General features: G+C 69.6%; 91 protein-coding genes, 2 tRNA genes and 1 pseudogene (2 of these 94 cut by a window edge). 52 read left to right on the forward strand and 42 right to left on the reverse strand.

Features of this window, described 5'->3' with window-relative positions:
- Positions 1 to 452: the 5' end (the start) of a GGDEF domain-containing protein gene (locus E5F05_RS21915; RefSeq protein ID WP_129118727.1), read on the reverse strand. 1,141 nt of this gene lie to the left of the window's left edge; the window shows 452 of its 1,593 coding nt (coding positions 1-452); it begins with the start codon at positions 450 to 452; its stop codon lies off the left edge, out of view.
- 110 nt (positions 453 to 562) lie between these two features.
- Between E5F05_RS21915 and E5F05_RS11305 the strand changes: the two genes are divergently transcribed.
- Together E5F05_RS11305 and E5F05_RS11310 are read left to right on the forward strand one after the other, a co-directional pair.
- Positions 563 to 1,168 carry a peroxidase-related enzyme gene (locus E5F05_RS11305; protein WP_241687134.1) on the forward strand — a complete coding sequence of 202 codons (606 nt, stop codon included), beginning with the start codon at positions 563 to 565 and terminating at the stop codon, positions 1,166 to 1,168.
- Positions 1,169 to 1,232: 64 nt separating this feature from the next.
- Positions 1,233 to 1,421, forward strand: a complete 189-nt coding sequence (locus tag E5F05_RS11310; RefSeq protein ID WP_129118728.1) for a hypothetical protein — start codon at positions 1,233 to 1,235, stop codon at positions 1,419 to 1,421.
- Between the two features lie 101 nt (positions 1,422 to 1,522).
- On the opposite strand, the gene E5F05_RS11315 is transcribed toward E5F05_RS11310, so the two are convergent.
- From E5F05_RS11315 to E5F05_RS11335, 5 genes are read right to left on the reverse strand one after another with little or no spacing between them, the layout of a single operon-like run.
- Positions 1,523 to 2,359: a 3-hydroxyacyl-CoA dehydrogenase family protein gene (locus E5F05_RS11315; protein WP_129118729.1), complete on the reverse strand. Its 837-nt coding sequence runs from the start codon at positions 2,357 to 2,359 to the stop codon at positions 1,523 to 1,525.
- On the reverse strand, positions 2,356 to 2,712 hold the full coding sequence (locus tag E5F05_RS11320) for a hypothetical protein (protein WP_129118730.1): 357 nt from the start codon (positions 2,710 to 2,712) through the stop codon (positions 2,356 to 2,358). Before E5F05_RS11320 ends, E5F05_RS11315 begins: the two co-directional genes overlap by 4 nt.
- Positions 2,713 to 2,715: 3 nt before the next feature.
- Positions 2,716 to 3,054, reverse strand: coding sequence for a YciI family protein (locus E5F05_RS11325; RefSeq protein WP_129118731.1), 339 nt, complete (start codon positions 3,052 to 3,054; stop codon positions 2,716 to 2,718).
- 5 nt (positions 3,055 to 3,059) lie between these two features.
- Positions 3,060 to 4,241 carry a thiolase family protein gene (locus tag E5F05_RS11330; protein ID WP_129118732.1) on the reverse strand — a complete coding sequence of 394 codons (1,182 nt, stop codon included), beginning with the start codon at positions 4,239 to 4,241 and terminating at the stop codon, positions 3,060 to 3,062.
- A gap of 23 nt (positions 4,242 to 4,264) precedes the next feature.
- Positions 4,265 to 4,576, reverse strand: a complete 312-nt coding sequence (locus E5F05_RS11335) for a nucleoside triphosphate pyrophosphohydrolase (RefSeq protein ID WP_129118733.1) — start codon at positions 4,574 to 4,576, stop codon at positions 4,265 to 4,267.
- A gap of 49 nt (positions 4,577 to 4,625) precedes the next feature.
- On the opposite strand from E5F05_RS11335, the gene ffh reads away from it, so the two are divergent.
- Positions 4,626 to 5,978, forward strand: a complete 1,353-nt coding sequence (gene ffh, locus E5F05_RS11340) for a signal recognition particle protein (RefSeq protein ID WP_129118734.1) — start codon at positions 4,626 to 4,628, stop codon at positions 5,976 to 5,978.
- Between the two features lie 77 nt (positions 5,979 to 6,055).
- Positions 6,056 to 6,131: transfer RNA gene (locus E5F05_RS11345), tRNA-Lys, on the forward strand.
- Positions 6,132 to 6,397: 266 nt separating this feature from the next.
- Here the strand turns inward: E5F05_RS11345 and E5F05_RS11350 are convergent.
- From E5F05_RS11350 to E5F05_RS11380, 7 genes are all read right to left on the reverse strand, one after another.
- Positions 6,398 to 7,300 carry a hypothetical protein gene (locus E5F05_RS11350; protein ID WP_129118735.1) on the reverse strand — a complete coding sequence of 301 codons (903 nt, stop codon included), beginning with the start codon at positions 7,298 to 7,300 and terminating at the stop codon, positions 6,398 to 6,400.
- 14 nt (positions 7,301 to 7,314) lie between these two features.
- On the reverse strand, positions 7,315 to 8,628 hold the full coding sequence (locus E5F05_RS11355) for a phosphotransferase (RefSeq protein ID WP_129118736.1): 1,314 nt from the start codon (positions 8,626 to 8,628) through the stop codon (positions 7,315 to 7,317).
- Between the two features lie 48 nt (positions 8,629 to 8,676).
- The gene (locus E5F05_RS11360; protein ID WP_129118737.1) at positions 8,677 to 9,738 is read right to left on the reverse strand and encodes an LLM class flavin-dependent oxidoreductase; all 1,062 of its coding nucleotides are present in this window, start codon (positions 9,736 to 9,738) and stop codon (positions 8,677 to 8,679) included.
- A 65-nt stretch (positions 9,739 to 9,803) separates the two neighbouring features.
- Positions 9,804 to 10,322, reverse strand: a complete 519-nt coding sequence (locus tag E5F05_RS11365; protein ID WP_129118738.1) for a VIT1/CCC1 transporter family protein — start codon at positions 10,320 to 10,322, stop codon at positions 9,804 to 9,806.
- A gap of 126 nt (positions 10,323 to 10,448) precedes the next feature.
- A complete protein-coding gene (locus tag E5F05_RS11370; RefSeq protein WP_129118739.1) occupies positions 10,449 to 11,171 on the reverse strand; it encodes a metallophosphoesterase in 723 nt (240 codons plus the stop codon).
- Between the two features lie 74 nt (positions 11,172 to 11,245).
- Positions 11,246 to 11,322 (reverse strand) — tRNA-Pro (locus E5F05_RS11375).
- Between the two features lie 93 nt (positions 11,323 to 11,415).
- A complete protein-coding gene (locus tag E5F05_RS11380) occupies positions 11,416 to 11,949 on the reverse strand; it encodes a regulatory protein RecX (protein ID WP_129118740.1) in 534 nt (177 codons plus the stop codon).
- Between the two features lie 205 nt (positions 11,950 to 12,154).
- Here E5F05_RS11380 and rpsT point away from each other — a divergent pair, with 205 nt between their 5' ends.
- Positions 12,155 to 12,442: a 30S ribosomal protein S20 gene (gene rpsT, locus E5F05_RS11385; RefSeq protein WP_129118741.1), complete on the forward strand. Its 288-nt coding sequence runs from the start codon at positions 12,155 to 12,157 to the stop codon at positions 12,440 to 12,442.
- Between the two features lie 59 nt (positions 12,443 to 12,501).
- On the opposite strand, the gene E5F05_RS11390 is transcribed toward rpsT, so the two are convergent.
- From E5F05_RS11390 to E5F05_RS11400, 3 genes are read right to left on the reverse strand one after another with little or no spacing between them, the layout of a single operon-like run.
- Positions 12,502 to 12,867 (reverse strand): hypothetical protein, encoded by a 366-nt coding sequence (locus E5F05_RS11390; protein WP_129118742.1) that lies wholly within the window; start codon positions 12,865 to 12,867, stop codon positions 12,502 to 12,504.
- Between the two features lie 19 nt (positions 12,868 to 12,886).
- Positions 12,887 to 14,311, reverse strand: coding sequence for a MocR-like pyridoxine biosynthesis transcription factor PdxR (gene pdxR / locus E5F05_RS11395; protein WP_129118743.1), 1,425 nt, complete (start codon positions 14,309 to 14,311; stop codon positions 12,887 to 12,889).
- Positions 14,312 to 14,322: 11 nt separating this feature from the next.
- On the reverse strand, positions 14,323 to 14,640 hold the full coding sequence (locus E5F05_RS11400; protein WP_129118744.1) for a hypothetical protein: 318 nt from the start codon (positions 14,638 to 14,640) through the stop codon (positions 14,323 to 14,325).
- Between the two features lie 94 nt (positions 14,641 to 14,734).
- Here E5F05_RS11400 and E5F05_RS11405 point away from each other — a divergent pair, with 94 nt between their 5' ends.
- Positions 14,735 to 15,823, forward strand: coding sequence for a GTP pyrophosphokinase (locus tag E5F05_RS11405; protein ID WP_129118745.1), 1,089 nt, complete (start codon positions 14,735 to 14,737; stop codon positions 15,821 to 15,823).
- A gap of 66 nt (positions 15,824 to 15,889) precedes the next feature.
- On the opposite strand, the gene pgi is transcribed toward E5F05_RS11405, so the two are convergent.
- The 3 genes from pgi to E5F05_RS11420 form a co-directional block, all read right to left on the reverse strand.
- A complete protein-coding gene (gene pgi / locus E5F05_RS11410) occupies positions 15,890 to 17,563 on the reverse strand; it encodes a glucose-6-phosphate isomerase (RefSeq protein ID WP_129118746.1) in 1,674 nt (557 codons plus the stop codon).
- A 128-nt stretch (positions 17,564 to 17,691) separates the two neighbouring features.
- Positions 17,692 to 18,516 carry a dienelactone hydrolase family protein gene (locus E5F05_RS11415; protein ID WP_129118747.1) on the reverse strand — a complete coding sequence of 275 codons (825 nt, stop codon included), beginning with the start codon at positions 18,514 to 18,516 and terminating at the stop codon, positions 17,692 to 17,694.
- Positions 18,517 to 18,814: 298 nt separating this feature from the next.
- A complete protein-coding gene (locus E5F05_RS11420; protein ID WP_129118748.1) occupies positions 18,815 to 19,486 on the reverse strand; it encodes a TetR/AcrR family transcriptional regulator in 672 nt (223 codons plus the stop codon).
- Between the two features lie 155 nt (positions 19,487 to 19,641).
- Between E5F05_RS11420 and E5F05_RS11425 the strand changes: the two genes are divergently transcribed.
- Positions 19,642 to 21,900 (forward strand): RelA/SpoT family protein, encoded by a 2,259-nt coding sequence (locus E5F05_RS11425; RefSeq protein WP_129118769.1) that lies wholly within the window; start codon positions 19,642 to 19,644, stop codon positions 21,898 to 21,900.
- A gap of 173 nt (positions 21,901 to 22,073) precedes the next feature.
- Here the strand turns inward: E5F05_RS11425 and E5F05_RS11430 are convergent, their stop codons facing one another.
- Positions 22,074 to 22,862 carry a phosphatase PAP2 family protein gene (locus E5F05_RS11430; RefSeq protein WP_129118749.1) on the reverse strand — a complete coding sequence of 263 codons (789 nt, stop codon included), beginning with the start codon at positions 22,860 to 22,862 and terminating at the stop codon, positions 22,074 to 22,076.
- A 63-nt stretch (positions 22,863 to 22,925) separates the two neighbouring features.
- Between E5F05_RS11430 and E5F05_RS11435 the strand changes: the two genes are divergently transcribed.
- Complete coding sequence (locus tag E5F05_RS11435) at positions 22,926 to 24,527, forward strand: ABC transporter ATP-binding protein (protein WP_129118750.1); 1,602 nt, start codon at positions 22,926 to 22,928, stop codon at positions 24,525 to 24,527.
- A 58-nt stretch (positions 24,528 to 24,585) separates the two neighbouring features.
- On the opposite strand, the gene E5F05_RS11440 is transcribed toward E5F05_RS11435, so the two are convergent.
- Positions 24,586 to 25,131: a hypothetical protein gene (locus tag E5F05_RS11440; protein WP_129118751.1), complete on the reverse strand. Its 546-nt coding sequence runs from the start codon at positions 25,129 to 25,131 to the stop codon at positions 24,586 to 24,588.
- A gap of 105 nt (positions 25,132 to 25,236) precedes the next feature.
- On the opposite strand from E5F05_RS11440, the gene E5F05_RS11445 reads away from it, so the two are divergent.
- Positions 25,237 to 25,683, forward strand: a complete 447-nt coding sequence (locus E5F05_RS11445; RefSeq protein ID WP_129118752.1) for a hypothetical protein — start codon at positions 25,237 to 25,239, stop codon at positions 25,681 to 25,683.
- 50 nt (positions 25,684 to 25,733) lie between these two features.
- Here E5F05_RS11445 and miaB read toward each other — a convergent pair whose 3' ends face one another.
- Both miaB and E5F05_RS11455 read right to left on the reverse strand, forming a co-directional pair.
- On the reverse strand, positions 25,734 to 27,113 hold the full coding sequence (miaB, locus tag E5F05_RS11450) for a tRNA (N6-isopentenyl adenosine(37)-C2)-methylthiotransferase MiaB (protein ID WP_129118753.1): 1,380 nt from the start codon (positions 27,111 to 27,113) through the stop codon (positions 25,734 to 25,736).
- Between the two features lie 98 nt (positions 27,114 to 27,211).
- The gene (locus tag E5F05_RS11455) at positions 27,212 to 27,697 is read right to left on the reverse strand and encodes a hypothetical protein (RefSeq protein WP_129118754.1); all 486 of its coding nucleotides are present in this window, start codon (positions 27,695 to 27,697) and stop codon (positions 27,212 to 27,214) included.
- A gap of 139 nt (positions 27,698 to 27,836) precedes the next feature.
- On the opposite strand from E5F05_RS11455, the gene E5F05_RS11460 reads away from it, so the two are divergent.
- Positions 27,837 to 28,112: a DUF4242 domain-containing protein gene (locus E5F05_RS11460; RefSeq protein WP_129118755.1), complete on the forward strand. Its 276-nt coding sequence runs from the start codon at positions 27,837 to 27,839 to the stop codon at positions 28,110 to 28,112.
- Positions 28,113 to 28,140: 28 nt separating this feature from the next.
- On the opposite strand, the gene E5F05_RS11465 is transcribed toward E5F05_RS11460, so the two are convergent.
- The 3 genes from E5F05_RS11465 to E5F05_RS11475 all read right to left on the reverse strand — a co-directional run bounded on the left by E5F05_RS11465 (position 28,141) and on the right by E5F05_RS11475 (position 31,196).
- On the reverse strand, positions 28,141 to 28,962 hold the full coding sequence (locus E5F05_RS11465) for an FG-GAP repeat domain-containing protein (RefSeq protein ID WP_129118756.1): 822 nt from the start codon (positions 28,960 to 28,962) through the stop codon (positions 28,141 to 28,143).
- Between the two features lie 10 nt (positions 28,963 to 28,972).
- Positions 28,973 to 30,139, reverse strand: coding sequence for an amidase (locus E5F05_RS11470; protein WP_129118757.1), 1,167 nt, complete (start codon positions 30,137 to 30,139; stop codon positions 28,973 to 28,975).
- A gap of 565 nt (positions 30,140 to 30,704) precedes the next feature.
- Complete coding sequence (locus tag E5F05_RS11475) at positions 30,705 to 31,196, reverse strand: LEA/WHy family protein (RefSeq protein ID WP_129118758.1); 492 nt, start codon at positions 31,194 to 31,196, stop codon at positions 30,705 to 30,707.
- 81 nt (positions 31,197 to 31,277) lie between these two features.
- Here E5F05_RS11475 and E5F05_RS11480 point away from each other — a divergent pair, with 81 nt between their 5' ends.
- The 3 genes from E5F05_RS11480 (at position 31,278) to E5F05_RS11490 (ending at position 33,903) form a co-directional block, all read left to right on the forward strand.
- Positions 31,278 to 32,240, forward strand: coding sequence for a hypothetical protein (locus E5F05_RS11480; RefSeq protein WP_241687135.1), 963 nt, complete (start codon positions 31,278 to 31,280; stop codon positions 32,238 to 32,240).
- A gap of 33 nt (positions 32,241 to 32,273) precedes the next feature.
- Positions 32,274 to 33,133 (forward strand): IS5 family transposase gene (locus E5F05_RS11485; protein ID WP_146719922.1). Its coding sequence is split into 2 segments (ribosomal slippage): positions 32,274 to 32,631 and positions 32,631 to 33,133, totalling 861 coding nucleotides; the frame shifts between segments, so codons are not numbered across the junction.
- A gap of 140 nt (positions 33,134 to 33,273) precedes the next feature.
- On the forward strand, positions 33,274 to 33,903 hold the full coding sequence (locus tag E5F05_RS11490; RefSeq protein ID WP_129118812.1) for an outer membrane lipoprotein carrier protein LolA: 630 nt from the start codon (positions 33,274 to 33,276) through the stop codon (positions 33,901 to 33,903).
- Positions 33,904 to 33,991: 88 nt separating this feature from the next.
- Here E5F05_RS11490 and E5F05_RS21645 read toward each other — a convergent pair whose 3' ends face one another.
- Positions 33,992 to 34,735, reverse strand: a complete 744-nt coding sequence (locus E5F05_RS21645; protein ID WP_241687140.1) for a C40 family peptidase — start codon at positions 34,733 to 34,735, stop codon at positions 33,992 to 33,994.
- Positions 34,736 to 35,128: 393 nt separating this feature from the next.
- Between E5F05_RS21645 and E5F05_RS11505 the strand changes: the two genes are divergently transcribed.
- The 8 genes from E5F05_RS11505 to ruvA all read left to right on the forward strand — a co-directional run bounded on the left by E5F05_RS11505 (position 35,129) and on the right by ruvA (position 42,981).
- Positions 35,129 to 35,524 (forward strand): hypothetical protein, encoded by a 396-nt coding sequence (locus E5F05_RS11505; RefSeq protein WP_129118771.1) that lies wholly within the window; start codon positions 35,129 to 35,131, stop codon positions 35,522 to 35,524.
- Between the two features lie 76 nt (positions 35,525 to 35,600).
- Positions 35,601 to 36,275 (forward strand): uracil-DNA glycosylase, encoded by a 675-nt coding sequence (locus tag E5F05_RS11510; RefSeq protein WP_129118772.1) that lies wholly within the window; start codon positions 35,601 to 35,603, stop codon positions 36,273 to 36,275.
- A 481-nt stretch (positions 36,276 to 36,756) separates the two neighbouring features.
- Positions 36,757 to 37,014: a DUF1844 domain-containing protein gene (locus tag E5F05_RS11515; protein ID WP_129118773.1), complete on the forward strand. Its 258-nt coding sequence runs from the start codon at positions 36,757 to 36,759 to the stop codon at positions 37,012 to 37,014.
- Positions 37,015 to 37,032: 18 nt separating this feature from the next.
- Positions 37,033 to 37,479 (forward strand): D-aminoacyl-tRNA deacylase, encoded by a 447-nt coding sequence (gene dtd, locus E5F05_RS11520; RefSeq protein WP_129118774.1) that lies wholly within the window; start codon positions 37,033 to 37,035, stop codon positions 37,477 to 37,479.
- 376 nt (positions 37,480 to 37,855) lie between these two features.
- Entirely contained in the window at positions 37,856 to 38,950 is a 1,095-nt protein-coding gene (locus E5F05_RS11525; RefSeq protein ID WP_129118775.1) for a LysM peptidoglycan-binding domain-containing M23 family metallopeptidase, read from the forward strand.
- An 86-nt stretch (positions 38,951 to 39,036) separates the two neighbouring features.
- Positions 39,037 to 41,475: a glycoside hydrolase family 15 protein gene (locus tag E5F05_RS11530; RefSeq protein ID WP_129118776.1), complete on the forward strand. Its 2,439-nt coding sequence runs from the start codon at positions 39,037 to 39,039 to the stop codon at positions 41,473 to 41,475.
- An 85-nt stretch (positions 41,476 to 41,560) separates the two neighbouring features.
- Positions 41,561 to 42,208, forward strand: a complete 648-nt coding sequence (locus E5F05_RS11535) for a DUF1003 domain-containing protein (protein WP_129118777.1) — start codon at positions 41,561 to 41,563, stop codon at positions 42,206 to 42,208.
- 173 nt (positions 42,209 to 42,381) lie between these two features.
- Positions 42,382 to 42,981: a Holliday junction branch migration protein RuvA gene (gene ruvA, locus E5F05_RS11540; RefSeq protein ID WP_129118778.1), complete on the forward strand. Its 600-nt coding sequence runs from the start codon at positions 42,382 to 42,384 to the stop codon at positions 42,979 to 42,981.
- Here ruvA and E5F05_RS11545 read toward each other — a convergent pair.
- Positions 42,978 to 44,759: a serine/threonine-protein kinase gene (locus E5F05_RS11545; RefSeq protein WP_129118779.1), complete on the reverse strand. Its 1,782-nt coding sequence runs from the start codon at positions 44,757 to 44,759 to the stop codon at positions 42,978 to 42,980. The two genes, ruvA and E5F05_RS11545, sit on opposite strands and share 4 nt — an antisense overlap.
- Before the next feature lie 141 nt (positions 44,760 to 44,900).
- Between E5F05_RS11545 and E5F05_RS11550 the strand changes: the two genes are divergently transcribed.
- The 3 genes from E5F05_RS11550 to ftsY are packed head-to-tail and all read left to right on the forward strand — an operon-like array spanning position 44,901 to position 48,221.
- Positions 44,901 to 46,946, forward strand: a complete 2,046-nt coding sequence (locus E5F05_RS11550) for a protein kinase domain-containing protein (protein WP_241687141.1) — start codon at positions 44,901 to 44,903, stop codon at positions 46,944 to 46,946.
- 2 nt (positions 46,947 to 46,948) lie between these two features.
- Positions 46,949 to 47,227: a glutaredoxin family protein gene (locus E5F05_RS11555; RefSeq protein WP_129118780.1), complete on the forward strand. Its 279-nt coding sequence runs from the start codon at positions 46,949 to 46,951 to the stop codon at positions 47,225 to 47,227.
- Positions 47,228 to 47,267: 40 nt separating this feature from the next.
- A complete protein-coding gene (gene ftsY / locus E5F05_RS11560; protein WP_129118781.1) occupies positions 47,268 to 48,221 on the forward strand; it encodes a signal recognition particle-docking protein FtsY in 954 nt (317 codons plus the stop codon).
- Between the two features lie 351 nt (positions 48,222 to 48,572).
- Here the strand turns inward: ftsY and E5F05_RS11565 are convergent, their stop codons facing one another.
- From E5F05_RS11565 to E5F05_RS11595, 7 genes are all read right to left on the reverse strand, one after another.
- Complete coding sequence (locus tag E5F05_RS11565) at positions 48,573 to 49,283, reverse strand: ABC transporter ATP-binding protein (protein WP_129118782.1); 711 nt, start codon at positions 49,281 to 49,283, stop codon at positions 48,573 to 48,575.
- Positions 49,283 to 50,062 (reverse strand): ABC transporter ATP-binding protein, encoded by a 780-nt coding sequence (locus E5F05_RS11570; RefSeq protein ID WP_129118783.1) that lies wholly within the window; start codon positions 50,060 to 50,062, stop codon positions 49,283 to 49,285. The genes E5F05_RS11565 and E5F05_RS11570 overlap by 1 nt, the downstream gene beginning before the upstream one ends.
- Positions 50,059 to 51,000 carry a branched-chain amino acid ABC transporter permease gene (locus E5F05_RS11575; RefSeq protein WP_129118784.1) on the reverse strand — a complete coding sequence of 314 codons (942 nt, stop codon included), beginning with the start codon at positions 50,998 to 51,000 and terminating at the stop codon, positions 50,059 to 50,061. The genes E5F05_RS11570 and E5F05_RS11575 overlap by 4 nt, the downstream gene beginning before the upstream one ends.
- Positions 51,001 to 51,109: 109 nt before the next feature.
- The gene (locus E5F05_RS11580) at positions 51,110 to 51,757 is read right to left on the reverse strand and encodes a hypothetical protein (protein WP_129118785.1); all 648 of its coding nucleotides are present in this window, start codon (positions 51,755 to 51,757) and stop codon (positions 51,110 to 51,112) included.
- A gap of 81 nt (positions 51,758 to 51,838) precedes the next feature.
- Complete coding sequence (locus E5F05_RS11585; RefSeq protein WP_129118786.1) at positions 51,839 to 52,813, reverse strand: branched-chain amino acid ABC transporter permease; 975 nt, start codon at positions 52,811 to 52,813, stop codon at positions 51,839 to 51,841.
- An 85-nt stretch (positions 52,814 to 52,898) separates the two neighbouring features.
- Entirely contained in the window at positions 52,899 to 54,056 is a 1,158-nt protein-coding gene (locus E5F05_RS11590) for an ABC transporter substrate-binding protein (protein ID WP_129118787.1), read from the reverse strand.
- A gap of 207 nt (positions 54,057 to 54,263) precedes the next feature.
- On the reverse strand, positions 54,264 to 55,403 hold the full coding sequence (locus E5F05_RS11595) for an acyl-CoA dehydrogenase family protein (protein ID WP_129118788.1): 1,140 nt from the start codon (positions 55,401 to 55,403) through the stop codon (positions 54,264 to 54,266).
- 163 nt (positions 55,404 to 55,566) lie between these two features.
- On the opposite strand from E5F05_RS11595, the gene E5F05_RS11600 reads away from it, so the two are divergent.
- Positions 55,567 to 56,226: a GNAT family N-acetyltransferase gene (locus E5F05_RS11600; RefSeq protein ID WP_129118789.1), complete on the forward strand. Its 660-nt coding sequence runs from the start codon at positions 55,567 to 55,569 to the stop codon at positions 56,224 to 56,226.
- Between the two features lie 6 nt (positions 56,227 to 56,232).
- Here the strand turns inward: E5F05_RS11600 and E5F05_RS11605 are convergent, their stop codons facing one another.
- Positions 56,233 to 57,297 carry a lipid II:glycine glycyltransferase FemX gene (locus tag E5F05_RS11605; protein ID WP_129118790.1) on the reverse strand — a complete coding sequence of 355 codons (1,065 nt, stop codon included), beginning with the start codon at positions 57,295 to 57,297 and terminating at the stop codon, positions 56,233 to 56,235.
- A 203-nt stretch (positions 57,298 to 57,500) separates the two neighbouring features.
- Here E5F05_RS11605 and E5F05_RS11610 point away from each other — a divergent pair, with 203 nt between their 5' ends.
- Complete coding sequence (locus E5F05_RS11610) at positions 57,501 to 58,550, forward strand: peptidylprolyl isomerase (protein WP_129118791.1); 1,050 nt, start codon at positions 57,501 to 57,503, stop codon at positions 58,548 to 58,550.
- A 228-nt stretch (positions 58,551 to 58,778) separates the two neighbouring features.
- Here E5F05_RS11610 and E5F05_RS11615 read toward each other — a convergent pair whose 3' ends face one another.
- Complete coding sequence (locus E5F05_RS11615) at positions 58,779 to 59,561, reverse strand: hypothetical protein (protein WP_129118792.1); 783 nt, start codon at positions 59,559 to 59,561, stop codon at positions 58,779 to 58,781.
- Between the two features lie 57 nt (positions 59,562 to 59,618).
- Positions 59,619 to 60,782 (reverse strand): bifunctional glutamate N-acetyltransferase/amino-acid acetyltransferase ArgJ, encoded by a 1,164-nt coding sequence (gene argJ, locus E5F05_RS11620; protein WP_129118793.1) that lies wholly within the window; start codon positions 60,780 to 60,782, stop codon positions 59,619 to 59,621.
- Between the two features lie 196 nt (positions 60,783 to 60,978).
- Here argJ and E5F05_RS11625 point away from each other — a divergent pair, with 196 nt between their 5' ends.
- The 3 genes from E5F05_RS11625 (at position 60,979) to holA (ending at position 63,404) form a co-directional block, all read left to right on the forward strand.
- Positions 60,979 to 61,500, forward strand: a complete 522-nt coding sequence (locus E5F05_RS11625) for a hypothetical protein (protein WP_129118794.1) — start codon at positions 60,979 to 60,981, stop codon at positions 61,498 to 61,500.
- Between the two features lie 186 nt (positions 61,501 to 61,686).
- The gene (locus E5F05_RS11630) at positions 61,687 to 62,511 is read left to right on the forward strand and encodes a serine/threonine-protein kinase (protein WP_129118795.1); all 825 of its coding nucleotides are present in this window, start codon (positions 61,687 to 61,689) and stop codon (positions 62,509 to 62,511) included.
- The gene (gene holA / locus E5F05_RS11635; RefSeq protein WP_129118796.1) at positions 62,502 to 63,404 is read left to right on the forward strand and encodes a DNA polymerase III subunit delta; all 903 of its coding nucleotides are present in this window, start codon (positions 62,502 to 62,504) and stop codon (positions 63,402 to 63,404) included. The genes E5F05_RS11630 and holA overlap by 10 nt, the downstream gene beginning before the upstream one ends.
- Before the next feature lie 339 nt (positions 63,405 to 63,743).
- On the opposite strand, the gene E5F05_RS11640 is transcribed toward holA, so the two are convergent.
- Entirely contained in the window at positions 63,744 to 64,379 is a 636-nt protein-coding gene (locus E5F05_RS11640) for a CBS domain-containing protein (RefSeq protein WP_129118797.1), read from the reverse strand.
- Positions 64,380 to 64,507: 128 nt separating this feature from the next.
- Here E5F05_RS11640 and E5F05_RS11645 point away from each other — a divergent pair, with 128 nt between their 5' ends.
- The 3 genes from E5F05_RS11645 to E5F05_RS11655 all read left to right on the forward strand — a co-directional run bounded on the left by E5F05_RS11645 (position 64,508) and on the right by E5F05_RS11655 (position 66,072).
- Positions 64,508 to 64,999, forward strand: coding sequence for an OmpH/Skp family outer membrane protein (locus E5F05_RS11645; RefSeq protein ID WP_164973447.1), 492 nt, complete (start codon positions 64,508 to 64,510; stop codon positions 64,997 to 64,999).
- A gap of 136 nt (positions 65,000 to 65,135) precedes the next feature.
- Positions 65,136 to 65,612, forward strand: coding sequence for an OmpH/Skp family outer membrane protein (locus tag E5F05_RS11650; RefSeq protein WP_129118799.1), 477 nt, complete (start codon positions 65,136 to 65,138; stop codon positions 65,610 to 65,612).
- A 55-nt stretch (positions 65,613 to 65,667) separates the two neighbouring features.
- The gene (locus E5F05_RS11655; RefSeq protein ID WP_129118800.1) at positions 65,668 to 66,072 is read left to right on the forward strand and encodes a carboxymuconolactone decarboxylase family protein; all 405 of its coding nucleotides are present in this window, start codon (positions 65,668 to 65,670) and stop codon (positions 66,070 to 66,072) included.
- A gap of 21 nt (positions 66,073 to 66,093) precedes the next feature.
- Here the strand turns inward: E5F05_RS11655 and E5F05_RS11660 are convergent, their stop codons facing one another.
- Complete coding sequence (locus E5F05_RS11660) at positions 66,094 to 66,786, reverse strand: hypothetical protein (RefSeq protein WP_129118801.1); 693 nt, start codon at positions 66,784 to 66,786, stop codon at positions 66,094 to 66,096.
- 251 nt (positions 66,787 to 67,037) lie between these two features.
- Between E5F05_RS11660 and E5F05_RS11665 the strand changes: the two genes are divergently transcribed.
- The 3 genes from E5F05_RS11665 (at position 67,038) to E5F05_RS11675 (ending at position 69,730) form a co-directional block, all read left to right on the forward strand.
- Positions 67,038 to 67,799: an electron transfer flavoprotein subunit beta/FixA family protein gene (locus E5F05_RS11665; protein ID WP_129118802.1), complete on the forward strand. Its 762-nt coding sequence runs from the start codon at positions 67,038 to 67,040 to the stop codon at positions 67,797 to 67,799.
- Complete coding sequence (locus E5F05_RS11670) at positions 67,796 to 68,746, forward strand: electron transfer flavoprotein subunit alpha/FixB family protein (protein ID WP_129118803.1); 951 nt, start codon at positions 67,796 to 67,798, stop codon at positions 68,744 to 68,746. Before E5F05_RS11665 ends, E5F05_RS11670 begins: the two co-directional genes overlap by 4 nt.
- A gap of 315 nt (positions 68,747 to 69,061) precedes the next feature.
- The gene (locus E5F05_RS11675; protein WP_129118804.1) at positions 69,062 to 69,730 is read left to right on the forward strand and encodes a phospholipase A2; all 669 of its coding nucleotides are present in this window, start codon (positions 69,062 to 69,064) and stop codon (positions 69,728 to 69,730) included.
- 141 nt (positions 69,731 to 69,871) lie between these two features.
- On the opposite strand, the gene E5F05_RS11680 is transcribed toward E5F05_RS11675, so the two are convergent.
- Complete coding sequence (locus E5F05_RS11680) at positions 69,872 to 70,624, reverse strand: YkgJ family cysteine cluster protein (protein ID WP_129118805.1); 753 nt, start codon at positions 70,622 to 70,624, stop codon at positions 69,872 to 69,874.
- A 34-nt stretch (positions 70,625 to 70,658) separates the two neighbouring features.
- On the opposite strand from E5F05_RS11680, the gene E5F05_RS11685 reads away from it, so the two are divergent.
- The 6 genes and pseudogenes from E5F05_RS11685 (at position 70,659) to E5F05_RS11710 (ending at position 77,026) form a co-directional block, all read left to right on the forward strand.
- Positions 70,659 to 71,684, forward strand: coding sequence for an HD domain-containing phosphohydrolase (locus E5F05_RS11685; RefSeq protein ID WP_129118806.1), 1,026 nt, complete (start codon positions 70,659 to 70,661; stop codon positions 71,682 to 71,684).
- A 48-nt stretch (positions 71,685 to 71,732) separates the two neighbouring features.
- On the forward strand, positions 71,733 to 72,554 hold the full coding sequence (locus tag E5F05_RS11690) for an aminoglycoside phosphotransferase family protein (RefSeq protein ID WP_129118807.1): 822 nt from the start codon (positions 71,733 to 71,735) through the stop codon (positions 72,552 to 72,554).
- A gap of 107 nt (positions 72,555 to 72,661) precedes the next feature.
- Positions 72,662 to 73,285: a uracil phosphoribosyltransferase gene (upp, locus tag E5F05_RS11695; RefSeq protein WP_129118808.1), complete on the forward strand. Its 624-nt coding sequence runs from the start codon at positions 72,662 to 72,664 to the stop codon at positions 73,283 to 73,285.
- Between the two features lie 295 nt (positions 73,286 to 73,580).
- Positions 73,581 to 74,726: an MraY family glycosyltransferase gene (locus tag E5F05_RS11700; RefSeq protein ID WP_129118809.1), complete on the forward strand. Its 1,146-nt coding sequence runs from the start codon at positions 73,581 to 73,583 to the stop codon at positions 74,724 to 74,726.
- 175 nt (positions 74,727 to 74,901) lie between these two features.
- Positions 74,902 to 76,059: a non-hydrolyzing UDP-N-acetylglucosamine 2-epimerase gene (gene wecB, locus E5F05_RS11705; protein ID WP_129118810.1), complete on the forward strand. Its 1,158-nt coding sequence runs from the start codon at positions 74,902 to 74,904 to the stop codon at positions 76,057 to 76,059.
- Between the two features lie 23 nt (positions 76,060 to 76,082).
- Positions 76,083 to 77,026, forward strand: a pseudogene (locus tag E5F05_RS11710) (diacylglycerol/lipid kinase family protein).
- Between the two features lie 71 nt (positions 77,027 to 77,097).
- Here E5F05_RS11710 and E5F05_RS11715 read toward each other — a convergent pair.
- Positions 77,098 to 77,817 carry a tetratricopeptide repeat protein gene (locus E5F05_RS11715; protein ID WP_129118811.1) on the reverse strand — a complete coding sequence of 240 codons (720 nt, stop codon included), beginning with the start codon at positions 77,815 to 77,817 and terminating at the stop codon, positions 77,098 to 77,100.
- 157 nt (positions 77,818 to 77,974) lie between these two features.
- Between E5F05_RS11715 and E5F05_RS11720 the strand changes: the two genes are divergently transcribed.
- The 11 genes from E5F05_RS11720 to E5F05_RS11770 all read left to right on the forward strand — a co-directional run.
- On the forward strand, positions 77,975 to 80,854 hold the full coding sequence (locus E5F05_RS11720; protein WP_184117636.1) for a hypothetical protein: 2,880 nt from the start codon (positions 77,975 to 77,977) through the stop codon (positions 80,852 to 80,854).
- 111 nt (positions 80,855 to 80,965) lie between these two features.
- Positions 80,966 to 81,946, forward strand: a complete 981-nt coding sequence (gene msrP / locus E5F05_RS11725) for a protein-methionine-sulfoxide reductase catalytic subunit MsrP (protein ID WP_129118814.1) — start codon at positions 80,966 to 80,968, stop codon at positions 81,944 to 81,946.
- Between the two features lie 149 nt (positions 81,947 to 82,095).
- Complete coding sequence (locus E5F05_RS11730) at positions 82,096 to 82,656, forward strand: protein-methionine-sulfoxide reductase heme-binding subunit MsrQ (RefSeq protein WP_241687145.1); 561 nt, start codon at positions 82,096 to 82,098, stop codon at positions 82,654 to 82,656.
- A gap of 66 nt (positions 82,657 to 82,722) precedes the next feature.
- Entirely contained in the window at positions 82,723 to 83,085 is a 363-nt protein-coding gene (locus E5F05_RS11735; RefSeq protein ID WP_129118816.1) for a DUF3208 domain-containing protein, read from the forward strand.
- Positions 83,086 to 83,212: 127 nt separating this feature from the next.
- Entirely contained in the window at positions 83,213 to 83,425 is a 213-nt protein-coding gene (locus E5F05_RS11740) for a hypothetical protein (protein WP_129118817.1), read from the forward strand.
- On the forward strand, positions 83,422 to 84,009 hold the full coding sequence (locus tag E5F05_RS11745) for a type 1 glutamine amidotransferase family protein (RefSeq protein WP_129118818.1): 588 nt from the start codon (positions 83,422 to 83,424) through the stop codon (positions 84,007 to 84,009). Before E5F05_RS11740 ends, E5F05_RS11745 begins: the two co-directional genes overlap by 4 nt.
- Positions 84,009 to 84,254 (forward strand): hypothetical protein, encoded by a 246-nt coding sequence (locus tag E5F05_RS11750; protein WP_129118819.1) that lies wholly within the window; start codon positions 84,009 to 84,011, stop codon positions 84,252 to 84,254. The genes E5F05_RS11745 and E5F05_RS11750 overlap by 1 nt, the downstream gene beginning before the upstream one ends.
- A 152-nt stretch (positions 84,255 to 84,406) precedes the next feature.
- Positions 84,407 to 85,390 carry a porphobilinogen synthase gene (hemB, locus tag E5F05_RS11755; RefSeq protein ID WP_129118820.1) on the forward strand — a complete coding sequence of 328 codons (984 nt, stop codon included), beginning with the start codon at positions 84,407 to 84,409 and terminating at the stop codon, positions 85,388 to 85,390.
- 4 nt (positions 85,391 to 85,394) lie between these two features.
- Positions 85,395 to 85,934: a cyclin-dependent kinase inhibitor 3 family protein gene (locus tag E5F05_RS11760; RefSeq protein WP_129118821.1), complete on the forward strand. Its 540-nt coding sequence runs from the start codon at positions 85,395 to 85,397 to the stop codon at positions 85,932 to 85,934.
- Positions 85,935 to 85,968: 34 nt separating this feature from the next.
- Positions 85,969 to 86,307, forward strand: coding sequence for an antibiotic biosynthesis monooxygenase family protein (locus E5F05_RS11765; RefSeq protein ID WP_129118822.1), 339 nt, complete (start codon positions 85,969 to 85,971; stop codon positions 86,305 to 86,307).
- Between the two features lie 99 nt (positions 86,308 to 86,406).
- Positions 86,407 to 86,429, forward strand: the 5' portion of a protein-coding gene (locus E5F05_RS11770) for a hypothetical protein (RefSeq protein ID WP_129118823.1). The gene runs 475 nt beyond the window's last position; only the first 23 of its 498 coding nucleotides appear in the window; its start codon is at positions 86,407 to 86,409; its stop codon lies beyond the right edge, outside the window.

Raw genomic sequence — 86,429 nt, forward strand, 5'->3', positions numbered from 1 at the left:
CGGTCATGTTCGCCGCGCGCCGTGAGGGACTGCGCGAGGTTCGTGAGGGGGGCCACCCGGCACTCCGGCGGGAAGTCGGCGCCGGACTCGTCCGCGATGGCGAGGGCCAGTTCCAGGCGGCGCTCGGCCGCGTCGTGCGCGCCCGCCGCGAGGTACAGCAGCGCGTGGTTGTTCAGGACACGCAACTGGGTGGCGAGCGACTGTCCCCCCGCCGCGTGCTCGTAGGCGCGGCGGAAGCTGACGTGGGCCGCGTCCATCAGGCCCAGGTCCGCTTCGATGTACGCCTGCACGTTCAGCATCAGCGCCAGTTGTTCCGGGTCACCCGTGCCCAGCGCGAATTCCGCCTGCGCGAGCCGCACCCCCTCCAGGGCGTAGGGATAGGCCCGGCGCGGCGCACGGCCCGCCAGCCACTGGGCAGCGGCGAGCAGGCGATCTGTGCTGCGGGGCGACATGCCCCTCACGCTAACGCAGGCACCGCCGGGCCGCGCATGAATTTGTTGACATCTCGCGGGCCTGTTGGGGGAGAAGCGCCCCCCCACCCCCGGCGGAGTAAGCTGCTCCCATGACCCAGTCCACCTCTGTCCCGGCCAGCCCGCAGCCCGGCATGAACCGCATCTCTTATCTGCCCGTCCCCGACGAGACGCAGGTGCCCGAGGGTGTCCGCAAGCTGTGGGGCAAGGCCGAGGCCAATATCGGCTTCGTGCCCAACGTGTTCCGCGCGCAGGCGGTGAATGGCGAGCAGTTCCTGGCCTGGTGGAACTACTTCAACCTGCTGCTGAACAAGGAAGGCTACCTGACGAACGCCGAGCGTGAACTCGTCGCGGTCGTGGTGAGCGGCGTCAACCGCTGCCTGTACTGCGCCATCTCGCACGGCGTGGCCCTGCGCGAGTTCCTGGGCGACGCGCAAAAGGCGGACGCGGTGGCGGTGAACTGGCGGCACGCCAACCTGACCGAGCGCGAGCGCACTCTTGCTGAATACGCCGAGAGACTCACCCTGCATCCCGCCGAGGTGACGGCCGCCGACCTCCAGCCGCTTCGCGAGGTGGGCCTGGACGATCACCAGATCATGGAACTCGTGCAGGTGATCGGGATGTTCAACCTGACCAACCGCGTGAGCAGCGCCCTGGGCTTCGTGCCGAACGCGGAGTATTACCGGCAGGCGCGTTGAGGGCGCCTTAAGCTGGCCTCTTACCGCCCCTGGCAAGGGCTAGTCTGAACCAAGGAGGCCCAGCATGACCGACCCCAAAGGTGCCAAAGCTGAAGGCGAAAGCGGCCAGCTCTCCGAGAGCGCCCGCTCGCGCACCCAGGAGAACAACGACCCGACGCCGATCAGCCAGCTCAACGACGGCGCAGGCAAGCAGGACGACAACGCGGGCAAGCACGGGCGGCCCACCGACGACGCCGACCCCGGCCATAGCTGAGGGGCGTGTAGCTTGTGGTTTGTCGCTTGTAGAAGAGAAAAAAGCGGAAGCTTAGAGCCGAAGCCCAAGCTTCCACAGGCCACACGCCACAAGCGACAGGCTCAGTAGCTGTAAAACCCCCGCCCGCTCTTGCGCCCCAGCAGCCCCGCCTGCACCATCTTCCGCAGCAGGGGAGAGGGGCGGTACTTGTCGTCGCCCAGGCCCTGATGCAGCACTTCCATGATGGCGAGACAGGTGTCCAGCCCGATGAAGTCCGCCAGCGTCAGCGGTCCCATCGGGTGATTCATGCCCAGCTTCATGATCTGGTCAATGGCTTCCGGCTCGGCCACGCCCTCCATCACGCACTGGATGGCCTCGTTCAGCATCGGCATCAGGATGCGGTTGCTGACGAAGCCGGGGTAGTCGTTGCACTCCACGGGCGTCTTGCCCATTGCGCGGGCCGCCTCCGTCACCTTCTGCGCCGTCTCGTCGCTGGTGGAGTAGCCGCGAATGACCTCCACCAGTTGCATCAGCGGCACCGGGTTCATGAAGTGCATCCCGATAAACTTTTCCGGGCGTCCGCTCGCCGTGGCGAGGCTGGTGATCGGGATGGAGGAGGTGTTGCTCGCCAGAATCCCCTCCGGCTTGACGATCTCGCCCAGTTGGCGGAAAAGCTGCGCCTTGATGGCCTCGTTCTCCACGATGGCCTCGACCACGAGGTCACAGTCCGCGAAGTCCTGAAGGTCCGTCGTAAACTTGATGCGGCCCAGCACCTCGGCGGGCGTTTCCGTCAGCCTGCCCTTCTCGTGCAGCTTGGCGAGGCTCTTTTCAATGGTCGCCCGCCCACGTGAAAGAAACTCGTCCTTCACGTCATGCACGACCACGTCAAACCCGCTCTGTGCAGCCACCTGCGCGATGCCGCCGCCCATCTGTCCTGCTCCGATGACTCCGAATTTCATAGTTGGAACCTCTCTCCTTCGTCCAGATAAGTGAAATTGGTCTTCAAATCTTGTTTCCTGTCGGTTAGTATCTTGACAAAGCTCTCTATATGATTTAGGTAACTCATATCTGATGTTTTGGTCTTTACATATTTCAAAAAATCTTGCATAAAGCTTATGAACTCGGTTTGAGTATCGATGCTATAATTCTCAATGCAAACAGCGTGCATCAATGCTCCCTCATTGAGCAGGCGCAGTAGCTCGGAACTCACATCAGACCCCTCGGCAACACCAAGTATAGCAGTAAAATTCAGATTGCTAAATTGATAATGATTGTCGTAATTGTCTGTTTCAAAGTAAACAAAAACGGACATGTCTCACTCCACCAGCGGCACACCTGCCAGCATCAGCGCCCGCCCCCGCTTGACCGGCGTGAAGGGCGTATACGTGTACTCCGAGCAGCCCTCCAGCACGAAGGGGTCGTCCTTGAAGACCTCTTCCAACTGTTCCTGACTCTCCGCATGAGCGAGCAGCACGCCCCCCTGCCCGCTGAGCATCCGGCCCGACACGAGGAAGAGGCCCGAACGGTAGTGCTGGTCGAGCCAAGCGCGGTGGCGTGGTGTAACCTCGGCCAGTTCTTCTTGCGGCTTCAGGTAACGGCTGGTGATGACCCACAGGGTCGGCGCGCTGCTGTGTTGGCTGGGATTGGGCGTCATGCGGTTCAGCTTAGCCGCTTGACGCTGAGGGCGAGGCCGTTGCCGCCGCCCATGCACAGGGTCGCCACGCCCGTTTCCTTGTCCTGCTGCCGCAGCGCATACAGCAGCGTGACCAGGATGCGCGCGCCCGAAGCGCCGATGGGGTGCCCCAGCGCGACCGCGCCGCCGTTCACGTTCACCCGCTCGGGGTCCAGCCCCAGCTCGCGCTGCACGGCGAGGCTCTGCACGCTGAACGCCTCGTTCAGTTCCCAGAGGTCCACGTCGTCCACGCTCATACCGCTGTTCTTCAGCAGCTTCTGCGTGGCGGGGACGGGCGTCATCATCACCCACTCGGGGGCGAGGCCGCCCGTGGCGTAGGAGGTAATCTCGGCCATCGGCGTCAGGCCGTGCGCCTGCGCCGCTTCCTCCGACATGATCAGGAGGGCGGAGGCGCCGTCGTTCAGGCCGGGCGCGTTGCCTGCCGTGACCGTGCCGTCCGTCTTGAAGGCGGGCTTGAGCCTGCTCAACGTCTCCGGGCTGGTGTCGGCGCGCGGTCCCTCGTCGGTGTCCACGACCGTCTCACCCTTGCGGCCCTTCACGGTGACAGGCGCGATCTCGTCGCTGAAACGCCCGCCCTGCTGCGCGGCAATCGCGCGCTGGTGGCTCTGCGTCGCGTAGGCGTCCTGCGCCTCGCGTCCGATGCCGTACTTCTCGGCCACGCGCTCGCCGGTCAGGCCCATACCCTCATCGTTGATGGAGCACCACAGGCCGTCGTGCGTGTTGGCGTCCAACACCTGCGCGTTGCCCAGGCGGTAGCCCTTGCGCGCGCCGGGGAGGAGGTACGGCGCGTTGCTCATGCTCTCCATGCCGCCCGCCAGCACCGCGGTCTGGTCACCCGCCCGGATGCTCTGCGCGGCCAGGATCACCGCCTTGAGGCCCGAGCCGCAGACCTTGTTGATGGTCACGGCGCCCACTTCGGGGAGCAATCCTGCCTTCAACGCCGCCTGCCGCGCCGGGTTCTGCCCGCTCCCCGCCTGCACGACCTGCCCCATGATGACGTCCTCCACGAGGTCGGCGGGAATCCCGGCCCGTTTCAGCGTCTCGCGCAGGGTGGTGGCGCCCAGTTCGACGGCAGTCACGTCCGACAGCGCCCCCAGGAACTTCCCGGTCGGCGTGCGTGAGGCCGAGACAATCACGGCTTTGTTCATGCCTGAAGTGTAGCGCGGGGAGGCTAACGGGCGTTAGGTTCCTTGTGGGTGACGTGTTCCTCCAGCCAGACCCGGCCCGCGAGGCCACCCCGCTCCGCCGCCTTGCGCGCCCGCAACGCCTCCAGTCCGTCCGGCGTCAAGCCGTGGAGCGCCGCCAGCGCGTGCAGCACTTCCAGTACATCCGCGAGTTCCTCCGGGGTGCGGTCCGTCAGGTATTCCTGCACCTCCTCTTCCAGCTTGGCAAGCAGGGCGGGCCTGTATTCCGCTTTGTCCAGCACACGGTAGGTATACGCGGGGAACAGTTCGGGAATGCGGTCACGGACGAGTTTGGGCATCGGTGCAAGCTACACCAAGCGTTTTGCCCGTGCGTGCTAGCCTCCCCTTATGTTTGAGGCGCTCGGAAACAAGTTGCAGGACATCCTCGACCGCGTCGGGCGGGAGAGCAAACTCACCGACGCGCAGGTCAAGGCTGCCATGCGCGAGATTCGCATGGCCCTGCTCGAAGCGGACGTGAACTTCAACGTCGCCAAGGATTTTGTCGCCAAGGTCAGCGAGAAGGCCGTCGGGCAGGAGGTGCAGGGGTCGCTGACCGGCGGGCAGACCGTCGTGAAGCTCGTTCACGACGAACTGATCGAGACGCTCGGCGGCGAGAGCAAGCAGCCCACGCTCAAGACCGACGGGAACGTCTGGTTCATGGTTGGCCTCCAGGGCGCGGGCAAGACCACCAGCACCGGCAAGCTCGCCGCCTTTTACAAGAGCAAGGGCCGCCGCGTGCTGCTCGTCGCCGCCGACACCCAGCGCCCCGCCGCCCGTGACCAGCTCGAAGTGCTGGCGAAACAGGTGGGCGTGCCGGTCCTCAAGGTGAACGACGGCGAGACGCCCCAGGAAACGAGACGCCGCCTCGACGAGTACCTCAAGACCGATTACCGCGACCTGGTGATCGTGGACACCGCAGGCCGCCTCCAGATCGACGAGGCGCTGATGGACCAGCTCGCGGACCTCCAGACCGAGCTGCACCCCAGCGAGACGCTCCTGGTGGTGGACGCGATGACCGGCCAGGAGGCGCTGAACGTGGCCCGCGTGTTCGACGAGCGCGTGAACCTCTCCGGCCTGATCATCACGAAGATGGACGGTGATGCGCGCGGCGGCGCGGCCCTCTCGGCGCGCAGCGTCACCGGGCACCCGATCTACTTCGCGGGCACCAGCGAGAAGCTGACGGGCCTCGAACCCTTCTACCCCGACCGCGTGGCGGGCCGCATCCTCGGCATGGGTGACGTGCTGGGGCTGATCGAACGTGCTCAGCAGGCCGACCTCAAGGCGATGGAGGTCAAGAAGCCCGGCGACTTCGACCTGGAAGACCTGCTACTTCAACTGCGCCAGATTCGCAAGATGGGACCGCTGGGCGACCTCCTCAAGCTGATCCCCGGTATGAGCCGCGCCCTACCCGAAGGCTTCAACGTGGACGAGAAACAGATTCAGCGCATCGACGCGATGATCTCCTCGATGACCGTGAAGGAACGCCGCAACCCCAAGATCATCGACGGGCGCCGCCGCAAGCGCATCGCGGCGGGCAGCGGCCACACCGTGCAGGACATCAACCGTCTGCTGAAGATGCACGAGCAGATGAAGGACATGATGAAGATGCTCCAGCGCTTCAGCGGCCCCGGTGGCAAGGGGATGGGCAAGGGCATGAAGCCTCCCAAGCTGCCCCCCATGCCGCCGCAGATGAAACGCTGAGTTCTGGCCGCGTTGACACCTCCCGGCACGCTCCCTATACTCAGGCCCGCTGTTCAGCGCCCTCGCGGCAGCCCAGCGGGTCGTTAGCTCAATCGGTAGAGCAGCTGACTTTTAATCAGCGGGTTCCGGGTTCAAGTCCCGGGCGACCCACCAGAAAAAGCCCCGCCTGGCGCGGGGTTCTTTGTTTTTGCTCGGCGTGGTGCGGCTGTTCTTTGCGCTTTGACAGCAAAAAGAAGGGAGCCGTCAAGCTCCCTCCGCTGGTTCAGATTGGCGGGTCTTCCCCGCGCTTCTGCTCGCGCGCCCGTCTTTGATCTTCGAGGTGGACGCCTCCCTCAAGTGCTGTGGACTGCACGGCTTCGTCAAGCCAGAAATGGAAGTCTATCAGGTTGTTCTGCGAAAAGCAACTGCTGGCTATGCGCTCAGCGCCCCTCGCGGGCGTCCACCAGCAGCTCACCGGCGATGGCCAGCGCGGCGGGGCCGAGCGGGCTGAGGGTCACGCCCAGCAGGACGCCGAGCTTGTCGCGCCGCGCACTGCTCAGGTAGGCCCAGCGTTCGAGGTCTTTGCTGTGGGTCCGGGCGGTTTCGTCGCGCAGGTAGCGCACCGCGCCGTCGTAGTATCCGGCCTGGAAGGCGGCGCGGGCACGCTTTTCCTGGTCGAGCAGGCCCAGGCCGCGCGTGGCGAGCAGCACGCGCCGAGCTTCCGCCTCGCCGCCGAAGCCGTAGAGGTTGTCCAGGTGGTAGACCGCCTTGGGGAAGCGCAACCCGGCCGCGGCCCGCCAGGCATGGGGGAGGCGAATCTCGAATTCGGGCCAGCCGTGCAGGTGGGTCAGCAGTGCCGGATACAGCAGGTCCACCGCCACGGCGCGCGCTTCGGCCAGGGCGAGCAATTGCTCCTGCATGCCGGAGCCGGGGCCGGTGGAGGTGCGGCGGGCCGTCTCCAGCCGGGCGGCCGCCTGATTGAGCAGGTCCTCGCGGTGCGCGGCGAGCCGTTCGGCGTTCAGGTTCCAGAGGGTGCGCTGGATGCGGCCGTAATTCCCGGTCGGGTCATACGCGACGCGGCTGGTGGCGAGCAGCGCGATGGGCGCCTCCTCGCGCGCCGTGTCCCAGTCGCGCCACGCTTCCAGTTTCTCGTAGGGGAAACGGTGCACGGTGACGCCCGCCCGCGTCTCGGTGTGCGGGGAGAGCAGACCACGCTCGAAGGCGACCAGCGTCGGCTGGCTGCCCGCCCAGGCCTCGTCGGTGCCGTAGCTGCCTGCCTGGGCGACGGCGCGCACCTTGCGGTCGGCCACCAGCCGGTCCTGTATTTTTTCCGCGTCCTGCAAGCCTGCCTCCAGCTTCAGGATAGCGGCAAGGCGGGGTCGGCGGCGTGGGTAAGCAGACGGCGCAGGTGCCACAGGTGAGCGCCGCGCCATTCCAGGGGGTCCTCCACGTGAAGCTGGAGGCCGTGCGTGTAGCCCAGCGCCCGGTATGCCTCACCCACCAGCCGCGCGTCCCGCATCAGCGCGCGCAGCCTGGGAAGCGGAAGGAGGTCCGTCCAGGTCGTCAGGTAGGCGCTCTCCACGGCCTCCAGCGTTGCCGGTGGGGCACCGTCCGGCGCGAGGTAGAGGGGGTCGGCGTCCAGAAAGGGGTGGGTGAGGCTCGCGTCCGACCAGTCCAGCAGGGTCCAGCGCCCCGCCGCGCCTTGCACGGTATTCAGGCGGTGCAGGTCGCCGTGCCCCGCCACCGGCGGCAGTCCGGAGGCGGCGAGCCGGGCACAGGCGGCCCGTAAGGGCGGTTCCAGGGCGAGCAGCCTGTCGGCCTCCTCGCGGGTCAGCCCGTCCGCCTCGCCCACCATCAGCCGGTCTTCCCGCAGCAGGTCGGGGAGGAGGGAGGCCACCCACAGCGGCCCGTGTTCGGGCACCCCCAGGGCGCGCAGATCGGGGAGGAGCGCCGCGCTCGCCCGCTGGACCCGCGCCAGGTGGACGGCGAGGCTGCGGCCGTCCTCACCCTCGCCCGGAACTGTTCCCGCGTGGGCGAGCAGCAGCAGGCCCCGCTCCCGGTCAGAGGCCAGGACGGGGGGCGCCGCGCCGGGCAGTTCACGCGACAGCAGGCCGGTCACGCTCACTTCCCGCGCGAAGAAGGGCGGCACGGCCTTCAGGTAGAGGGGGCCGCCGTCCGCCAGCGGCACCCGCCACAGCGCACTGATGCCCCAGTGCTTGAGGGGTTCGGGCCTGCCCGCCCGCTGGAGGCCCTGTTCGCGCACTTCCTCGTCCAGCCAGGCCAGCACCCCCGCCGCCCAGCCCACCCGGGCGAAGGCAGGCCGGAGGTCCGGGACGGGGGCGAGGGCCGCCTCGGCCCAGGCCCGCTGGGGACCCGGCAGCCTCCCGGGGGTCACCCAGTCCACGCCCTGGATGGGGTTCAGCGCGTCCAGGTGCCACGCCGCCTCACGGACCAGGGTCCCGCCCGGTGCGTCGGGCAGGCGCGCGAAGTGCAGGCGGCGCAGGGGGGCCAGCCACGCGGTCAGGGCCGGAAAGGCGTCCGTGAGGCCACGGCCCACGAACGTGTTTTCCGTGACCACGGCGACGGGGAGCGCGCCCGCGACCGCCGCGACCCGCCCGCCGTCCGGGTGCGTGATGACCGCGTGGAGCGTCGTCTGAAGGTTCGGGGCCACGCGGCCAGTCTGCGGTGTCCGGCCCCGGCGGCGCGTCGGCCGGGTGGCTTACACGCCCTGCACGGCAGGCCGGGATTCCGCCACGAGACCCAGGGCCTCCGCCACCAATGCGTAGGACCGCCGACGCGCCGCCGGGTCGTGCAGCAGCGTGGTGAGCATCAGCTCGTCTGCGCCGGTTCGGTCGGCCAGGGCCAGCAGCCGCGCCCGCACCTCCGCCGGGTCGCCCACGATCACGCGCTCCCGGTAGGCGGCCACCTGCGCCCGCTCATGCGGAGTGTAGGGGTAGGCGCGGGCCTCCGCCACACTGGGGAAGGGCGCGAGTTCGCCCCGCACCAGCCGCAGGAACATCAGGTCGAGGGACGCGGCGAGGTCGTCCGCCTCCTGGGCCGTCGGGGCGCAGACCACGCTCGTCGCGACGATGCTGCGCGCTTCCGGAAACGTCTCCGAGGGCCGGAAGGCCGCGCGGTAGGCCCGGATGGCTGCCGCCGCGTCCGCCACGCTGGGGTTGATGTGCTGCGCGAAGGCCAGCCCGGTCCCCAGCAGCGCCGCGACCCGCGCGCCGTACCCGCTGCTGCTCAGCAGCCACAGCGGTGGAAAGAGCGGGGGCTGACCGGCGGTATCCGCCGGAGCCGCCGTGACGCCCGCGAAGGGGTGGCCCTCCGGAAAGGCCCCGGTCCCGTAGGCGATCAGGTCCGCCAGTTGCCGCTCGAAGGGTTCTTCCATCCCGCCTGCGGCGCCCCGCAGGGCAAGGGCGGTGCGGGGATCGGTGCCCGGCGCGCGGCCCAGCCCCAGGTCCACCCGCCCCGGCGCGAGGGCCGACAGCAGCCGGTACGTCTCCGCGACCGCCAGCGGCGCGTGGTTCGGCAGCATCACGCCGCCCGCGCCGAGCCGCAGCCGGGAGGTGACCTGCGACAGGGTCGCCAGGACCACGGCGGGCACACTCGCGGCCAGTGAGCGCATGTTGTGGTGCTCGGCCACCCAGTAGCGCGTGAAGCCCAGGCGCTCGGCCTCCCGCGCGAGGGCCAGCGTCTCCCGCAGCGCGGCGGGCGCATCCGACCCGCTGGGAACGGGCACGAGGTCCAGCACGGACAGGAGCAGGGGAGGGGACATGGGTGCAGTGTGCGTCGGTCAACCTCAGCGAAAACCGCCTCCGGTCACGATGGGAGGAGGAGCCTTCACCCCGCCGCGCCGAGGCGGCCCAGCCACACCCCGACCGCGAAGACGACCGCGCCGCCCACGATGACCTGAAAGATGGTCTGCCCCAGCGGGCTCCTCATGTACTTCCAGCGAATCCCGGCGATGGCGAGCAGTTCGATGATCACGACGAGGTAGGCCAGCGTGAGGGCCGTCCGCAGGTCGGGCAGCAGGAAGGGCAGGGTGTGCAGCATCCCGCCGACAATCGTGGCGAGGCCGGTGATCAGCCCGCGCGTGATCGGGGTGCCGCGCCCGCTCACCTTGCCGTCGTCGGAGAGGGCTTCCGCCAGCCCCATGCTGATGCCCGCGCCCAGGCTGGCGGCCAGACCGACAAAGAAGGCGTCGATGGGTTTACCGGTCAGTCCCGCCGTGGCGAAGATCGGCGCGAGGGTACTCACGCTGCCGTCCATCAGCCCCAGCAGCGCGGGCTGCACCTTCTGGAGAACGAAGACGTGGTCATGCCGTGCGGCAGAGGTGGGCTGGGGGGTGGGAGAGGACATTGCCCCATCCTACCCTTAATAGGAATTCTTCTCAATAAGGTATTCCGATGGGAGAACTGGGGATGGGCCTGCTGGTCCCGGCAGCAGGCGTCGAACCGCTTAAAACCTCGGCGTCATCCGGTTTTTTCAGTGGTTAGACCGTTCGACCCTCCCGGTGTCCAGCAGCAGTTTGGGCCGGAACTTCAATGCGTCGGCCGCGACGAGAAAGGCGGGAATACCGTTTACCTGCCGCAACACCCGCTCGGGGTTCGCGCCGTGCAGGTGCCCGTAGACGATCAGGTCGGGCCGCGCCGACTCGATCACGGGGGTCAGCGCGTTGGGGGGATAGGGGGGGCTGGCGGGTGGGTAATGCAGCATCAGGATCAGGTGGTCGCCGGGCTGGCGGAGGCTGGCGGCCGCCTGGACGCTCAGGCGCAGGCGTTCGGCCTCGCGGTTCAGCAGGCGCTCGTCTTCGGCGCCCAGCGGTTCGTAGCCGGGGGTCAGCCAGCCGCGCGTGCCGCACACCACCACGTTTTCCACCCGCACCGCGTCGTTCTGGAGGGCGAGCATGCCGGGCGGGAGGGCCGCGCGCAGCTTCCCGGCGCCCGTCCACCAGTAGTCGTGGTTGCCGCGCAGCAGCACCTTGGTGCCCGGCAGCGCCGCGACGGGGGCGAGGTCGGTCATCGCGTCGGGCAGCCGCATCGCCCAGGAGAGGTCGCCGGGCAGCAGGACCAGGTCGCCGGGGCGCACCTCCTCGCGCCAGTGCTCGAAAATCAGCTCGGGGTGCCCGGCCCACTGCGGCCCGAAGACCGTCATCGGCTTGGGCGTCGTGTAAGCGAGGTGCAGGTCGGCGATGGCAAACACGCGCATAGGGAGGCTCCCGGCAGGCGGAGGGCGAGGGGGCATAAAGCAAAAGCCCCCCGCAAGAGGGGAGGCTTTCCACGTGGTCGGGGCGAGAGGATTCGAACCTCCGACCCCTTCGTCCCGAACGAAGTGCGCTACCAGGCTGCGCTACGCCCCGCTTCAACCACGGCCCCGGCAGCAGGTGGAGCCTGCTTTCAGTGCGTGGGGTAGTCTACGCGGCCCCCCGGGGGGTGTCAAGCTGGCCCGCCTCTCACTCCAGGCCGCTGTCATCGTCCAGCGCGGCCTCGTCGAGGAGAGGGTCCCCCTCGGCGCTGGCGACCTCGCGGATGGCCGCCCAGATCACCGCTCCCGGAAAGCCGCGCCGGGCCAGGAAGGCATAGGCACTCGCGCGGGGGTCGCGTTTGCGGGCGAAGCTGGGCCAGCGGCGCGAGAGCAGGGCCGCCGCGTCCGCCTGCTCCTCCTCGGGGTCGCGGGCGGCCAGGGTTTCTTCGATCAGCCCCTCCGTCACGCCCCGGCGCTTGAGGGTCTGCCGCACGCGGAAGCCGCCCACGCCCCGGCGGCCGCCCTCGGCGCGGGCCACCGCATCGTCGCTCTGGTAGCCCAACTCCTGCACGCGGGCCAGCACCTCTTCCGCCAGCGCCTCGTCGTCGGTGCGGCGCCGCAGCCGCGTCCGCAGTTCGGCCTCCGTCAGCGCCCGGCCCGAGAGGGCGCGGAAGGCGTAGGCGAGCAGGTCGTCGCGGGCCTTTTGCCGGTCCTCGGGCGTTGGTGGCCTGTCCCCCGTCACGCTCCCAGTATGCCGCTTGCGCGGGCCCGCGCCTCTCCGCTACACTCTTCAGGTTGCCCATCCCCGGTTGGGCACCACGCCCCCCGCCCTGTGCCCGTCGTGCTGTGCGGAGAGCGTGCGCGTCGGGCGAAATCCGATGCATCGTGTTCCCCCCCAGAAGGAGGTGGGAACCGCCCCGCGAGTGCGGGAGAAAGAGAGAACCAACATGGCCCTTCGTCACAAGTCTGCCCAGAAGCGTCACCGCCAGAGCCTCAAGCGCCGCCTGATCAACCGCAGCCGCAAGAGCACCATCAAGACCTTCAGCAAGAAGGCCGTCGTCGCCGCCCAGACCGGTACCGAGGACGCCCTGGAACTGCACCGCAAGGCCGAGAGCCTGATCGACAAGGCCGCCAAGGGCAGCACCCTGCACAAGAACACCGCCGCCCGCAAGAAGAGCCGTCTGGCCAAGGCGCTGAACAAGGCCCGCGCCGCGCAGGCCGAGCAGCAGGCGTAAGCGAACAGACCAACCCAGAGGGCCACTCCAGAGCGGGGTGGCCTTCCGCGTTTTGCTGATTACTCGCGGGTTTCCTGGAGGTCCAGCATGCCCGTGTAGTGATTGAGGTCCACGATCAGGCGGTAGACGCCCTGGTGCCCGCCCCCCATCAGTTTCAGGGACCACGTCCCGGGCTGGCAGCTCTGCCCGGCGACCTGGGTGCCGGAGGGGTCGAGCAGGCGCAGGGTCGCCTGGCCGCTGCGGACGGCGCAGGTGCCCGTGACGCCCACATTCTTGCCGTCCTCGTACAGTTGGAAGGCGTAGCGGTTCTGGCCCTGGGCGTTGAGCAGGTGCGTGGGGGTCAGCGTCACGTATCCGAAGCGCAGGCCGAACGTGAAGTACAGCAGCAGGGCCGCGGCCACCAGGGCAAGGAGCAGGAAGCGCATCACCGTAGTGTAACGCCGGTCACGTAAGGGTGCGGGCGAAAGCCCGGCTCAGCCGCGCGACCCCTTCCCGCAGGCGCTCGGGGGAGAGGTGCGCGAACGCGAGCAGTACGGCGGGCGGACGCGGCAGCCGTGCGAGTGGCGCGGCGGGCGTGAGGGCCACTCCGGCCCGCGCGGCGACGGCCACCGCCTCTTCCTCGGACAGCCCGGCAGGCAGGGTGACGTGGACATGCAGGCCCGCGCGGGCGGGCGTGACCTGCCACTCGGGCAGCCCGGCGGCCAGAGCGGACAGCAGGACCTCGTGCCGGTGGCGGATGGCCTGGCGGGCGCGGCGCAGGTGCCGGGCGTAGGCCCCGGAGGCCAGCACGTCGGCCAGGGCCAGCGCGTCGAGCGTGGCGGGCGCGCGGTCGGTCAGGGGACGGGTTCCCGCCAGCACGCGGATCACGGATTCGGGTGCGACCAGATACCCGCTGCGCGTGACCGGCGCGAGGCTTTTGCTGAAGGTGCCCAGCAGGATCACCCGCTCGGGCGCGAGGCCCTGCAAGGCCGCCGGGGGCCTCGCGCCGTGATGCAGGTCGGCAGCGTAGTCGTCCTCCAGAATAAAGGCGCCCGCCCGCCGTGCCCACGCCACCACCTCCCCCTGTCGCGCGGCGGGCAGCGCCACCGTCGTCGGATACTGCGCGCCCGGGGTCAGATATAGCAGGGTGGCCTGCTCGGGGAGGGCGGCCGGGTTCAGCCCCCCGGCGTCCACCGGGACCGGGCAGAGGGTGGCCCCGGTCGCTCCCAGCGCCGCCCGCGCGCCCGGATAGGTGGGGTCCTCGGTCGCCGCCACCCGGCCCTCTTCCAGGAACACGCGGGCCAGCGCGTCCAGCGACGCCTGCGTGCCTCCCGTCAGCATCACCATGTCGGGCGTGACCCGCGCGCCCCGTTCGGCATTCAGGTAGGCGGCGAGGGCGCGGCGGGTTTCGAGCGGCCCCAGTTCGGCCTCCAATTCGGGGAGGGACGAGGTGGCCTGCCGGGCCTGCCGCGCCAGGGCCTCAGCCCACGCGCCCGCCGGGTACAGGTCGGGCACGGGCTGGCCGGGCCGGAAGTCCACGGCGTAGCCCCCGCCCGCGTCCGGCACGCGCCCCGCCAGTGCCCGCGTGGCCCAGGCGCTCAGCGGGAGGGGCGGGTCGGTGGGCGCGGCGTGTACCGGACCGGGCATCGCCACCCGGGTGCCGCTGCGCGCGCTGGCCCGCACGTACCCTTCCGCCTCCAGTTGCGCCAGCGCGTCCACCAGCGTGTTGCGCGACACGCCCAGCCGCGCCGCGAGCGCCCGGTGGCCGGGCAGGCGGGTGCCTTCGGGGAGGAGGCCTGCCAGGATGGCCTCCCGCAGCGTCCGCGCGGCCCGCGCGTGCAGGGCCTCGCCCGGGAGCGCGGGGCGCAGGCCTTCCAGCGGTGCCTTCACGCCCTCCTCCTTCAGCAGGTGAACTCGCGCGCCAGCCACGCCGGGTCGCCCCCCTCGGCGGCCAGGGCCTGACCGGCCAGCTCCAGAAAGCGGTCGCGGGCGGCCTCGGCGTCGGCGCGGGTCAGACCGTGGGCGCCCGGGTCAGCGAGCACTTCACGCAGCAGCGGAAAGACCGGCGTATCCGCGTGCAGGACGCCTCCCACCGTCACGTCCGCGGGCCACTTCAGCAGATAGTCCAGCGCGTAGGGGCCGGGTTCCAGCACACAGCCGCCCGGGTAGGGAATGCGCGGGGGGGCGGGAAAGGTCACGGCGGGGGCGGCGTCGCTCATGGGGACAGGATGCACCCGCGCTGGCCAATCCGAAACCTTCCTTGAACCATTTGCGGCCCTGCCTTCCCGGCCCGGCGTCTATCATGCCTTCAACATGGACAACGAGGCGCTGGTGCAGGCGTACCGGGAGGCGCTCCCGGACTACGAGCGGCTGCGTGACGCGGTGGTGGCCCATGTCACCGATCTCCTCAAGGCGGCGGGCCTGAACATTCACCACGTCACCGGCCGCGTGAAACGGCCCGCCAGCCTGGCGGACAAGCTGCGGCGCAAGCCCGGCCGGTATCACACGCTGGACGACGTGACGGACCTCGTCGGCGTGCGCGTCATCACCTACTTCGCGAATGACGTGAATGTCGTCGCGCGCCTGATGGAAGAGCATCACATCGTGGACTGGGACAACAGCATCGACAAGTCCAAGATGCACGACCCCGACCGCTTCGGCTACCTGGGCGTCCACTATGTCCTGCGCGCCGAACCGGACCTCGTCCCCCAGCTCGCCGGGACCCGCTACGAGGTGCAGATCCGCAGCATTCTCCAGCACGCCTGGGCCGAGATCGAACACGACCTGGGCTACAAGAATCCCGAGGCCGTCCCCAGCGAGGTCCGCCGCCGGTTCTACCGCCTCGCGGGCCTGCTGGAGATGGCCGACGAGGAATTTATGGCCCTGCACAGCCTCGGCCACGACTACGCCGCCACCCTGCCTGCCCGCATCGCGGAGGACCCCGAAAGCGTCTTCATCGACGCCCACAGCATGACGTACCTGCTCGGCGCGGCGCCGATCCGTGATCTGGACGGGCAACTGGCCGCCGCGCTGCACGTCCCGCTGCTGGTGAACTGGCCCGACCGCGAACGCCCCCAGCGGCTTGCCAGCCTGCTGCACTATGTCGGCGTGCATTCCGTCGGCCTGCTCCTGAAGGAACTGGGGCGGCACGCGGCCGAGGTGGAGCGTTTCGGCGCGGCCCTGATGCCCCACCTGCGTCAGGTGTGGAAGCCCAGCGGCGGCCTGCGCCCCGGCATCAGCGTCGTGCAGTACGTGCTGCTGCGGGCGTGTGCCAACCCCAGCCTCGACCCGGACGAGGTGGTCCATCTGCTCGACCTGAGCGGTCCGGGGTCCGCCGAGGACCTGGTGCGGACAGTGCGGGAGGTGTACGGGCGGGAGGTGGGGGACCGCGCGGCGGGGTGAGGGGGCGGGACGGCCAGCCTCCATCCCCAGCCCTGCCGTAAAGCAGAGGGGAAGGTGGGGCAGCCCTCATCCCCGCCGCGCCCGGTACCGCCGGATCAGCGTGTTCGTGCTCGAATCGTGCTTCAGGTCCGGCTCGCCCGGCGCCTCCAGCTCCGGCACGATCTTTGCGGCCAGCACCTTGCCGAGTTCGACCCCCCACTGGTCGAAGGAATTGATGTTCCAGATCGCGCCCTGCACGAAGACCTTGTGTTCGTAGAGGGCAATCAGCGTTCCCAGCGTGCGCGGCGTGAGCCGGTCGGCCAGCAGCGTATTCGTGGGCCGGTTCCCCTCGAAGACGCGGTGCGGGGCCAGTTTGGCGCTGGCCCCCTCGTCCCGGACCTGCTCCAGCGATTTGCCGAAGGCCAGGGCTTCGGTCTGCGCGAAGGCGTTCGCCATCAGCAGGTCGTGGTGCGGCGGCCCGCCCGGGGTGGGCAGGGGGTTGAGGGTCTGGCAGAAGCCCAGGAAATCGCAGGGAATCAGCGTGGTGCCCTGGTGGATCAACTGGTAGAAGGCGTGCTGCCCGTTGGTGCCCGGCTGGCCCCACACGACCGGGCCGGTGTCGTAGTCCACCGTCTGCCCCTCCAGCGTGACGTGCTTGCCGTTGCTCTCCATGTCGAGCTGCTGGAGGTAGGCCGGGAAATAGGCGAGGTACTGGTCATAGGGCAACACCCCGTAGGTCTGCGCGCCGAAAAAATCGCGGTACCACACGCCCAGCACGCCCATCAGCACGGGGAGGTTCTGTTCGAGCGGCGCCGTGCGGAAATGCTCGTCCATCTCGTGAAAGCCCGCCAGCATATCGCGGAAACCCTCGGGGCCAATAGCGATCATCAGCGAGAGGCCGATGGCGCTGTCCATGCTGTAACGGCCCCCCACCCAGTCCCAGAAGCCGAACATGTTCGCGGTGTCGATGCCGAATTTCTCGACCTCGGCCGCGTTCGTGCTAACGGCAACAAAGTGGCGGGCGACGGCGGCGTTCTCGTCCGGCACGTCTCCCAGCCCGGCCAGCAGCCACGCCCGCGCACTCTTCGCGTTCGCCATCGTCTCCTGGGTGGTGAAGGTCTTGCTGGACACGATGAAGAGGGTTTCCTCCGGGTCGAGGTCGCGGGTCTTCTCCACCAGATCGGTGCCGTCCACGTTGGACACGAAACGCAGCGTGAGGCGGCGGTCGCTGTAATACTTCAGCGCCTCGTACGCCATCATCGGCCCCAGGTCCGACCCGCCGATGCCGATGTTCACGATGTTGCGGATGGGCTTACCGGTCGCGCCCAGCCACGTCCCGCCGCGCACCCGGTCCGCGAAGGCGCCCATGCGGTCCAGCACCTCCTGCACCTCCGGGACCACGTTCTCGCCGTCCACGGTGACAGTCGCGCCGCGTGGGGCACGCAGGGCCGTGTGCAGCACCGCGCGGTTCTCGGTCACGTTGATACGCTCGCCCGCGAACATCGCGTCCCGCCGCGCCTCCACCCCCGTCTCCCGCGCGAGTTGCAGCAGCAAGCGCAGCGTCTCGTCGGTGACGCGATTCTTGCTGTAGTCGAGGTACAGGCCCGCACCCTCGGCGCTCAGGCGTTCGCCCCGGTGGGGATCAGCGGCGAAGAGGTCGCGCAGGTGGGTGTCCCGCATCGTCCCGAAGTGCGCCTTCAGGGCCTGCCAGGCGGGAAGCTGCGTCAGGGAGGGCCGCGCCGGGGAGGAAGGGTCACTCATGCGGCGAGCATACCAGCGGCTCCTAACCGGCCCGAACGGGAGTTCCAGCCATGAAGGGACGGAAAAGGGAAAAGGTGGGGGCGCGGGGCCGGGGTCGGGCTGGGCGGGGAAGGGCAGGCCGAACGACCTTATTTCGTCATTCCGAACGACCACCGGAAGAACTGGACGGTGGTCTGACGGGCCTGAAGGCTTACGTCAGGATTCGGCACGAACTGGACCTCGCCCCCCTTCCCCTTGTGCGAGAAGGGATCGTTCACCGTGATCGGCGGTTCCAGGCGGTCAAAGGCGTGGGTGGCCCCCGGATAGACCTTGACGGTCACGCACCGCCGGGCGGCTTCGGGCAGGTTCGCCACCATCTTGGGGCAGGTGTCCGGGTCGTCGTAGGTGTCGAGTTCGCCCGTCTGGATCAGGACCGGGGCACCCGTGAGCGCGCTGAAGTCGTACCCCGGCACGGTGTTGTAGACCCAGCCCACCGGGTAGAAGGCGGCGTGGGCGGCGAATTTCGGTCCACCGGGGAGGAAGCTCCGAGTATAGGGTTCGGTCGCGGTGAGCATCGTGACCACGCCGCCCCAGGAAAACCCCAGGATGCCTATGCGATTCGGGTCGATCTCGGGGCGCCCCGCCAGGTACCGCAGGGCACCGTAGGCGTCGGGCAGCGTCTCGGGCACGCCGCGTGGACGGCCCGCCGCGCCGCCCACCAGGCCCCGTGCTCCCCACAGGTCGATTTCCAGCGTGGCGATCCCCGCCCGGCCCAGCGCGTCCGCGTAGAAGGCTCCCCGGCTGTCGATGCCCGCCGACCCGTGGACGATCACCACCGCCGGAACCTGGCCCTGAGTGTTCACGGGCAGCCGCAACTGGGCCGCCACCGTGAGGGGTTGTTGCGGGTCGGCCGAGGGGAAGCTGACGTAATAGATTCGGGGCAGGGTGCCCCCGTGGGCGAGGGACCGGGACATGGGACGACCTCCTGGGATGGAGCTTCAAGCCTAACATCCCGCTGCAATTGGTCCCCCCTTTCCCGAGGAAAGCACAGGGCAACTGCAACGTCCGGTTTTGGGAGTGCTCGGCCCGATCAACCCCTCAGTCAGCGTTGCTGACAGCTCCCCTTGAGGGGAGCCGGGGACGCTCTTTGCCCTCCAGAGAGCCAATGTCATTGCCTCCCTTTAAGGGGAGGTGGCCCGCAGGGCCGGAGGGGTTAAGTGCGGGGTGGCCCTTGAGGAAAGCAGCGGCTTCTCTGTTCTCGCCCCAGAGAGGTCAGCCCCGGCCCGGGACGATCAGGCCGCTTTCCCTGACACCGCTTTCCCTGACGCTGTCCTCCGTCACGCCGGGGGCGAGGGCGCCGTGCAGGAGCAGGCTGAAGCGGTCCTGCCAGTCGCGCAGCACCTCGCGCTGGTCGCGGTGGCCGCCGTGCAGCAGCGCCAGCAGGCAGGCGTCCACCAGCAGGGCGCTCAGCAGGTGGGTGTTGACCCCGTCCCGCAGGGCGCCGCGGTCGCGCATGGCGATCAGTACCGGTTCGACCAGGGCCACCAGCGTCAGCGCGGTGCGGACGCCCTCACCCGCGCCCCCGGCGCTCGGCCGCGCCCCCAGGACCGCGTGGCCCACCGCGCCGACCAGGTGGCGGTACCGCACGCCCAGGTCCGCCATGCGCGCGGTCACGTGTCCCCACACGGCCTGTGGGGCCGCGCCCGCATGCAGGCGCTGCACCGCCTCGTCGTGGGTGTCACGCACGGTGCGCTCGAAGTGGGCCAGCAGCATATGGACCTTGCTGGGGTAGTAGCGGTAGAGGTTGGTGCGGCTCACGAAGGCGGCGCGGGCGATGTCCTGCACGCTGGTGCCCTCCAGGCCGCTGCGGGCAAACAGCTCGAAGGCGGCGCGGGCGATGCGTTCGCGCCGGGCGTCATCCTGTTCGGAGCGGTCGACCTTCACGTGTTCCAGGGTAGCGCCGGGGCCGAGCTTCTCCCAGTCCCCTGCCTCACGGTTGGCCTGCTCCCCGGTCGGTGGCCCCCCCGGTAAGCGCCGCGCCTTTCTCGCCGCGCCCCCGCGCTATCCTGCCCTTCGTGCCTGGCCCGTCCGAACATGGTATGGAGGAACTCCGCCCGCTGATCGCGGACCGCCCGGAAGCCGAACGCGCGCAGGTCGAGCGCGCCTACGCCTTCGCGCGGGACGCCCACGTGGGCGTGAACCGCCGGAGCGGCGAGCCGTACATCACCCACCCGGTCGCCGTGGCGACGATCCTGGCCGGGCTGGGGATGGACACCGACAGCATCATGGCCGGGTTGCTGCACGACACCGTCGAGGACGTGGACGGCGTGACCTTCGAGGTGATCCAGGAGCACTTCGGCCCGGACGTGCGCCGCATCGTGGAGGGCGAAACCAAGGTCAGCAAACTGTCCAAGCAGGGCAGCCAGCAGGCCGAGGTGGGCGACACCGGCCGCGACATGCAGGCCGAGAATCTGCGCCAGATGCTGATCGCCATGACCGGCGACCTGCGCGTCATCGTGGTCAAACTGGCCGACCGCCTGCACAACATGCGGACGCTGGGCAGCATGAAGCCCGAAAAGCAGGTGCGGATCGCCCGCGAGACGATGGAGATTTTCGCGCCGCTCGCGCACCGCCTCGGCATCGGGCAGATCAAGTGGGAACTCGAAGACCTCAGCTTCCAGTACCTCCAGCCCGACGCCTACCAGTACCTCCAGACCCGGCTGCGGACCCGGCAGGAGGAACGTGACGCCCTGATCGAGCAGGCGGTGGGGCAACTGCGGGGGGCGCTGGAAGACGACCTGGAACTGCCCGAGTGGGTCAGCGACATCGACATTGCTGGACGCAGCAAGCACCTCTGGAGCATCCACAACAAGATGCAGAAGGAGGGCAAGGCGCTGGAGCAGATTTTCGACCTCCTCGCCATCCGCGTGATCCTGACGCCGCGGCCCCTGGCCGTGCCCCCCGGCACCGACGAGAAGCGCCGCGAGCGGGCCGAGGAAACCCGCGAGAAGCGCATCTGCTACCACACCGTTTCCATCGTGCATTCGATGTGGACGCCGCTGCCGGGCCGCTTCAAGGACTACATCGCGGTGCCCAAGCCCAACGGCTACCAGAGCCTCCACACCACCGTGATCAGCCAGAGCGGCCAGCCCATCGAGGTGCAGATCCGCTCGCGCCGGATGCACGAGGTGGCGGAATACGGCGTGGCCGCCCACTGGATGTACAAGCAGGGGACGCAACTCGCCCAGAAGGACCGCGAGAACTGGATTTCTCAGCTCCGCGAACTCCAGAACGAGATCAACGACGCCTCGGACTACCTCGACGCCGTCAAGACCGACATCCTCTCGCAGCGCGTGCGGGTGTTCACGCCCAAGGGCCTGGCGATCAGCCTCCCGGCGGGCAGCACGCCGATTGATTTCGCCTACCACATCCACACCCGCATCGGGGAGACGACCGTGGGGGCGCGCGTGAACGGCTCCATCGTGCCCCTCTCGCACAAGCTCTCGAACGGCGACATGGTCGAGATCGTCACCAGCAAGAACAGCAAACCCAGCCAGGGCTGGCTGAACTTCGCCGTCACGCGCAGCGCCCGCTCCAAGATTCGCCACCACTTCCGCCAGCAGGAACGCGAGGAAGCCCTCCAGCACGGGCACGACCTGCTGGAGCGGTATCTGCGCAAGCGGCAGCTCCCGGTGCGGCAACTGATGCGGACCAAGCTGCTCGAAGAGGCCACCCAGAAACTCGTCGGCACCCGCAACCCCGACGACCTGTACCTGGCGCTGCATGCCGGGAAGGTCACGCCCAGCGTGGTCGGGCGCGTGCTGTCCCCGAGTCTGGCGCAGGAACAGGCCCAGGTCCCGGTCCGGCGCAGCACCCCCGTGCCCACCGAGCCCGGCGGCGTCTACGTCGAGGGCCTGAGCACCACCACCAAGCTGGCCCAGTGCTGTCACCCGATCCGGGGGGATCAGATCATGGGCTATCTCACGCGCGGGCGGGGCGTCAGCATCCACCGCATCGACTGTCCCAACATGATCCGCCTGCTCAAGGACGAACCCGAGCGTTGTGTCGCCGCCTCCTGGGATTCGGGCACGCCGGGCGGCACCATCATCGACCTCGACGTGGTCGCCCCGGACCGGGCGGGCCTGCTGGCCGACGTGCTGGGTGTCCTGGCCGCCGAGAAGCGCAGCCCGATGAAGGTCGAGGCGGGGGTGAGTGCCGACAACACCGCGCACATCTACCTGCGGCTGGCGGTGACCGGACAGGCCGATGTGGAGGCGCTGCGCCAGGCGATTCTGCGGGTGTCGGGGGTCAGCGATGTCCTGCGGAAGAACGGGGGCCGAGGCCGGGCGAGTGCCTGAGCAGGCGAAGGCGCGGGCGCGGTGGAGAGCCGCCCATAGCGCGTTTGACAGAAAGACCCCTCACCCCCTCGCTGCGCGAGGCCCCTCTCCCCGGGGAGACTGGGACAGCCGCTTGCGGCGGGTTGGGTGAGGGGTCTTTTGTGCAGGCCGCGCCTCCCTGTTCGCCGTCCCTCTCAAGCCCTGGGCAGCCAGCGCCGCAGCAACAGCGGCACGCCTTCCACCGCCACCAGCACCAGCAGCGCGTACCGCAGCGCGCGCACCAGGCCGATGTCCTTGAATGCCTGCGGCAGCGCCCCCAGCGCGAAGTACACCGCGAAGACGATCACCAGACCGAGCAGGCCGACGATTACCCGGCCTGCCAGATCACGCGGCGGCGCGAAGCCGGGGCGGGAGAACCAGAAGCCCGCCAGCAGTCCCAGCGAGGTGCCGTACTCCCGCGGCGTGCCTGCCGGGAGGAAGGCGGCCAGCGCCAGCAGGATCACCGGCACCAGCCAGCGCAGTGCCCCCTGCTGCGGGAAATAGCCGCTCGCCGCCATCCAGGCGAAGGCCGCCCCCAGCAGCAGGCCCACGAGCACGTCGCTGGGATAGTGGACGTGGAGCGCGAGGCGCGAGAAGGCGATCAGCGCGATCAGCAGCAGCGCGGCTGCCCACATGCCTGCCCGCCCGACCTGCCCGGCGATGCCGCCCCAGAGCGTCGCCGCCAGTTGCGCGTGCCCGCTCGGCAGGCCCGGGCCGCCTGCCGTGGCGCGGGCCGCCTCGCTCGCCACACCGGGATGTTGCGTGAAGGGGCGGGGGAGGTCGAAGCCGAACTTCAGGGCGGTGTTGACCAGATACGAGAGCGCGAAGGCCACCCCCAGATTCTGCCCGCCCCGGGGATTCACCAGCCAGGTGTACAGCGCCAGCACCACGATAAAAACCTCGTCACGCCCCAGAGACGTGACGGCCAGCCAGAAAGATTCCATGTCCGCCTATTGTGAGGGATGCAGCCTTTCGGGACGAGGGGCGCGCGGCGGTACACTGGGCGTATGACGGTTGCCAACAACGACGTGCTGCAAGCGGTGCGGCACAACGCCGAGTACGCGCTGGAACTGCGCGGCATCACCAAACGCTTTCCGCTGGTGCTGGCGAACGACAATATCTCCATGCAGGTGCGCTGGGGCAGCGTCCACGCGCTGTGCGGCGAGAACGGCGCGGGCAAGAGCACCCTGATGAAGATCGTCTACGGCGCGCAGCCCCCCACCAGCGGCGAGATCGTCGTGGACGGTGAGGTGGTCCAGTTCACCGATCCAGCGCAGGCGATTGCGCGCGGGATCGGGATGGTCTTCCAGCACTTCATGCTGGTGGATACCCTGAGCGTGACCGAGAACGTGATCCTGGGTGCGGAGCCGCGAGCGGGCACCTCCATCGACTACGCGAGTGCGCGCCGCCGCGTAGCGGAACTGATCCGGCAGTTCGGCTTCGACCTGAACCCCGACGCGCTGGTGGGGGACCTGCCGGTGGGTCTCCAGCAGAAGGTCGAGATTCTCAAGACGCTGTACCGCGGCGCGCGCATCCTGATTCTGGACGAGCCGACCGCCGTGCTCACACCCAGCGAGACGGACGAACTCTTCGACTTCCTGAAAAACCAGTACGCGGCCAGCGGCAACGCCGTGATCTTTATCAGCCACAAGCTGCATGAGGTGCTGCACATCAGTGACACCATCAGCGTGATCCGCGACGGCAAGATGATCGGCACCATTCCCACCCAGGGCGCCACCACCGAGACGCTCGCGCGCATGATGGTGGGCCGCGACGTGACCCTCAAGGTGCAGAAAGCGCCCGCCCGGCCCGGCGAGGTCGCCCTGGATATCCGGAATGTCACCGTGAAGGGTGAGCACGGCAACGCCGTCGACAACGTCTCCTTCCAGGTCCGCGCGGGTGAGATCGTGGGCATCGCGGGCGTGGAGGGCAACGGCCAGAGCGAGCTGGTCGAGGCGATCACCGGCCTGCGTCCCGTCACCAGCGGCGAGATCACCTACCTGGGCCGCCCCGCGCGCGGCGTGCGCGAGGTGGAGGCTTCGGGCCTCTCGCACATCCCCGAGGACCGCAACGAGCGCGGGTTGGTGCTGGACATGACCACCGCCGAGAACTACATCCTGGGCGAACACGACCGCGCGCCCTTCGCCGGGACGCTGGGCTTCCTGAACCTGGGCGTGATCGAGGAGAATGCCCGCGTCCTCAGCGAGCAGTACGACGTGCGCCCCCGCAGCGTCAGCCTCCAGGCGGGCCGCTACAGCGGCGGCAACGCGCAGAAGCTGATCGTGGCCCGCGAGATGCGGAAGGGGCCGAAAATTCTGGTCGCCAGCCAGCCCACGCGCGGCGTGGACATCGGCGCCATCGAGTTCATCCACGCCCGCATCGTCGAGGCCCGCGACCAGGGCCTGGCCGTGCTGCTCGTCAGCGCCGACCTGGGCGAAGTCATGAACCTCGCCGACCGCATCTTGGTGATGTACGAGGGGCAGGTCGTGGGCGAGGTGGACGCTGCGACCGCCACCGAGACGCAACTCGGCCTGTTGATGACCGGCAGCGGGGGCACGAGTGGCCGCAGCGGCGCCGTGAGCGATACCCAGGAATACGGCGGGCGGTAAGGGAGAGGAAAAGGAAAGAGGCCGCCTCGTGGATGGGGCGGCCCTTGTTGATAAAATTTCAGTCTCGGGAGTCGGTATTACCGAGATAGACGCAGCTTGTGTAAACGTCTACGGCGTTGCTGGTAGCACTAATGGTTCCGCTAGCGGCTTGGAGGCTCACAGTTGCCGTAAAGCTACCCCGCTTAGTGCCAGTGATGGCGACATACTGATATTGAGGCTTGACATCGACTGTTTGCGCGTTAACAGAGGCGGGGGCTAAGGTATTGAGTGGGAGATCGGCGATATAATCATTGTCGCTTGACCTTCTGAGTTTGTCAATCTGGAAGGCTGCCTTATCGGTGGTTCGCTGGCCTGCAAGTTCTATATTGACTGCTGCGGTCCCTGCTGCATAAAATTCAACGATTGCGATATTTTGCAAACGTGCAGAAGTACCATAGTCAGTAACATCACAAGCTATATAGCGTCCCGTCGCCTTATCAATATAATTGGTACGAAGCTCGGGTCCTGGATTAGTCCTCAAAAATGCCTCTCCTCCAGGAGTCACATTACCGCAACTCGCCAGCACCGCACTCAGTCCGACCGCTCCCAGCAGCATCTTTTTCATAACGCTCACTTTGGGCGATGAACCTGACCCTAGGGTGATGCGGCCTTGAGGGAACGTGAGGGGAACACAAATACAGGCACGCCCGGGAGCGTCCATGCTGGGGCCATGAGGAACGTTGCGGGAATCCTGCTGCTGGGCCTGCTGACCGCCTGCGCGCCCGCCGCCACCACCCCCAGAACCCAACTCGCCGCCCAGGCCACCGTGCAGGGCGGGCTGTTGACGGTGACGGTGGTGAATGTCGGGCCGTATGACGTGCTGCTGGAGGATACCTGCCCCCGGCCCTTCACCATCGGCTACAACGTCCTGCCCGTGACCGGTGGCACCTCCGCTTCGACCGAGGGCCAGCCCTGCGTGGCGGCCCCGCTGCCCCCCCGGCTGTGGCGGGTGGGGGAGGGCATTTCCTCGTCGATGACGCTGGCGCTGTCGTCCGGCACGCAGACGCTGGAAGCGTGGGCCCGGCCGCAGGTGAGGCTCGCGCCGGGAGGCAAGGCCCAGGGGGCGGTCAGGACGCTCAATGTGGTGACCCCCGCGTTCACCCTCATGGTGCCCTGAAGACGGCCAAAGCCGGGGCAGAGGGCGGCCCCGGCCTCCTGCCCGCGCCGCTACACCATCTGCAAGGGATGACTCAGCGCCGCCGCTTCCGGGTTGAAGCGCGGCAACTCGGGGAGGTCCTGACCATCCGCGCCGATCAGGCGGCCGTACAGCATATGCGGCGTGGCGTGTTCGATCCGGGCGCGGTACACGCCGGGGCCGCTCGCGCCCACCGCCTTCGGCACCACGGTCGGGTGGTTGCCGCGCGTGTGGCCTTCCAGAAAGCCGGATTCGTGGGCCTCCCCGCGCAGCAGGACTTCCTGAACCGTGCCGACCTTCGCGGCGTTCTTGCGGGCGCTCCATTCCTTCTGCTTGACGATCAGGCGCTGCAACCTCTCGGTCTTGAGTTCGCGCGGCAGGTCCGCGAAGTGCCTGTAGCTGGGCGTGCCGGGGCGCGGCGAGTAGATGAACATGTAGGCGCTGTCGTAACCCACCTCGTCGTACAGGCTGAGCGTCTCCTGAAAGTCCTCCTCCGTCTCGCCGGGGAAGCCCACGATGATGTCGGTCGCCAGCACCACGTCCGGCAGGTGTTTCTTGATCTCCGCGATGTGGCCGAGGTACTTCTCGCGGGTGTACTCGCGGGCCATGCGGCGCAGCACACGGCTACTGCCGCTCTGCACCGGCAGATGCACGTACTCGCAGACGGCGGGCGTCTCGGCCATCGCGGCGGCCACGTCCTCGGTGAAGTTCATCGGGTGGCTGGTGGTGAACTTGATGCGGCGCACGCCCGAGCGGCCGACCAGGCGCAGCAGGTCCGCGAAGGAGGGATACCCCGCCAGCTTCGCCCCCTGGTCCACCCCGTAGGCGTTCACGTTCTGCCCCAGCAGCGTGACCTCCTGCACCCCGGCCGAGAGCTGCATGTCCAGCTCACGCAGGATGTCGTCGGGGTGGCGGCTGACCTGCGGGCCGCGCGTGGTGGGCACGATGCAGTAGGTGCAGTGGTGGTCGCAGCCGCGCATGATGGTGAGGTGCGCCTGGAGCTTGCCCTGCGGGGGCGGGGGAATGTGCCCGTGCAGTTCGTCCTTGAATTGCAGTCCCCAGAAGCGTTCGTTCGCCTCCAGCGCCTGGCCGATGTCCAGCAGGCTGCCGGGGCCGAGCAGCACGTCCACCTCGAATTTGCGGGCGATCTGCTGGCCTTCTTCGAGCTGAGCGAGGCAGCCCATCATGCCGACCACCAGGGGACGCTGCGCCTTCTGCTTGCGGAGGTCGCCCAGCAGGGAGCGGACCTTGTCCACGGGCTTGCCACGCACCGCGCAGGTGTTCACCAGCACGAAGTCGGCCTCGTCCACGCTGGGAACGATGTCCGCGCCGAAGCTCACGAGTTGCGACTCGACCAGATGGGTGTCGTACTCGTTCATCTGGCAGCCATAGGTGATCAGGTGTGCCTTCATCTGTACTCTCCTCGGCCTGACGGAGGGATTCCGGGGCCTTCACGCGCGGCGACCTGTGCTGCTGCCTGGGCCACCGCGACCGGGAGGAATTCTAGCGTTCAGGGCACGGTGGGTGCTGGCGAGGCGGGCACGTTGGCCGGGGCGCCCCCCTCCGGCTGCTTGTCCAGGTTCACGACGTACCCCAGCAGTTCCCTCCCCAGCAGCACGGTCCGCAGGGTGCCGCTGAGTTTCGTCCCGTCGATCTGGGCGCGGAGCGTCCCGCGCAGCTTGTCGCCGTCCTCGTAGAGATTCACGTCGATGCTGCCGCCCTGCCCGGCCCGCTGGAACTTGCCGCTGAGGGCGTAGGCCTTGCGGCTTTCCAGATTGGTGATGACGCCGCTCGCCCGGCCCTCGCGTTCCTGAACGTACAGGATCAGGCGGTAGGGCACCCGGCCGGTGCCGCCCACGCCGATACCCTCGTAGGTGCCGTTGAGGGCGCGCTCCAGCGGCGTACTCGGGGAGATGTACGCGCCGAAGGCGCAGCCGGTCAGGGCGGGGAGGAGCGCGGCGGCGAGCAGGACGCGGGGGAGGGCGTTCGGGCGCATACCGGAGCCTAAACGGCCCTCATGAAGGGTGTCTGACGGGGAAACGGCGGGCAGACGGTATACTGGGCGCTCCACAATCCCGTTCTCCGCCCCGTTCCTCAAGAGCCTCTGTCCATACGCCCATGCAGGAGGGTCAGCCATGCCCAAGTATGTGATCGAACGCGAGCTGCCCGGAGCCGGAACGCTCAGCCAGGACGACCTGCGCGGCATCTCGCAGAAGTCGCGCGCCGTGCTGGAGGAACTCGGCCCCCAGATTCAGTGGGTCGAGAGCTACGTCACCGACGACAAGATCTACTGCGTCTACATCGCCCCGAACGCCGACCTGATCCGCCAGCACGCCGAGAAGGGCGGCTTTCCGGCCAACAGCGTCTCGGCCGTGCGGTCCACCATCAACCCCACCACCGCCGAGGGCTGAACCGGCCGCGCCTCCTCGCTGTCCGGCCTCACTGGCCTTCCTGGGGACTGGGCAGGGGGTAGGTGGGGCTGTTGACCGCCTGCATCCGGCCTTCGGGCTGGGCGTAGGTGGCATTGATCAGGCCCGTCCGGTGCTGCCGGAACCAGTCGCGCAGGGGCGCGGACTTCGTGAACACCTGCGCCCGGAGCACCTGTTCGGCCTGCGTGCCCTGCCCGGCCAGGATCATGTTCGCGTAGTACCCACCCAGCCGCGCGCGCAGTTCCTCGGCCGAGAGGCTGCCCAGCCCGTTCAGCAGGTCGCGGAGATTGCGGCCTGCCTCCTGCGCCGGAATATAGGCATAGGCGCGGGTGCGGTCGGCCAGCCGCACGCCGTCCCAGCCCAGGACCGTCAGGAGCGCCGGACTCGTGGCGAAACTCCAGTCGTAGTAGGCGAGGGTGTCACTGGCAAACAGCAGTTCCTTCGTGCCGTCGCCGTTCAGGTCCATGAAGCGTACGCCGTAATTCCCCCCCTCGATGATGGCGAGGTTTTCCACGCTTCCCGTGTCCTGAGTGAAGGCGTAGTACGTCACGCAGCAGTGCGCCCCGCCCGAGTAGGTGGAGAGGACCAGTTCCGGCAGGCCGCCGGGCCGCAGCGGTTGCAGTTCGGCCGCCACGTTCCAGCCCTTCACGGTCAGGACGGTCCGGGTGCCGTTCTTCACGACCGCCCGCGCCTCGGCCTCGAAGTTCTCCGCCGGGCGGGGCGTGACCGTGACGGTGAGGTTGCCCCACTTGAGCACCTGCGGCGCGGGTTCTGCTCTCGCGGGAGGAAGCAGGGACAGCAGGGCGGCCAGGAGGACAGGGGCGTTCTTCATGCCGCCCACCTTAACCCTCCAGGGCCAGGGCGAGGCCCAGCAACCGGTCATCCTCGCCGTGCCGCCCGACCAGTTGCACGCCCACGAACGGGGCGGTGGAGGGAAGTGCGACGGTCGGTGCCCCCAGCAGACTGAAGGGCGCGGTCAGGCGCAGCACGGCGCGGCGCAGGGGCAGGCGGCCTTCCCCCACCTCCACCTCCTCCTGCCCGACCAGCGGCGGGGGGGTGGGCACGGCGGGGGCGAGCAGCACGTCGAAGCGCGACAGCAGGTCATCCAGTTGGGCGCGGTATCCGGCGCGGTGGGCAAAGGCGGCCCGCACCTCCTCTTCCGTCAGCGCCTGCCCCTGCCGCAGCGAGGCGTGGGTGAAGGGGAGGAAACCGGGTTCGGTTTCTTTGAGCGCCTCCGAGTGAACCTGCGCCGCCTCGCTCAGCACGATGGGCGAGTAGGCGTCGAGGACTTCGGGGAAGGGGACAGCCTCCACGGTCGCTCCCAGGCCCGCCAGCCGGGCGGCGTAGAGTCGCAGCGCCTCCCGCACCGTGTCGTCCACCCAGCCCTCGGGGAGCCACAGGCCGACCTTCACCCCCGCCCAGTCCTGCGGCGCCACAGTCTGCCCGGTCAGCGCCTCCTGCACCTGCACGATGGTCCGCATGTCCCGCGCGAGGGGTCCCGCGTGGTCGCACGTCCATGACAGCGGCAGCACGCCCTCGGTGCTCCAGGCCGGATGCCCCTTGGTCGGCTTGTAGCCCACCACGCCGCACCAGGCCGCCGGAACGCGGATGCTGCCGCCAGTGTCCGTGCCCAGGGCGAAGTCCACCTGCCACAGCGCGACGCTCACCGCCGCGCCGCTGCTGCTCCCGCCCGGGACGCGCTCCGGGTCGAAGGGATGTGTGGTCCCCCCGAAGCCGTTCATCCCGGTGATGCCCAGCGCGACCTCGTGCAGGTGCGTCTTGCCGACGGCGCTCGCGCCCAGGTCCAGCAGTCGCCGTACCAGCATGCTCTCGCCGGGGTCGGGGACGGGGGCGCGGGTGCTCGCCCGCAGCGGCCATCCCGGCACGCCGTAGAGGTCCTTGACGCTGAAGGTCAGGCCCACGAGTGGCCCCTCCGCCGCGCCGGACAGGGGAGAGGCCGGAAGGTAGGCCCAGGCACGCTGGGGGTCGGGGAGGTCGGGGAAGGTCATGGGACCCAGCGTAAGCCGTGAACGGTGAACTCACGGCCCGGGGCTGCTTCTTGGCGGCTGGAAGGCAGGCTGGTCTGGTGGAGCGGTGGAGGTGGAAGGTGTTCCCCCCACCCCCCACCGGGGGGCAGGGGGAGCTTTCCGCTGCGCTCGGCAAAGGGAGACTCGTTGAGCGGCGGAGGTGCTTGGGGCGTGGACGGTTCCTGCCTGGAACGTGTTGATCTCCGCCGGGCGGCTGCGGGCCTGCGGCCCGAAAGCTCCTCTGCCATGCCTGCACACTTGCAAGGTGGAACCTAGCCGTCGCCTACAGAGTTTTGAAAAGACAAAAGATAGGGGCGCTTCCGCTTGGAACTTATGCGACTGGGAAGAAGAAAGCGTGTAGAACGCTGTTTTTCTCTTCCCCCTTGAGGGGGGAGGCTGGGAGGGGGTGAACAGGCCGGGCATCCCAGCCCCACGTTTCCTCAACTCCCTCGCCCTTCCCCGCCAGAGGTTCGCGTAAGTCCTAAGCGTTGGGAGCGGCAGGGTGGGGAGGAGTCGCGATAGGCGACATCCCCTTTCCCGAAGGCTCTCAGAACGGCAGGATGGCCGGTTGCTGCCACACACCCTGGGTGAACGTGAATGGCCCGAAGGTGGGGTGGCCCAGCACGCCCAGGTCGGCGGTGAAGGTGCCGTCCACGCGGTAGGCCACCTGCTGCCCACGCGCGACCCTCAGGAACGCCCCGGCGGTCTGGAGGGTGACGGGCAGGCTGAGGTTGGCGAGCTGTTCGGCCTCGCCCCGCGCGGGCAGGTTCACGTTGGGCAGGTTCACGCTGCCCACGTTCTGCCCGTCGAGGATGAGCTGGCCGCCGATGTTGGCGAGCCGCACCGGGACGGGATTGGGGTTCCCGACCCGCAGCCGCAGGGTGATGCTCGCCGTCGCGGGGTTCGGGCCGCTGGGCAGGGACAGGCCTGTCAGGCGCACGCTCTGGACCTCGAAGGTCGGCACCTGCACGACCGACTGCGTGGGCGCACATGCCCCCAGCCCGAGCGCGAACAGGGGAGCCAGCAGCAGCTTCTTCATACCGTCAAACTTACCTGCTCCGGGGGAAGCCATTCTGACGGCCCATCAGGAAGGCGGGTTCCCGCCTGCTAGGCTGCCCGCATGAAGCGGATGATGACGGCTCTGGCCCTGGCCGGAGCGTGTGCGGGCGGGGCGGGGGCACTCGCCCTGGACTTCGGCGTGACGTACCGCGCGGGCGCCCCCTGGGACGGCGGCCTGCTGCGGGCCGGAGTCCATGACGTGACCTTCGGGCGCGGCACCCTCTCGGCGGGCGTGTCCAACCGGGCGGTGGAGGTCGGGGTGGTGCAGGGCTTCAGCCTGCCCCCCGCCGGGGCGCTGAGTGCCCGCGCGGACGCCGCGCTGACGTGGTCGGGCGGCGTGCGCCTCTCGTCACGGGCGAATGGAACCCTCGGCCCGGTCGCGCTGGACCTGGGCGGGACCTTCTTCACGGCCCCGGCAGTGAACGTAGACCCGCTGGCCGCCTGGACGCTGGCCCCCACCGACCTTCGGACAGGCGGCTGGAACGCCGATTTCACCGCCCGCTACCGCGTGAACCGCACACTGATCGCCGTCCTGGGAGGTGAGTTCGGGCCGCAGAACCAGGGCCTGTTGGGGGTGGAGTGGCGGCGCGACCTGACGCGCGTGCTGCCCCCCGCCGAGGGGGACGACCCCGACGCCGAACCGGCCACCGAGCGGACGGGCACCCTCGCGCTGCGGCTGGGGGCACGCGCCGGGCAGGACGTGCGGGGCGTGACGGGCGGCGTGACCTACAGTGCCGAGTCGGGCTTCACGGTGGCCCTCGACGCGCTGGCCGGGCCGGGTACCTGGGGCGCGGTGGGCAGCCTGAGTGCCCCGGACGTGCTGGGGGAGGGCAGCACCACGCGGCTGTACCTGGCCTACGAGCCGTGGCGGCGGGCGAGCGCCCCACTGCGGGCCGGGGCCGAGGCCACGCTGCCCGTCGGGCGCGGCACGCTCAGCCTGGACGTGCGCGGCGGGACGGGGGGCCTGGGCGCGCGGGTCGGGTACAGCTTCCCACTGGGCGGCACTTCCCCGGAGCAGCCCTAGGGTCTGTCTGGCTGAATTTGGCAGGATAGGGGGATGGGACGGACGGATTTGACGGAGCAGCAGTGGGCCATTCTGGCCCCACTGCTCCCCAAAAACCCCAAGAAGGGACACGCCTACAAGGACCATAAGCCGGTGCTGAACGGCATTATCTGGCGTCAGAAGACCGGGGCAACGTGGCGAGACATTCCCGAGCGGTATGGGTCGTGGAAGACGTGTCATGACCGCTTCACCCGCTGGTCGCGCAGCGGGGTCTGGGCCGAGATTCTGGCCGCCCTGCACCTGAAAGCGGATGCTGAGGGAAAGATTGATTGGGAAGGCGCGGCGGCGGACAGCACGCACGTCAAAGCCCACCGCGCTGCGGTGGGCGCACGAAAAGAGCCAGCCAAGCTGGAAAAAAGGGGGCGCTCGAAGACGAGTGGCTCGGGATCAGTCGTGGGGGACGCACCACCAAAATCCACGTCCTGATGGATGGGAAGTGTCGGCCCCTCAGTGTGCTGATCTCTGCTGGGCAGGCGAGCGACCCGACCTACCTCGTGCCGCTTCTGGAGGCCGTGCGGGTGGGGCGTCCCGGTCCGGGACGCCCGCGCAAGCGTCCCCCGACCCTTCGGATGGATCGGGCGTATGGGGCGAGGAAATACCGGCGTGCTTTGCGGGCACGCAAGATCAGGTGTGTCTGTCCCGAGCGCCAGGATGCGCGCAAGGCCCGGCTGCGGAAGGGCAAGCGGGGGGGACGCCCCCCAAAATTTGACGCAGAAGCCTACAAAGGCCGCCAGGTCGTCGAACGGGGGATCAATCGCCTCAAGGATTTTCGGGCGATTGCCACCCGGTACGAGAAGCGTGGACACCAGTTTTTAGCCGGTGTCCACCTCGCTTGCATCCTTCTTTGGCTTTGATTCTTCAGCCAGACAGACCCTAGCCGCCGGGCGCGGTGAACGCGGCGTCAGCGTCCCCCCGCCCTTCTCATGAGAGGGGGTGGAAGACTCGGGGGGTGAAGCGATCCCTCTCCCTGCTGACCCTCGCGGTTTCTCTCCTGATGTCAGGCGTGTCCTGTGCGGGCGCGCAGACCGTGCAGGATATCCTGAACCGGGTCGACGCCGCTCAGAAGGCCGCGAAGGACGTGACCTTCCGCCTGCAAGGCAGCGCCACCCTCGAATCCACCCCCCAGAAGATCGACCTGACCGTCAAGAGCATTCCCGCGCAGGGCGTCGCCCGCCTGCAATTCGCCGCGCCCGACGCGCTGGCCGACAACGTGGTCGTGGCCGACCGCAACGAGGTGCGCCAGTACCTCTTCCTGACGAACCAGATCACCGTCACGCCGACCAGGAAGGCGGCCGACAGCGCGGGCTTCGGCGGCCTGGACTTCACGCAGCTCAGCAACGCCGCGACCCTGCTGAACCAGTACAACGTGAAGCTGCTGGGCACCACCACCGTTTCCGGCAAGAAGGTCTACCAGTTGGAGGCGGCGGCCAAGAACGCGAACACCACTGACCGTGCCCGGGTCTGGATCACCGAGGCGGGCTGGCGGCCCACCCGCGTCCAACTGGTCGGCGGTGACAACAAGGTGCTGGCCGATCTGAACGTCACGAACTACAGGGTGAACAGCGGCCTGACCGTCACCGGCCTCCGGGCGCTGCCCAAGGACGCCCAGGTCATCCGCCAGTAGGCCCGCACGGCTGCACTCTGCGGCCTGCCGGAAACGGCGAACGCCCCCGCTGCAATGGCGGGGGCGTTCGCTCTTCCGGGTGTGCGGATCAGCTCAGAACGCGGCGGGCACCGACGAAGCGGCTGGCCCAGTAGGGGTTGCTGAACAGCGGCTCGATCATCGTGCGGCCGTAGAAGCTGTTCGCGTTGGCCATCATGCCGCCCCCGACATAGATACCGACGTGGCTGGCGACGGTCCCCGTGGTGTTGAAGAACACCAGGTCACCGGGTTGCAGGTTCCGGCTGTTGACTGCGGAGCCCGCGCGCCACTGGGCGGCGGCGCTGTGCGGGAGGTTGATCCCCAACTGCTGGAACACCCGCATCGTGAAGCCCGAGCAGTCCAGACCGCCGCCGCCCGCACCGCCGTGCGCGTAGCGGATCCCCAGGAAGCGGGTCGCTGCCGTGCGGACGAAGGCCTGGCCTTTCTGGGGCGCGGCGCTGGCCTGCGCGGGACGCGCCGCCTTCGCCTTTGCCGGAGCTGCCGCCGTGCGCGGAGCAGGCCGCGCCGCTGCCGGACGGCTCGCCGCCGCCCGTGGAGCCGTGGCCGCCGGACGGGTCGCGGGAGTCTGGGTGGCCGGAGCCTGGGATGCCGGAGTCTGGGACGCCGGAGCTTGGGCCGCGTCCCCCACGTTGAGCTTCTGACCGACTTCCAGCGTGCTGCTGCTCAGTCCGTTCAGCCGCATCAGTTCAGCCGGTTCCAGGTTGTGGGTCAGGGCCACCTGATAGAGCGTGTCACCGGCCTTGACCGTGTAGGCAGCGGCGAGGGCGCTACTGCTGCACAACGCGGTCGCCATCAGAAGGGTACGGAACGCTTTCATCGACCCGGGAAGTTTAACCCGCCTTTATTTTATTTTCCTTAATCCTTGGGCGAAGGCCAGGTTTTTATGCGCCTATACGCCCTCTATACGGGCCAAGAATCGATGAATACGGGAAAAATACCAGCCCCGGCTCAAGTTTCTCAGGATATGGCTCATTTGCGCTCTCATTGAAAATATGCTGTCTGGGTGGCGGTAAGTAGGAAAGCTGTGTGAAATCTAAAACTCACGGTTCTCATTTAAGCCAGATAGGGGAGTGCGGACCGTTCTCTGCCCGGGCTGGTCGAGTGTCCCTGTGTCAGTCCGCTCGCGCGGCGGCCTATACTCGCCGCAGCTCTACGCTTCAGGCCGCCCGCGCCCGCCGGAGGACCCATGAAGGAACCGATGACCACTGAACAGCTCCTGCAAGGCCTCAAGCACTACCGCCGCATCGCCCGTCAGGACATGCTGCGCGCCCCCGAAACCCCCCACCCCGACGCCTTCTTGAACCACGCCGAGAGCCGCCGCGAGGTGTACGTCCTGCTGGGCACGTATGCCGAAACCCATGCCCCCGACGAGGTGATCGAGCACGCGCTGGAGCTGTACCGCCAGCTCCCCTTCGTCACCGGGACGGCAGAACACGAACACCCCGACATCAAGGGCCGCGAAAACGCCCTGGAGAACTTCTTCCTCCTGGTCGGCCTCGACCCCAAGGCCCGGCGCGAGGCCCGCAACCACCGCCCCAAGTTGAACGCGGATCAGGGGCAGGGGATGCCTGCCCAGGGGTGACCCCCCAACCGTGCCCCAGCTTCCGCCGCCCGCGCCCCTGCGGCGTTACCCTGCCCGGCATGAGGTGGAGCCCCGCATGACGACGGTGAACGTGGCAGCCCTCCAGGCCCTGGAACTGGAGGCGAAGGGTTGCACCGCCTGCAAGCTCCGCCCCGGCTGCACGCAGGTGGTGGTGGCGGACGGCGACCCGGCCGCGCCGCTGCTGATCGTCGGTGAAGGCCCGGGCGGCGACGAGGACCGGCTGGGCCGCCCCTTCGTGGGCCGGGCGGGGCAACTGCTCGACCGGATTCTGGCCGCCGTCAATCTCACCCGGCAGGACGCCTACTTCACCAACATCGTCAAGTGTCGCCCGCCCGGCAACCGCGCCCCGGAACCCGACGAGACGGCCATCTGCACGGACCTCTGGCTGGAGAGGCAGCTCGCGCTGCTGCGCCCGCGCGTGATCCTCAGCCTGGGCAACACGCCCACCCAGTACCTGCTGGGCATCCGCCAGGGCATCACCCGCACGCGCGGCACCTGGTATCCCTACCGCCACGCGGACGGCCAGGGCGGGACCTACCAGGCCCTCCTGATGCCGATGTTCCACCCCGCCTACCTGCTCCGCAACGACACCCGCGCCCCCGGTGGCCCCAAGAGCCTCACCTGGCGCGATATCCGTGAGGCGGCCGCCGTCCTGCGAGGAGAGAAGGAACCGGAGGGGCTGGTGCCCGCCGCGCCGTCTCCGGCAGGGGGGCAGCCGACGCTGTTTTGAGGGAGTGGCGGCCGTCAACTTAGGACTGGCGCGATTCAGAAGGAGAGGGTCGGGGAGGGGGTGGCCGCCGCTCGGCTGCCCTCAAAACAGGGCAGTCATTGGGTCATCCATTGGCCTCTCTATGCCGGGCCTGTTCACCCCCTCCCAACCTCAACCCTCTCCTGCGGAGCTGTGCCAGTCAAGGGGGAGGGGCTTTTTTATCGCTCCACACGTTGTTTCTTCTTCATGAGAGGCTTACATGCATCACCCAGCCCCTTGTGGGGGATTGGTACAGCTCGCACCGCGAGAGGGTGGGACTCGCAGAGCTGCTTGCAGAGGGGGATGGACGGAGCAGCCGCGGGAAAACGCGATTTCCTTCTGCCGCCGTGAACCACGTTTCGCGTAAATCCTGAGTTTTCAGTGGCCAGCAAGATCACGCGGCCTGCCGCTGCTGATCTTCCAGGGCTGAAAGTGGGTCGCCCTCCCCTCTACACTGCCCCTCATGCCCAACCCCGAATTCGTCGGATTCGTGAACAGCCTGCAAGCCACCGCCGAGGCAGCCCTGGGCGACCTGAATGCCGCCACCGCCAGCGCGGCGCGTGACGGACTGCTGGAGGAAGGCCGGGCGAGGAAGGTGGCCGAGCGTTCCCTGAAACTGCTGACCATGCTGGCCGAGAAGACGCGCGGCAACCTGGATTTCACCGAGGCAGAACTGCTGACGGACGCCATCGGGAGCCTGCGCGCCCGGCTGGGCAACTGATGGGCCGGGGGAACTGACGTGCGCGCCGTTCTTCAGCGGGTCACGCGCGCCACCTGCACCGTGGAGGGCCGCGTGACGGGCCAGACCGGCCCCGGCTTCCTGATCCTGCTGGGGGTGGCGCCGGAGGACACGCCCGAGATCGCCCACCGGCTCGCCGCGAAGATCGTCAAACTGCGGGTGTTTAACGACGAGGCCGGGAAGATGAACCTCAGCGTGCAGGACATCGGCGGGGGCATCCTGAGCGTCAGCCAGTTCACCCTGTATGCCGATACGCGCCGGGGCAACCGTCCGGGCTTCAGCGGGGCCGCCGCGCCCGACCACGCCCGCGCCCTGTACGCCGAATTCAACGCGGCCCTGCGCGCCTGCGGCCTTCCGGTGGGGGAGGGCGTCTTCGGGGCGCATATGACCCTGGACCTGACCAATGACGGCCCGGTGACGCTGATCCTCGACACGGCGGAAGGCTGAGTGACGGGTTGGGGATGTGGGGGCATTTGCGTTGGAAGGCGTCCCCCCCACCCCCAGCTCTCCAGCGCGGGGAAGCTTCAGCTCAGGACTGACGCGATTCAAAAGCCGGGTGCGTGTGGGTGAGGGCCTTTCACTCCTCTGCTGGGCAGCTCTACGAGTCCCCCCTTGTGGGGGAGGCTGGGACTGGTACAGCTCCGCAGGAGAGGGGGGTGGACGGCGCAGCCGTTCTAAGCGGGAAAACGCAGTGCTCCACCACTACCCAGAACAGAGTTTCGCGTCAGTCCTGAGCTTTGGGCGAGGCCGGGGCGGGGAGGCGTCAGGTGACCGACGTTCCCCTTTCACCCGCACTGCCGGGCTGCCCGCTATTCTGCGCCGCATGAGGTTCCGCCACCCCAAGCGCCCCGCCTTGCTGCTCGCCGCCGCGCTCCTGCTGGGGGCAGCGGGAGCGTATACCGTGAAACCGGGAGACACCCTCTTCAGCATCGCGCGGGCACACGGCACCACGGTCGAGGAACTCACGCGCCTGAATCACCTCACGGGCGCGGCCATCGAGGTCGGGCAGACCCTCTGGCTGCCTGGTGAGGTCCCGCCGACACCTGCACCCGCTGCCCAGGCGTCCGATCCCCCGGCGCTGCCGCAGCCCGTTCCGGCCGGGACCTCGCAGATTGCGGGCGTGACCGTCACGGCTCCGGCCCGCCTGCGGATGGGAGACGCCTTCGTGCTGCGCCTCAGCGGGCCGCGGGCCGGGCAGGCCACCGTGCGCTTTCCCAGCGAGGTCGGGGAGGATGTGCGCCTCCCGAACGAGAAACTCACGCCGATTGGGGCGGCGGGCGAGTACGTGGTGCTGGGGCGGGTGGTGCTGGGCAAGACCACGCCCGTCGTGTACGAGGTCAGCGTGGGCGACGATCTGGTGCGCGGCAGTATCCCGGTGGCGGACCTGGGGCAGACGGTGCAGCACCTCAACCTCCCGCCCAGCATCAGCGGCAAGCTCGAAGACCCCGGGCGCAAGGCCGAGGACGCCGCCGTCGAGAAGGCCTACGCCCTGCGGACCCCCCAGGTCTGGACCCGGCCCTTCCAGCCCGCCGTGAATGTCAAGGCCCAGAGCAGCGCCTTCGGCCAGCCGCGCACCTATGTGGCGGGCGGCCCGGTCCTGTACCACTACGGCACCGATTATCCCGCCCCCGTCGGTACCGCCGTGCTGGCCGTGAATGACGGTACGGTGGTGCTGGCGGGCAAGTATCCGGTGCGCGGCGGCCTGGTCGTGATCGACCACGGCGCGGGCCTGACCAGCCTGTACTTTCACCAGAGCAAGGTCCTGGTGAAGCCCGGCCAGAAAGTCACGCGCGGCCAGAAGATCGGTGAGGTGGGCACGACCGGCCTGAGCGCCGGGCCACACCTGCACCTCGAAATGCGCGTGCGCGGCGAGGGCACCAATCCGGCCGGGTGGATGAACCGCATCTGGCCCCGGTAACCCCGGCCCTGGTCAGCACGGTCACCCGTTCAAGCGAGTCAAGAGAGTACGGTGAGACACCGGTGGCCCGCAGGAGGAGAGGAAGCATGAGCGATACCCCGGCCCAGCCCCTTCCAGCCCAGAGTCTTCCAACGCAGCCTCTTCCCATCCCGCCTGTTCCAGAGGAGAGCCTTCCGGACCAGACCCCTCTGGCGCAGCCCCCCTCCGCGCAGAGTCTCGCCCCCGGTGCCCCCGGCCTGCCGCCCACCTGGACGAGCAGCGACAAGGACTTCGTGACCACCGCGCTCGGGGGGGCGTCCCGCCTCTGGGCCACCGGGGGGCACGGGATGCTGAACGAGGTGTACTGGCCCTCCACCGGGCAGCCGCAGATCCGCGACCTGAACTTCTATCTGGTGGGCGAGTCCGGGTGGGTGGACCTCAAGCGGGTGCAGCAGTACGTGTTCTCAAGGCCCAAGCCGTACCTGCCGCTGCCCACCGTCCTGCACCGGGGCCAGGACTACCAGCTCGCGCTGGAGGTGCTGCCCGACCCCAACCGCGACGTGCTGCTGATCCGCTACGCCCTGACCGGCCCCTACCGCCTGGTGCTGCTGCTGGCCCCCCATCTCACCTCCACCGGGCACGCCAACGCCGCCTGGGTCGAGGGGCAGCGGCTGCTGGCGGTGTCCGGCGACCGCGCGCTCGCGCTGCTGGCGAGCGGGCCGCTGGACCATCTCAGCGCCGGATACGTCGGCTTCTCGGACGGCTGGCAGGACCTGAACGCGCACGGCCGCCTGACCTGGAGCTACCAGCGCGCGGAAAACGGCAACGTGGCCCTGACCGCCGAGCTTCAGGAACCTTCGGGCCTGCTGGCGCTGGGCTTCGCGGAGAACGTGACGGGCGCGCAGGGGCTGGCCCGCGCCAGCCTCGCGGAGGGGGACGAGGTGGCCCGCCGCGCCTTTCTGCACGCCTGGGAAGTCTGGGGCAGCGCGCTGAAGCTGGGCGGCCCGAGCCCGGAACTGGACGCGGAGGCGCTCCTCAGCGCGACGGTCCTCAAGATTCACGAGGACCGCGCCTACCCCGGCGCGCTGGTCGCCAGCCTGAGCATTCCCTGGGGCAACAGCACCGACACGCTGGGCGGCTACCACCTGGTCTGGCCGCGCGACGCGACGCTGGCGGCCTTCGCGCTGATCGCCTGCAACCAGCGCGAGGACGCCCGGCGGGTGCTGGCGTGGTTCATCGCCAACCAGCAGGCCGATGGCCACTGGCTGCAAAACTACTATCCCGACGGTCAGGGCTTCTGGCACGGCATCCAGCTCGACGAGACGGCCTTCCCGGTGCTGCTGGCGGCCAAGCTGCGCGAGGAGGGCGAGCCGGAACTGGAAGGCACCCGCGACATGGTGCGCCGGGCGCTCGCCTTCGTGGCCCGCACCGGCCCCACCAGCGACCAGGACCGCTGGGAGGAGAACCAGGGCGTGAACCCCTTCACGCTGGCGGTCGCCATCGCGGCCCTGGTGGCGGGAGCGGGCTGGCTGGAGGAGAACGAGCGCCACTACGCGCTCGGCCTGGCGGACGACTGGAACGAGCGGCTGGAAAGCCTCTGTTATGTCACCGGCACGCCGCTGTGTCAGGAGCTGAACGTGCAGGGCTACTACGTGCGGCTGGCCCCCCCCGACCGCGACGGCACCCTCACCGGCCAGGTGACGCTCCAGAACCGGCAGGGGAAAACCGTCGAGGCAGCGGCGCTGGTCAGTATGGATTTCTCGTACCTGCCGCGCCTGGGGCTGCGCTCGGCGCTCGACCCGCGCATCCGCGACACGGTAAAGGTGGTGGATCACCTGCTGGCCCAGGCGACCCCGACTGGCACCTTCTACCACCGCTACAACGACGACGGGTACGGCGAACACGAGGACGGTTCCCCCTACGACGGACACGGCATCGGGCGGCTGTGGCCGCTGCTGAGTGGCGAGCGCGGCCACCTGGCGCTCCAGGCGGGGGAAGACTCGCGCCCGTACCTGGAGACGCTGCTGCGCTGCTCCAGCCCCGGCGGCCTGCTGCCCGAGCAGGTCTGGGACGGCCCCCCGATTCCCGAACGGGGCCTCTTCCCGGGCCGCCCCAACGGCAGCGCGATGCCGCTCCTGTGGGCGCACGCCGAGTTCCTGAAACTGCTGCACGCCTCGCAGACCGGCCGCCCCGCCGAGCTGCTGCGCGAGGTCGAGAATCGCTACGCCGAGCCGCTGCCCGTCGAGGCCCGGCACTGGCGACCCGCCGCCCCCGTCCCGCAACTGGAACCGGGCCGCCTGCTGCTGATTGAGGACGACGAGCCATTTACCCTCCACTTCGGCTTCGACGGCTGGCAGGACCCCCAGGACCGCGAGGCGTTGCCCCTGCCGTTCGGCCTGTGGGGCGTGACCTTCAGCCCCGCCGAACTGACCAGCCACCACGTCCTGAATTTCACCCGCCGCAGCGCCGCCGGTTGGGAGGGCCAGGACCATCAGATTCGCCTCCAGCAGAGTGTCCCCACGTCCCTCCCCGAGCGGCGCGGCTGACGTGAAGTAACGCTGAAGCGGGAGAACGCCTCTTGAGGCGGCTGCGGCCTACCATTCGCCGGGCCGAGAGCGGCAGCATACGGCCATGCGAAAGAGCCTTGCGCGCTGGCAACGTCTGAGGAAGCCGCGCCGTGAAGACGAGACGGTTCAGAACCTGATCGAGGAGAATATCGTCGTCAACGAGGTGTTGCAGGCGCGGGCCGAGGAAAGCCTGACCCGGCTGCACCGGCCCATCGAGCAGATCGGGGCGCTGGTAGGTCGCCCGGTCTTCGTGGCCTCGTTCCTGGCGCTGTGTGTCCTGTGGATGGCCGCGAACCTGGCCGTCAAGTGGGAGGGCCGCACGCCCTGGGACGAGCCGCCCTTTTACTGGATGCAGGGGGTGATCGGGCTGCTGGGTCTGCTGGTGGCAACCACCGTGCTGGTGGCGCAGGCCCGGCAGGGCCAGATCAACGAGCAGCGGGCGCAACTGGCCCTCCAGGTCGCCCTGCTGACCGAGCAGCGCAGCGCCAAGATCATCGAGCTGCTGGAGGAACTGCGGCGCGACCTGCCCAACGTCCACAACCGCGAGGACCTGGAGGCGGCGGTGATGATGCAGGCCAGCGACCCCGCCGCCATCGTCGATGCCCTCACCACCCTGGAGTCGGGGGGGGAAACGAGCCTGCCGCCAGGGAGCCGCGAGGCCCAGCGGGAGGAGGAGGCCTCCCCGGGGGAAACCTTGCCCCATTGGCCCTGAGCCGCTCCCATCCTCCTGCCTGCCGACCGGGAAGGTGGGCGTCGGCCCTCACCTTCAGGCTTTTGAAAAGACAAAAAAATGGGGACGGGGCGCGTCAGGGGGAGGGGACACACCCGGCGCGAAACGGGAGGCCCGCCCCTTCCCCCCGGGGCGTGGCCTCTAGAATCCGGGGCGTGATTGCCTACCTGAGTGGCGCCGTGCGCGAGGTGCGTGAGGCGAGCGCCGTGATTGTCGCCGGGGGCGTGGGGTATGAGGTTTTCTGCCCCGCCTCCACGCTGGGGCGGCTGGTCCCCGGCCAGCCCGCCGAACTCAATATCCGCCACGTGGTGCGCGAGGATGCCCAGCTTCTCTTCGGCTTCAGCGACGCGGACAACCTGCGCCTTTTCGACCTGCTGACCGGGGTGAGCGGCGTCGGCCCCAAGCTGGCGCTCAGCCTGCTCTCCGCGCTGCCCGTGAGCGCCTTGGCGCAGGGCCTCCTGACCGGCGACGTGAAGCTGCTGTCCAGCGTATCCGGCGTCGGCAAGAAGACCGCCGAGCGGCTGGTGCTCGAACTCCAGAACAAGGTGCCCGAACACCTCGCCGCGGCCTTGCCGGGCAGTGCGGGCCAGGCCGCCCCGGTCGCCAGCACGGCGGGCCGCGACGCCATCGAGGCGCTGCTGGCCCTGGGCTTCCGTGAGCCGCAGGTGCGCGGCGTGGTGGCCGAACTGCTGGCCGCCGATCCCGGCCAGAGTGCCGACGCGCTGATCCGCAAGGGCCTGGGCAAACTCCGCTAGCGCGCGGCCCCGTCCTCGTCGCCCGTCTCCCGCACCTCGGCGGCCGCGAGCCACGTTCCCTGCCGGATCAGCAGGACGCGCGCGCCCGGAACGGGCAGCACCAGCAGGTCCGGCATGGGGACGGGGGGCTGTCCGGGCAGGAGGACGCTGACCCCCGGATGCTCCGCGCGCAGCGTCAGGGTGTGGCCCGCGACCGTGAGTGTGACCGGCTCGTCCCCCAGGGTCACGCTCGCAAAGGTCCCGTCCCCCGGCAGCGTCAGGTGCGTGAGCGGCTGCGGGCTGGGCACCCGCTCGGACGTGAAGGCGGCAGCGTGCAGCACGTCATGCAGGGCGCGGGCACGCTGGGGCGGCAGGCCGAGCGCGTCGGCGCTGGCGCGCAGGGCGGCCTCCGCCTCCTGGGGCGTCAGGCGGGTGAGGCGGGCCACCAGCGCTCCCACCCCCTTGCGCGCGAAGGTGAGGAGCGTCTCGGGGGACGCCTGCCGGTACTTCTCGGCGCTCGCCGGGCCGAGAACGGCGGCGTCCACCCGCCCGCCTTGCAACATCTGGGCCGCCGCCCGCGCGAGGCGCAGGTTCGCGTGCTGCCCGCCGGGGTCGAGCAGCCGCGCCGCCGCGCGGGCGTGGGTGGCGAGCTGGCCGAGCTGTTCGGCGGGGGGCCCTTCCGGGTGCAGCAGCAGGTACGCGCCGCTCAGGGCCAGGCGCAGGGGGAAGGGCGCCGTGAGCAACGTCAGGACCCGCTCGGCGGGCGGCCGGTCCGGGCGCAGCAAGGCCACCTGACCCCCCACCTGCACCTGCCAGTTCGGCCCCACCGGGTGCCAGCGGAGGTCCAGGCCGCGCCAGCGGGCCGCCTGCCCACCCCCCAGGTGAATGACCAGTTCGGCCGCGCCGTCGTCCGGGGCAGGCAGCGTGGCCTCCGGGTGTGCGGCGTACAGGATGCTGCGGGCGGGCATCAGGCCGGAGACTGGCGCGGGCGCGTCCGCCAGCAGGGCTTCGAGCGTCTGCTGAAGCCGCTCGGCGGCCCCCCGGATGGCCGGGCGCTCGCGCGGGTCACGGGCCGGGGGGGAGGCCGCGCGCAGGGCCTCTCTCAGCGCCTCGCGCGCTTCCGGGGCCAGCGGCTCGCGGTCGGCGGCCTGGAGGCGCGCGGTCAGCACGTCCTCGTCCGCGTGGCGGGGGAAGGGGACTTCGTGCAGCGTGGCGAGCGCCCCGCGCAGGCGCTTGCGCCCCTCCGGGCGGAAGAGGCCGCTGGCCAGGGCGAGCATCAGGTCCCGCACCACGTCCGGGTCGCGCAGCGAGGCGAGGGGATCGTCGGCCGCGGGCACCGCCAGTTCCTCGGCCACGCCCCGCGCGTCCCGGTCGGCATTTTCCACCACCGCGTACAGCACCCGCAGGGACAGGCGCTCCGGTTCGGCCTGGAGGGTCTGCCCCAGGTGCAGCAGCCTGGCGCGCAGCACGGCGAACCACGCGAGCTGCCGCAGCTCCTCCCAGGCGCGGGCCTCGGGCGTGTCGCCAAGGACCGGGGCGGTCCAGCCTGGCGGGGTGGGCTGGGACGCGGGGGAGGGGGGGGCAGGGGGGCCGCTTTCCTCGCGGCCGCGCCGGAGGTGGGCCCGGTACTGCCGTTCGCTTTCGAGCAGGCGGCGTTGCAGGGCGGGGTCCAGGGGTGCGGCCAGCAGCACTTCCCACAGGTCCGTCAACGCCCGCCGTCCTCCCCGCGGCACGCGGCCCGCCAGCGTGTCCGCGACCCGGTACTCGTACAGCTCCACGAGTTCTGCCCAGTAGGTCACCGGGCCAGTATAGGTATAGGAAGTCTAGGAGCCCCCCGGGACTGTAAGCCTGCGGACAGGGGGGTCCGGTAGACTGGCAGAAATGTCTGTTCGCCCCGCCGTCTTCTGCCCGCTCCCCGCCACCGGGGGCAGGCCTTGAGCGTGCTGCTGAATGTGCTGCTGCTCGCCGCGCTGTTCGTGGTCGGTCTGCTGCTGTCGGTGCGGGCGAGCGAGCGCACGCTCAGCGGCCTGGTGACGGTCCTGTCCCTGACGCTCGCGGCGCTGCTCGCCGTGCTGGCCCTGCGGGAAGGCCACCTCAACCGGGCGCAGGGGGCACTGGTGGTGGTCGCGGTGCTGCTGGGCAGCGCGGCCCTGGCGCTGGGGAGCCAGCAGGCGGGGGGCCTGGGCGCCCTGCTGGGGCGGCGGGCCCGGCCCGTGCGCGTGCAGCGGACCGCCCCCCCCCGGCCGCCTGCCCCCCCGGCAACCGTGCCCGACCTGCACTTTCAGGAGTACGAGGTGCTCGACCGCATCGGCGTCGGCGGGATGGGCAGCGTGTACCGCGCGCGGCGCAAGCTGGACGGGCGGATCGTGGCCCTCAAGGTGCCGCAGGAGAAGTATCTGGCGGACTCGAAGTTCGTCAAACGCTTCTACCGCGAGGCGGAGGTGCTGCGGCGCTTCAGTCACCCCAACATCGTGCGGGTGTACGACTACCGGATGGAGGACCCCGAGCATTACATCGCGATGGAATTTCTCGACGGGGCGAGCCTGGAAGCCGTGCTGGAAGCCCGCCACCTGACCTTTGCCGAGAGCGCGCAGGTGCTCCGCGCCCTGGCCGACGCCCTGCGGCACATCCACATGCAGAACGTGGTCCACCGCGACATCAAGCCCGCGAACGTGATGATCCTGAAACAGGCTTTCGTGGACGGGCAACTGCGCGAGGGCGGCGTCAAGCTGATGGACTTCGGGATCGCGGTGGGGCGGGTGCTGACCCGGCTCACCATGACGGGCGCGCGGGTGGGCACCCCGATCTACATGGCCCCCGAGCAGGCCAAGGGCCAGCGGGTGGACGCCCGCAGTGACGTGTACTCGCTGGGCCTGCTCGCCTACGAGGTGGTGACCGGCCAGACCGCCTTCAAGGGCAGCTACGAGGCAGTCGTCCACCAGCAGGTGTTTGAGTCCCCCAAGCCGCCCAAGCAGGTGAACATCGAGGTGCCCGGCCGCCTCAGCGACCTGATCCTGCACATGATCGAAAAGGACCCGGCCGCCCGGCCTGGCCTCGACGAGGTGATCGCCCGGCTGGATGCCGGGGTCCTCACCGACGAGCTGTTCGCCGACCCGGTCGCGCTGGCCCTGAGCGTGGGCGAAAAGCGCGCGGCCCTGCGCCTGCTGGACCTCCAGGGCAAGCTGCGCCTGGGCCTGCGCGATCTCTCCTCCGCCGAGGGCGGTCTGCCCAGCCTGCCGAATGCCCTGGCAGGCGACGAGGAGGGCCACCTGTACCTGACGCTGCTGGACTTCCGGCAGGGCCGCCCGGGGCCCCTGGTCCGCAAGCTGGCCCCGGACGGGCGCGAGGTCACCGCCTTTGGCCGCTACGGTCTGGCCGAGGGCGAGCTGCTGCAACCGGTCGGGATCGCCGCCTCGCGGGGGCAGGTGTACGTCCTCGACGCCGAGGCGCATCACGTCGTGGTGTACGACGCCCAGGGCCGCTTTGTGAGGCGGTTCGGGGGACGCGGGGAGGGCCTGGGCCGCTTCGGGCAACCGCGCGCCATCGCGGCGGCCCCCGACGGACAGATCTACGTCCTCGACAGCGGCAACCGGGAGGTGCAGCGGTTCACGGCCCAGGGCGAGTACCTCAGCCGCTACGCCTTTCGCCTCGACCGCGGCAGCGAGGCCCTGCGCGATCTCGACGGCCTGGGCGTGGACCCCTCCGGGGCGGTGTACATCGTGGACAGCGTGGCCCGCAAGGTCCGCAAGATCGAGCCCGACGGCACCCCCGGCGTGGCCTTTGGCCTGGAGACGCTGGTGGGCGAACCCGAGGGTGCCCCCTGGCTCCTCCAGATCAGCGCCGAGGGTCAGCTCTACGCCGTCCGGCAGGGCGGGCAGGTGCTGCGGACCTACAGTGCCGCCGGGGACCTGCTCGCCTCGCGCGACATGTACGCGCCCGTGCAGGCCATGACCCTGCTGACACGCCCCCTCCCGGTGGAGGCCTAAGCGTGTCCAGTCTCCCCACCCTCACCCTCTACACCCGCGCGGGCTGCCACCTCTGCGAGCAGGCGGAGGTGGGGCTGCGGGCGCTGGACTACCGCTACGAGCCGGTGGACGTTGACCGCGACCCGGCCCTGAAGGCCCGCTACGGCGACGACGTGCCCGTGCTGGTGCTGGCCCAGGCGGATGGGCCGGGCCGCGTGCTGCTGAAGGGCGTCCTCAGCCGGGGCCGCCTGAGTGCCCTCAAACTGCAACTGCTGCGGGGGGCGCAGGCGAACCGGGATTAGCCTGACCGTCCCCCACCCCGCCGGGCGCTATGGTGGGGGCATGAGTTGGCTACAACGCCTGCGGGACGGCCTGAGCAAGACCCGCACGCAACTGAATGACACCGCCGGGAACCTGGGCACCGACGTGCGCGAGGCGTTCACCCGCCTGGACACCATTGAGGACCTCGAATACGCCCTGATCGCCGCCGACGTGGGCCGCGCCGCCACCGAGGAAATCCTGGAGGACGTGAAGGCCAGCGACCGCCGCAACCTTCAGGACGCCCTGATGGACGCCCTCACCCTCCAACTGGAACCCGATGCGCGCCGCGCGCAGTTCCGCAAGCTGGGCTTTACCCCCGATGCCCGGCGCGCGGTGGTGGACCCCCAGGGCCACGTCGTGATGGTTATCGGCGTGAACGGCGTCGGAAAAACGACCACCATCGCCAAGCTCGGCCAGTACTACATGGGCCGGGGCAAGACCGTGATGTTCGCCGCCGGGGACACCTTCCGTGCGGCGGCGGGCGCGCAACTGGGCGTGTGGGGCGAGCGCCTCGGCGTGCCCGTCGTGCAGGGGCCGGAGGGGGGCGACCCGGCCGCCGTCGCCTTCGACGCCGCGACGGCCCGCGCCGCCCGCGGCACCGACCTGCTGTTCGTGGACACCGCCGGGCGCCTCCACACCAAGCACAACCTGATGGAGGAGCTGAAAAAGGTCCGCCGCGTCGTGGACAAGGCCGACCCCGGCGAACCCGCCGAGGTGTGGCTGGTGCTGGACGCCGTGACCGGGCAGAATGGCCTCGCGCAGGCCAAGAAGTTCCACGAGGCCACGCCCCTGACCGGCGTGATCGTCACCAAGCTCGACGGCACGGCCAAGGGCGGCATCCTGGTGCCCATCGTCCGCGAACTCGGCGTGCCCATCAAGTTCATCGGCGTGGGCGAGCAGGCCGACGACCTGCAACCCTTCGACAGCCGCGAGTTCGTGCGGGCGCTGTTCGACGTGGAGATTCCCCGGAGCTAGGGGGCGGCGGGGAGCTGGGGGAGGTGGCCTATCAAGGAAGACACCATCCTTGGCAACAAAAAAGCTCCTCCCCCTTGAGGGGGGAGGCCGGGACTCGTAGAGCTGCGAAGCAGAGGGGGTGAGCGGGCCTGGCATAGAGAGGCCAATGGATGGCCGAATGCCTGGCCTGCTTGGAGGGCAGCCTGGCGGCCGCCACCCCCCTCCCCACCTCCCCCGCAAGGGGGGAGGAGAAAAAGAGTGGTGCCAGCGTGCTTGTTTTGCGTGTGTTAGCACTTGTCAAAACACGGCTCCCCTCACCCAAAAAGAGCGGGGCTGCCCCCTGTGGGAAACCACCCCTTTCTCTTGCCCCGCCTACCCCCCCAGATAGGCGTGCAGCACCCGCTCGTCGTTCACGAGCCGCGCGCTGTCGCCCTCCAGGGTCAGTTGTCCGGCCTCCAGCACGTAGGTCCGGTCGCTGCGCTGCATGGCGAGGCGGGCGTTCTGCTCCACGAGCAGGATGGTGGTGCCGCTCCGGTTCAGTTCCCCGATAATGTCGAAGATTTCCCGCACGATGATCGGCGCGAGGCCGAGCGAGGGTTCGTCCAGCAGCAGCAGCCGGGGGCGGCTCATCAGTGCGCGGGCGATGGCGAGCATCTGCTGTTCGCCGCCGGAGAGGGTGCCCGCGAGCTGGTTGCGCCGCTCACCCAGCCGGGGGAACCGCTCGTACATCCGGGCCATGTCCGCCCGCACCTCGACCGCGTCCCGGCGAGTGTAGGCGCCCAGTTCCAGGTTGTCCTGCACGCTCTGCCGCGCCAGCACCTGCCTTCCCTCCGGACTCTGCGCGATGCCCAGCCGCACCACCTCATCCGGCGTCGCCCGCGTGATGTCGCGCCCGGCGAAGAGGATGCGGCCCTCGCGCGGGCGAACCATGCGCGACACGGCCCGCAGGGTGGTCGTCTTGCCCGCCCCGTTCGCCCCGATCAGCGTGACGATCTCGCCTTCCTGCACGCTCAGCGTCAGGTTCCGCACCGCCTGAATCGCGCCGTAGTTCACGCTCAGGTTTTCGACTTCCAGCAGTGCCATCACTCGCCCCCCAGGTACGCCTCGATCACCTTCGGGTCGCGCTGCACGGTGGCCGGGTCGCCCACCGCGATCAATTGCCCGAAGTTCAGCACCGCCACCCGGTCACACAGGTTCATCACCAGCGGGACGTGGTGCTCGATCACCAGCACGGTCAGGTCGAAGCGGTCGTGAACCTCGCGGATAAAGGCCGTGAGCTGGCCCTTCTCGGCGGTGTTCATGCCCGCCGCCGGTTCGTCGAGCAGCAGCACGCGCGGCTCGGTGGCGAGGGCGCGGGCGATTTCCAGGCGCCGCTGGTCGCCGTAGCTGAAGTTGGCGGCCATCTCCCCGGCCCGGTCGGCCAGGCCCACCAGATCGAGCAGTGCCCAGGCGCGTTCCTCCACCCGCCGCTCCTCCTCGCGTGCGGTGCCGAAGACGCCCGCCCACAGCCCCGCGTGAGTGCGGACATGCTGCGCGATCTTCACGTTTTCCAGCGCCGAGAGCGCCCGGAACAGCCGGATGTTCTGGAAGGTGCGGCTCATGCCCAGCGCGGCGATGCGGTGCGGCGCGAGGCCCGTCACCTTCTGACCCCGGTAGGTCAGCGTTCCGCTGCTGGGCGGCGTGAGGCCCGTCATCAGGTTGAAGAGCGTCGTCTTGCCCGCTCCGTTCGGCCCGATCAGCCCGAAGATTTCGCCCTCGCGCACGTCGAACGACACGTCGTTCACGGCCACCAGGCCGCCGAAGCGCCGGGTCAGGCCGCGCGCCTCCAGCACCGTCCCTCGTTCGGTCAGCACGGCGGTCAAGAGGTACCTCCCTTCGCCTCCACCACGACGGGAACGGAAGGCGGACGGCGGGGCGGAGGTGGACGGCGCACGCCTTCCAACGCGCCCACGATGCCCTGCGGCAGGTACAGGCTCGCCACCACCAGCACCAGCCCGTTGATGACCAGCCGCCAGTCGGCCAGGAAACGCAGCAGCTCCGGCACGGCGGTCAGCAGCGCGCCGCCCACCACCGGCCCCCAGATGTTGCGCGAGCCGCCGATCAGCACGAAGGCCAGAATCGCAATCGAGGCATCGAAGGTGCCCTGCTTGGCGTTCCAGGTGTTCAGGAAGGGCGCGCTCATCGCCCCCACGATGCCCGCCAGCACTGCGCCGATCACAAAGGCCAGCACCTTGTAGCGCGTCGGCGGGACGCCCATCGCGTCGGCGGCCAGTTCGTCCTCGCGGATGGCGCGGAAGGCCCGCCCGACCCGCGAGCGCTCCACCTGCCGCGCGAACAGCAGCGTCAGGATCAGCAGCGGCCCGAACAGCCAGAGGTACTGCCAGCGGTCCTGAAAGCCGAACGCCTGCGGAATCCCAAAAATGCCGATGGCCCCGCCGGTGATCGAGAGGTTCAGGCTGACCACCCGCAGAATCTCCACGAAGGCAATCGTGGCGAGCGCGAGGTAGATGCCGCGCAGCCGCAGCGCGGGCACGCCCACGAGCACGCCCAGCACGCCGGACGCCAGCGCCGCCGCCACCCACGTCAGCGGGAACATGCCGTTGCCCAGCGCGTCCCGCAAGCTGCTGAAGGCCGGACTCGTCAGCATGATCGCCGCGACGTAGCCGCCGAGCGCGTAAAAACCGGGACTCGCCAGGCTGAGCTGCCCCGCCTGAAGCGGGAAATAGAGGCTGAGGCCCAGCAGCCCCGCCTGCACCATCGTGACGATCAGGAAGCCGTACTGTGCCAGAAACTCGCTCACGGCAGTCCCTTTTTACTCTGCTCCGCAGTCTTGCAAGTCCCCATGCCTGAAGCTGGAGGCATTTGGAGATCTGTGGAGAGGAGAGCGGCAAGAGGGAAGAGGCGCAGCATTACTTCACCCCTAGGTCAAGCTGCTGAACCCCCTGCCCGAACGTCGCCAGAACACGTAGCTTTGAACCGGCGGGCAGAACAGTGTCAAAGGGCGAAGCGGGTGTAAACCGATAGACGTTGCCCCCTCGCCACACGCAGCGGCCCCCGCTGCAACTGGCCTTCCAGTAGTTCGGCTCGCCCAAGCTTGCGCTGCTAGGCGTGAGGCGGGCTAGTTCCTTTCCGTCTGGCCCCAGCAGCACCAGAACGGCCCGCCATGTTCGGACATTTGCCAGTTCTGGCACGCTACCGTTGATGTACACGAGAACCGGTGAGGCAGCCAGCAGGTCTGCTGTACTGGGCATTGCCTCCAGGCGCGTAGTGCGGCCCGCGCAGATGTTGTACGCGCTGACGCCGACACCCTGAAGCTGCACATTCACGCCTCCGACACCGCCATCAAAGATGATGTCCGCCGTACCGCCGTCATTCACCTGCTGAACGCGGCGCGTGAGGGCGTTCAGAGAGGTGTCAGCGGCAGTTGTCTGCGCCTTCTTGCACAGGTCCTCGACTTTAGCTGGAGTAGGGTGGAACAGGTCGGCGGGAACCGTGGTGACGGGTGCAGCGAGCGCAGAAGGGAGCATGATGGTAGCCAGAGTAAGCAGCTTCTTCATAGAGCCTCCTCAAAGTGACAGGCGATGCCTTTGTAGCGCCCCTGCGACCGATCGAGTTTCCCATATCTTCTTCCGCTCACGTCACACCTTCTGAATCTGTGCGCGGCCCAGCAGCCCCTGCGGGCGCACGAGGAGAATCACGAACAGCAGCGCGAAGGCGACCGCGTCCTTGTACGCGCTGTACTGGGCGGGCACAAACGCTTCCGCCAGCCCGATCACCAGGCCGCCCACCACGGCGCCCGGAATGCTGCCCAGGCCACCCAGCACGATCACCGCCAGCCCCTTCAGCCCGTACGTCACGCCGAAGTAAGGCCCCGCCACGCCGAAGGCCGTCCCCACCAGCGTGCCCGCCAGCCCGCCCAGAAAGCCCGACAGGAAAAAGGTGATCAGGATGAAGCGGTCCACGCTGATGCCCAGCAGACTCGCCGTGCCGGGATTCTCCGCGACCGCTCGCAGCGCCTTGCCGATTTTGGTCCGCCCGATCACGTAGCCCAGAATTGCCAGCATCACCAGGCTGACCGCGAAGATGATGATCTGCACCGTCCGCACGATCACCACCCGGTCCCCGATGTGGAAACTCAGCGCGGGTTGCACCTGCCCGTAGGCGTCCGAGGGGAAATTGTAGATTTCGGCGCCGACGAGGAGCTGGATCAGGTTCACGACCACCAGTGCCACACCCAGACTGCTCACCAGTGCCAGCAGGGGATCGGCTCCCCTTGAACGCATGGGCCGGAAGGCGAGGCGCTCGATCAGCACGGCCACCAGCCCGGCGACCGCCGCCCCGATCAGGGTCGCCAGCGCGAACAACCAGGGATTCCCCGAGAAGGGCGAGCCGTTCGGAAACAGGTTGATCCCCTTCAGAATGCCGTTGTTCTCGAACTGCCCCACGACCAGGGTGTACGTGAAGTAAGCCCCCAGTGTGAACACGGCCCCATGCGCGAAGTTGATGATGCCCAGAATGGAAAAGACCAGCGTGTAGCCCAGCGCGAAAATGGCATAGACGCTCCCGATGGCGAGGCCGTTCAGGACGTTTTGCAGCAGTTGACTCAGCTCCATAGCTTTCTCTCCAAGAGCCTTCAGCTTTCAGCCGTCAGCTCTCAGCTTGGTTCTTGCTGATGGCTGACGGCTGAAAGCGGAGAGCTTACTTCAGGTACACGAACGAGCCGTTCTTGGCGTCCTGCATCTTGATCTGCGCCACGTAGAAGTCCTTCTGGAGCACCTCGCCTTCCTTGTCGAAGCGCACCTCGCCCAGCGGCGTGTTGTACTTCCCGGCCAGAATCTGCTTGTTCAGGGCCGTGCGCAGGTCGTCCAGGTTCCACTGGGACAGTTTCTTCTGGTGATCCAGCGCCCTCAGCGCGTCCGCGACCACCTGCACGCCCGCGTAGGCCTGGGCGGCGAACTGGGGCGGGTCCTTCTTGTACTGGGCGCGGTATTCCTTCACGAAGAGCTGGTTGGCGGCGCTGGGCTGCGCGGGGCTGTACGCCTGCGCGATGATCACGCCGTCACAGTACTGCTGGCAGACCGGGAAGATGTTGGAGGTGTTCAGGCCGTTGCCGCCCACGATCAGGCCCTTGTAGCCCAGTTGCCGGAGCTGCTTGACCAGGTTGCCGCCGTCCGCCGCGAGGCCGGAGATGATCACCAGGTCGGCCCCCGAGTTCAGCACCGCCGTCACCTGCGTCGTGAAGTCGGTGTCGGTCGTCTGGAACTTCTGCACGGTGGCGACGTTCAGCCCCTGCGCCTTGGCCGCGTCCTGAAAGGTGCCCGTCTCGCTGGTCGAGAAGGCGTCGTTCTGCGCGTACAGCACGGCCACCTTCTTGATCTTGGGGTCGATCTTCAGCGCCTGCTTGATCGCGTTGGGGGCCACCACCGCCACCGGGGCCGAGACGCGCGCGATGTAGTCCCCGATCTGCGGAATGCCCTTGGCCGTGTTGCTCGGCCCCACCACCGGCACCTTGGCCCGCTCGGCGATGGGGTCGGCGGCAAAGGCCTGCTGCGAGAGCGTGGGGCCGACGATCGCCACCACGTTCGCCTTAGTGATCAGGTTCTGGAAGGCGTTGATCGCGCTGTTCTCGTCGCCCGCCGCGTCCTGAAAGACCAGCTTGATGGGCGTGCCGTTGATGCCACCGTGCGCGTTGATGTGCTTCTCGGCCAGTTTGGCGCCGATCACCTGCTCCTGTCCCAGCAGCGCCGTGTTGCTCGTCTGCGCCAGCGCCACACCGATAGGCACGGGTACCTGCACCTTCTGCGCGTGAGCACTTGCCAGCAGCCCCAGCATCACCGTCAAAGCAACTCGTTTCATCCCTGTTCCTCCTGAAAAGGTGTGTCCAGCCTGAAGCCAGGCGGCGTGGTGAGCGGTAGTCAGTAAAGGGCTCAGGTAACGTTGTGGTTGGGCACACTATCTCGGGGGGGACGGGGGAAGTCAAGCCGGATGGTGGGGGCTGGCCTGGACAGGGAAAAGCGAAAGGGCCGCCACCCGCAGGCGCAGCCCTTTCCAGGAGAGGACAGTTTATCGCAGCAGGCTGCGGCTGATCACCACGCGCTGAATCTCGTTGGTGCCCTCGTAGATCTGGTTGAGTTTCACGTCGCGCAGCAGCTTCTCGACCGGGTACTCGCCCACGTAGCCGTAGCCGCCGTGAACCTGGATCGCCTCGTTCGCCGCGTCGAAGGCCATCTCCGAGCAGTAGGCCTTGGCAATCGCGCTCTCGACGCCGTGCGGGAGGCCCTGGTCCACCAGCCAGGCAGCCTTCCAGGTCACCAGGCGGCCCGTCTCGATGCCCATCGCCATGTTCGCCAGCTTGAACTGGATCGCCTGAAAGTCGGCAATCGGCTTGCCGAACGCCTCACGCTGCTTGGCGTACTTCAGGCTCTCCTCCAGCGCGCGCCGGGCCACCCCGACCGACCCCGCCGCCACCGGAACGCGGGTCTTGTCGAGCGTCTTCATGGCGATCTTGAAGCCGTCCCCCAGCCCGCCGAGCTGGTTTTCCTTCGGCACGCGGACATTCTCGAACACCAGTTCGGAAGTCAGGCTGGCCCGCTGGCCCATCTTGTGCTTGATCTTGTTCCACGAGAAGCCCGGCGCGTCCTTCGGCACCACCAGCGCCACCGTCGCCCGGTGCCCACCCTGGCGATCCGTGGTGGCAAAGACGACGGTGATGTCGGCCACGCCGCCGTTGCTGATCCACATCTTGGTGCCGTTGATCACCCACTCGTCGCCGTCCAGCACGGCGGTCGTGCCCATCGCGGCGGCGTCGGAGCCGTTGTTCGGCTCGCTGAGGGCGAAGGCCGCGAGGGAGGGTTTCTCGGTCAGCGGCGTCAGGAAACGTTTCTGCTGCTCCTCGGTCCCGCCCACCAGAATCGGCGTGATGCCGAGTTCGGAGGCCATCAGGACCGTGTAGATGCCCATGCAGCCGTAGGCGAGTTCTTCCCCGATGATGCACTCGTCGAGCATCCCCAGGCCCAGCCCGCCCGCGTGTTCGGGAATGGCGATGTTCAGCAGGCCGACCTCGAAGGCTTTTTCGACCACCTGCCAGGGCAATTCTTCCTTCTGGTCGTACTCGGCGGCAATCGGAATGATCTCCTTGCGCGTGAAGTCGCGCGCGAGTTGCTGGAGCTGCTTCTGCTCGTCGGTGAGGGTGAAATCGATCATGTCTGACTCCTGAAGGGGACGGGAACCGCGCCGGGCAGCGAGAAACCGTGCAGTAAGAAAGGGCCTCTGGACTCGGTTCAATTTAACATGTCCCCGCGGCGCCGCTCCCGTCACTGGACGTGGAACGCTCCTCCCCCCGGCCTCCGCGCACTACCCTGGCCCCATGCCCGCCGACGAGAGCCTCACGCTGCGCCCGGTCCGCCGCACTGACGCTGGCGCCCTGGCGCAGGTCGCCTACGCCACCGGCTTTTTCGGGGAGAGCGCCCGGCGGTTCTTCCCGTCCCGCGCGCTGTTCGCGGCGTTGTGGGTCACGCCGTATCTGACGCCGGGTGCAGGGGGCCTGGGCTTCGTGGCCGAGCGGGGCGGACAGGTCGTCGGGTACATCCTGGGGAGCGTGGATCAACGCCGCTACGCGCTGGCCCTCGCTGCCCAGGTGCCGGGCCTGCTGTGGCGCCTGCTGACGGGCCGCCTGCCAGGGGCGCTCGCCTCGCTGCGCTACCTGCTGCGGGCCGCAAGGTTCGGTCTGCCCGCCCCGCCCACCAGCCGTTATCCCGCCCACCTGCACCTCAACCTGCTGCCGGAAGCGCGCGGGCTGGGGGCCGGTGGAGCACTCCTCGACGCCTTCCTGGCCGAGTTGCGTTCCCGGCACGTGCCCGGTGTGCAGCTCTCCACCACCCGGCGCAACGTGGCCGCCGTCCACCTCTACGTCAGGCGGGGGTTCCGCGAGTGGGTGTCCCGCCGCACGTCGCTCTGGAAACCCTGGAGCGGGCAGGAGGAGGAGCATCTGATCATGGTGCTGGACCTGACGCGGGAGGCCCCGTGATGCCCGTTACAGCACGTCTTCCGCACTTCCCCGCTTCCGCAGGTTGTTCTGCGTCTTGCGCCAGCGCAGCGCCTTCACGATGGCGGGGGCGGCCACATTCAGGTTCAGGTCGTAGGCGGGATACCACACCCGCTCCTCTGAAAACTTCAGCTTCATCTTGAACACGCCGAAGGAATGCTTGTCCTCGTCCAGCCTGCGCGGGATGCCCCAGAAGTCGAAGAGGGTATAGCCGCGCCGCTTGGCGTCCAGCATCGCGTTCCAGTAGAAGGCGTCGGGGGCCTTCACGTCCTTGTAGGGCGTGCCGTCGGGCTGCGTGCGGTCGTCGCGGACGCTGCCGCCGAACAGGTAATACGTGCCGGTGCCCATCGCCAGGAAAAAGCCCCCGGCCAGCGCCTTCCCCTCATGCCGCGAGAGGACGATATACGCCTCGCCGCCGTGCGCGTTCCCCTCACGCAGCATCGTCTCGTAGTAGGCGCGGGGGAAGGCGCCCAGCTTGGCCCGCTCGTTCGTCGCGGTAAAAATCTCCCAGAACGCCTCGAAATCGTCGTCGCGCCCGGCCACCACGCCCATCTTCTGCGCGGTCCGCACGTTGCGGCGGGCCATCGAGTGCAGGCCCGCGAAAAGGTCATCCTCGGAGCGCGTCAGGTCCGCCAGGATGGTGTGTTCGGGTTGCTCGCTCTCGGCGCGGCGGAAGGGGCCGAACGTCTCGGGGACGGGCACGCTGTCGTCGGCGGGAATGGGGGAGGGCGGCTCGATTTTCAGGAGGGCGTCGCCGGGCCGCGCGATCTGCCGGGCGGCCTCCGCCACTGCCGGGAGCAGGTCGAGCGATTCCAGCGCGGGGCCGCGCGGGGCGTACAGGGTGGAAAAGCCCGGCACCAGCCGCTTGCGGAGCAGTTGCAGCGCCCCCACCGTCCGCCCCTGCTGCTGAATCAGGTACCGCACGGGCGTCTGCCCCAGCACGCGCCTCGCCTCGCCGTAGCCCCAGCCTTGCAGGGCACTGGTGATGGGAAGCGAACGCACCGCGTCGTCGTACACGCGGGGGTCGGTGGTTTCCACGAGGGTCAGGCGCATCGGGGCGGATTGTAGCAGGGGGAGGAGAGGATCACCGGAGAGCGGGGGAGGGGGTCCGCACGACCTTCCAGCCTGCCCCGACCTGAGCCATGAGCACGGACGATCTGCTCCTTCCTGCTTTGCCGCACGGGAAACCGGGCGCGGCTTTGTCGGCCCGCCCACAGCCCCCCACGGCGCTCCTCTCCGGGCAGTACAGTAGGAAGATGAAACAAAGCCTCCTGACCCTCGCGTTGCTGCTGGGCGGCGCGGCCCTCGCGCAGACTGCCCCGACCACCCCGCCGACGCCTGCGCCCACCGCCCCCGCCCAGACTCCCGCACCCACCACACCGGCGCCCACGGCAGCTCCGGCGGCCACTCCGGCCCCGGCTGCGGCGAACGCGCAGACGGTGGTGGCGCAGGTCGGGAACGAAACGTATACGCTCGCGGATTTCGACCGGGCCTTCCGCATCGCGGTCGCGCGGGTGCTGAACGCGCAGGGGGTGCCGTACACGCCCGACATGCTGGCCGAGTTCGTTGAGGCCCGGCCCGATTACCTGACCCAGTTCGCCCGGGACCGCGCCGTGTATCAGCTTGCCCGCCGCAACACCCAGGTCACGCCCGCCCAGATCGACGCGCAGGTGGCCGAGGCCCGCAAGGGCTTTGCCACCGATGCCGAGTTCGCCCAGGCCCTCCAGGCGACCGGCTACGAGAACGAGGCGGAGCTGCGGGCCGACCTCGAACGGCAGGCCGTGGTGCAGGCCTACCTCGACAGCATCAAGTCACGCCTGACCTTCGGGGACGCGGTGGTCGCCAGCTTCTACAACCTCAACCGCGCGGCCTTCAACCGGCCCGCCGAGGCCTGCGTGAAGCACATCCTGGTCAAGACGCAGGCCGAGGGCCAGGCGGTGCTGCGTGACTTGCAGGGCGGCGCGGACTTCGCCCAACTCGCCAAGACCAAAAGCCAGGACCCCGGCAGCGCCGCCGAGGGGGGCGACCTGGGCTGCGTCTCGTCCGGCGAGACGGTGGCGGCCTTTGACAAGGTGGCCTTCAGTGCCCCGCTGAACCAGCCGCAGCTCGTGCAGACCGAGTACGGCTGGCACGTGCTGGTCGTCACCAAGCGCACCCCGGCGGGCCTGGCCTCCCTCGCCGAGGTCGCGCCCCTGATCCGCGAACAGCTCGCCCGCGACGCCGCCCAGAAGTATCTGGACGCCCAGATCGCGCGCCTGAACATCCAGACGAACAAGGCAGCGGTGACGCCTCCGGCCAGCAAGTAACAAGCAGGTAACAAAGGCAGTGGGGAAGGGGCGGTCAGGGTTGGCCGCCTCTCTCCGTGGTGCTGGAGCAGTTGTCAGAAAGATGCGCGGCCTGCTCGAAAGCCCCTCACCCCCTCGCTGCGCGAGGCCCCTTTCCCCTTGGTAGAGGGGTCAGAAAAGCCCGCTCCCTGGGGAGACTGGGACAGCCGCTTGCGGGGGGGTGGGTGAGGGGTCTTTCTGTCGAATGCTCTACGCCTGCCCCACCCGCCGCATCCCCACGGTCAGCGTTGCCGCCGCCAGGGGGGCCAGCGAGCGGGTTTGCCGGGCCAGCAGACCTGCGCCCAGAGTCCCGACAGCGAGGAGCCGGGCCAGCCGCACGCGCTCGGCGGATACCGGGAGGGGTGCCCCGTCGCGGCGGCTTCGCACCGCTTCCGGCGGGGTCAAAGCTCCGGTCAGACCCAGCGCGGCGAGGGCCAGCAGGTCTGTCAGCACGCTGCGGCCCCGCCCGGCTTGCCCGCTGGGCCACAGGCCCGCCGCACTGGTGAGCCAGGGTGCCCAGCCGGGCGCCTGAAGGGTGTCTTCGGGAAGCGTCGAGAGGGCCAGGGCCGCACCCGGCACCAGCGCCGCCACCCGCTCGCCCAACCTTCCCGACAGTGCGGCCTGTCCGGCGAGGGCGGCCACGTCAGGCGGCGTCGGCGCATTCCCCACCGTTCCCGCCAGCGTCCGCAAGCCGCTCAGCACGCCGAGGCCCGCGAGCGGCTGGGGCACGCCACCGACCAGCGCCGCGAGGGCGGCCACCGGCAGCGCCCCGTTTGCCGTGTCGGGGTGATCGGGGTCGAGTTCGCGGGCCGTTGCCCACGCCAGGAAGCCCGCCGCCCCCACGTCCAGGGCCGCCTGCCAGGTTCGCCCGGACAGCCTGGCCGCCAGGACGCTTACCGCGGCACCCGCCACCGCGAACCGGTTGGAGGGGTACGAGAAGTCGATGGGCCGGGCCAGGGCCGAGGCCCGCAGGGGCGCGGGAAGGTCACTCATGCCTCACCGTACCCCCTGGGCCTTCCGGGCGCGTTCAGGAAACGCTCAAGCCCGGCTTCAGGTCGTGTAATCCGCGTTGATGCTCACATACTCCGCGCTCAGGTCGCAGCCCCAGGCTTCGCCCGCCGCGTCGCCCACTCCCAGCCCCACCTCGAACACGACCTCCGGGGCCTGCATACTCGCGCTGACCTGCGCCGCGTCGTAGGGGAGGGGGCGTCCGGCGAAGACCGGGGTGCCCTGCACCTGGACGGTCATCCGCTCCACGTCCACTGCCGCGCCGCTGCGGCCCACCGCCATGATCACGCGGCCCCAGTTGGGATCGTTGCCGTGGACGGCGCTCTTGAGCAGCGGCGAGACGCAGCAGGTGCGCGCGGCGGTCAGCGCCTCGGCCTCGCTGCGGGCACCCGAGACGCGGACGGTCAGCAGCTTGGTCGCGCCCTCGCCGTCGGCGGCGATCTGCCGCGCCAGGTCGCGCATCACGCCTTCCAGCGCCGTCAGGAACTCGGCCGGGTCCACGTCGCCCGCGTGCCCGTTCGCCAGCACCAGCGCCATGTCGTTCGTGCTGGTGTCGCCGTCCACCGTGACCGCGTTGAAAGTCCGGTTCACGATGGCCGGGAACGCCGCCCGCAGCGCCGCCTGGTCCACCCGCGCGTCGCTGAAGGCGAAGGCGAACATGGTCGCCATGTCCGGGTGAATCATGCCGCTGCCCTTGGCGGTGCCCACGATGCGCGCGCCCGTGCTCAGCGTTGCCTGGGCGGTCTTGGGGTGCGTGTCGGTGGTCATGATCGCCGCCGCGAAGGGCGCCGCGTCACGGCCCAGCTCGTCCGGCAGATGCTCCACGCCGCTCAGCACCCGGTCCATCGGCAGGAGGTGCCCGATGATGCCGGTGCTGGCCGTCAGCACGGCGTCCGGCTCCACGTTCAGCACGCTGCCCAGGGCGTCCGCGATGTCCGCGTTGTCGCGTGCCCCCTGCGCCCCGGTCGCGGCGTTCGCGTTTCCGGCGTTCACGACCAGGGCGCGCACCGGCCCAGCCTGGCCGTAGACCTCGCGGTTGCGCGTCACGCAGGCCGCCGCCGCGCTGCTGCGGGTGCCGACAAAGGCCCAGGCACAGGCCGCGTCGCTCACCACGCAGCTCAAATCCGTCTTGCCGCTGGGCTTGATGCCCGCCGCCATCGCCGCCGCCGTGAAGCCCTGGGGAAAGGTCAGACCCGAATCCGTCATGCGCGTATGCTAGCGGGCGAGGTCCCCAGGCGCTTGTCCCCGGAAGCAGGTCCCTGGATCACACCGGCCAGCGCCAGAACCCGCTGCGTCCGCCTCCGGCGACGCCCCCTCAACCTGATGCACATTTGACGTGTTCTGCACGTTCCTCACGCGGCCTTCATGGGAGAGATGGGGGCGGGCGGGTAGGGTGAGAGCAATGAAGAATGTGCTGTTCTCCCTGACGGCGGCCGCCGTGCTGTCCGGTGCCGCTCTGGCCGCGCCCGTCAAGCTCCCGACGATTCCCGTCACCCTGGAACCGAATGCCCGGCTGCTGACGCTGAACGACGCGGGGATCGCCAAGGCCTTTCCCTCCTCGGCGGGCCGCCCCGACGCCGTGTTTCTGACCGAGGACCGCAAGGTCAGCGTGGCCTTCGAGTGGCGCGAGGGCAAGCTGGCGCCCTCCCAGGTGCAGGATCTGGTGGCGCAGTTCCCGGCGGTGATCCGCGCCCAGATTCCGAACGTGAAGACCCTCAAAGCCAGCGTGCTCCAGATCGGCGGGACGCCCTGGGCCCAGTTCGTGTTCACCACGCCGGGGCAGGGGGACGACCTGCGCCGCGAACTGCTGATGACCAGCGCCGAGGGCCGCATTCTGGTCATCACCATCGCGGGCAACCAGAAGGACTACAGCCGCAACGAGGCCGTCATCCGCAACCTGGTGAACAGCGTCCGGGTGGACTGAACGCGGTGGACCCGGCGCCCCGTTCTTCCCAGGTACACCTTCTGCCTGGGGGGACTAGGGGCGTCCCATTCTGTCTGGATGACCGTCTGCCCGGTCAGGTTCGGGCGCCGTCCCCCCTGTTCTTTTCCCGCTGGCCCGGGGTTGCCCCGGTCCCTGTGACGCCGTTGTTTGGAGTTCGTGTTTAATATGGACTGCGTGCAACAAGTTCCTGACTCGCAACTGACGGAGGCCCGGTCCCTGGAGCCTCCGCGTGTGCTGGCTGTCCGCGGCGGCATACAGAGCGAGGTGGGCGAGTGGCGGGGGCGCGAGGTGTTCGTCAAGACCCTGCTGACCGACGACCCCCAGGCCGCCCTGCGCTTCGAGCACGAGGGGCAGATCGCGGCCGGGCTGGACCATCCGCTGGTGGTGCCGCTGCTGGCGCAGACGCGGGCGCAGCTCATCTTTCCGTTCGTGCCCGGCCCCACGCTGCGCGAGCGGGTGGAGCACGGTCCCCTGTCCCCCGCCGAGGCGCTGGGCGTGACCTGCGGCGTGCTGGGTGCGGTCACCCACCTGCACGCCCGGGGCGTCACCCACCACGACCTGAAGCCGGAGAACGTGCTGCTCGCGGGCGGCAGCTTGCGCGGCGAGTGCGTGCGCCTGGTGGACTTCGGCATGAGCCACTCGCAGGCGCTGCCCCACGACATCCACGGCGGCACGCGCATGGGCACGCCGCACTTCATGGCCCCCGAGCAGTTCCAGGGCGTGCGGGGCGACCCCCGCAGTGACCTGTACTCGGTCGGCGTGCTGCTGTTCGACTGCCTGGCCGGGCACCCCCCCTACGAGGACGCCCTGGGCTGGCTGGTGGGCCTCTGCGACGACTGCGCCCCGCTGCCCGGTCCCCCCGAGTTGCACCCCGTCCTGCAAGCGGCCCTCAGCCGCGACCCGGCGGAGCGTCCCGGCTCGGCCGCCGAGATGCGGGCCGCCCTCCGCGGCGCCGCGCGGGCGCTGGGGCTGGAGGCCGCTTGCCCCTGATCGCGTTCAGCGGCAACCGTTTTCTGGCCGAGGAGACGCTGCGCGACACCCTCGCGGCGCGCGGCCTGAGCGTGCGCGACCTGCCCCGGCTGGCGGGCGAGGAGGTCAGCGCCGAGAGCATCGGCCCGCTGCTGACGCCGAGCCTCTTCGGGGATGGCGGCGTGATCGTGGATTTCGCCGGGGTCAAGCCTGACAAAGCCCTGCTGGAGCTGCTCGCCGCCGCGCCCGTGACCGTCGCCGTGCTGGACGAGACGCCCCCCGCCACCCGCATCAAGCTGTACGAGACGCGCGGGGAGCATCAGCCCTCGCCCGCCCCGCAGAAGACGGGTGACGTGGCCGGATGGGTGGCGCAGCGGGCCAGAAAGACCGGCTTGAAACTCGACCGGGACGCCGCGCTCTATCTCGCGGAGGTGTTCGGCCCCGACCTGACCGGCATCGCGGGCGAACTGAACAAACTCGCCCTGCTCGATCCACCCCTGACGGCCGAGCTGGTCCGGCGGGTGGTGGGCCGCGAGCCGCCCGGCGATTCCTTCGCCATGCTGGGGGCGGCGACCGGCGGGCATCCCGGCGAGGCCGTCACGCAACTGCGCCGCCTGCTGGAGAGTGGCGAGGACCCCTTCAAGTTGCTGGGGGCGGTCGTGTGGCAGTACAGCCTGGTGGCCCGCTGCGTCGCCCTGCTTCAGGAAGGCGGGCGCGTGACCGAGGCGGCCGCCGCCCAGCGCCTCGGCGTGAAGCCCTATCCCGCCAGGAAGGCGCTGGAGGTCGCCCGCCGTCTGAGCGAGGGCAAGATTCGCGCGCACCTGGCCCGCATCCTCGACGCCGACCTCGCCATGAAGCGCGGCCTTGATCCCGCCGCCACCCTCGAACGCCTGATCGTGCAGCTCAGCGTCTGAAGCGGTCGGGAGAACCCTCCGTTCTTTGACCGGCGGCCTCCGCGAAGCCGTGGGGGACGCACTGAGGTCTGCCATCAAGGGGAAAAGGCGTTCAGGACGATAAAAAAGCTCCTCCCCCTTGAGGGGGGAGGCTGGGTGGGGGTGAACGGGCCGGGCGTCCGAGGCCAGGGGGAAGGCCAAACCCCATTTTCAGGCGACGCGGTAAGGGCAGCCTGGGGCTGCCACCCCTCCCCCCAACCCTCCGCTGCGCGGCTCTACGAGTCACCCGCAAGGGGAGAGGGAGAAAAAACCCGTTCTCAGCGGGTTTTTTCAACGGAGTGAGAAGGCCCCTGAGCCTCTTCAGTCCAGCACGTCTATTCCGGCAGCCTCGGCGCGTTCGCGGGCTTCGCGGGCGCCCTCGCCGGTCACGCGCATCACGAAGCGGCGGCGGGGCTGTTCACCCCTGGCGGTGTGGCCGTAGGTGGCGACGCTGATGATGTTGCTGGGCTGCGCGGCGTTGGTGGCGCGGGCGAGGCTGCCGGGCAGGTCGGGCATGTCGAGCGTGAGGCGGGTGCCGCCCTCCTTCAGCCCCATGATGTCGATAAAGGCGCGCAGCACGTCGGTGATGGTGATGATGCCGGTCATGCGCCCCTCCTCGTTCAGCACCGGCAGGCCGCCCACGCCGTGTTCCTGCATCCGCAGGGCGGCGTCCTCCATGTACTCGTCCTCATGGGCGGTGATCACGGGGCGGGCCACCATCTCGCTCACGGTCAGCTTGCTGAGCAGATAGTTCAGTTCCCACACGCTGAGGGTGGTGGCCTTGCTGGGCATGGCGTCCTTGAGGTCCTTGCGGGTGGTGATGCCCACCAGCCGGTCGCCCTCCATCACCGGCAGGCGGCGGAACCCGCGCTCCTTGAGGATCTTGAGGGCGTCCATGACGGGGGTGTCGGGCGTGACCGTGATCGGGTCAGGGGTCATCCAGTCGCTGACGAGCATGGCTCTCAGCTTACTCCGCCTCCGCGACCCTTGCCCCTCTGCCGAACTGACCCTGCCCTGATGCCCGATCTGAGCAAACTGTGAAAGGATTCATTCGGCTCAGAAAAGGCCGTGCTAGTTTGCCCGGCATGAAGATGAACGCTAAGGCGCTCGCCCCCCTCGCCCTCGTGGCAGCGTTCGGCCTGGGGGCCGTAACGCCCCACGCGCAGACCGCTCCCCAGAAGATCGGCTTCGTGGACGTGCAGAAGCTGCTGTCTGCCCACCCCAACGACAAGGACATCAAGGCCATTCAGGACAAGGCGAACACCGAACTGGGCGCGCTCGACCAGCAGATCAAGGCCATCGACGCCAAGGGCGCTTCGGCCACCGCCGCCGAGAAGCAGAACCGTGACGCCCTGGTCAAGACTATCCAGGCCAAGGCCAAGGCTTACGACGACCAGATGAAGCCCAAGGTCGACGCCGTCGAGAAAGCCGTGGACGCCGCCGTGAGCAGCGCCGCCAAGGCCAACGGCTACGGCATCGTGATGGACCGCAACGTGGCGGCCAGCAGCGGGCTGGTGGTCTACGCCGACAACAGCACCGAACTGACCGACGCGGCCCTCAAGGCCCTCAAGCCCTGACCTCCCGGCCTTCCTGACCGAGTGGAGCGGGGTTTGCCGGGTCAAGCTGGCCCAGAGCGCCGCCCCCAGCCCGGCCCCCGCGCGGTTGCGGGGGCTTTGCCTTGCCCGGCCGCCCGGCCGGAAGAGAGGAGAACCCATGAGAAACGCCTTCCTGATCCTGCCGCTCGCGCTGCTCGCCACTGTGCCGCACGCCCAGCAGCGGGGGAGCCGCGTGGGCTTCGTGGACGTGCAGCAGGCCGTCGCGGCCCTGCCCGGGAGCAGCACCTACCTGAACCTGACCAAGAAGCTGGACGCGGACCTGAAAGCCAAGCAGACGAACCTCCAGAACCTCGCGGCCAAAGCGGCCAGCACGCGCAGCGCCGCAGACCGGCAGGCCCTCCAGAAAGCGCAGCAGAGCTTCGTGAGCGCCCAGCGGGACGCCCAGAAGCGCCTGGAGGGCGAGTTCAAGCCGCTCGCCTCCAGGATCAACTCGGCGGTGGCGAGCGTGGCCAAGAGCAACGGCTACAGCGTGGTGATGGACCGCCGCGTGGCCGCCCAGTCCAATCTGGTGGTCTACGCCAACAACGCGGCGACCGACCTCACCGCCGCCGTCGTCAAGGCGCTCAAGAAATAATCCCCCGCGTCCAGGCCCGCCCTCTCTGTGGGGGCGGGCCTGCTACGCTCCCCGCATGACCGACGGCAAGGATGAGGGAACAGGGGTAGCCCGCCGCCATATTTTCGGCGCGCAGGAGGAGCGTATCCTCGGCCGCCTGGCGGCGCTGGACCCCGACCTGATGCGGTACGTGCGCGACTTCGCCTACGACACCGTGTACGAGCGGCCCGGGCTGGACCTGAAGACCAAGGAACTGGTCGCCTCGGCCTTGCTGGTTTCGCTGGGCAGCCCGGCCGAACTCCGCACCCATCTGCGCGGCGCCCTGCGTGCCGGTGCCAGCGAGCAGGAGGTGCGTGAGGTGCTTTTGCTGTGCGTGCCATACCTGGGGTTTCCGCGTGTGGTGGCCGCCTTCACGCAGCTTCAGGCGCTGCTGGAGGCCCGGCGGGACGGGCAGGAAAAGGCCCCCACCGGTGAGGGGTGAGGGCGGGGCCGAGCCGCTCGCTCAGAAGCCGGTCTTGATCCCGATGCGGGCCTTGAAGACCGTGCCGGGGCGGACAAAGGCGTTGCTGACGTTGTTGTAGCCAGCGTCGCCGGGCGTGAAGGTATCGCTGTTGCCGTTGCTGCTGGTGACGGTGATCGAGGAGCCGAAGAACTGATCGATGCCCAGGTCGCCCACCAGGCTGAGGTTGCCGGTCAGGCCGTAGCTGACCATCACGCCCGCGCCGACACCGAAGGCGCTGCTGGAGAAGGTCTGGCTGCCGCTTGAACCGAAGTCGGCGGTGCTGCGGAACAGACCGTAGCGGCCACCGGCATACAGGGTGGTGCCCAGGCCTGGGGACACTTCACCCAGGCTGTAGGTACCGTCGAGGCTGGCGACCACGCGGCTGCCCGACTCGGTCACCAGGCCCTGCTGTTTGGCCTGCCCATAGGTGAAGGTGGGGGGGAAGAGGGTTCCGGTCGGGTCGATGGGCGCGTTGTCGTTGATCGCGTCACTGGGGCGGGTAAAGCTGACGCCCGCCTTCACGCCGATAGGCCCGGCAACGTTGGGGGCGTGGACGAACACCTCGCCGCTCAGGCCGCCCGCATAGCCGCCGGTCAGGCCCAGCTCGACGCCGTTCATGCCAGTGCTGGAGTAGGTTTGCGCGCCCGCCGTGGCGAGGCCCGCGCTGAGGGTCAGGGCAAGAAGCTTCTTCATGTCGTTTGTAGCCTGACTCACCAGGATGAGCGTTTCCCCTCATGAGTTTTACGGGCGATTTATGAACCGGAAAGCGGGGCGTCAGGTGAACGGGGAAGCGAAGGGCTGTCCCGCAGTCAGGAACTGCTCCGCTGGAAGGAACCTGAAGCCCCTGCTAAACTTGAACCGAGTCTAATTTGCCATGCTGCGTGTTCGGATACGCGGTGTGCAGGCTGCTGCGGGCGTATCTGTCACCTATTCTTGGAGGACCCATGAAGATCCTGACCCTAGTCCGGCAAGTCCCCGACGCGGAAGCTCGCGTCAAGATCACTGGCCAGAACGTGGACCTCGAAGGCGCGACCCTCGTGATCGACGGGATGGACGAGTACGGCGTGGAAGAAGCCCTGCGCCTGCGTGAAGGCGGTGGGGGCGTCGAGGAGATCGTCGCGCTCGCGGTCGGCCCCAAGCGCGTCGAGGACGCCCTGCGGACCGCCCTGGCGATGGGCGTGGACCGCGCCATCCACGTCGAGACGGACCAGAAGCTCGACCCCATCGCGCTGAGCCGCGTGGTGGCGCAGGTCGCGCAGGCCGAGGGCGCGGGCCTGATCCTGGTCGGCGGCCAGGAAGCCGACTGGGACAGCCAGGCGCTGGGGGCCGCGACCGCCGAACGCCTGGGCTGGCCGCAGCTCACCTGGACCAACGAGCTTCAACTGGAGGGGGACACCCTCACCGGGCGGCATGACGTGGACGACGGCAACGAGAGCTTCCGCGCCAGCCTCCCCGCCGTGGTCACCACCCAGCAGGGCCTCAACGAGCCGCGCTACCCGACCCTCCCCAACATCATGAAGGCCAAGAAGAAGGAACTCCGCAAGGACGACCTGGGCCAGTACGGCGCGCAGCCAGCGGTCCGGGTCGTGAACAGCGAAATCCAGACCCGCGCCCGCCTGAACAAGATGATCGACGGCAAGGACCCGCAGGCCGCCGCCGAACAGCTCCTCGATCTCCTGCGGAACGAAGCGAAGGTGATCGCATGATCCTGATCGTCGCCGAACACGCGGGCGGCAAGCTCGCCAAATCCACCCTCGAAATGGTCACGGCGGCCCGGCAGTCCGGGCGTGAAGGCCCCGTCACCGTGCTGGTGCTGGGCCAGGGCGTCGCGGACGTGGCGAACGAGGCCGCGCGCTACGCCGATCAGGTGCTGGTCGCGGACCTGCCGCAGCTTGCTAACTACAACGCCGAGGTCTGGGCCGCCGCGACCGCCCAGATCGCTCAGGAAGGCGAGGCCAGCACCGTCATCATCGGCGGGAGCCGCTCGGGCCGTGAGTATGCCCCGCGCGTGGCGGTGAAGCTCGACGCACCCTACCTGGAAGACGTGATCCAGCTCTCCGCGAGTGGCAACGCGCTCCAGGCCCAGCGGTACACCTACCTGGCCCGCGTGACCGAGACGGTCGAGGCCGAGGCCCCGGTGATCGTGGTGACGGTGAAGCCCGGGTCCTTCGCGCCCGCTGCCCCCGCCGCCGCTGCGGGCGAGCAGTACGACGTGGAACTCGACCTGCCCGCGCCGCGCGTGGAGGTGACCGGCAAGAGCGTCGAGAAGAGCAGCCGCGTCGCCCTGACCGAAGCGGACGTGATCGTGACCGGCGGGCGCGGGGTGGGCAGCCCCGAGAACTTCGCCACCTACGTCGAGGGGCTGGCGGACCGTATCGGGGCGGGCGTGGGCGCGACCCGCGCAGTCGTGGACGCGGGCTGGCGGCCCTACGCGGAGCAGGTGGGCCAGACCGGCAAGACCGTGCAGCCCAAGGCGTACATCGCGCTGGGCGTGAGCGGGGCCGTGCAGCACCTCTCCGGCATGGGCAAGAGCAAATACATCGTCGCCATCAACAAGGACGCCGAGGCCCCGATCTTCAAGGTCGCGGACTACGGTATCGTGGGCGATGTGAACCAGATCGTGCCCGCGCTGATCGAGGCCGCCCGGAAATAACCCGCACGGCCGACAACGCCGCTCCCCTCCGCGTGAGGGTGGGCGGCGTTGCCACTGTAAAGGCAGGACGACCGCAAAGGTGCCGAGTCCGCACAGCCCCGCTCAACCCCACTGCTGCGCAGCTCTGCGAGTCCGGCCCTTACCCCTCCGAGCCACCTCCCCTCAAGGGAGGCAACAGATTGAGCGTCCTAGAGGGCAACCCATGTTCCTGAACGGACTTTGCAGTGGCCCTGTGTGAAAGCCACCCCTGGCCTTTTTCTCCACCTGGGGGGTTACACTGGGGGAACAACACAATCTTTCCCTCAGGAGCCGCGCATGAAGAGAGTCACCCTCGCCGCCGTCACCCTGGTCACCGCCCTCGCTGCCTGTGGGCAGAACCCCACCGCCTCGGCCCCTACCGCCGCTGCCCCCGGCACCCCTGGTCCCGGTACGCTGACCGCCGCCTATGCTGGCCGCCCCGAACTTCAGGACGCGGACAGTCAGGCGATCCTGGCGCGGTACGGCAACGATCCGGGCCTGCTCGCCGCCCTTCAGGAAGCGTATGGGGAGCGGCCTGCTGACATGACGCGGCCCGCGGCCCCCGCCATCACGGGTCTGGACCTCGCCAGTGACCGCCTCGCGTACATCAAGCGGGTGGCCTGGGGCACGGTGGCCGCCTACAACAGCCAGTACGCGAACCGGAGCGCGGTGAATGCCCAGTACCCGGGTCTGGACTGGAGCCGTGACGGGTGCAGCGCCCCCGACGGCGTGGGCCTGGGCTACCGCGAGGACTTCCGGCCCGCCTGCAACGTGCATGACTTCGGCTACCGCAACCTCAAGGTCTACCAGCGGACTGATGCGAACCGTCTGGCGACGGACGACGCCTTTTACGTCAACATGAAAGGCATCTGCGCCGCGAAAAGCTGGTACAAGGAACCGCCCTGCTACGCCGCCGCCTACGCTTACTACCAGGGCGTACGTCTGGGCGGAAGCAGCAGTTTCTAGGAGCAGGTCAAGCGCCGCACCGTTCCTGCTCATGGGAGCGGTGCGGCCCTTCTTGCCGGACGCCAGAGAGGCCAGCATCCCATCTTGTCAAACTCTGGTCGTCCGAACCGCACCCCCCGAACAGAACCCTTCGACCCGCGCTCAGCCGAGTTCCAACACCGTCCGGTGCGCCAGTCCCGCCGCCTTCGCGGCCCGCCACGCCCCCCGCGCGTCTCCCCGCGCCACCTGTTCCATGAACGTCCCGTCCCGTGCCAGTGTCGTGAGCACCCAGAAATCCCCCCAGACTTCCAGCCCCCACTCGGCGCGCATGGCTTTGGCGGCGGCTTCCCAGACGGGTTCGGAGAGATGTTCCAGCGGCGCGATGAAATGCAGCTCACCGTCGGTGCCGGGCGTGCGCGCCACCTCCCGGCGGTACTGCTCGCGCTCGCGGCGGGTCATGGCCTCCCAGGCTCCGGCCTCGCAGTAACGGGCAGGCAGGGCGCTGAAGGTGTCGCGGCAGCGGGTGGGGCGCACGTCGTAGCGGGTGCAGCCGCCACTCTCGCGGTCAAGCAGCGGGCAGAAGCCGACCTCCGTGCGGTGGCGCTCCACGTACACGTCCTCGTCGGGGGCCGTGCGGGCATTGTGCAGGACCTGGCGGGCGTGCGCCTCCACCCGCGCGGCCTCCTCGTCCGTGAGGGCCTGGGCGGTCACCAGGGCCTCGGCCAGGCTGACACGGATCGGCATGTTGCAGCACGCGAAGCAGCCCGCGCCGCAGAAGACGCGCCCGCCCCGCTCCTGGTAGCGCGCCGTCCACGCCTGCGCCCGCCGCGCATAGGCCGCGTACCCGCGCTCGACGGCGGCGGTCACCCGCGAGGAGGGGGAACGGGGGAGGGTGGGGGAGGAGGGGCGCGTCACCTGGGCAGGGTAGCGCGGGTATACTGGGCGGAACGTGTTCCGACGCTCCCGTCCGCAGCCCGCGCCGACGCCCGGGCCTGATCCCCGTCAAACCGGAGTCGTACCGCCCGCCGAGCCGCCCGACGCGACCCGCGTGCTGGCCGACCTGCTGGCCCGGCCCACCACCGAGGGCATTCTGGAAGGTGCCCTGGCCCACGCCGTCACGCTGCTGGGCGGTGAGGCGCAGGGGTACGCCGTGCTGCGCCGGGGGCAGGACCACGTGGCCGCCGTGTTCGGTTATCCGCGGTCGCTGGTCGGCACGGTGCTGAGTGGCCCCTGGACCGGGATGCGGCCCCGGCTCCTGGCGGACGGTAGCCGGGAGCTGTACCGGCTGAACCCGCCCGAGGTGCAGACCCGGCTGGATCAGGCCGGGATGCGTGACGTGCCCCTGACGCTGGCGGTGCCGCTCAGCGACCGGGGCCGCAATCTGGGCGCGCTGGTGCTGGACCGCACCTCCCCGGAAGGCGTCTCGCCGGAACAGCAGGAGGCGGTGACGCGCTGGGCCGCCGCCGCCGCGCCGCTGCTGGGCCTGCTGGACTCCCGCGACGAGTGGCGGCAGGCGGCGCGGCAGATCGCCTCGGCGATGGTCGAGGCCGCCGAGAGTCGCGAGTTCGACGCCGTGGGGCACGGTCAGGCCGTGACGGACACCGCCATGCGGCTGGGCCGCGCGGTGGGCCTGGCCGAGCGCGAACTGGAAGAGCTGTGGTACGGCGCGATGCTGCACGACATCGGCAAGCTCCACGACGAGGCCGGACACGCCCAGGTGGGCGCGAACTTCCTGCACGGCGTGCCGCATCTGGCCCAGGCGCAAAAGGCCATCCGCCACCACCACGAACGCTGGGACGGCCAGGGTGACCCGGACCGGCTGGCCGGTGAGGACATCCCCCTCTACGCCCGGATTCTCGCCGTGGCCAACGCCTCCGTGCATGCGGGGGACGCGGCGCGCGTGCGGGAAGAGGCGGGCCGCAGCCTCGATCCCCGGCTGGTCGGACTGCTGGAAAAGCTGCCGCCCGAGCGGTAAAGCGGGGGACGGGCCTTCTTTCCCCGCCGCCCCCGCTATCATGCGCGGGTGATTCCGGGCGGCCTGCCAACTCCGCGTTTCCCCGTGCTGGAAGCCCGCTTCGGTCCTCTGACGCCGATGGACACGGGGATGCAGAGCCGGGTGTACGCCGCGCCCGGCGGCGACGTGGTCGTGAAGGTGTACCGCAACCAGCGGGGCGAACATCGCCTGGAGGCGCAGAACATGCGCCGCGCCGACCTGGGCGAGTGGGTGGTGGACACCGTGGAGGCCGACGGCGTCGAGGCCCTGATCCTGCGCCGCTTTCCGGGGCGGCCCCTGCGCGCCGCCGACATCCCCGCCGCCCTGCCCCGCCTGCGCGAGATTCTGGGAGCGCTTCACCGCGAGCGGCAGGGCTGCGTGGACCTGAAACGGGTCCGCGAGCGCCTGAAACGCTTTCGCAGCGCGCTGGCCGCCTATCCCCTCGATGACCTCTTCGACGCGGTGGAGGAGCCGCTGGAACGCGGCCTGCTCGACCAGCCCGCGGCGTTTTGCCACCTCGACCTCTGGCACGACAACATCCTGATCGCGCCAGACGGGGACGTGCTGGTGATCGACTGGACCAAGGCGGGCTGGGACGACCCCCTGCGCGACATCGCCCTGCTGAAGACCGGCACGCTCGACCTGCTGAGCCGCGACGCCAGTCTGGACGCCGCCCTCGCCTTTCTGCCCGACCATGCCCCCGCGACCCTCACCCGGCTGCGCGCCTACCTCGCCCTCACCTATCTGCACGACCTGTACTGGTTCCTGATGAACGAACCCTACGAGTTCGACCGGCAGCGGCGCCTGAAGTTGCCGCGTGCCCGGCACGCGCTGGCGCGGCTGCCGGGGTAGGCAGGGATGAGGGTTGAGCGATGAGTGATGAGGAAGACCGAGAGGCCTGGGGGCCTGCCCTCCTCCTCATCACTCGTCCCTTCCCGCCCGCCGGGTATCGTGAGGCCATGCTCACCGTCGTCACCCATCCCCTCGTTCAGCACAAGCTCTCCCTGATGCGCGACGTTCACACCGGCGTCAAGGAATTCCGCGAACTCGCCGCCGAGGTGTCCATGCTGCTCGCCTATGAGGCGATGCGCGACCTGGAACTGGAACCCACCCGCCTGCAAACGCCTCTTCAGGAAGGCGAATTCCCAATGCTGAGCGGCAAGAAGCTAGCGCTGGTCGCCATCCTGCGCGCCGGGCTGGTGATGACGGACGCCATCGTGAATCTGGTGCCCGCCGCGAAGGTGGGGCATATCGGCCTGTACCGCGATCCCCAGACCCTCCAGCCGGTCGCCTACTACAACAAGCTCCCCGCCGACATCGCGGAACGCCGCGTGTTCCTCACCGACCCGATGCTCGCCACCGGGGGCAGCGCCTCGGCGGCCATCGCGTCCCTGAAAGCGGCGGGCGCCCACAGCATCAAGCTGATGTCCATCCTCGCCGCGCCCGAGGGCATCGCCGTGATCGAGCGCGACCACCCCGACGTGGAGATCGTGACCGCCGCTGTGGACGAGCGGCTGAACGACCACGGGTACATCGTGCCGGGGCTGGGGGACGCGGGGGACCGGATTTACGGGACGAAGTAGGGGGCAGAGAGCAGAGGGCCGGAAAATGCTGAAGCTGGAGCCTTGGCTGAGTTTTGCCCTCTGCTCTTCGCTTAGGACGTACGCGATTCAAAAGCTGAGTGCGTGCGGATGAGGTTCTTCGCTCCTCTGCTGGGCAGCTCTATGAGTCCCCCCTTGCGGGGGAGGCTGGGAGGGGGGTGGACGGCGAAGCCGTCCCAGCGGAGGAAAGCGCGGTTTCCCACCACCCACCAGAACAGAGTTTCGCGTAAGTCCTCTGCCCTCCCCTCACCCCCAGCCTTTAGACTCCGGTCAGCTTATGGAGTCCCTCAAGGCGCTCGCGGCGCAATTCGGTATCGCGGATCTGTTCGGGCGCGGTTTTCTCAGCGTGCTGCTCACGTTCCTGACGGCGTGGGTGTTTACCTGGCGGTTTATCCCGCGCGTGCGGGAGTTCGCAATCAAGGTGGGGTGGGCGGATATGCCCAACGCCCGCCGCCTTAACAAGGAACCGCTGCCCAACGCGGGCGGCCTGGCGATCTTCGCGGGCTTTCTCGTGAGTGTGGTGGTGGCCTGGGCGCTGCGGCCCATCGTGATCGAGCAGGTGAATATTCAGGTCCTGGCGATCCTGCTGGGCGCGTCGCTGCTGGTGCTGGTGGGCTTTATCGACGACCAGTTCGGCCTCTCGCCCCTCTTCCGGTTGCTGGTGCAGATGCTCGCGGCCGTGCTGCTGATCGTGAACGGCCTGAAGGTGGATTTCAATGCCATTCCGTTTATGCCGGTGCTGCCGCACGCGGTCAACGGTCCCCTCAGCATCCTGCTGACCGTCCTGTGGATCGTGGGCCTGACCAACGCCGTCAACCTGATGGATGGGGTGGACGGCGTGGTGGGCGGTGTGGGCTTCGTGGCGAGCATGGTGCTGCTGGTCACGGCCGCGCAGTTCGCGGACCGGGCCGCGGCGGTCGTGCTGCTGGCGGGCCTGGCGGGGGCGGCACTGGGCTACCTGCGCCACAACTTCAACCCCAGCCGCATCATCATGGGCGACGCGGGCGCCTACCTCTTCGGCTACACGCTGGCCGCCGTCAGCCTGCTGGGGACCCTCAAGGTCAGCGCCGGGGCCAGCCTGCTCGTCCCGCTGATCGTGATGGCCCTCCCGATCCTCGACACCACCCAGGTCGTGATCGGGCGGCTGGCGCGCGGCATCCGCAATCCGCTGGGGCACCCCGACAAGACCCACATCCACCACCGGGTCCTGGCCCGCACCGCCTCGGCCCGCCGGACCGCCGTGATCCTGTGGCTGGTGGCGCTGGCCTGCGGCGTGATCGGGATGCTGGCGCAGGGCGTGCCGCTGCCCGCGATTCTGGGGACGGTGGTGGTCGTGCTGCTGTGCCTGTGGTTCGTGGCCTACCGCCGCGTGCGCGCGCTCGACCGGGAAGCGGCCGCCGTCACGCCCGGGCAGGGGGGGTGAGGAGAGCGGTGCGGAGGGGGGTGGACGGCGCAGCCGTCCCAGCACAAGGAATCTCTGTTTCCCTTTCTCCGTAAAGGAACAAGTTTCGCGTCAGTCCCAAGCTCAAAGCTGACCGCTCTCCCTTACCCCCGCCATCGCCCGCCCACCGGGACGGCACTCTGATACCGTGACCGCGATGACCGACCTGGCCCGTCCTCTCCAGCCCAAACGCATTGTCCTCGCCTTCGGCACGCGGCCCGAGGCGACCAAGATGGCCCCGGTGTACGCGGCCATTCAGCGGCAGCCCGGCCTCACGCCGCTGATCCTCTCGACCGGGCAGCAGCGCCAGATGCTCGACGAGGCGCTGGCCGTCTTCGGCCTGACCCCCGACGAGGACCTGAACGTGATGACCGAGCGGCAGACCCTCGCGGAACTGACCGGGCGCATCGTGCCCCAGGCGGGCCGCAAGCTGCGCGAGATGGGGGCGGACATGGTGCTGGTCCACGGTGACACCACCACCTCCTTCTGCGTGGCCCTCAGCGCCTTTTACGAGGGCATCCCGGTCGGGCACGTTGAGGCGGGGCTGCGGTCGGGCAACATGCGGGAACCCTTTCCCGAGGAGGCCAACCGCCGCCTGACGGGCGTGCTCTCCACCCTCGATTTCGCGCCCACGCCCGGCAGCCAGGCGAACCTGCTGCGCGAAGGCAAGGCGGAAGAAGGCATCTTCGTCACCGGGCAGACGGCGGTGGACGCTGTGCGGGAGGTGGCGGGCCGGGTGTCCCTGCGGCCCGAATGGCAGACGAAGCTGGACGCCGGGCAACGTCTGGTCACCGTCACCATGCACCGCCGCGAGAACCTGCCGGTGATGGCGGAGATGGCGGAGGCGCTGGCAGACGTGGCCCGCGCTCACCCGGACACCCATTTCGTCTATCCAGTTCACCTGAACCCCGCCGTGCAGGAAGCGGTGCGGCCTGCGCTGGGGCAGCTCCCCAACTTCGAACTCACCGAACCGCTCGACTACGCGCAGATGGCGCCCCTGATGGCCGCCTCCATGCTGCTCGCCACCGACAGCGGCGGCTTGCAGGAGGAGGGGGCGGCGCTCGGCGTGCCGGTGGCGGTCCTCCGCAACGTGACCGAGCGGCCCGAGGGGGTGGAGGCAGGCGTGCTGACACTGGCCGGAAATGATCCCGAGCAGATGCGCGCCGTGCTGAACGGCCTGCTGGACGACGAGGAGGGGCTGGCCCGGATGCGCGCCGCCCGCAACCCATACGGGGACGGGCAGGCGTCGGGGCGCATCGCGCAGGCCATCGCGTGGTTCTTCGGCCTGGCGGAGCGGCCTGCGGACTGGTCGTGAGTGGGGGAGAGGCCCCCTATCCTGTGCCTGACGTGACCGATGCCCCTTCTGCCCGGCTCCTTCCTGCCCGGCCCTACGCCGTCGTTCTGAACCCCACCGCCGGACGTGGTCTGGCCCGGCGCGCGTGGCCCCGGCTGGAGGCGGAACTGCGCGCCCGTGGCCTTCCCTTCGAGCTAATCAGCGAACCCAGCGGCGCTGGCGCCCTGGCCCGCGTGCAGGCCCTCCCGCCGGAAGTCGCGGTGCTGGCGGTGGGGGGGACGGCACGGTGGCGGCACTGCTGCCCGCGCTGGTCGGCACCGGGCGCCCATTGGGCATCGTGCCGCTGGGCAGCGGGAACGATTTCGCGGGCATGCTGGGGCTGCGGGCCGGGGACTTTGCCTCGGCCCTGGACCGCCTCACCTTTGCCCCGCGGCGGGTGGACGCCCTGCGCGCGACCATCCTGGCCGGGGAAGGGGCGGGCAGCTCGCATCTGCTCCTGAACGGCCTGGGCATGGGCTTCGACGCCCAGGTGACCGCCCTGATGCTGCATGCCCCCGCCCGGCTGTCCGGCTTCGGGCGCTACGCCTGGGCCGCTCTCGCCGCGCTGCGGGACCTGACCCTCACGCCCGTGACGGTCGAGGTGGACGGTCGGGTGAGGTATGCCGGGCCAAGCTGCCTCGCCGCCGTGATGAACGGCACGCGCTACGGCGGCGGCTTCCGGATCAGCCCCGCCTCCGACGCCCGCGACGGCCTGCTCAATGCCCTAGCGAGCGGTCCCGTCACCCGCGCGCAACTCCTGGCGCTGATGGGCCGCGTGTTGCCCGGTCGTCACCTCGGCCACCCGCGCGTTCATCATGCGGCCGGACACGCGGCGACGGTCACCTGGGCGCGGCCCACCTACCTGCACCTCGACGGCGACCTGGCGGGGCGGGTGCTGGGGGTGCGGGTGGAGGTGCTGCCGGGGGCGGTGACGCTGCTGAATGGGTAGCTTTCAGCCGTCAGCAAAAAGCAAAAAGCCCCAGCTATGGCTGAGGCTCCCGGTGCTGACCGCTGATTGCTCTACTGCAAGCTCGCCAGCTTCGCCTTCGCCGCGTCCAGGTCGCGCTGTTCCCAGTAGGTGGTGGCGGGGATGGTGACCGCCTTCTGGAGCTGCGCGACGGCGCCCGCCTTGTTGCCCGTCAGGAGCAGGGCGTTGGCGTACTCGATGCGGTGGACGGCCACGTTCGGCTCCAGCGCGATGGCCTTTTCGAAGTTGGGGGCAATCTGGCTCTTCTTGGCCCCGGTCAGGAAGGTCGCCGCTCCACCCTTGCTGACGAGGTTGGCGTTCCAGAGGCCCAGGGCGACGTAGGCCCCGGCCATGTTGGGCTGGAGACGGATGGCCTGGTCGAGATTCTTCTTCACGTCCCCGGCGAGGTTCAGGCTCTGGAGGATGCCCACGAACTGCGCCAGGCGGCCCTGCGCACGCGCCAGCTCGAAGTAGGCGTCGGCGTTGTTCTTGTCGAGGGCGATGGCCTGACGGGCGTACCCCTGGGCCTTTTCGAACAGCCCCTTCTTCTGGTTGTCCGGGCTGACGCTGGCCCCGGCGGTGGTGGCCTCGGCGGCCAGGGCAAAGCCCGCGCTGGTGTTCAGGGCGGCGGCGGCGGTCGCCGCTTCCTGCCACTTGCCCTGGTCGTAGAGGGCCTGGGCGGCCTGCTGGCCCTGGGTCTGCTGGGCACTGGCGCTGACGGCAACGGCGAGGGCAAGGGTCACGAGAGCCGGGCGTATGGGGGTCTGGCGCATGGGTTCCTCCTGGGGGAGCGGTGGGACTTTGGAAAACTGGACCGAGTATACACAGCGCGGGCCACAGAGTCTGACGAGATCGTCAGGCACACGCTATGCCCCCCTTTGTTGCACCCGGTCCAACGCACCTGGCCGGGAGTGGTAGCCTCGGCTTACCTTGGACTGGAAAGGCATCCTGGCCGACCTGCGCGCCCACCTCCCGCCCGCCCGTGACCCGGGGCGCGGCGTGCGCGGCAGCCTGCGCTGGCTGGAGGCCGAGATGGGGACGCGGGGCGCGAACTCCGCCTCGGTGCGGAACATCGTGTACCGGGACGTGGGGACGCCTGCCGACAAGGCCGCGCTGCGCGCCATCCTCGCGGACCTCGCGCGGGAGGCGGGGCGACCGCTGGCCGAGGAAGCCGCGCCCGCCAGCCTGCCCCCCGCGCCGCTCCCCGACGAACTGGAACTGCTGGGCCGCAGCAAGAAACGCGCGTACAAGCAGTTCCTGGCTGGCGTCCGCGCGGGCCGCGCGCCCCGGCTGATCGTCACCGGGCGGGCGGGGGCGGGCAAGACCGTCCTGCTGGACCATCTGGAACGCGCCCTGTCCGCCCTGGGGAGAGGAGAAGTCCGGCGGCTGAACCTGACGGGCGACGCCTCGGGCGTCCTGGCCCTGCCCCCGGCAGGCACGTCCTTCGCGGAACGCGCGCAGGCGCAGGGGGACGCTGCCCGGCGTGCCTTTCCCCCGCCCCCCGGGACGCTGTTCGCCCGCGTGACGGCGGACCTGAACTTTGCCGGGGAGCCGCCCCGTTCCCCGGAGGGCCCGCCCGCCCCGCCCGCCGCCTGGGCCGCCGAACACCTGCTGCGCCGCGCTCCGGCGGGAGTGGCCGTGCTGCTCGCACTGGAGGACGCGGCAGGGTTGCCGGAAGGTCTGGCGGAAGTCATCGAGCTGCGCCCCCCCACCCCCGCCGAGGCCCGCGCCTACCTGATGGCCCGGCTGGGGGTCACGCGCGAACGGGCTGACGCGCTGGTGCGCGAGACGGGCCGCCACCTCGACCGCCTCACGCTGCTGGCCGGGAGCGGGCCGGACGGCGCGGCCCCCGAGCGGTTGCTGGCCGACCCGGACGTGCGGCGGCTGGCGGCGGCGCTCGCGGCCCTGCCGGGGGGGGGAGACGGGGCGGTGCCGGAGGCGGCGCTGGCTGCCGCGCTCGGGACGCCGGTCGCCGCCCTGCCCCCGCACACCCGCGCGCTGCTGCAAGGGAGCGGCGCGGCGTGGGCACCCGTTCCGGCGCTCCGGGCCGCGCTGCCCCAGGTGCCTGCCCGCGAGCGGGACGCGGCGCTGCGCCGCCTGCTGGCCGCGCCGCCCACGCCCGACCTCGCCCCGGCGCGGCTGGCCGCCTTCGCCGCGCTGGGCGAGTGGGCCGCCCTCGCCACGCACGTCGCCGCATACCCGGACGACGGGCGCTACCTCCCGCCCCTCTGGCCGCAGGTGCGGGCGGGCGCGCGGGGGGACACCCGCGAGGCGCTGGCCCGCGCCGTCGCCGCCCACCACGCCGGACGCGGCGAGTACGACGACCCCCGCGCCCGCGACGCGCTCTTCACCCTGCTGGAATCCCCGAATCCCGCCGCGCGCGGCTGGGCGCGGGTGAAACTCGCGGAGAGCAGCGTGGACGCCGGGAACTTCGAGGCCGCCACCGCGCAACTCGCCCACCCGGAACTCGTGGCCGCGCTGGCGGGACCGCCGGACGGCTGGACGGCGGCAGCGCAGGCGGACGCGCTGCTGGTGCAGGCGGCCCTGGCCCGCTGGCGCGGCGACCTGGGCGCGGCCACCCGGGCGGCGACCGACCCGCGCACCGCGCACGGGGGCGGGCGGGCGCACCTCTGGCGCGGGCTGATCGCCAAGGACGCGGGCCGCTGGCCGGAGGCGCTGCGGCACCTCCACCTCGTCCCCGCCGGGAGTCCGCTGCTCGCTGCCCGCGCGCTGTACCAGGAGGGCGATCTGCGGTTGCGCTTGGGCCAGCCGCACGCCGCGCTCAGTGCCCTCACCGACGCCGCCGGGCGCCTGGAGGCGGCGGGAGGCGGCGCCGAGGAACGCGCCCGCGCCCTGGCCCGCGCCGCGACCGCCCTGCGCCGCCTGGGCCGCCCCGCCGAGGGCCGCGCCTTTCTGCACCGCGCGCTTGCGCTGTTGCCCGCCGGGCAGGACTGGGGCGGCTGGGGCGACGGCGTGCTGCGTGCCCGCCTGCTCAGCGAGGGGGTGCCGATCCTGCTGGCGCTGGGCCAGCCGGACGCGGCGCTGGCGGACGCCACCCGCGCCCTGGGCCTGCTCGCCCGGCCCGGTCCCCGGCGCTCGGAGGCGGAGTACCGCACCCGGCGCACCCATTACCGGATCGCCCTCGCGTACCTCACGCGCGGCCTGGGCCTGCCGTACCTCCAGCCGTTCGCCGGGGCACGCCGCGACCATCCCGACCTCGCCCACGCCCGCGCGCTGCTGGACGCGCACCTGGCCCGCCCGCCCGCGGCGAGTGACCGCGAACAGGTGCTCGCCTTCGACCTGCACCTCAGCCGCGCCCTGGCCGACCCCGATCCCCGGGTTGCGCTGGAGTACACCACCCGAGCCCTCGCCATGACCGACCACCCCTACGCTGAGGCGCAGGCCCGCGCCCTGTATGCGGAGGCGCTGCTGCGGGCCGGGCAGGACGGCGCGGCCCTGGCCGAGATCAACCGCGCGCACGCCCTGATCCGCCGGGTGCAGGCGGGCCTGCCCGGCACCCACGACGCGGACCCCGGCCTGAGCGCACAACTGCTGGCGCTGGAGGCCCGCGCGACCATTCTGGAAGGCGAACGCGCCCTGCGCTGGCTGCGCGACGCCCTGACCGACCCGCCCCTGGCCCCCTTCCGCCCCGGCATCTGGCGCGAGGCGGGCCGCGCCCTGGAACAGCGCCACCCCCGGCCGCAAGCGGTGCTGCGTGCCCTTCATCCGGGCTGGGAGCCTGGAACGCTGCGGGTCCGCGACGCCCTGGGGCTGCTGGAGGGGGAAGCCGGGGAGAGCGGCGGCGGGTGATCCAAATGGCAACGGGACGCTTATAGGTAAAGGAGCAGGGGACCAGACTGTCGGGGTGAACTCGCCCGCCGCGCTCTTCCTGGCCCCGCTGTTCCCGCGAAGGAGAACCTGATGTCCGGAACGCCTCCCGACCTCCCCGAACGCGACGACGCAGAACAAACCCCCCCGGTGCGCCCGCGCCGCGAATTCCTGAAGAATGCCGTCCTCTTCACCGGCACGGTCGCCCTGCTGGGCGGCGGCCTCGAACTCCTGACCCGCCGCCCCGGGGCCGCCGCCGAGAGTGCGCCCGGCGAACTGCTCGCCCAGGCCCGCCGTCCCCTTGGCCCCTACGACACCTCGGAGGCGGTCACGCCCTACGCGCAGGCCACCACCTACAACAACTTCTACGAGTTCGGCCTCGGCAAGGACGACCCCGCCCGCCTGGCGGGGAGCCTGAAAACCCGCCCCTGGACCGTCCTGATCGACGGCGAGGTCCGCAAGCCGCTGCGGGTGGACATCGACACCCTGGAGTCGTGGTTCCCCCTCGAAGACCGCATCTACCGCATGCGCTGCGTGGAGGGCTGGTCGATGGTGATGCCCTGGCTGGGCTTTCCCCTCGCCGCGCTGCTGCGCCGCGTCGAGCCGAACAGCAAGGCGAAATACGTGAAGTTCACCGCCCTGGAGGACCCCAAGCAGTTCCCCGGCCAGCGCAGCTCCGTCCTCGCCTGGCCCTACGTGGAGGGCCTGCGGCTGGACGAGGCCCTGCATCCCCTCACCTTCATGGCGGTCGGCCTCCAGGGGCGCGTCCTGCCCAACCAGAACGGCGCGCCGCTGCGGCTGGTCGTGCCCTGGAAGTACGGCTTCAAGAGCATCAAGTCGGTCGTCCGCATCACGCTGACGCGGGAGCAGCCCCAGACCACCTGGGCACTCGCCGCCCCGGACGAGTACGGCTTCTACGCCAACGTGAACCCGGCGGTCCCGCACCCGCGCTGGAGCCAGGCGACCGAGCGCCGGATCGGGGAACTGCGCCGCCGCCCGACCCTGCCCTTCAACGGCTACGCCGATCAGGTCGCGCACCTCTACAGCGGCATGGACCTGCGCCGCTTCTTCTGAGCCGGGAGAAGGATGGAGTTCTTGGGATGAAGGACTTTCCGGTGCTTTCCCGGCAGGGGCGGAGTGAGGGCGGAACGGAGCAGGCGCGCGCCGCCCCACGCCCTGCGCCCCGCCGCGCCTCCCGCCCGCTGCCCTGGTTGGGGCCGGGCATCGTGGTGGGCGGGCTGCTGCCGGTGGGCGGGCTGCTGCTCGACGCGGTGACCGGGGCACTCGGCGCCAATCCGGTGCAGCGGGCGCTGCTGCAAACCGGACAACTGGCGCTGGCGCTGCTGATTCTCTCGCTGGCCTGCACGCCCCTGCGTCTGCTGACCGGCTGGACCTGGCCCGCCCGCGTCCGCAAGGCGCTGGGCCTGCTCGCCTTCGTGTACGCCGCGCTGCACTTTCTGATCTACCTCTTCGACCACGCCTTTACCCCCGGCGTCGTGCTGGAGGACGTGCTGAAGCGGCCCTTCGTGACCGTCGGCTTCGCCGCGCTGGTGCTGCTGGTGCCCCTGGCCCTGACGAGTACGCGGGATGCCGTGCGCCGGATGGGCTTCGCGCGGTGGCAGCGGCTGCATCAGCTCGTGTATGTCGCGGTCGGCCTGGGCGTGCTGCACTACTGGTGGGGGGTGAAAAAGGACCACACGGCGCCACTGATCGCCGCGCTGGTCGTCGCCGCGCTGTTTGCCGTGCGCCTGCTCCGGCAGCGGCGGGCCCGCGCCCGGTCTTGAGGCGGGGCCTTGACCGGTCCCTCATCCACCCGCCCCTCGCGCCCGGAGCGGGTATGCTGCGGGACGATGAGCACCACTGACGACCACGGGGACGCGGGAGGCCGCGCCGCCGTGCGCCTGCTCCAGGGCTACCTCTGGCACCCCAAAGACGCCGACGTGGACCTGGAACACTACCTGCCCCACGAACTCGACGAGGCCCACGTGCTGTGGGACGCGGTGCAGCCCCCCTTCGCCTTCTTCGAGAACGGCGAACCGACCGCCGGGCAGACCTTTTACCAGTTCACGGTCCTGCGCGTCTACGACGACAAGCCGAACGGTGACGCCCTGCACGCGGACGCCGAGGCCGCCAGCCAGGCCCTCGAACCGCTGCTGGAAGCCACCCCGCCCGGCGTCGGCTGGCAGCTCTGGGAGGACCTGCGCGAACTATGATCTGGCCTCTGGTGGAAAGGTTTCCTTGTAAACCTGGAAATCCGACCGCAGGGAGAACGTACGGCTTCCGGGAGATGGCTGGCCCTCCGGCGTTTTTCCGGCGGGCAAGGAACCGGACGGAAGCCGTATGAGCGGGGCTGCTGCCAGTATGGCCTGGCTGGACCTGCGCGTGGAGGACGACCCTCACCCCCGCCGCTTCGACAGCCCCGAAACCCTGCGCGCCTACCTGACGCGGATCGAGCGCCTGACGCCGGACGCGATCACCCTGCTGCTTGGGCGCGGTGAAGTCGGCCCGCCCGACGCGCGGCGGGTATACCGCGTGCAACCCCTCCAGCCATGACGGACCCGCCCGGCCGCCAGCCCGATCAGGAGACGGAAGGTCCTGTCGTCGCCATTCCCGTCTACGCGGGGGTCAGCGAACTGGAACTGGGCCTGATGGTGGCCGTGTGCCGCCTGTGTGGCGGCGAGGGCCGGGCGCGCACCGTGAACCGCTCGCGGGCCAGCATCGTGACGGCCGGGGGCCTGGTCAGCACACCGCACGTGCTGTACGCCGCCCTCCCCGAACCCGCCGCGCTGCTGGTCCCCGGTGGCCCCGGCGCGCAGAAGGCGGCCCGCGACCCCCTGCTGCGCGAGTTCCTCACCCGCCACGCCGCGCTTCCCACCGGGGCCAGCGGGAGTGGCCTGCTGCTGCTGGGGGACGCGGGTCTGCTGCGCGGCCGTCTGGTCGGGGGTCCCGCCGACCTCGCCGACACCCTCTGGGGCTATGCTCCGGACGACGTCCGCCCCGGCGAGGTCGTGGCCGACGACGCCCTCACCAGCACGCCCGGCGGCCTGCCCGCCCTCCACGCGGCCCTGGCCGTCGCCGCGCGGGTCTGGGGTGAGGAAGCTGCCCAGGACGCGGCCCGCCGCCTGGGTCACCCCTGATGCCTGGCGGCGGAGAGGTCCGCGAATACGTCACGCTGCCGGACACGCCGGATGAGCCCGCCCTCGCGGTTCTGCTCGCCACGCCCGGTGGTGCGGCCCTCAGTGCCCGGAGTGGAACGGACGCGGCGGGCCGTGCCCGAACGGTCCTGACCCTCGCCCACCCGGACCCGGAGGTGGTCGCCGCCACCCGGCAGAACCTGCTGCGCGCCTGCCGGGAACGGGGGCTGCGGGCGTTCGTGGTGTGAGGCGGGAGGGGGCGGGCAGGACCGCCTAACAGGTCCTCTCTCTTGAATTGCAAAGCGAAGCGGAGAGGGGAGCATCGCTCGTGGCCTCTCCCCACACTGTCCGCCGCTCCCCCTTCCATTCCCGCTGCCGCGCCTGCGCTAGCCTGCTTGGCATGTTGGACCGTCCCCGTCGCCTGCGCCGTACCGCTGGCCTGCGCGCCCTGATGCGCGAGGTCACCCTGACGCCGCAGCACTTCATTCACCCGCTGTTCGTGCATGAGCAGGACACCGAACTCCCCATCGCCACCATGCCGGGCGTGAGCCGCCACAGTGTCGCCGGGGCAGTGGAACAGGCCAGAACGGCCCGCGACCTGGGCATCACCAGCGTGATCCTCTTCGGGATTCCCGACGAGAAGGACCCCCAGGGCAGCCAGGCCTACGCCGAGGGCGGCGTGATCCAGCGGGCCGCGACCGCGATCAAGGCCGAACTGCCCGACCTGACCGTCATCGCCGATACCTGCCTGTGCGAGTACACCGACCACGGGCACTGCGGGCCGCTGTGCCAGACGCAGGACGGCGACTGGACGGTGGACAACGACGCCGCCCTCGAACTCCTCGCCCGGACCGCCGTGTCGCAGGCGCGAGCGGGCGCGGACGTGGTGGCCCCGAGTGCGATGATGGACGGGCAGGTGGCGGCGATTCGCACCGCCCTCGACGCCGCAGGTTTCGAACACGTCCCGGTGATGAGCTACGCCGTCAAGTACGCCAGCGCCTACTACGGCCCCTTCCGGGACGCGGCGGGCAGTGCCCCCAGTGTCGGCAACCGCGCGTCCTACCAGATGGACCCGGCCGGTGGAGAGCGCGAGGCGCTGCGCGAGGCGCGGCTGGACGCGGCGCAGGGTGCGGATTACCTGATGGTCAAGCCCGCCCTGGCCTACCTCGATATCCTGCGGCTGCTGCGTGACAGCTTCGACCTGCCGCTGGTGGCCTACAACGTCAGCGGCGAGTACGCGCTGGTCAAGGCCGCCGTGCAGGCCGGGTACATGGACGAGCGGCGCACGGTCCTCGAAACCCTGACCGGGATGCGGCGGGCGGGAGCGGACGCCATCATCACCTATCACGCCCTCGATGCCGCACGCTGGCTGCGGGAAGGCTGAGCGCGTGACCAGCGAGACGCACCCCATCCGTGTGGACTGGATCGACACCGCGCTCTGGCCAGGCCGCCTGGGCCTGACCTTCGCGCCGGGCAAGAAGGGCGCGAGCGTGCTTCAGGCGGGCGTGATGCATGACCGCGATCTCGCCGCCGACCTCGACCGGCTCGCGCGGCAGGGGGTGAACGTCCTCGCGCCCCTCATCGAGGCCCACGAGTTCGACCTGCTGGGGATTGCCGAATACCACGCGCTGGCGCAGGAGCGGGCCCTGACCGTCCTGGCCTGCCCGATCCGTGACCGCGCGGTGCCGGACGATCCGGAGGCCTTCACGGTCTTTCTGGACGAGCTGATGGAGCAGCTCCTCGACGGGCGCACCGTCGTGGTGCATTGCCGGGGCGGGCTGGGGCGAGCGGGCCTGGTGGCCGCCTGCCTGCTCACCCAGGCCGGGATGCCCCCCGAGCAGGCCATCGGGCGCGTGCGGGAGGCGCGGCCCGGCACGGTCGAGACGGCCGCCCAGGAACAGTTCGTGTACGACTTCGCCAACCGTTAAGCTGCCTGTCAAGTTGAGCCGGAGGAGGGCTGCCATGATCACTGTCGCCAACCGCATTTACGTCAACCCCGAGTACTTTGGGCAGTTCGAGGCCCGCTTCCGCGAGCGCGCGGGGCTGGTGGACGGGATGCCCGGCTTCATCTCCAACCACGTCCTGCGGCCCTTGAAGGCGGGAGAACCGTTCGTCGTCCTGACCTTCTGGGAAAGCCGCGAGGCCTTCGAGGCGTGGACGAACAGTGACGCTTTCCGGCAGGGCCATGCCCGCAGCGGCAGCCTGCCCCGCGAGGCCTTCAGCGGCCCCAACGTGCTGGAGGTTCACGAGGTGGTGCAGAGCACCGGCACGCCGGTGACGCCGACCATCGCGCCGCACTGAGGCCGCGTCCGTCAGGGCGAGAGTCCTTTTTCCGGCAGGATAATGCTGCGTTGAGCCGAATCCGGCAGAGCTGTCAGAAAGGGGGCCTAAACTGAGAACATGCTGAAAGCCACGCTGACCTG

This window comes from Deinococcus metallilatus, from assembly GCF_004758605.1.
Lineage (GTDB): Bacteria > Deinococcota > Deinococci > Deinococcales > Deinococcaceae > Deinococcus > Deinococcus metallilatus.

Coding starts and splice junctions, on each gene's coding strand:
- E5F05_RS11305 (WP_241687134.1), top strand. CDS start 563: ATGACCCAGTCCACCTCTGTCCCGGCCAGCCCGCAGCCCGGCATGAAC.
- E5F05_RS11310 (WP_129118728.1), top strand. CDS start 1,233: ATGACCGACCCCAAAGGTGCCAAAGCTGAAGGCGAAAGCGGCCAGCTC.
- E5F05_RS11315 (WP_129118729.1), bottom strand. CDS start 2,359: ATGAAATTCGGAGTCATCGGAGCAGGACAGATGGGCGGCGGCATCGCG.
- E5F05_RS11320 (WP_129118730.1), bottom strand. CDS start 2,712: ATGTCCGTTTTTGTTTACTTTGAAACAGACAATTACGACAATCATTAT.
- E5F05_RS11325 (WP_129118731.1), bottom strand. CDS start 3,054: ATGACGCCCAATCCCAGCCAACACAGCAGCGCGCCGACCCTGTGGGTC.
- E5F05_RS11330 (WP_129118732.1), bottom strand. CDS start 4,241: ATGAACAAAGCCGTGATTGTCTCGGCCTCACGCACGCCGACCGGGAAG.
- E5F05_RS11335 (WP_129118733.1), bottom strand. CDS start 4,576: ATGCCCAAACTCGTCCGTGACCGCATTCCCGAACTGTTCCCCGCGTAT.
- ffh (WP_129118734.1), top strand. CDS start 4,626: ATGTTTGAGGCGCTCGGAAACAAGTTGCAGGACATCCTCGACCGCGTC.
- E5F05_RS11360 (WP_129118737.1), bottom strand. CDS start 9,738: ATGTCCCCTCCCCTGCTCCTGTCCGTGCTGGACCTCGTGCCCGTTCCC.
- E5F05_RS11365 (WP_129118738.1), bottom strand. CDS start 10,322: ATGTCCTCTCCCACCCCCCAGCCCACCTCTGCCGCACGGCATGACCAC.
- E5F05_RS11370 (WP_129118739.1), bottom strand. CDS start 11,171: ATGCGCGTGTTTGCCATCGCCGACCTGCACCTCGCTTACACGACGCCC.
- rpsT (WP_129118741.1), top strand. CDS start 12,155: ATGGCCCTTCGTCACAAGTCTGCCCAGAAGCGTCACCGCCAGAGCCTC.
- E5F05_RS11390 (WP_129118742.1), bottom strand. CDS start 12,867: ATGCGCTTCCTGCTCCTTGCCCTGGTGGCCGCGGCCCTGCTGCTGTAC.
- E5F05_RS11400 (WP_129118744.1), bottom strand. CDS start 14,640: ATGAGCGACGCCGCCCCCGCCGTGACCTTTCCCGCCCCCCCGCGCATT.
- E5F05_RS11405 (WP_129118745.1), top strand. CDS start 14,735: ATGGACAACGAGGCGCTGGTGCAGGCGTACCGGGAGGCGCTCCCGGAC.
- pgi (WP_129118746.1), bottom strand. CDS start 17,563: ATGAGTGACCCTTCCTCCCCGGCGCGGCCCTCCCTGACGCAGCTTCCC.
- E5F05_RS11415 (WP_129118747.1), bottom strand. CDS start 18,516: ATGTCCCGGTCCCTCGCCCACGGGGGCACCCTGCCCCGAATCTATTAC.
- E5F05_RS11425 (WP_129118769.1), top strand. CDS start 19,642: ATGGAGGAACTCCGCCCGCTGATCGCGGACCGCCCGGAAGCCGAACGC.
- E5F05_RS11430 (WP_129118749.1), bottom strand. CDS start 22,862: ATGGAATCTTTCTGGCTGGCCGTCACGTCTCTGGGGCGTGACGAGGTT.
- E5F05_RS11435 (WP_129118750.1), top strand. CDS start 22,926: ATGACGGTTGCCAACAACGACGTGCTGCAAGCGGTGCGGCACAACGCC.
- E5F05_RS11440 (WP_129118751.1), bottom strand. CDS start 25,131: ATGAAAAAGATGCTGCTGGGAGCGGTCGGACTGAGTGCGGTGCTGGCG.
- E5F05_RS11445 (WP_129118752.1), top strand. CDS start 25,237: ATGAGGAACGTTGCGGGAATCCTGCTGCTGGGCCTGCTGACCGCCTGC.
- miaB (WP_129118753.1), bottom strand. CDS start 27,113: ATGAAGGCACACCTGATCACCTATGGCTGCCAGATGAACGAGTACGAC.
- E5F05_RS11455 (WP_129118754.1), bottom strand. CDS start 27,697: ATGCGCCCGAACGCCCTCCCCCGCGTCCTGCTCGCCGCCGCGCTCCTC.
- E5F05_RS11460 (WP_129118755.1), top strand. CDS start 27,837: ATGCCCAAGTATGTGATCGAACGCGAGCTGCCCGGAGCCGGAACGCTC.
- E5F05_RS11465 (WP_129118756.1), bottom strand. CDS start 28,962: ATGAAGAACGCCCCTGTCCTCCTGGCCGCCCTGCTGTCCCTGCTTCCT.
- E5F05_RS11470 (WP_129118757.1), bottom strand. CDS start 30,139: ATGACCTTCCCCGACCTCCCCGACCCCCAGCGTGCCTGGGCCTACCTT.
- E5F05_RS11475 (WP_129118758.1), bottom strand. CDS start 31,196: ATGAAGAAGCTGCTGCTGGCTCCCCTGTTCGCGCTCGGGCTGGGGGCA.
- E5F05_RS11480 (WP_241687135.1), top strand. CDS start 31,278: ATGAAGCGGATGATGACGGCTCTGGCCCTGGCCGGAGCGTGTGCGGGC.
- E5F05_RS11490 (WP_129118812.1), top strand. CDS start 33,274: ATGTCAGGCGTGTCCTGTGCGGGCGCGCAGACCGTGCAGGATATCCTG.
- E5F05_RS21645 (WP_241687140.1), bottom strand. CDS start 34,735: ATGGCGACCGCGTTGTGCAGCAGTAGCGCCCTCGCCGCTGCCTACACG.
- E5F05_RS11505 (WP_129118771.1), top strand. CDS start 35,129: ATGAAGGAACCGATGACCACTGAACAGCTCCTGCAAGGCCTCAAGCAC.
- E5F05_RS11510 (WP_129118772.1), top strand. CDS start 35,601: ATGACGACGGTGAACGTGGCAGCCCTCCAGGCCCTGGAACTGGAGGCG.
- E5F05_RS11515 (WP_129118773.1), top strand. CDS start 36,757: ATGCCCAACCCCGAATTCGTCGGATTCGTGAACAGCCTGCAAGCCACC.
- E5F05_RS11525 (WP_129118775.1), top strand. CDS start 37,856: ATGAGGTTCCGCCACCCCAAGCGCCCCGCCTTGCTGCTCGCCGCCGCG.
- E5F05_RS11530 (WP_129118776.1), top strand. CDS start 39,037: ATGAGCGATACCCCGGCCCAGCCCCTTCCAGCCCAGAGTCTTCCAACG.
- E5F05_RS11535 (WP_129118777.1), top strand. CDS start 41,561: ATGCGAAAGAGCCTTGCGCGCTGGCAACGTCTGAGGAAGCCGCGCCGT.
- ftsY (WP_129118781.1), top strand. CDS start 47,268: ATGAGTTGGCTACAACGCCTGCGGGACGGCCTGAGCAAGACCCGCACG.
- E5F05_RS11565 (WP_129118782.1), bottom strand. CDS start 49,283: ATGGCACTGCTGGAAGTCGAAAACCTGAGCGTGAACTACGGCGCGATT.
- E5F05_RS11580 (WP_129118785.1), bottom strand. CDS start 51,757: ATGAAGAAGCTGCTTACTCTGGCTACCATCATGCTCCCTTCTGCGCTC.
- E5F05_RS11585 (WP_129118786.1), bottom strand. CDS start 52,813: ATGGAGCTGAGTCAACTGCTGCAAAACGTCCTGAACGGCCTCGCCATC.
- E5F05_RS11590 (WP_129118787.1), bottom strand. CDS start 54,056: ATGAAACGAGTTGCTTTGACGGTGATGCTGGGGCTGCTGGCAAGTGCT.
- E5F05_RS11595 (WP_129118788.1), bottom strand. CDS start 55,403: ATGATCGATTTCACCCTCACCGACGAGCAGAAGCAGCTCCAGCAACTC.
- E5F05_RS11600 (WP_129118789.1), top strand. CDS start 55,567: ATGCCCGCCGACGAGAGCCTCACGCTGCGCCCGGTCCGCCGCACTGAC.
- E5F05_RS11605 (WP_129118790.1), bottom strand. CDS start 57,297: ATGCGCCTGACCCTCGTGGAAACCACCGACCCCCGCGTGTACGACGAC.
- E5F05_RS11610 (WP_129118791.1), top strand. CDS start 57,501: ATGAAACAAAGCCTCCTGACCCTCGCGTTGCTGCTGGGCGGCGCGGCC.
- E5F05_RS11615 (WP_129118792.1), bottom strand. CDS start 59,561: ATGAGTGACCTTCCCGCGCCCCTGCGGGCCTCGGCCCTGGCCCGGCCC.
- argJ (WP_129118793.1), bottom strand. CDS start 60,782: ATGACGGATTCGGGTCTGACCTTTCCCCAGGGCTTCACGGCGGCGGCG.
- E5F05_RS11625 (WP_129118794.1), top strand. CDS start 60,979: ATGAAGAATGTGCTGTTCTCCCTGACGGCGGCCGCCGTGCTGTCCGGT.
- E5F05_RS11630 (WP_129118795.1), top strand. CDS start 61,687: ATGGACTGCGTGCAACAAGTTCCTGACTCGCAACTGACGGAGGCCCGG.
- E5F05_RS11640 (WP_129118797.1), bottom strand. CDS start 64,379: ATGCTCGTCAGCGACTGGATGACCCCTGACCCGATCACGGTCACGCCC.
- E5F05_RS11645 (WP_164973447.1), top strand. CDS start 64,508: ATGAAGATGAACGCTAAGGCGCTCGCCCCCCTCGCCCTCGTGGCAGCG.
- E5F05_RS11650 (WP_129118799.1), top strand. CDS start 65,136: ATGAGAAACGCCTTCCTGATCCTGCCGCTCGCGCTGCTCGCCACTGTG.
- E5F05_RS11655 (WP_129118800.1), top strand. CDS start 65,668: ATGACCGACGGCAAGGATGAGGGAACAGGGGTAGCCCGCCGCCATATT.
- E5F05_RS11660 (WP_129118801.1), bottom strand. CDS start 66,786: ATGAAGAAGCTTCTTGCCCTGACCCTCAGCGCGGGCCTCGCCACGGCG.
- E5F05_RS11665 (WP_129118802.1), top strand. CDS start 67,038: ATGAAGATCCTGACCCTAGTCCGGCAAGTCCCCGACGCGGAAGCTCGC.
- E5F05_RS11670 (WP_129118803.1), top strand. CDS start 67,796: ATGATCCTGATCGTCGCCGAACACGCGGGCGGCAAGCTCGCCAAATCC.
- E5F05_RS11675 (WP_129118804.1), top strand. CDS start 69,062: ATGAAGAGAGTCACCCTCGCCGCCGTCACCCTGGTCACCGCCCTCGCT.
- upp (WP_129118808.1), top strand. CDS start 72,662: ATGCTCACCGTCGTCACCCATCCCCTCGTTCAGCACAAGCTCTCCCTG.
- E5F05_RS11700 (WP_129118809.1), top strand. CDS start 73,581: ATGGAGTCCCTCAAGGCGCTCGCGGCGCAATTCGGTATCGCGGATCTG.
- wecB (WP_129118810.1), top strand. CDS start 74,902: ATGACCGACCTGGCCCGTCCTCTCCAGCCCAAACGCATTGTCCTCGCC.
- E5F05_RS11715 (WP_129118811.1), bottom strand. CDS start 77,817: ATGCGCCAGACCCCCATACGCCCGGCTCTCGTGACCCTTGCCCTCGCC.
- msrP (WP_129118814.1), top strand. CDS start 80,966: ATGTCCGGAACGCCTCCCGACCTCCCCGAACGCGACGACGCAGAACAA.
- E5F05_RS11735 (WP_129118816.1), top strand. CDS start 82,723: ATGAGCACCACTGACGACCACGGGGACGCGGGAGGCCGCGCCGCCGTG.
- E5F05_RS11740 (WP_129118817.1), top strand. CDS start 83,213: ATGAGCGGGGCTGCTGCCAGTATGGCCTGGCTGGACCTGCGCGTGGAG.
- E5F05_RS11745 (WP_129118818.1), top strand. CDS start 83,422: ATGACGGACCCGCCCGGCCGCCAGCCCGATCAGGAGACGGAAGGTCCT.
- E5F05_RS11750 (WP_129118819.1), top strand. CDS start 84,009: ATGCCTGGCGGCGGAGAGGTCCGCGAATACGTCACGCTGCCGGACACG.
- hemB (WP_129118820.1), top strand. CDS start 84,407: ATGTTGGACCGTCCCCGTCGCCTGCGCCGTACCGCTGGCCTGCGCGCC.
- E5F05_RS11765 (WP_129118822.1), top strand. CDS start 85,969: ATGATCACTGTCGCCAACCGCATTTACGTCAACCCCGAGTACTTTGGG.